This window comes from Methylorubrum aminovorans, from assembly GCF_022179725.1.
Lineage (GTDB): Bacteria > Pseudomonadota > Alphaproteobacteria > Rhizobiales > Beijerinckiaceae > Methylobacterium > Methylobacterium aminovorans.
Genome location: NZ_BPRC01000001.1, coordinates 167271 through 282613 on the forward strand (window position 1 = coordinate 167271; position 115343 = coordinate 282613).

A 115343-nucleotide genomic window follows, 5' to 3' on the forward strand; every position below is an offset into this window, starting at 1 on the left:
CCGGGCCGGTCCTGGAGACGGCGCTTCGCCCGCTCTACGCCGCCTACGAGGCGATGAAGCGGGCGCGCGATGCCCGCGGCCCGCTCGCCCTCGATCTGCCCGAGCGCAAGGTGCTGCTCAATGCGGAGGGCGGCGTCGATCGGGTGATCGTGCCGGAGCGTCTGGAGGCGCACCGGCTGATCGAGGAGTTCATGATCCAGGCCAATGTCGCGGCGGCCGAGACCCTGGAGAAGGCGGGCTCGCCGCTGATCTACCGGGTCCACGACGAGCCGGCCCTGGAGAAGATGCGCGCGCTGGGGGAGGTGCTCGCCTCCGTCGGCATCAAGATGACCAAGGCCGGGGCGCTGCGGCCCGACCTGTTCAATCGCATCCTCGCCCAGGTGGCCGAGAGTGAGCACGCGCCCTTCATCAACGAGGTGGTGCTACGTTCGCAGGCACAGGCGATCTACGCTGCACAGAATCTGGGCCATTTCGGCCTCAACCTGCGCCGCTATGCCCATTTCACCTCGCCCATCCGCCGCTACGCCGATCTCATCGTCCACCGCGCGCTCGTGCGTGCCTGCGGATTGGGCAAGGACGGCTTGGCCGGCGACACCACGCCGGGCCTGCTCGACGCCGTCTCCGAGCAGATCTCGGCGGCCGAGCGCCGGGCAATGGCGGCCGAGCGCGAGACCATCGACCGTCTCATCGCCGGCTACCTCGCCGACCGGGTGGGCGCGACCTTCTCGGGGCGGATCTCCGGGGTGACGCGCTCGGGCCTGTTCGTGAAGCTCGCGGAAACCGGAGCCGACGGCTTCGTGCCCGTCTCCACCATCGGCCACGAATACTACCGCCACGACGAGGCCCTGCACGCGCTCGTCGGCGACCGCAGCGGCGAGACCTACCGCCTCGGCGACACCGTCGAGGTCCGCCTCGTCGAGGCAGCGGCGGTGGCCGGGGCGCTTCGCTTCGAGATTCTGTCAGAGGGCCGCAGCCGCTCCGGCACTAGGGGCAGCGGGATCAAGCGGAGCGGGTTCAAGCCGAAGCCGGGCAAGGCTGGCGTGAAGGCGAAGGCGTCGAAGGGCAAGGCGCGTCCCGGCAAGGCCTCCGCGCCCGAAGGCGACGCGGCGCGGCGCCATCGCGGCTCGCGCCGCTGAGCGGAAGGGGCTAGAGTTTGGCCATGGAAACCTACGTCTCCCCTCCGGCTCCGGCTCCCCAGGAGCGGACGCGGCTGGTCCCGGCCATGGCCCGCGGCTTCCTCAACCGCTGCCCGCATTGCGGGCAGGGTCATGTGTTCGGGCGCTTCCTCAAGGTGCGGCCGGCCTGCGAGGCCTGCGGCCTGGAGATGGAAGGGCACCGGGCCGACGATCTGCCGCCCTATCTCGTGATCTTCCTCGTGGGCCACATCATCGGCTACCTCGTGCTCGAGATCGAGATGGGCTACGACGTGCCGCTCTGGATCTCGCTGACCGTGTGGCCGCTGCTCACCCTCGTCATGGCACTGGGACTGCTCCAGCCGGTCAAGGGATCGGTGATCGGCCTGCAATACACGTTCGGCATGCACGGCTTCGGCAAGGCGCCTCCGGCACTTGGTGGGTCCGTTGGCGGACCCGGCACGGGGGAGAGACGCGGCGGTGAGGCAGGAAGCAGCGCGGGCGACGCCCCAGGACTTGGAACGGTCTGACGCGGAGCGGTCTGACTCGGACAGGCCCGATCCGTCGGACGCCCCGGTTCGCCCCGCGCCCTTGCGCCCGCGCGATGCCGCGACGCTGATCCTCCTCGACCGCTCCCGGAAGCGGCTGAAGGTGCTGATGGGCCGGCGCCATGCCGGCCTCGCTTTCATGGGCGGCAAGTTCGTGTTTCCCGGCGGGCGCATCGAGCCCTCGGACCGGCAGATGCCGGTGGCCGGGGCCCTGTCGCAGCGGGCCGATGACGCGCTGCGCGCTAAGCTGCCCCGAGCCCCCCACCATCTCGGCCGATCCCTCGCGCTGGCCGCGATCCGCGAGACCTACGAGGAGACCGGTCTCCTCATCGGCACCCGCGATTACGGGCCGCCGGAGTCGGCGCCGGAGGGGGCGTGGCAGGCGTTTCGCGAGGCGGGCGTGATGCCCGACCTCGAAGCCCTGCATCTCGTGGCGCGGGCGATCACCCCGCCCAAGCGCGTGCGCCGCTTCGATACCCGCTTCTTCGCCGTGGACCGCAAGGCGGTGGCGATGGAGCGGCCCGGCATTGTCGGCCCGGACGCCGAACTCACCGAACTCGCCTGGGTCGATCTCACGGCCGCGCGCAAGCTCGACCTCCCGCGCATCACCCGCGTGATCCTCGACGATCTGGAGGCGGCGGCGGAAGCGGGCTTCCCGCCCTACCGTCCGATCCCGTTCTACTTCGAGCGCCACGGGAAGGGGGTGCGGGAGGAGATCTGAGCGGCGACGGTCTGCACCTTAGGCGGGCCTCACCGCAGCCCATGCCTCCACTGGATTGTGCGCAAACGAACAGGAGTTTCTTAAGGCCGATCAGGCAGTTTAGGATAATTGTCGGAGCCTGACTGTCGATGCTCAATGCCTTTCGTCGCTCCGATGCCGCATCCGTCTTCGATGCGCTCAAACGCTCGCAGGCGGTGATCACCTTCGCCGTCGACGGGACGGTGCTCGACGCCAACGACAAGTTCCTCGAGCTGATGGGCTACACGCTCGCTGAAGTTCGCGGGCGTCATCACCGGCTGTTCGTCGACCCGGAGGAGGCGGGCAGCGCAGCCTACGAGGCGTTCTGGCAGAGCCTGCGGCGCGGCGAATTCCAGACGGCGGCCTATGGGCGGCTCGCCAAGGACGGCCGCAAAGTCTGGATCCGTGCGAGCTACAATCCGATCCTCGACGGTGCCGGCCGAGTCCGGAAGATCGTCAAGTTCGCGCTCGACGTCACGGCCGAGCGGCTCGCCGCCGCCGAGACGGCCGGCCAGATCGCTGCGATCGGCCGCTCGCAGGCGGTGATCCAGTTCGACCTCGACGGGACAGTGCGCAGCGCCAACGCCAACTTCCTCGACGCCCTCGGCTACGCGGCGCACGAGGTGGAGGGCCGCCATCACAGCCTGTTCGTGACGCGGGAGGAAGCGGGCTCCGCCGAGTACCGCGCCTTCTGGGAGGCGCTCGCCCGCGGCGAGTACCGGGCCGGTGAGTTCCTGCGCGTTGGTAAGGACGGTCGCGAGGTCTGGATCCAGGCGACCTACAACCCGATCTTCGACCCGTCCGGACGACCGTTCAAGGTCGTCAAATACGCCTCCGACATCACCGAGGCCAAGCGCAATGCCGCCGACATGTCAGGGAGGGTCGAGGCCGCCCGCCGCTCGCAGGCGGTGATCGAGTTCGAGATGGACGGCACCGTCCTCGACGCCAACGACAACTTCCTGAGCGCCCTGGGTTACACCCTCCCCGAGGTCCAGGGCCGGAACCACCGGATGTTCGTCACCCCTGATTATGCGGCAAGCCCGGCCTACGCCCAATTCTGGGCGACGCTGCGGGCGGGGCAGTTCACCTCCGCCGTCTACCAGCGCGTCGGCAAGGACGGTCGCGACGTCTGGATCCAGGCCTCCTACAACCCAGTTCTCGACCCGGGCGGGCGCCCGTTCAAGGTGGTGAAATACGCCTTCGACATCAGCGAGAGCATGGCGATGCGCGCCGGCGCCCTCTCCATGGCCGAAGAGACACTGGGCCGGGTGCGGGTGGTGGCCGTCGCATCGGAGGAAATGCATCGGATCTCGGCCTCGATCGCCGAGCAGATGAATAGCTCGCACGCGGCGGTTGGCGACATCCAGGGCCGCATGAGCGCGGCCGGCGCACTCTCGGTGAAGCTCGACGACGCGGCCGCGGCGATGACCGGCGTGGTCGAGGTCATCACGGGCATCGCCGAGCAGATCAACCTGCTCGCCCTCAACGCCACGATCGAGGCAGCCCGCGCGGGCGCGGCCGGCCGCGGCTTCGCCGTCGTCGCCACCGAGGTGAAGAGCCTCGCCGAACAGGCGCGCGCGGCCACCACTCGCATCACCGGCGAGATCGGCGCGATGCAGTCGGTCTCGCGGGAGGTGGGCACAGCTTTGGTCTCGACCGCCGCCGTGGTGGACACGGTGCAGGGCTTCATCGCGCAGACGACGGCGGACAGCGCGCGGCAGCGCGCTACGACAGGCCAAGTCAACACCGACATGCACGCCACCGCGACGAGCGTGGCGGAGTTCGCGACCCGCCTCGATGCCTGGAATGTCGGGCTGGAGGAGCGGCGAGGCGAGGTTCGCCGGCGCACGTCGCTGCCGGCGCGGATCGAGTTCGTGCCGGCTCAGGGCCCCGGCGCGGGCCAGACGCGGACCTTGCCCTGCACCGTCCTCAACATCTCGACGGGCGGTGCCAAGCTGGCGGTCGAGGCGGCGGATGTGCCGGACGCGTTCACCCTCCACATCGAGGGCGAGCCGTCCCATTCCTGCCGCTGCGTGCGGCGGGGCGGAGACGGGATCGGCGTTCAGTTCATCTGATGAGGTCTCCGCTGGATCGAAGCGGGGAGCGTACCAGCAAGCCCGCGCGGTGCTTGAGCGAGGGCCAAATCGCCATCCCGAAGGGATCAACCGGATTGGGTATGAGACGGTGCATGACGCCCGCGCGGTAGGGTGAACGTCACGTTGAGGAATCCGCCTCCGCCGAGGGCATCGGCCCGAAAGCCGGCGGCGATGCTTTCGGACGATGCTTCAGCCGCGGGCGTCGGCGACGAGTGCGGCGAGCCCCTCCCGGTAGGTCGGATAGGCGAGGCACACGCCGAGTTCCTCGCGGATCAGACGGTTCCGCACCCGCTTGTTCTCGCCGTAGAAGCTGCGGGCCATCGGGCTGAGATCAGCGGTCTCGAAATCGATCTCCGGCGGCAGCGGCAGGCCCGTCAGCGCGGCGGCGTGTTCGGTCACCGTCTGCGGGGGGGCCGGCTCGTCATCGGTGACGTTGTAGACCGCGCCGGGCCGCGGGCGCTCGATCGAGGCGGCGAGCGTCGCGACGATGTCGTCGACGTGGATGCGGTTGAACACCTGACCCGGCTTGACGATGCGCTGGGTGCGGCCCTCGCGCAGTTTCACGATCGGGTTGCGGCCGGGGCCGTAGATGCCCGAGAGGCGAAACACCTGCACTGCCTTGCCGGTCTCGGCGCCGAGCGCAAGCCAAGCGTTCTCGACTTCGAGGCGGCCGCGGGAGCGGGCGCTTTTTGGGGTCGCGGGCGTCGTCTCGTCGATCCAGGCGCCGCCGTGATCGCCGTAGACGCCGATGGTCGAGAGATAGCCGATCCAGCGGATGCGGCTCTTCGCGATCGCGTCGCGGTAGCGGGCGAGCACCGTGTCGCCGTCCTGGCCCGGCGGGGCGGAGATCAACAGGATGTCGGTATCGGCGAGGTTGTCGGCAATGCAGGGATCGTCGGTCTCCGGCCCGAAGGCGCGCACGATGAACCCGGTCTCGGCGGCAAGGCTTCCGGCCCGCTCAGGCTCGGTCACCGTCGCCCGCACCGTATCGAAGCGGGCCCGTTCGCGCTCGGCGAAACGCCGGGCAGAGAATCCGAGGCCGAAGACGAACAGGTTCATGCGGTATCAGGTCTCCCGTGGGCCGTTCGCTTCCATAGGAAGCCCGGTGGCTTCACGCCACTCCTCCCTCACATGCGCCTCCGGCTCGTTCCGTCCATGGGCGTCGAACAGATCATGCAGCCGTTCCCGCGCGAGCAGCCGTCCGCAGGCCCAGACGGCTGCGCCCCGCACCACTGGGTCCGGCTCCTGCAATCCCGCCACCGCCTCCTCGGCGAGCGCGGCGTCACCCGAATTGCCGATGGCAATCAGCACGTTGCGCAGGAAGCGGTCGCGCCCCGTGCGCTTGATCGGCGTGCCGGCAAAGCGCGCCCGAAAACCCGCATCGTCCAGGCGGGCGAGGTCTGCGAGCGGTGGCGCGGCGAGGTCGTCGCGGGCCGCCAGGCGCGTCTCCCGCGCCGCGCCCGCGAACTTGTTCCAGGGACAGACCGCGAGGCAGTCATCGCAGCCGAACACCCGGTTGCCGATGCTTTCGCGATATTCAGTGGGGATCGGGCCGTGATGCTCGATCGTCAGGTACGCAATGCAGCGGCGGGCATCGAGCCGGTAGGGCGCGGGGAAGGCATTCGTCGGGCAGATGTCGATGCAGCGGCGGCAGGAGCCGCAATGGTCGGTCTCGGGTGTGTCGGGTTCGAGCTCGGCGCGGGCAAAGATCGCCCCGAGCATCAGCCAGTTGCCGTGCTCGCGCGAGATCAGCACCGTGTGTTTGCCCTGCCAGCCGAGCCCCGCGGCCTGGGCCAGCGGCTTCTCCATGACGGGCGCCGTATCGACGAACACCTTCACCGGCTGGCCGGAACGGGCGGAGAGGAAGCCGCCGAGCTCCTTCAGCTTGCCCTTGATGACGTCGTGATAGTCGCGCCGCTGCGCGTAAGCCGCGATGGCGGCGCGATCCTTCAAGCGCGTGAGTTCGAGGGGATCGGTTTGCGGGCCCGCATTCATGCCGAGCATGACGATGCTGCGGGTCTCGGCCCACAGCGCAGCGGGCACGGCGCGCTGGTCGGCGCGCTCCTCCATCCAGTCCATCGTGCCGTGGTGGCCCGCCGCGAGCCAAGCGGGCAGCCGCTCGCGCAAGGCGGGCACGGCGTCGGGCCGCGTGACGCGGAACGCCTCGAAGCCGAGGCGGCGTGCGCGCGCCTCGACGGTCTCGCGTAAGACCCGGCCCGAGAGGACGGTCTTCTCAGGCTTCAGAAATCCAGATCCGCGTAATGCGCCGCCGCCGGCATCCCCGGCGCCCGGTCGGCCAGCAGCGCGCGGAAGGACGGGCGGGATTTCACCCGCGCGTACCAGTCCTTCGCCATCTCGTCCTCGTCCCATGGCACGTCGCCGAGATAGTCCACGCACGAGAGATGGGCCGCCGCCGCGAGATCGGCATAGGTCAGATCGTTGCCCGCGAGCCAGCGGCGCTGCCCGATCAGGTAGCCGATATATTGGAGGTGATAGCGCACGTTGGTGCGCGCCGCACGAATAGCGTTCATGTCCGGAGGGCCGCCCCCGGCAGCCGACGACATGAAGCGCTTGTCGATCTTCTCGGTGACGAGATACTCGGTCACCTCGTTGTTGAACTTGACGAGAAACCAGTCGAGCAGGCGCCGCACCTCGACCCGCGCCGTCGTCGTGTCCGGCAGGAGCCGCCGCCCGGCGAGCCCCAGCCCCCGCGTCTCGTCGAGATATTCCGCGATCACGCCCGCGCCGGGAATTGCGAGCCCGGTCTGCTCCACCAGCACCGGCGTGGTGCCGGCCGGGTTGACGATGAGGAAGTCGCGGCGGCGCTCCCAGGCCCGTTCCTCGACGAGGGTCGGCTCCATGCCCATCTCGGCCAGGACGAGGCGGATGAAGCGGGAATTCGGGCAGAACGGAGAGTGATAGAGCGTCGCCATCGAGGCCGTGGTTCAGCGGGAAGAAGGCAGAGCCCTGGGCAGACCGTGCCGCACCGGCGAAATTGGGGCGACGCGCCAGGATTATTTCTCCAACGTTGCCACCTCATTAACAAACCCGCCGCAACCCGGTAACCGCCCGTCAACGCTACCGCCGCAAAGCTGCCGTATCGCCGTCGTCTGCCCCGCCTCAGCAGTGCCGGGACACCGGCGTGGGGAACAGCAGGCTCATGGATCTCGTCCAGATCGCGAAGGCGCTCGTGCTCGCCGTGGTGGAGGGTGCCACCGAGTTCATCCCGGTGTCCTCCACCGGGCATCAGCTCCTCATCGGCCACTTCATCGGCTTCCACTCGCCCAACAACACCTTCGAGGTGCTGATCCAGCTCGGCGCGATCCTGGCGATCCTGTTCGTCTATTTCGGCCGCCTGTGGAGCATCGCCACCGCGCTGCCGAACGATCCGCGGGCACGCCGCTTCGTGCTCGCCATCCTCATTGCCTTCTTGCCCGCGGCGATCGTCGGCGGCCTGTTCTCCAAGTACATCAAGTTCTACCTGTTCAACCCGTGGATCGTCTGCGCCACGCTGGTGGCCGGCGGCCTCGTGCTCCTCGTCATCGACGACACGGTCGGCGAGCCGAAGGCGGCGACGAATAGCGGGTCTGGCGACGGGCCGACCGAGCATCCGCGCAAGACCGACGTGTTCGATTTCAGCCTGCCGATGGCGCTCAAGATCGGCCTGTTCCAATGCGTGGCGATGATCCCCGGCGTGTCGCGCTCCGGCGCCACCATCGTCGGCGCGATGCTGATGGGGGCGAGCAAGCGCTCGGCCACCGAGTTCTCGTTCTACCTCGCCATGCCGACCATGGCCGGCGCCTTCGCCAAGGACCTGCTCGACAACTACAAGAACCTTTCCTCCAACGACGCGCTGCTGATCGTCATCGGTTTCGTCGCTGCCTTCATCTCGGCCTTGATCGTGGTGCGCACGGTGCTCGACTACGTCTCCCGCCACGGCTTCTGGCTGTTCGCGTGGTGGCGCATCATCGTCGGCTCGCTCGGCTTCGCCGGACTGATTCTTTTTGGTTGAGCCAGCAGGATTTTGAACGAGGCGGGGGCGGCAACCTGGACTAAAGTCGGTTGTCGCCTGCCCGCGCCCCGTGCGAGGGCTTGCGGCCAAGTCGCCGCTCTCTCAAGAAGCGGTCGGGAAACGCCGAACGTCTAAGGTCTCGCCCACGATGGAAGATCGTCCGCTCGCCGAGTTGTTCGAGCCCGCGACCCGCAAGCGCTGGCGCCAGGCCGTCGAGGCCGCGCTGAAGGGGGGCGACTTCGAGAAGCGCCTCGTTTCGAAGACCGCCGACGGCCTGCGCATCGAGCCGCTCTACGAGCCGGCCGCTTCCGTGGCGCAGCCGGTGCGGGCGCCCGGCCCCTGGCGGCTGGCGCAGCGTATCGACCATCCCGATGCCGAGAAGGCTGGAGCCCAATCGCTGTCCGACCTCGAAGGCGGCGCCGACGCGCTGGTGCTCGTCGGCCGCGACGCGCCGGCCGCCCGCGGCTTCGGCCTCGATCTTTCTGCCGTTGATACGCTCGATGCCGCGCTGAAGGGCGTGATGCTGCCGCTCATCGCCCTGAGGCTCGACGCGGGCCCGGCCGGCTTCGAGGCGGCGGCGCTTCTCAAGCAACTGGTCGAGCGCCGCGGCGACGATCCCGCCACCCTCGACCTCAATCTCGGCCTGGACCCCCTCGGCGCCTACGCCGCCATCGGCCGGCTCGAACAGGGGTGGGAGGCGCGCCTTTCCGAGACCGTCACCGCGTTCGCCGGATACCGCGGGCGCGTGGCGCTCGCCGATGCCCGGCCCTACCACGAGGCCGGCGCGAGCGAGGTTCAGGAACTCGCTGCCGTGCTCGCGACCGCGGTGGCCTATCTGCGGGCGTTGGAGGCCGGCGGCCACGATCTGGAGCGCGCGCGCGACGCGATCTCGGTCCTTCTGGTGGCGGATGCCGACGAGTTCCTGACCATCGCCAAGTTCCGGGCGATTCGCCGGCTCTGGGCCCGGGTCGAGCAGGCCTGCGGCCTTGAATCGACGCCGTTGCGGGTCCTGGCCGAAACCGCGTGGCGGATGATGACCCGCCGCGATCCGTTCGTGAACATCCTGCGCACCACCATGGCCTCGGCCTCCGCCGGCCTCGGCGGAGCCGATTCGATTACCGCTTTGCCCTACACCCAGGCGCTTGGCCTGCCCGATGCCTTCGCCCGGCGGGTGGTGCGCAACAGCCAGATCGTGCTGATCGAGGAATCGAACCTCGCCAGAGTCTCCGATCCGGCGGCCGGCGCGGGTGGCTTCGAGGCGCTCACCGCCGAACTGACTGAAAAAGCCTGGGCTGCGTTCCAGGAGATCGAGCGCGAGGGCGGCATCGCCAAGAGCCTCGAATCCAGGGCCCTCGCGGGCCGGATCGCGGCGGTGGAGCAGGCACGGGCGAAAGCGGTGGCAACCCGCAAGGAGCCGCTGACCGGCGCCAGCGAGTTCCCCTTCCTCGCCGAGAAGCCGGTGGCGGTGCTCGAGGTGGCGCCGAGCCAGGCCGCCCGTTCGGACGCGGGCCTGCCCTCACTGCGTCTCGCCGAACCCTACGAGGCCCTACGCGACGCCTCCGATGCGATCCTGGAGCGGACCGGCAAACGCCCGACGGTGTTCCTGGCCAATCTCGGTCCCGTGGCGGTCCACAACGCCCGCTCGACCTTCGCCGCCAACGCCTTCGCCGCAGGCGGCATCGAGGCCATCGGCAATGACGGCTTCACCGACACGCAGGCCTTGATCGAAGCTTTCAAGGCATCGGGAGCGCGGCTCGCTTGCCTGTGCTCCTCGGATGCCATCTACCAGTCCGAGGCCGTCCCGGCGGCCGAGGCACTGAAGGCGGCCGGCGCCGGTACGATCTACCTCGCCGGCAAGCCCGCCGAGGCGGAGGCCCTGCGCCAAGCGGGCGTTCACGGTTTCCTGTTCGCCGGTTGCGACTTGCTCGGACTTCTTCGGGAGGCCGCCGAGCAGGCGCAGGGCTGAAGCTCAAGGTGGCGTGAGCAACCTTGACACTGGGGGAAGTACGACAATCTTCCGGCTGAAACGGGTCAACACCCACAGCCGGATTGACAACTCATGCGCCTGCCAATTTTCGCCGTCGCTACTTTCGCCATCGCCATGGTGGGTGTCGGGACAGCGGAGGCGGCCAAGCGGAAGGTCGCAGTGCCGCACCGCTACGACGGCCGCTGGAGCATCGAAGTGGTCACCCTCGACGGGCCCTGCGACCGCGCCTACCGCTACGGTGTCCAGATCCAGCGAGGAGAGGCTGTCTACGGTGGCGGCGAGGTCGACATCAGCGGTCGTGTCGCGGCCAACGGCGCCGTGCGCGGCACGATCTCCCGCAGCGGCAATGCGGCACAGGTCTCGGGGCGGCTCTCGCCCAACGGCACCGGAGCCGGCCGCTGGTCGACCCTCGGTGACGGCCCGATCAGCTGCAGCGGAAGCTGGAGCGCGATGCGGCGCGGCTGATCAGGCACCGGGCCGTTGCCGAGAAGCTAGGCCATTCGGTCTGTGGCGGGCGCGCGACAACGCCGTTTTCGTTCCATCCTGCGTCATGGCAGAGCTGTTTTCGCCCTAGATCCGGCGTGATCTTCGGCGAACACTGGCGGCGTTCGATCCCCGTTCGAGGCGCCCCCATGACCGCCGTGATGAGAGCTTTGCCGTTTCTCGGTCTCGCCTTCGTCCTGCTCAGTCCCGCGGCCGAAGCGCGCCCAACCCGGCAGCATGTTCCCGGCTCTCAGCACGCGGTTCTGGCCCCCCTCGAAGAGGCGGCGACGGCCTGCTTCGTCGAGACGGTGATCGCGAATCCCAAGGCCATGCGGCTGGCGCGGGACGGGCGCTGGTACGAGGCTGCCGGCGTGACCGGCTTCCTGTGCCGCCCAGAGGTTGATCGCATGGCGGTGGCGCATGACCGCATCTACGGCCAAGGCACCGGTGCCCGTTACTTCAAGGGCGCCTATGCCCGCCACCTCGACAAGCAGCTCGCCGCCCGCCTGCAGCCGCTGCTGGAGCCTAAAACCGTCGCCAGCGCCGAGCCGCCGGCCGAGAAGGCGGCCCTCGACGACGTCGCGGCGGAATCCGCGTCGGGAAGCGCGGATCACTGAGCTGGTAAAGGCGGATCCGGCTACCGGATCCGTCGCCAGGTCTGCCGCTTGCACAGAACGCTGAGTACGCAGCCAGCGACCTCGACCGTGTCGAGTCCCTTCGGAGTGATGCTGCCCGCATAGGTCTTACCGTCGTTCGGATTGTAGAGGCTGCCCTCGAAACCCGCGCCGCTCGGCGTGCCGGCCTGCATGATCTGCACGCCGACGAGCTTACGCGTGCGAAGCGCGGGATCGGGATTCTGCGCATCGACACCTGTGCCAGCCGTCGCCGCGATCGTCCCGCAATAGCCGCTGCCGCAGCGAGCGATGCGCACGGTCGAACCCGCCGTCTCGGTCTGCCACAGACCAGACAGGTCAGGAGCCTTCTGTGCCAGTGCGTTTCCGCCGGATGTCAGGAGGAGGAGACCGAAGGCGGCCATGCGCATCGTTGGATGGCGTGGCCGGTCGGCACGAGGCATCGTCATTCAGGCTTCCTCCCTGCCGGCCGTGGCCGCCGGCTCGCGACAGCGGTAGTCAGGCGGCCAGGGTTTCGCAAGAAGCCGGATGAGCTGTGTTCGGTGCTGCGGCCTTGACTTCGCCCCCTTCGCGCGGGCTACGCCCTGAGCGAGTCGGCACAGGCGAGTCAGGAGCGGCGGATGCAGGTGATCGAGACCGAGATTGCGGCCGTGAAGCGGGTGATCCCAAAGCGCCACGGCGACGACCGCGGCTGGTTCTCGGAGGTCTACCGCGCCGACGTGCTGGCCGAGCGCGGCATCGCCAACGCCTTCGTGCAGGACAATCAGTCCTTCTCCGCGCCCTCCGGAACGATCCGGGGGCTTCATTTCCAAGTCGCGCCCAACGCGCAGTCCAAGCTGATCCGGGTGCTGGCCGGCGCGATCCTCGACGTCGCCGTCGATCTCCGATCCGATTCACCGACCTACGGCCGGCATGTCGCCGTGCGCCTCAACGCGGAGGGTGGCGAGCAACTCTTCGTGCCCGCCGGCTTCGCCCACGGCTTCTGTACCTTGGAGGCGAACACCATGGTCGCCTACAAGGTCGACGCCTATTACAGCCCGACCGACGACCGGAACCTGCGCTGGAACGATCCGGCGATCGGTATCGCTTGGCCGGTGGCGGAAGCCGACGCGATCCTCTCGGGCAAGGATAAGGCCGCGCCGCTCTTGGCTGATCTCGGGCGCGTGTTCTGATTCAAGGTCTTGAGATCATCGGGTCGGGCAGATTGAGCTCGACCTCAAGTTGGCTGAGCCGCGATCGAGCGCGGCCCTTGTCCGTCTCGCGGACGGGAATTGGGCGGAGTGGGGATCGATGCGCATTCTGGTGACGGGCGGCTGCGGCTTCATCGGCTCCGCCCTCGTGCTGCATCTCGTGCAGGATCTCGGCCACGAGGTGCTGACCCTCGACGCCCTGACCTACGCCGCCAACCCGATCTCGCTGCAGCCGCTGGCGGACGACCCGCGCCACCGCATGGAGCAGGCCGACATCTGCGATCCGGTCCGCGTCCACTCCCTCTACGCCGACTTCAGGCCCGAGGCGGTGATGCATCTGGCCGCCGAGAGCCATGTCGACCGCTCGATCACCGATCCCGGCGCCTTCGTGCGCACCAATGTGATCGGCACTCAGGTGATGCTCGACGGCGCCCGCACCCACTGGGAAAGCCTCGTCGGGGAAGCCAAAGCCAACTTCCGCTTCCTTCACGTCTCGACCGACGAGGTCTACGGCTCGCTGCCGCTGGACGCGTTCTTCACCGAGGAGAGCCGCTACGACCCCCGTTCGCCCTACTCGGCGTCAAAAGCGGCCTCCGACCACCTCGCCCGCGCCTGGCACGAGACCTACGGCCTGCCGGTCCTGGTGACGAACTGCTCGAACAATTACGGCCCGCGCCACTTTCCGGAAAAGCTGATCCCGCTGATGATCCTGGCGGCGCTGGAGGGCAAGCCGCTCCCGGTCTACGGCGACGGCCTGAACGAGCGCGACTGGATCCATGTCGAGGATCATGCCCGCGGCCTCGTCGCGGTGCTGGAGCGCGGCCGGCTCGGTGAGACCTACCTGCTGGGCGGGCGCTCGGTGCGCAACAACCTTGAGGTCGTGAAGGCGCTCTGCGCCGCCTTCGACCGGCTCCGACCCGAGAACGGCCCGCACGAGCGCCTGATCACTTTTGTGGCCGACCGGCCCGGCCACGACCGACGCTACGCCATCGACCCGTCGAAGGCCGAGGCCGAGGTCGGTTGGCGTCCGACCAAGGTGTTCGAGCAGGCGCTGACGGAAACCGTACGCTGGTACCTCGACAACGAGGCGTGGTGGCGCCCGATCCGCGAGGGCCGCTATTCCGGCGAGCGCCTCGGCCTCGCCGGCAAGGGCGCGTGAGGGGCGCGTGCGTATGGACATCCTGATCCTCGGCGGCGCCGGTCAGGTCGGCACGGAGCTTCAGGCCTTTCCTTGGCCCGAGGGCGTGCGGGTCCACGCGCCTGACCGGCAGACCCTCGACATCACCGACGAGACCGCCGTTGCGGCTGCCCTCGACGCGCGTGCCTACGCGGCGGTGATCAACACGGCTGCCTACACCGCGGTGGACAAGGCCGAGAGCGAGGTCGCCGCCGCATGGCGCCTGAACGCGCTGGCGCCGGCCATCCTCGCCGCCGAGACCAAGCGGCGGGGCATCCCGCTCGTCCATGTCTCGACCGACTACGTGTTCGACGGCTCCGGCGAGGGCCTCTACGCGCCCGAGGCGCCGGTGAACCCGCAAAGCGTCTACGGCGCCAGCAAGGCGGCCGGCGAGATGGCGGTGCGCTCGGGCAATCCGCGTCACGCCATCGTCCGCACCGCCTGGGTCGTGAGTTCGCACCGGGGCAACTTCATCAAGACGATGCTGCGGTTGGCAAACGAGCGAGACCGGCTCACCGTCGTGGACGACCAGCACGGCTGCCCGACCTCGGCCGCCGACCTCGCGGGCGCACTCGCCACCATCGCCCTGCGGATGGCCGGTGACGAGGCAGCGCCCATCGGCACCTTCCACTGCGTCAACGACGGCGCGACCACGTGGTGCGACTTCGCCCGCGCCATCGTCGCGGGCGCGGCCCGGCGCGGCGGGCGCAGCGTGCCGGTCGAGGGTATTCCGACAGCCGCCTATCCGACCCCGGCGAAGCGCCCGGCCAATTCCCGCCTCTCCACCCGGAGCCTGACCGACGCCTACGGCATCGCGTCCCGGCCCTGGGAGACGGCGCTCGACGACATCCTCGACCGGCTGGTCGGGCCGGTTCGCTCCAACTGACCAGGACGTGTTCGTATGAAGGGCATCGTGCTCGCCGGCGGTTCCGGCACAAGGCTCCACCCGGCCACGCTGGCGATCAACAAGCAGCTGCTGCCAGTCTACGACAAGCCGATGATCTACTACCCGATCTCGGTGCTGATGCTCGCCGGCATCCGCGAGATCCTGATCATCTCCTCGCCTGAGCATCTCGGCAACTACCAGCGCCTGCTCGGCACCGGTGAACAGTTCGGCCTGACCTTCTCCTACGCGGTGCAGCCGCGGCCCGAAGGGCTGGCCCAAGCCTTCCTCATCGGCCGCGACTTCGTCGGCACCGACGACGTGGCGCTGGTGCTGGGCGACAACCTGTTCTTCGGCAACGGCATGAGCGACCTGCTGGCCAAAGCCCGCGCCCGCAAGAGCGGGGCGACAGTGTTCGCCTACCATGTCGATCATCCAGAGGCCTACGGGGTCGTCACCCTCGACGAGAGCGGCCGCCCAATCCGGCTGGTGGAGAAGCCCAAGACCCCGGAAAGCCCCTGGGCGGTGACGGGTCTGTACTTCTACGACAACCAAGTGCTTGACATCGCCGCCGAGGTGAAGCCGTCGGAGCGGGGCGAACTGGAGATCACCTCCGTCAATCAGGCCTATCTCGAACGCGGCCAGCTTCATGTCGAGCGGATGAGCCGCGGCTACGCGTGGCTCGATACCGGCACGCATGACAGCCTGCTGGAGGCGGGCGAGTTCGTGCGCGTTCTGCAGCACCGGCAGGGGCTTCAGGTCGCCTGCCTTGAAGAGATTGCCTACCTGCAGGGTTTCATCGGCCGCGAGCAGCTGCAGGCGCGGGGCGAGTTGTTCGCCAAGACCAAGTACGGCCAGAACCTACTGCGCCTCGCCCGTGAGGGCCGGCGGCCCGATCAGGATTTCTGACCGACACGCCTCGCTCTCGTCACCGCGAGGCGAAGCCGAAGCAGTCCAGCGCGCCGAACTTTCCGGCAAGGTCGCGCGGCTGGATCGCTTCGCCGACGCTCGCCATGACGGAGAGGACTGTCCCGATCAGCGCTCGCCCTGGATGAGCACCGCGCCGGTATAGGTTTCGGTGACCTCGCAGAACGGCACGCCGCCGGCCGTCAGCACCGCCTCGACGGAGAACAGCGGCTCGCCGGGCCCCGGCAGACCGCCGGTCTCGGGCCGCCAGAGCATCGTCAACGACCGGTTGCGCCGGCTCGGACCGAGCGGACGCACCACGTGGCCGAAGGGCGCCTGCGTTGCGTCCAGCGCCGCGTTCATGTCAGGCGTCAGGCGCGAGGGGACGTACCAGTTGTCGGCCTCCGACAGGACATGGCTGCCGCAGGTGAGCCGCACCCGGCGATAGCGCACGGGCTCGTCCGGCCCGACGGCGAGCCGCTCGCGCCGGGCTGCTCCGGCGGGCTTGTCCGGGCCGGGGACGCGCACGGCGACGATCCGCGGATCGGGGCTCAGCCCACGCTCGGCGCACCAGGCTTCGAGCACGGCGGTGGCGCTCGGCGCGGCGAGCAGGCGGGCGCTCAGTGTCTCGATCAAGGCGCGCGCCCCGGTCCCATCCTGCGCCTCCCGGCCCGACTCGGTTGTGCTGCCGGCGGCACTCCCGGCGGACGCACCGGCATCTTGCGCCCGTGCGCTGCCCGCATTGGCGGGCGGCACGGCGGCGCCGAGTGCCGCGAGCCCCATCGTCAGCATCCGTGTCGCCGTCCGCTCCATCGTGCAGCGCAATACGTTGCCAGCGGGCAAAGGTCCATCGCGTCGGGCGGACGGTCCCCGCCTCGAAGCCGGCTCACGCTGGAGGATCGTCGCGAAAGGTGGCTACCGGCTTGTCAGAGAAGACGACGCCCTATCGGGCCTCGGACGGCTGCGCGTTGGCGAGCGGGCCGGCCGCCGCCAGGGGGAAGGCGACCTTGCAGCGCTGGCCGCCAGGTAGCTCGAAGTCGGGGTTCGGCAATTCGAGGCGTACCCCGAAGGTGCCGCTCGCCGCGTCGAACACCTGGTCGACCACGCTGACCTTGGCCACATAGGTACCGCCGATCGGCTGGTCGAGCTCGACGGTCGCCGGCATCCCGAGCGCGATCTCCTTCCAGCGCGAGACCGGCAGGTAGGCCTCGACGTAGAGCGGATCGAGCTGGACCAGGGTGAAGATCGCGCTGTCCTGGCGCACGAACTCGCCGGCCGACATCAGCCGCTCGGTGACAATGCCGCGGATCGGGCTGCGGATCATCCGCAATTCGAGCTGCGCCTCGGCCCGCTGCAGTTCGATCCCGGCAAGCTTGTGCTTCAAAATTTCGGTCTGAAGGTCGCGCCGGCCGATCTCGTAATCGGCCTCGACCTGATCGAGCTTCTCCTGGGTGACGATGCCCTTTGAGAGCTGGTTCTGGCGGTCGAGGCGGCGCTTGTAGAGTTCGATGCGAGTCTGCTGCGCCTCGATGCTCGCCGTCGATTCCGACTGCGCGCGCGACAGGGCGACGTTGGCCTCCTCCACGCTCGAATCGAGCCGGGCGATGATGTCGCCGGCCTTCACCGTGGCGCCGCGATTGACCGGCACGCTCTTCAGGATGCCGAGCGTGGCCGAGCCGATCTTCAGCCTCTGCGCCGGCTCCACGACGCAATCGACGCGGGTTGTCTCGGCCCGCGCCGCGGGGGCGCAGAGGCAGAGGGCCGCGAGCGCCGCGCCGATCCGCGCTCGCCGCATTCCGGCCTGGAAGGTCATCGCGAAACAATCCTCATTCAGCGTGGCCGGCAAAGGCCAGAATCCGGTCCTGCATCTGGTCCGAATGCAGCAGGTCGGCGCGCATGCGTCCGTGCAGTCGCTCGGTGCGTAACTGCGCGTGGCGCAGCAGGCGGGCGCCTAAGCCGCGGCCACGCGCCGGACCGAGCAAAGCCATGATGCGGCGGGCGAGTCCGCGTCCGACGAGGCTGCTTTCCATCAGCGTATCGTCGAGGGAGAGGATCGCCTGAAAGCAGCCCGGTTCGCCCTGGCGCCCGCTGCGGCCGGCGAGCTGATCGTCGATGCGCCGCGCGTCCTGGCGCTCGACCATGATGACGTGCAGGCCGCCGAGTTCGGCGATGCCGGGGCCGAGCTTGATATCGGTGCCACGCCCGGCCATGTTCGTCGCCACGGTGATGCGGCCCCGCTGCCCGGCTTGCGCCACGATGGCCGCCTCCTGGCCGTCCTGGGCCGCGGAGAGCACCGTGTGCGGCAGTCCGGCCTCTGTGATATAGGCGCTGGCGCGCGCGGAGGCCGCCACCGAGCGGGTACCCACCAGAACCGGGCAGCCACGCGCGTGCAGCTCGGCGATGCGGTCGGTGACGCGTCGCCACTTCGCCCCCTCGTCGGGAAGCACCTCGTCGGGGAGGTGGCGCCTTTGCACCGGCCGGTGTGTCGGGATGCGCGCCACCGGCAGCCGGTAGACCGTCCAGAACTCGGCGGCGACGCCGCGGGTGGTACCGGTCATGCCGGCAAGGCGCGGATAGCGGCGGAAGAAGCGCTGGTAGGTCATGCGCGCCAGCGTCGCGCGGGCGCCGGAGAGCGCGCAGCCCTCCTTGTGCTCGACCATCTGGTGCAGGCCGTCGCTCCAACTCCGGTCCGGCATCACCCGGCCGGTATTGGCGTCGACGATCACCACCTTGCCGTCGCGCAAAATGTAGTGCTCGTCCCGGTGGAACAAGTGCAGGGCCGAGAGCGCCTGCCGCACCAGCCCTTCGCGGGTGACGCGCCCGCGCCAGGCAGGGTCCTGGCCGGGAGTCTCGCTCATGGCGAGCGCGGTGATCCGTTCGCGTCCGGGCTCGGTGAGGACGATCCGGTGCTCCGCCGCCTCGATCCCGTAATCCTGCGGGCTCGACAGTTGTCCGGCGATCTCCATGGCACGGGCGAGAACTTCGGTGCCGAATTGCGAGCCCGCCGGGGCCGAGATGATGAGCGGCGTGCGCGCCTCGTCAATCAGCACGCTGTCGGCCTCATCGACGATGGCGAAGTGCAGGCCGCGCAGGCGCAGTTGTGCGAGCCGGCTCGCGCTCGCATGCATGTTTTCGAGCTTGAGCCGTACGTCGCTGGCGCGCTGGCCGAGCGCGATGCGGTCGCGCAGGTAGTCGAAGGCGAGGTCCTTGTTGGTGCAGTAGGTGATGTTGCAGCCGTAGGCTAACGCCCGCTCCGGCTGCTCCTGCTTCTCCTTGATGACGCCGACGGTGAGGCCAAGCGCGGCGTAGAGGGGCCGCATCTCCTCCGCATCGCGCTCGGCGAGGTAGTCGTTGACCGTGACGACGTGGACGGGCAGGCCGGCCAGGGCCGCCGCGCCCGCGGCGAGCGTCGCCGTCAGGGTCTTGCCCTCACCGGTGGCCATCTGGGCGATGCGCCCGTCGAGAAGGGCGGCGGCGCCCATCATCTGCACGCCGTAATGGCGCTGCCCCTTCACCCGGCCCGACATCTCGCGGATCAGGGCGAAGGCTTCGGTGATGTCGGCGTCGCGAAAGTTCTTCCGGGCGCGCAGGGCCGACGCGATTGCCCGAATCCGGAACTGAAGCGCCTCCTCGGACAACTCCGCCACCGCCTCGGCCAGTGCCAGTGCGTTGCGGGCAATTCGCGCGTAGCGGCGGCTCGCCCAGCCGGCGAGCCCCACCCGAGCCAGCCCGACGACCTTCGCCGCAGCCTGATCGAGGCGTGTCGCCTTGAGCGGCTTGTACTCGGAATAGGCCCGGGCCGACGGCAGGTGGAAGGCCGGACCGGCGGGGAGCCGGCCCGCAGGGAGGGCGAGGGGGTCAGACACGGAACTGGCTCAGGAAGACCTGCCGCAGGCTGCGCAACACGCGCCACGCGATCGGCTCCGCCCCGTGATCGAACCGAACATAGACCCTCTCCCCGAGCACGTTGAAGGGAATGCCTCCGGCGAGCTGGACGTCGAAGACGAAGATGCTCTGGAGCGCCACAGGCTTCTGCGGATTGCTGGCATCGACCGCGATCGTGCCTCCGCCCTGCGTGGCGAGGGCAAGGCTCGGAATCTCCTGCTGCGCCCCCGGCACCTCACGCAGGATCGCGCCGTCGCGCACCTCCTCGGGCCGCTCGGCGAGCCGCGCGGCGACGCCCTGCGTCCGGCTGCGGATCAGGTCCACGTCGGTCTGCGGCACCACCACCCGCACCACCGGGTCGTCGGCGGTGAGCACGTAGCCGATGCGCTCGCCCCGGCGCAGGTAGCGCCCCGGCAGATCGACGGCGCCGGGCACGATCAGACGCCCGGCCTGGGCCGCCCGCACGGTCAGGCCGGCCTGCCGCTCGCGGTAGACCCGCAGGATCTCCTGCGTGCTGGCAATCTGCTCCTGGAGGATCTGCGCCTGCACCCGGTCGCCGAGCCGGGCGGCGTCGTAGCGCAGGCGCAGTTCGACGAGCTGCGCCTCCAGCACCGCGACGCGGCTGTCGAGGCTCGGATCCTCCAGCGTCGCCAGGGGCTCGCCGGCCTGGGCGTCGCGGCCGGGCTCCACCAGCAGTGTGGTGAGGATGCCGTCGGTCTGGGTCCGGATCTGGGTGTCGTCGGGGGCCCAGACGACGCCCTGCGCCATGGTCGTGTAGGGCAGGGGGACGACGAACAGCAGCGCGAAGGCCGTACCGATGGCGGCGCTCGTAAGGGTGATCGCCCGGCCCCGGCGCCGCTTCAGCTTCGGATCCGTCAGGACGAATTTCAGCCCTTTCATCAGGGGCGCGACGATGGTGCCGAACAGCGCGAGCCCGGCCAGCAGCACGCCGAACACGAAGTACTGGGTGGCGATGAAGGCCGCGATGCCGATCGAGACGATGGTCCGGTAGATGAAGGCGGCGACCGCGTAGACGAGGAGCCAGGGCCGCTCGCCTGCGGCGGTGACCGGGCTCTTCGCGTCCTCGATCTTCAGGAGGTAGCGCTCGACCAGGTAGAAGACGTACCGGTTGGCGCGGGAGCCGAGATTGGGAATTTCGATCAGGTCGGCGAAGATGTAGTAGCCGTCGAAGCGCAGCAGCGGGTTGCCGTTGAACAGCAGCGTCGAAACGCTGCCGATCACCATCACGTTGAACGCGGCCGCCCGCACGAGGCCCGGCTCGGCCGTGGCCCAGACGAGGGCGGCGAGCCCCGCCAGGAACAGCTCGACGAAGATGCCGGCGGCCGCCACCATCATCCGCTGCCACTTGCTCGGGAAGGCGGCCGAGGTCGAGGCATCGACGTAGGGCGCCGGGAACAGCACGAGCAGCATGACGCCGACCTCGTGAACCTCGCCGCCCCAGGCCTTGGCGGCGCAGGCGTGCCCGGCCTCGTGCAGGGCCTTGATGATGGGGTAGAGGCACATCATCAGCGCGACGTTCTGCGCCGAGAGCATCTGGCCCGCGACGTCGCCTGTCAGCTCGCCCGCGTGCAGGGCGGCGACGACGAGGCCGGCGATCACGACCGCGAGCCAGACCGCGAGACCCCAGACCGAGAAGAGCGGCCGGAAGAACGGCGCCAGCCGGTCGAGCAGCGGATCGGGGTCGAACAGCGGGAAGCGCAGGGCGAGCGGGTTCTTGACCCTGGCGATCAGGGTGCGGCGCGCGGTCGACTCCGAGCGCTCGGCGAGTTCGGCGAGATCCGGCGGCAGATCGCCCTGGAGCAGGTCCGAGCCGTGGAGCTGCGAGATCAGGCGGATCGTGTCGTCCTGAGTCGGCGGGTCATCCTCGTTGCGGCGAGCGGCGGCCTCCCACACCTCCTGCAGGGTGCGGCGCCCGTCCATCATGCAGAGGATCAGGTTGGCGGCGGGCGAGAGGCGGTGGAAGCGCCCGGTCTGATGATCCTGCAGGACGTACCAGACCTCGCTGCGGAAACTCTGCCGGTGGATCTCGGCGTGGCGGCGCAGCCGCGGGCGCAAGTTCGCGACCCGATACCAGGACTGGCTGAACAGGGACTGGGACACGCCTCGATCCCCTCACGGCCACCAGTGCCAGACGGCGAGGCGCAGCCAATCGACGATCGGCCGGGCCCAGATCCAGGCGAGCAGCCGCCGGTCGACATCGACCTTGGCGATACCCTCCATGCCCGGCCGCAGCCGGGTGGCGCCGTCGGCGATCCGGCCCTCGACGCGGAACAGGTTGCGGCCGTTCCTGGCCTCGGCCACCGGGGTGATGGTCTGGATCGTCAGCATTTGCGGCTGGTCGGGCAGGGATGTCGCGAGCACGTGCCCGGTCTGGCCCTCGCGCAGGTCGGCGATCAGGCGCTCGTCTACGCTGAGGACGACGCGGTAGCTGTCGAGCGGGGCGATCTCGAACAGCACCTGTCCGCGGCTGACGGCGCCGCCGATGGATTGCGAGAGGTCGCCGGAGACAATCAAGCCATCGAAGGGCGCGGTGAACTTCGAGCGCGCGATCTGCTCGTCGAGCAGGCGAATCTGCGCGTCGGCCTGATCGATCTGGCTCTTCACCACGTTGATCGTGGCCGGTTGGCGCGTGGCCAGCGCCTTGTCGTATTCGTAGGTGCGTTGCTGGCGCTCAGTGACCCAGCGCAGGCGCTCCAGGGCGAGGTCCCGATCCTCCAGGGCGGCAAGGAGGTCGCCCTTGCGCACCGTGTCGCCGGCGCGGTGCCCGGCGGTCTTCAGGTAGCCGTCGTAGGAGGCGACCACCGAGCGGCGCACGAGGCCCTCGACGCGGGCATCCGCCGTCACGCGGTAGTCGGTCTGGATCACCGACAGCGCCAGAACCAAGGCGAGCGTGGCGGCAAGGCCGAGTTTGAGTCCGGTCTTGTTCGGGCCGAAGACCAGTCGCGCGCCGTTCATGACCGCGTCGCTGGCCTTCAGCACGAGCCAGCGGTCGTTCTGCCGTTTGTCCTCCAGCACCGGCCCGATGGCGGCGGCGCAGGCGCTCACCTGCTCGACCGTCTCCAGGCTGAACGGCTGGTCGGCGGGGCGCTCGAGGGTGATCGCGCCGACGAAGCGGTCGTCAACCAGCATCGGCACGGTCAGCACCCGACCGCCATATTGCAGGCGGGCGAGGTCGGCATGCGCCGTCGTAACGGTGGCCTCGTTCTCCGGCGGCGGGAACAGGATCAGGCTGCGCTGGTCGATCGCCTCGTTCATGCAGGCGCCGAGGCGGCGCACGAGATTCATCTCGCGGCCGAACTGCGCCGAGTGCGAGATCGCGGTGATCCGGGCGCTTCCGCGCCGCACGAAGCCGATCGCTGCCCGCTGGCAGGAGAAGGCGATGGCCAGATCCGTCACCGCGGCGGTGCAGGCGGCGGAGAAGCGCGACTGCTCCAGCACCCCAGCGAGGAGATCGAGGACGGAGCGCGAGCGCGCGAGTGTCCGGCGCTCGCCCCGCCCGATCAACTCGGCCTGCTTGGCGACGAGCCACGCGCTGCCCCACTGCACCTGTCGAATGGCGGCGCGCAGCTCGTCCTTATCGAGGCTGTCGAGGGCGAAGCCGGCGACGGCGAAGCAGGCATCGTCGAGGGCCAGCGGCAGCGCGATCCAAGCGCCGGAGACCTGCGGTGGTGCACCGGGGAGGGGGCCGGTCTCTGCCATCGCCTGCACGACCGGGCGGTTCTCGCGCAGGGCGGCCTCGGCGGTCTCGCGCAGGCCGGCCTCGCACTCAGATTGCGCCGGGAATACGGCGAGCGGGGCGAGCCCGACGGAGGTGCCCGGAAGCAGGACGCAAGCCCGTGGCGCGCCGAGCATCGGCGCCTGAAGCGTGAGCCACGCCTCCGCCGCCGCCTGAAGCGTCTGGGCGGTTCGGAGCACCTGCCACAGGGCCGGCTCCAGCAGGGACAGGCGCGCGGCTGAGCCCGCTGCGGACAGGCCCGACGCGGAGAAGCCCTCCACCGCCAAACGCTCGCTCATGGCCCCCGGATTCCTTGACTGACGGCGTTCAGGGTGTTGCGTGGGAAGGGCCCCGCCGCCGCGCTGTCGGATGCGGCGGCGGGGCAGGGCGATCAGGCGTCGAGGTCGAGGCGCCCGTGCCGGTTCTCGTACTCGGCCAGGACGCCGCCGAGGACGGAGTGGAGGCGCTTGGCCGCGAGCGGCGTGAGGATCACGCGGTTCGAGAGATCAACCACCACGTTCTCGGTCGCGGCGAGATTCCAAGTCCGGTTTGTGCCGAAGAACAGGTCCACCTGCTCGCGGGTGCCCTGCACGTTCACGACATTGGCGAACTGCGTCGACATGCTGTCCTCACGCCACTCGATCGCACGCACCTGATCGGCCGCACCGGGCTTGCTGCTCTCGCTCACGACTGTCCCCTCTTCTGCGCGCTCCACCGCGCGTCGTCACTCTGGACTGTTCCGCATCGCTACCATGCCGGGGCCTGAGCGGATCGCGGAGTCTAAGTCCTCGTCAAGACATTGCACGAATAAAGCCGCCATTGAACGGCGGCTTGCCTTATGAGCTCAGCGAAACCAAGTCGCCTTGCATTTATGGCACACAGGGCGATAGGAGCTATTGCACGGTTTGTGCGATTCGATCACGAATGGAATGTGGCGGCGGCAATGGCCACGAAGCAAAATGCGTTGATCCAGCGTCTCAATTCAAGGCTTCCTTCGCGGCCGAGCTGTAATCGGGCGTCTCTCGGCTGCGCGTACCCGGCTTCATGCTGATGCCGATCGGAGGGCGGCAGGCGTCGGAGGTGCCGGGTCCGGATTTTCCGTTCGTGGACCGCTTCCTCGAGAGCGAGGTCGCCGCACAGGCTCTCACCTTCGCCCTAGCCTCCGGTCTGATCGACCGTCTCGCCCGCCGCTCGGACATGGCGGCGGCGGAACTCGCCGACGCGTTCCGCCTCGATCCGCCGCGCTCTGCTTGCCTTTTCGGCCTCCTCGTCGGTGCCGGCGTCGCGGCCGAGCCGGCACCGGGCCGGATCGCCCTGAGCCTGGCGTTCCGCGCCGTGCTGCCCTGCCGCGACCTGATCGAGGCGAAGCTCGCCTTCGCCGCCGCCGCGTCCGAGGATCTGCGCCGGCACTTCCCCGCCTTCGTTTCGGATCTGCCGGCCTTCATGGCGGCCTCGCGCACCTTCGAGTTGTTCCGCTACGACCGCTGCTTCGAGGTCACGCCCGAGAACCTCGACGCCACCCGGCGCTGGGTCGCCTACACCACCTGCCTGACCCGCTACGAGGCCGGGCCCTGCCTCGACCGAATCGAGCCTAGCCGCCACCGGCGCCTGCTCGATCTCGGCGGCAATAGCGGCGAATTCGCCGCCCGGGCCTGCCGCCGCGCCCCGGCCCTGACCGCGACGGTGTTCGACCTGCCCGTCGTCTGCGCGCTCGGCCGCGAGAACCTCGCGGGCCGGCGGGAGGGGGCCCGTGTTACCTTCCTGGCCGGCGACATGCGGCGCGATCCCCTGCCCGAGGGGCATGACCTCGTCACCTTCAAGTCTGTGCTGCACGATTGGCCGGCGGAGGAAGCCCACGCCCTGCTCCGGCGCGCCGGTCATGCCCTGACGCCGGGCGGTCGCCTCGTGATCTATGAGCGGGCGCCGATGCGCCTGCACGAGCGCGCGCCTGGATATGTCCAATCGGCTGACCTCGTGTTCCAGCCCTTCTTCCGCGAGGCCGACTTCTATGCCGAGGCGCTGGCGGACCTCGGCTTCGTCGAGTGCCGCGTCCGCAGCCTCGCGCTGGAGACGCCGTTCCACTTGATCGAGGCGCGCAAACCCGGCGGTGCCTCGTGATCGCGCCCTTTGTCGTCGCGGTGACCGGACCGCCGGGCAGCGGAAAGACCACCTTGTCCCGCGCCCTGGCGGAGCGTCTCGGTGGCGCGCCGGTTCTGTCCTACGACGCCTACGAGACCATCACCGGCTGGCCGCCGGAACGGGGGGCGGCGTGGCTCGCGGACGGTGCGCCCTTTGACGCGGTGCCCGTGCCGGGGCTCGCCGAGGATCTGGCGCGACTGCGGCGCGGCGAGCCGGTTCCGGACCGGGAGCGCGGCGGCACGTTGCGTCTGGCACGGCGCGGGGCGCGGCCGGTCATCGTTCTCGACACCCTTCTCGGCCGAGCCCATCCCGGTACGGGGACGCAGATCGACCATCTGGTCTGGCTCGACCTGCCACTGGATCGCGCACTGGCGCGCAAGCTGCGCAGCTTCACCGAAGAGGCACGGCGCGACCCGTCCGCGGCGCCCGGATTTCTCGCAGCGCTCGATGCCTATCTCGGCCGCTACGACACCCTGCTTCACCCGACCTACGCGCTGCAGCGCGACCGGGTGAGGCCGTCGGCCGACCAGATCCTCGGGGCCGGCACGCTCGCCGAGCACCTCGCGGCCATCGAATCCACCCTCGATTCCATCTTCCACGCCACCCTCACAGCCGCGCCGACGGCGTGAGGGGCGACGCCTGCGGAGCCGACAACCCGATGTTCAGGTCCGAACGCTCCGCGCCACCGCGGCTGGTCGTCGCCGGCGGCGGCCCCGCCGGCTGGATGGCCGCTTTCTATCTCAAGCGCGTCCTGCGCCGGGCCGGCTGGAGCGTGACCCTCGTCGGGGCGGCCCCGGCAGCGGGCACGCCTGTCGCCCTGGCGACGCGGCCGTCCTTCACCCGCTTCCTCAATGGATTCAACATCGACGAGGCGATCTTCATGCGCCGCTGCGCGGCGACCTATCGGCTCGCCAGCCGCTACGACGACTGGTTCGCCGAAGGAGAGGGGCACTGGCATCCGTTCGGTGCCTGCGGCCCAAGGATCGCCGGCCGCGACCTGTTTCATTACTGGATGAAACTCCGCGGCGCGGGCGCCGAGGACGAAGCCGGAAGCTATTCGGACTACGCGCCTCAGGCGCTGATGGCAGCCGCTGGACGCGGCCCCCGCCCGGAGGCGGAGCGATCCTCGCTCACCGAGTCCGGCGAGTACGGCTATCACCTCGACCGGGCCGCCCTCGTCCGCTTCCTGCGCGAGCTGGCCCTTGCCGAGGGCGTGCGCGCGGTGAGCGGCCGCGTCCGTGGGATCGAGCGGGACCTCTACGGCGATGTCGCCGCCCTCGTCCTCGACGCAGGGCAGACGGTCGAGGGCGACATCTTCCTCGACTGTACCGGCGCGGCCTCGCAGCTGATCGGAACCGCCCTCGGCGAAGCCTGGAATGCCGGCAGCGGTCCCGGCGACCGCCTAGTCCGCCTGTCCCGGCCGCGCTTGCCCGAGGCGCCGCCCTTCACCGCGTATCGCGGGCGGGCGGAGGGATGGACGGCGTCGCTGCCGCTGGCTGACCGCACGGAGCACCACTTCGTCTACGACAGCCGGACCACGCCGCCGGAGGCCGCGGCGGAGATCCTGCACCGCGCCGTCGACGGCGAGGGGGATCTCGCGCATGCGGAGCTGCGATACGGTCGCCGCGCCGCGCCGTGGCAGCGCAACGTCGTCGCCATCGGCGCCGCGGCCGGAGCCGTCGAGCCGCTCGTCGGCTTCGATCTCGATCTCGTCCTGGCCGGTTTGGAGGCGTTCCTCGCCTACCTGCCGCGGCAGGGGGAGGGGGGCGACGTGCTCCGCCGCGCTTACAACGCGCGGCTGAACCGCTTCCACGACGATGCCGCCGAGGCGGTTGCCGCGCATTACGTCCTCGGTCGGCGGCCGGACCGGTTCTGGGCGAATGCCCGCGCCGTAACGATCCCCGACCGGCTCGCCGACCGGCTCGACCTCTACGAATTGGCTGGTCACGTCGCCCTGAGCGAGGAGGCGCTGTTTGCCGAGGGAGACCACTACCTGCTGTTCTCCGGGGCCGAGTTCCTGCCGCGCCGGCCCTTCGCCCCGGTCGATGTCGCCGATGGCCGCGAGGTCGCGCGGCTGCTGGCGAGCATCCGTGCGCAATCGGGCCGGGTCGCACAGGCCATGGCGCCGCATGCCCGCCTGATCGAGGCGCTGCACGGTCCAGCACCCGCCGCGGCAGCCGCGATCCGCGTTGCGGCGGCGGAGGCGCCCGCTGGCCCGGCGAGCCTGCGCGGGACGCCCGCGGGCGCACGCCTCGCCGATCTGGTCGCCGGCCTCGGCCAGCCCTTCGGCTACGAGCGCTCGGTGAAGGCGACCCCAGCGGGATTGCAGACCGAGCGCTTCCTGGTCAGCCTGCACCGCACCAGCCTCGGCCTGGCGCCGGGCAAGACCCTTGACCACCTCGCCGCGAGGCTCGGATTGCCGGAGCGGGAGCGCGCCGAGGCCGCCGACTTGATCGCTGATGCGGACATCCTTCATCTCGGATACGAGGACGGCCCATCGGGTGCGCTCTACAAGCTCTACGTCGAGTGGTCGTCGCGCACGGATGCGACCTGGAGCGGCGCGGACGAGACCGGGGCGGAGACGATGCTGGTCCACCGCGCCTACAAGTGGAGGCCCGAGGGCGGTCATCCCCCCATCGTCACCCTCTACCACTGGCCACAGGTGCGCAGTCCCGAGGACATCGAGGCGCGGCTGAGCCGGATCGCCGACGCCTGGGGCGCGGCCGGCACCCCCGTGCTCGACACCGCCCGCGCGATCCTGCGGCTGGCGCGGGAGAGGGGGCGCGGCTTTGTCCACTATCTCGAAGCCCGCGAGGAGCCGGGACAACGCCTGTCCTACGACCTCAACCTCTATGCCTGCGGCCTGAGCGTGGCCGATGCGGAGCCGCTGCTCGGCCAAGCCTTCGTGGATCTCGGCATTCCGCCCCAGGCCGCGGCGGCGGTGCTGGCTGAACGGCTTCGGGAAAGTCTGGGGCACGTCGCCGGCGGCGTCGGCCGCGACGGACAGCCCTTCCTGACCGTCTATTCCGGCAAGGCGGGCGCGTGAGCGGCCTCGACCCCGCCCGGCTGGAGCTCTCCGCGCCGGGCGACCGCTACGCCGATTACTGCCTGTGGGACTACGAGCCGGTCGGGCCGACGGCGGGACGCCTTCGCCAGGCCAGCCTGCTCTGGCACTCGCTCGCCTGCGCGGGAGCGGATCCCCGACTCTTCGCGATTTGCGACGCGCTGCGCGACGGCCTCGGTCCCGGTCGCAGTGTCTGGGGCGCGAAGCTTCGGGATGGTGTCACGACCTGGGAGTTCTATTTCTACGACTATGCCCGGTTGGACCGTACCGTCTCGATCGAGCGCGTGCTGGCGATCCTGGCACCCTTCGCACCCTGCGGCCTGCGCTACGCCGGAGCGCGGCCCTACTTCATGTTTTCGCTCGACCTCGACGATGGTCTCGCTCGGGCTGAGCGCGGCCTCGACCGTCTGAACATCTATGTCGGCAATCCTGGAAGCAGCGTCTCGTCCGGCCTCAGCTACGGGCTCACCGCGGAGGGACTCGTCTTCGACAACCTCTACAGCTTCTTCGACGCCGCCCGCGAGCGCGAAGCGATCCGGGCCAAGGCCGCCTGCTCGGCCCATCTCGATCTGCCCGGCCTCGATCTCGACGCGATTCTGTGGCCCGAACTGATGCGCTGCGGCGTCGTAGTCGTGGCCAACAAGCGCCTATGCGACGGCGTCTATTTCTCGCGCGTCGGAATCGACGGGCTGATCGCCTTCCTCGACCGCCTCGCCTATCCGCCCGCGATCCGCGACTTCGTCCGTGGCGAGCGGCGGCGCCTGTCGCACCTGCTATTCGATGTCGGAATCGACTACGCGATCATCGACGGCAGACTGACGGTGACGAAGAGCGCGTATTACGGACTTCTCTGAATCGGTGGGACGCCATGGGACGCTACGACCACGCGGCTTACGTCTCCCTGACGATGGAGTTCCGCTGCAATCTCAAATGCATTCACTGCATGATCGAGGGGACGATGGACCGGCTCGCGCCGGAATCAGACGCGCATTTCGAGGAAATTCTCGCCCGCAACGCCCGCGAGCGGCGCTGGACCGGCCTGATTCTGACCGGTTCCGAGATCACACTGCGGCGCGACCTGCCCGACCTCGCGCGGCGGGCGCGGGCGAGCGGCTTCGACCATGTCCGTATCCAGACCCACGGCATGCATCTCGGCCAGCCGAGCTTCTGCCACCGGCTGGTCGAGGCCGGAATCGACGAGTTCTTCGTCTCGATCGCCGGCAGCGATGCCGCCAGCCACGATGCCCTCACCCTCGTGCCGGGCTCGTTCGAACGCGCCTTGCGCGGCCTGGAAACCCTCGATGCTATGGAGGGCGTTGAGACCCTTACCAACACCGTGGTGACCGAGCGCAGCTACCGCCTGCTGCCTGTTCTGGTCGATCGGCTCGCCCACCTCAAGCGCCTGACTCAGATGGAGTTCTGGGTCTACTTCCCGATGTCCGAACGCGACGAGAAGGGCCTCGTCGCCCGCCATGCCGACGTCCTGCCCTACCTCCGCGAGGCGGTGCTAAGGGCCCGCGCGCTCGGACGCGCCGTCGAGGTGAAGAACTTTCCGGAATGCCTGCTCGGTGATCTCGGCGACGCGCTCGTCAACGGCCAACCCGAGTTGCACATCGATCCGGATTTCTGGCGGGAGTTCGGGCGCAACGGCTTCTATCAGTGCGTCCACCGGGAGGTCTGCTCCTCCCGCGAATGCCTGGGCCTCAACACGGCCTACATCGAAAAGTTCGGCCTCGAAGCCGACAGTTTGCAGCCGTTGCGCGCATCCCGGCGTCGGGCCTGGAGCCGGGCTCCGGCCTGAGGCGGCGATGCCGCCGCTCCGGCGCGCCGCCTTGTGTTTTCAGGCTGGCCGCCTCCTGTCGGTGCGACGCGTCAGCGGTTCCCGAGCCGGGGCCACCAGTCGTGAAGGACTTCGAGGTCGGTCCGCGTGTCCTTCTGGGCGAGGGCGACCTGCTCGGCCCGGAACTCGCTCGCGGTGATGCCGAACTGGGCGCGGAAGCTGCGGCTGAAATGGACCTTGCCGCGGAACCCGAAATCGGCCGCGAGCCGGGAGAGGCGGCGCGTTTCCAGCGGATCGCTGAGGGCGGCTCGGACCGCCAGCAGCCGCCGCTCCTGAACCGAGCGCATGATGCCGCCGTAGGGTGCGAACATCCGGTAGAGGGTTGCGCGCGACACGCCGATCTCGTTGGCGATCATCTCCGGTGACAGCTCCGGCGAGGCGAGATGGGTGCGGATCGTCTGCTCGGCAAGTGCGAGATGACTGGCGGCGAGCGTCGGTGATTCCGTGATCTCTTCGGCGCGCGCGGGATCGAGCAGTACCCGTAGGAAATCCAGCGTTTGCGTCACGACCTCCGCGACATCCGGTTCTTCGAGGAGCGTGCTGCGTTCGCGTAGGGCCATCAGGTGCGCGGCGAGAAGCCGGTTGCGCGCGGGATCGAGCCGCGGCGGCAGCGGGCTGTCGGCAAGGCCCGGCAGCAAGGCACGCGGAACGATCAGCGCGATCGTGTCCGATGAGGCCGCGAGCGTGTCGACCTCCTGGGCAAGGTCGATGATCGCGACCTGCGACGACCAGACCGTGGTCTGCTGCCCGCTGATGAGGCCGTTGAAACCGCCGACATTGTAGAGATGGAAGAGGATGTGATCCGGCGTACGGGCGATGAGATCCGGGTCGCGGCGGTAGCTCTGCGCCCCGAACACGACCCGTGCCACCATGATGTCGCCAATCACGGCACCGCTGGCCGAACCGGTCGGGCTTTGCTGGTCGGGATGGAAGGCCCGCGGCTCGAACAGGGGGCCGACCACGCCTCGCCAGATCTCTGCCGCGGTCTCGTGCGACAGCCCGGTGGTGAGGTAATCCAGTCGCTGGAGAGAGGCCACGAGACAAACGACTTCCAAGAACACGATCGGGAGGCTTTTTCACCTCCGGCCGTGGGTGCCTGCACCGATGAAATAGGAACGAGATCCGTGGTGGCGTTAGTGCATAAGGAGCTTCTTTGAAGGAGTTGTTGATAGTATAGGAATGATCTGCTTCAGGATGATCAGGGTATTTCTCGTTCTACCATGAGGGGCGGCCCGGCCTAGCAAGCTTCGTCCGATGCTTCGGCACAGCTAAATCCGGCGGGTGGCTTTTCAAGTGCGAAGTTCCACCGCAAAAGTTGCTCGGGCGATCACCTGAGCGTTCAGCTCCGACGGCTTGCCAGTCGTGAAAGGTTCACGATTGTCAAACGTTTCCGCCAGATCGCGGTTATAGCAATTTTAGTCGTTCGGCATGGGCCGGTTCTCGATACCTGCTGAAGGTTTTCGTCGATTCCAGGGCTTTTGGAGCGACGATGCGGGGTTGTTTGCTTTAGAACTATCTTATGGATATGGCGGGTTCGACGTGACGGTCGTCGCGATCTTCTACTCGGCCATGGCTGAAGTCGGACATCGCTGTGCCGAAACTTCTGTGTCCCGGCGCGCGGATCTCGGCTTCGACCTCGGGTCGGGCCTGGACGAAGCCACATGACAATTTTTGCGACGACCGTTTCCGCGATTGCTTGCAACGGCCGCGGCCCCGAAACAGGAGCGGCAGGATTGATCAACGCGAACTGGGCCGCCGTTCCTATCCGGCGAGGTCTGGTTCTGAGACGCTGGATCAATCGAAAAAATGGAACCATCCCTCTCAAACGAGGGGCGGTACTGATATGCATCAGAAGGCGAAGATGCGGAAATCGCACAAGCGCCGCAATGTGGGGTCGGAATGAGTAAGCAGCTTCTCATCTACGAGCGTGCCGTGCCGGTGACGCGCCAGCGTCATGGGGCGTGGTCAGTCAAGGCGGGGGCATCGTTCGAGTTCGCGCGCAGCGTCAACTCCGTGCCGCTGATGGTGGCCGAGTTTACGAACGCCGCGGCCGAGTACACCATCGTCTTCGGCGGCGCGGAAGACGAGATTATCCCGGTTGCCCTGCTCGGAATTCGCGACAGCGAGAATCTCTACGTCTCCGACTCCGGCACCTGGACTGGGACCTACGTTCCGGCCTTCCTGCGCCGCTACCCGTTCGTGTTCTCCAGCGACAACGCCAACGAGGCCGACGCGACCTTCACGCTCTGCGTCGATGAAGAGTTCTCTGGCTGCAACGACGAGGGCCGGGGCGAGCGCCTGTTCGATGCCGACGGCGAGCGTACGCAGTACCTTCAGAACGTCCTGGGCTTCCTCCAGGCCTATCAGGTGCAGTTCCAGCGCACCAAGCTGTTCGTGAAGCGGCTGCAGGAGTTCGGTCTTCTGGAGCCGATGCAGGCACAGTTCACGCTGCGCAGCGGCCAGCGCTCGACCCTGTCGGGCTTCAGTGTGGTCAACCGTGAGCGCCTCAAGGCCCTCGCGCCCGAGCAGCTCGCCGAGCTGATGCAGGCGGACGAGATGGAGCTCGTCTATCTGCACCTCGCTTCGCTTCGGAACCTGACGCCGATCGCCGAGCGGATCGGTGGTCCGGTCGATGCCGCTCAGGCCGCGGAAACCGCTCCGTCCTCGCCGACGGACTTCGAGACGTCGGGCAACGCCTGATCCGAGGGCCCGCGCCGGCCTCGCCAAGGGGCTGGCGCGGCGTGCATGACCGGGCGGCGCCTTTTCGGGTGCCGTTCCAGATTTCAATGATGGCTTTCGCACCCCCGGCCGCCTCACCGTGTGCCGGGCAAGGCTGTCTGCTGCGCGTCCGCCGAGGACGCCGGCGTCCGGGTTTTGGAGAGAGCGGCAATGGCTTTTCCGTTCAAGTCGGAAGGCTTCTGGGGCCCCCTGTTCCGCCGTCGCGATCGTGCCCGGCTGGCCGTCGTGGAGACGCCGCGCGCGCCGCGCCCGTCGAAGCGGCAGCTCGTGCTGCACCTCAAGGCGAAGGCCGACCGCCTATTCAACCGCGACCGGCTGATCTTCGACCCGCTTGAGCCGCGCGTCCTCCTCGACGGCACCGCGGCCTACGAGATCACCAAATCGTTTGATCCGCTGGTGGCCGAGCACAAGGTGCTCGTCGAGCTGATCGAGACGAACCTGACCGCGACGAGCGACGCGGATAAGATCCAGCAGGTTCAGGTCTTCGCCTACACCAACGGTACGAAGGGCGCTCGGCTTCACACCTTCGGCGATGTCAGTAAGACGACGAACAGCGCGTTCACGATCACCGGGACGAGCGAGAAGGATCACATCGTCGTCGACGTCGCCTCGTTCGAGCGGCTGACCGGCAGTACGACGCCGACCCTGCTCATCAACGATCCCGCGAACGATGGCGGCCCGATCGACAACGGCGATACGATCGAACTTCTCAACCGCGCCAACGAAGAAGACAGCGCCGGCGCGACCTTCACTTTTGGAGGCAAGAACACCGGCTCGATCAAGGCCGGCAAGTTCGAAGGCAATTTCGCCGGTATCGGTAATCTCGTTGGCGCTGCGGGAGCCGACGACACGCTGGTCGCAGGGTCTTCGACCGGCATCCTCACCGGGGCGTTCAGCGGCGGCAAACGCAGCCTTCAGATTGAATTCTCGGCTGTGACCGCGAATGTCGACGCGACGTTGACGCAGTCGGGCACCACCCCGAACACCTATCTCCTGCAACGGTCGACCGAAGCGGAGAGCACGGCGGCGACTTTCGCGCCGATCGCCTTCACCGCGCCATCGACGAAGCTGGGCGTCCTGCTCGGCAGCGGCAACGACACGTTGCGCCTCGCGACACTGCCGCCGGGGCCGTCCTTCACCGTCTCGGGCGGAGCGGGCGCCGACAGCATCGTCTTCGACACTGCGCTGCGGGCAGATACCGGCAACCTCGGTTTGACCTTCGACGGCGGCGATGGCGACGACAAGATCAACCTGAACAAGAACCTCGAAGCCCTCGCCGGGTCGCTCGCGGTGACGTTCCACGGCGGTGCGGGCGACAACAGCCTGACCGTCGCTAAAGCAGCCCAGATCAAGGCCCGGGACGGCGTCGCCTTCACGCTCGGGGCAGTGGTGACGCCGGATCTGCCGGTCACCGGCAGCGATCCGACGGTCAAAAGCGCCGCCAAGATGGGCGTCGTCGTCAGCCAGGATGCGGTGATCGGCGGCTCATCGGTGGCGATCACGGTCAACAGTTCGACGACCGTCACCCGCGGCGAGACGAGCATCGGCACGGCGAGGCTGTCGGTCGAGGCGGACACGGCCGCGACGATCCGGCTGGCCGGCCGGATCGAGACCGCGGGCGAGGCCGCGCTGGTGACGAACGTCACCAATTCCGCGACCCTCACCTCGACGCTCGCCTCGCAGCTGCACCGCGTCTCGGCCAAGCAGAAGAACACGTCCACGATCGACGTCGGCGCCACGGACGCGATCAACGGCGGGACCGTGAAGCTCGCCGCCGACACGCAGGCGAACGTCACCATCAAGGCGATCGGCCTCGTGCTGTCGGGGCTCGAGAAGGTCAAGAATGATGCCACGCTGACTGCCGAGTCACTGACAGCGATCGTGAAAGGCGAGCAGGATCTCGGAGAGGTTCTCGGCGCGGCTGCATCCAAGGACGGCAAATCGATCGAGGATCTGTTCGCATCGGGCTTCATGAAGAAGTCGAAAACCGCGATCGAGAACGAGACGCGTGTCACGCTCGATGGCGGTGCGCAGGTCAGGCAGATCGGCACCGGCACGGTGGCCGGGAGCGACGCCGCCGTCCTGCTCAAGGCGACCGACGACACGAAGGCCCGGACGATGCTGGTGGCCACCGACGGCGTGTCGGTGCCGGTGATCGGCCGCATGCTCGATAACGTGCCGGGCGTTCTCAACCCCTTCGCGCTCTGGGCCGAGCAGGACGTCAAGCGCGTCACCCGGGTCGATCTCGGGTCTGCTTTCGAGAAACCGGCCGCTGCGGCGGCCAAGATCATCGACGCGGCCGGGGCGGTGACGCTGCAGGCCGGAAATTCCGGAACAGTGATCGCCCGCATCCGCGCCGCGACGCTGTCCGTCGACGACGTCAAAAAACCCACCAAGACGTCCGCCGGCGACGGTGGCGAGGGTTGGGACGGCGAGGAAACCGACAACTCGCTGCCTGCGCCGATCAAGACCGGCTACGCCAACAACACCGTCGATGACACCGTGCGTGTCGAGCTGCGCGGGGTTTCCGTTGCCGCCGCGGCGCTTCGGGCCGCCGCCGCCAACGTCACCACGGTCGAGGCGCGCGCAATCCAGGCGCAGAATACCCTGAAGGGCAGCACCGTCGCGCTCACCACGCTCTCGCGGCTGTCGATCGGCGGGGGCGCCCTGTCGATCACAGCGATCGATGCCGCCAGCGCCATGGCCATTGCCGAGCCGGTGGACACCGATACGCTGCAGGACACCACCGACGCGACGAAGGACGGAAAGGCACAGGAAGACCAGGCGAAGGCAGAGAAGGCGGCCCGCGAGTTCCTCGGCATCGGCCGCGGATCGGCCATCAACCTCGCCGAACGCGATGTGACGGCGAGGCTCGTCGACAGCGAGACGACCGCCGCCGACGTCACGCTCGTCGCGCAGAACAGCCTGGAACTCGTGGCCGAGGCGCAGGCGACCGGAGTCGCCAGCATCCTCGGAGCGGCGGGCTCCATCGCCGTCAACATCGTCCTCGGCAGCACGGACGCCACGATCACCGGCGGCAACGTGAAGGCCACGACCGGCGACGTCGTGGTCAACGCCGCCGATACCTCCACCATCGACGCCCGAGCCCGGACCACCGTCGACACCGCCTCCCGCGACGGTCAGCTCGGCATCACGGTTCCGTCCCTGGGTGCCGCCGCGGCGTTCAACATCGTCGGCTATGCGCTCAACGGGATGGGCTCGTCGGGCATCATCCCGAAGATCCTCAGCGCCTCGATCGATACCGTCCTCGGAACCGGTCTGCTGACGGCTGCGGCCACCCAGACGATCCGGGCCCGGATCGAGGGCGCGACCGTCGAGGCCGGCGGGCGCGTGCAGGTCACCGCGACGAGCGCGGGCCTCATCAATTCGACCGTCAGCAACACCATCGCCAACAAGACGCCCGAGCAGACTCTGCTGCAGGACATTGCCGCCGAGGGCAAGCGCGTCGCCATCAACCAAGTGAAGAGCGTGCTGAGGAAGCCGGCCTCCGCCGCCACGCAGAACAGCGTCGCCAAGGCCGGGACCGCCAGTTTCGGCGGCATCATCTCGACGAATCGGGTCGCGCGGGCGGCCTCGGCCGAGATCGTCGCGCTGAAGGTAGGGACAGACACCACCCTAGCCAAGGTGACCGGCACCGGCGCGCTCGAAGTTCTCGCGACGGACCGTGCGACGATCAACGCCAACGTGAAGCTCGTGGCCTCCAGCCAGGCCGCGAGCGATGGCGGCCTCGATCCGAACCTGATGCGGACCCCCTCCGATAACAGAGCCGGCAATGGCGCGCTCGATGCCATCCGGCAGGGGGCAAGCAACACGTTCTCGTCCATCAAGCAGCGCGTGAAGCAGGTGGACACCAAGCCGGATCCGGCGAACAAAACCGTCACCCTCAAACTCGGCAAGCGCATCCTTCTCGACTTCCCCGAGGCGCTCAACTCCGCGCCGATCGCGGCACGGACGCTGAACGCCGTGCCGCTCGGTCTCGGTGATGCGCTCAACAGCCGGCTGCCGGCCACTGCGCCCAAAATGCAGGTGGTCGCGAAGGACGGCGTCGTGCTCGTCGGTCCCGGTCACCCGTCCGGCAAGGGCGAGGTGAACACGTACTACCGCTACAAGCCGCTCACCGCCTCGGCGCCGCTGGACCTCAACAAGGTCGATTTCACCGACACGACGACGTGGCAGAAGATCGGCCAGCGCGGCGCCGTCTACGAGTGGATGGGGCCGGACCACAAGGTCCCTGACAACATCGAGCGCGAACTCAAGAAAGAGAACTACAGCGACCGCGACTTCTGGCGTCGGGTCGGGGACGGCGAGACCCAGCCCGGCAAGACGACGGGTTCCGGCGCCACGGCCATGGGCGGCATCGTCTCGCGCAACGACATTCGCGGCGGGGCCACGGCGATCATCGCCGGCAGCACGGCAATCAGGGCCGGCAGCGTCGCCATTACGGCCGAGCGCAATGCGGTGATCACGGCCCGGACCGACGCCACCGTCGAGGCGGTCGCCACCATCCGCGAGCAGCAGGGCAGCAAGGCCGACGGCCAGCCGGGCGCCGGCACCGCGAGTCCGATCCCAGGTCAGACCTCGTTGTTCGACCGCGGCAAGGCCGAGGGGACGCAGACTTCCGCTTCGAACGCCCTGGCCGTCAACGCCGTCATCTCCACCAACGTCATCCTCTCGACGGCGACGGCCCGCATCGACGGATCGACGATCACGACGACGACGGACGGCGACGGAGCCGTCTCGGTGAATGCGACCACCGGCGGCGCGATCACGTCCAGCGTCGATGCGCAGGTGACGGCGCTGTCGAGCGGTCCCGCCACCTCCGGCGACGAATCCCCGACGGTCGGCACCGCGGTACCCCCGACGACCACGGCGCGGGCGGCGGGCGTACAGCTCGCGTTCAACGCCATCGGATTCGACCTGAACAACCTCGCCTTTGCGACGCTGGACGCCCTCATCGGCGTGAGCCTCGGTCAGGGAGCGCCGCAGCAGGCGGTTGCCGAGATCACGAAATCCTCGGTGACAGCGACGGGGGCGGTTCGTGTCACCGCCGAATCCAGCGGCGTGATCGACGCCACGCTCGGCAACAAGGTGACGGCCGCGGCCCGCGCGGCCAGCGCCAACGCCCTCGCCGTCTCCGGGATCGTTGCGACGAACCGGGTGAGCGGCGCCGCCCGTGCCACGATCGATCTGACAGGCAGTTCGGTATCCGGAACCGACGTCACGGTCTCGGCGACCGACTCGGTCAAGATCGCGAGCACCACGACCGTGGGCGCGTCCGCTTCGGCCGTGAGCACCGGCTCCATCGGCGGCGTCGACAAGAGCGCGGAAACCCTGCTCGGCGATTACAAATACACGACCGCTTCCGGAAAAAGGCTAGTCAAGTTCGGAGAGAAGATCCGCCTCAGCGACACCTGGGCCGGCAAGGGTGAGAAGGGCGCCGTGTACCAGTACATGGGCGAGGACTTCGAACTCGTCGCCGATCTCAGCGACCCTCTGTCCAAAGACCAACGGCTCGATTTCAGCAACTTTGCCTATTGGAAGAAGCTCGACGCCACCAATGTGACATCCAGCCCGGTTGGGCCTCAATCGCTGAAGGGCAAGATCGCCGCCAAACTCCGCCCCGAGCCGGGCGGCACCTCCTCCCTCGGCCTCGGCGGCCTCATCGCGCGCAACGACGTCTCGGGGAAGGCCGAGGCATCGATCGTGAACGGTCAACTCACGGCCAGGGGCGACGTCTCGGTCACCGCGAAGTCGACCGGTGCCATCAAGGCGCTCGACGTCAGCGTGATCAGCGGCGGGAAGGCGGGCAACGGCGTGCTCGTGACCAACGCCGTGCTCAACGGCGCCACCGCCTTCATCGAGAGCACGACGCTCACGGGCGGCGCCGTCACCGTCACGGCCACCAATGCCTCCGACATCGATGCCAGCGCCCGCGGCAAGACGGCCGGCGACGGCAGCGTCGCGCTCGGCTTCACCCTCGCGTTCAACACCATCGGCTTCAAGCCGCAGAACGTGCTGTTCGATGCCGTCGATGCGATCGTCGGCGATCCGCTGATCGCGACCGCGACGGGCGCCGAGCAGTCCGCCGGTGCGACGGCCTTCATCACCGGCACGAGCAAGGGTTTGACGGCCAGGCGTGATGTGACGGTCGCGGCCGACAGCCGTGCGCAGATCAAGGCCGTGGCCGGCAGCGAGGTGGCGCAGGCCGACAGCGACTCGACCGTCCACAAGGCGCAGACCGGCGCGCAGGGCATCTCGGCCGGCGCCGTGCTCGCTTCCAACAAGGTCAGCGCCCGGGCGGAAGCCTATATCGGCGGGCCGGAGGAAACGGACACGTATCCTGCCAATACGACCGTCCCCGATCGGTCGAAAGTGATCTCGACCGGCGGCAGCGTCTTCGTCACCGCGACGAATCTGGCCGGCATCGACGCGTCGAGCACGATCATCTCGTCCTCGGCCGTGTCGGGCAGCGTCGCCCAACTCGCCAGCAAGGCTGCTTCGATCGCGCGCAACATCTACGACTACACGACAAAGTCGGGCACCAAGACGATCAAAGCCGGAGACCGGGTCCGGACTGAAGCGAAATTCACGGTCAAGACGGATAGCAGCACCGACCCGATCAGGGGTGAGGAGCCTAACCTCGACGGCCGCGTCTTCATCTTCGTCGGTGCCGCCAGCCGGTCGATGAATCTCGCCGATCAGGACTATACCAACGCGGCCAACTGGTTCGCGCTCGATGACGGCGCCGTCGTGTCGAAGAGTTCTTCGCCAGCCGGCACCGCGAGCACCCCGTCCGGCACGACCGGCACACAGCCGAGTGCTTCGAGCGGGGCGGCTGACGACTTGGAGACCAAGACCGTCACGACGCCGGAAGGCACCGTGACGATCACCCGCATGAAAGTTCCTGCGGCGCGGTACTCGTCCAAGGACGGCTATCAGGACATGATGGTCGGCCAGGGCGTGATGCTCTCGCGCAACGACAATCTGTCGAAGGGTGACAAGGGAACGATCTACATCTGGCGCGGGGCGGACAACACGCGCGTCACGCTCCACGGCGAGGACTACACCAGCGACAACTGGATTCCGGCGCCGGCCAAGACCGTAATGCCGGCGCTCGACAAGGTCTCCGACGTCAAGACTCCGGCGAAGACCACACCCGGCACTGCGCCAGGGACCAGCACCGTCACCCCGCCGACGACGACGCGGACGCCCGCCTCATCCTCCAAGTCGATCGGCGGCCTGATCGTTTTCAACGAGGTGAATGGCGGAGCCACGGCCCGCATCACCCGGGCCGACGTCACGGCCAACGCGGACATCACAGTCTCGGCCAAGGACGCGGCCAACATCGCCGCGGAGATCGTGAGCACGGTGACGGCCTCCGGCGGCGCCTCGTTCACCTCGAAGCCGGCAACCGGCTCGACAGGGACGGCGCCGGGGGACGGCAATGTGATCGCCGTCAACGGTCTGGCCGCGACCAACGTCGTGCGCGGCGGCGCGACGGCCTCGGTGCTGAACGCCAAGGTCGAGGCGACGCGCGGCGATCTCGCGGTCCGGGCCGAGAACACGGCAGGCGTCGACGCACGCCTGCGGGCCTCCTCGACGACCTCGGGCGGCGGCCAGGGCGGTGTTTCCGCGGCCGTCACACTCGCCTTCAACTCGGTGGGCTACGAGACCCAGAACCTGCTGTTCAACACCGTCGACGCGCTGATCGGCTCGCCGACGATCTCCGACGCGTTTGGCAAAGAGACCAGCTCGGGCGCCACCGCGACCATCGTCAGATCGACTGCCACGGCGGGCGGCGACATCGCCGTCACGGCCGTCTCGACCACCAAGATCAACTCCACCGTCAGCAACGCCGCCCAATCCTCCACCGACTCGATGAAGGGATCCGGTGGCACCGGCTTCGGCGTGGTTCTCGCGTCGAACAAGGTGAGCGGACGCGCGACCGCGCGCATCGACAACACTCCCGACTTTGTCAACCGCGGCACCCCCGGGGATATCACCGCGGGCGATGCCGTGATCGTCTCGGCGACGGATGCCGCTTCGATCGCCTCCAACGCGCAGCTCGTGACGAGCTCCACCGTCGTGAAGACCGACGGCGGTACGCTGACGAATCAGGCCAAGCTCAACAAGTTCCTGCCATCCGATTTCTCGACCAACCCGAACGAGGTGCAGTCGGCGACGATTCAGTCGAATCTGATCAAGAATCGCGCGGATCTTCTGCCGGCCGAGATCAACCGGCTCGAAGCCGAGATGTGGGCCGAGGTCGCGCGGGTGAAGCAGCTCGTGCTCGATCTGCAGGCTCGGCCGAACCAGATCGCCCAGCAGCTCGAGAGCGCGCAGCTCATGCTCAAGAGCCGCCCGGAGGCGAGCGACTATCTCACGAGCGTCTACACCACGCTCGTGGATGCGATGGATGCGGCCGCCAAGAACGTGCCGGCCGACAACCGGACCGACCTCAAGAAGAACCTCACCGACGCGGCTCTGAAGCTGCGCAACGAGACGAAGGGCATTGTCCTCAACAACTCGGCCGCCGACGCCGCCCGCGACACGGCCTACAAGTACGCGGCGGAGGCCGCGTTCCTCGGGCTGATCGACGACGCCGCCCTGCGCGCGAGCACCGAGGAGGCCAAGCGGACGGTCGGCGAGATGATCGGCCGTCAGGTCAGCATCATGCGCGCCAACCGCGAGGCGGTGGCCCAGATCGAGGAACTGCGCGACAAGCTCAACGCCTATCTCGCGCCGTTCGGCCTCAGCACCGACGTGATCGGCATTCTCGACCTGACCGCGTTCGGTCAGGTGAAGAAGACGGCTAACCCGCAGGACGTCACCTTCGGCGCGCGTGTCCGCATCGCTCAGGACTACGCCGACGGTGCCAACAAGGCGCCCTCCAAGACGACCGATGGCAAGGAAATCTCGGTCAAAACCGGCGACACGGTCTGGGACAACGGCAACAACTCCGTTCCCGGCGGCGCAGTCTATAAGTATGTCGGCGAGACGACGCTCCTGAAGCAGCAGCCGAGCAAGATTAAGTTTGACAGCCAGACGAACGGCAAGCCGGACTGGGTGAAAATTTCCTCCAAGCCGAGTGTTTACGCCGCGAACGAAATCTACATCTACATGGGCGAGGCGGCTAAACTCGATCTCGCCGCGCAGGACTACAGCGACAAGACGCTTTGGAAGCGCGCTCTTGACTCGAACTTCATCCCCGACGGTTTCGTCATCCCCGGTACCACGGCGACACCGACCCAGCCGTCGCCGGCGGCGACGGATCCGGCGACGCCGCTGCCTGTCGGCGATCCGTCCGCGAACAACCCCCAGCCCACGGCCATGCCGCAGAACGCGGCTGCGCTCGCCATCGGCGGACTCGTGGTGGTCAACAGCGTCCACGGGGGCGCCGCCGCGACGATCGCGGCGGCGACGGTCAAGACAGGGACGGGGGCCGTCACGGTGACGGCGCAGGAGACGGCCACGATCACCGCGACCGCCGACAGCGCCGCGACGGTCAAGTCTGCTGATTCCTACAAAAAGACGGCGCCGGCCAGCACCGGAACCGGGACACCGCCTGCAACAGGCACGCCCGCAGCGGGGACGCAGACGCAGACGAAGAGCGTCGCATTGGGCGGCATCATCGCCACCAACAGCGTGCTCGGCTCGGCCGACGCCAAGATCGTCGACAGCACGGTCACGACGAAGGCCGGCGGCGTGTCCGTGACCGCCTCGAACACCGCGACAATCGACGCCACCAACAAGACCAGTTCCACGAGCGACCTCGCCGCGGTGGCGCTCACGCTCGCCTTCAACACCGTCGGCTGGAAGGACCAGAACGTCCTGTTCCGCGCCGCGGACACGATCACCGGTCAGCCGCTGATCGGCGAAGCCTTCCAAAACGAAGCCGCTCCGGCCGGCGCCAGTGCACAGATCCTGAACACCGACGTGACCACGACCGGGACCGGTGCGGTTCTGGTCGAGGCGACGGCGAATGCCGGCATCAACGCCGTCGTCAGCAACAAGTCGAGCGCGTCCGGCAACGCCCTGAAGGATGCCAACGCCGTCGCACTCGGCTTCGTGCTCACCGGCAACATGGTGAACACCCGCGCGCTCGCGACGATCGACTCCGCTTCCGGCAAATCCATCGATGCGGGCGGCGCGCTCACCATCCGGGCGGACAGCGCGGGCTCGATCACCTCGGCGAACAGGCTTTCCGCCATCGCGAGCCTGACGAAGCCGAGCGTCTTGGAAGATTTTGCCGAAAAAATCCTGGCGAATTACGACTACACGAAGAAGTCTGGCGAGAAGAATCTCAAGTTCGGCGATCTCGTCTACAACAAGGAAAATGGCGACGATAAGGTCTACGTTTATATCGGCGAAAGCGCGAAGATTCAGCTCGCGGATGCTGTGTTTACCGACGGAACCAAGTGGCGGCTCAACAATGCCCGCGAGTTCCTCAAGTTTCTGCCCCCGGGTGTCCTGAACCTCGCTGACAGCAAGGATGCCAGCCCGTCCAGCACGAAGCCGGCGGAAGGCGCAACCTCCGCCTCGGACACCGCGGCGGCGAAGCCCTACGCCGTCGCCGTCAGCGGCATCCTCGTCTCGAACGACGTGCGCTCGACGGCCGAGGCCAGCCTCAAGAACATGACCGTGACGCGCGCCGGTGACGTGACCGTCGCCGCAAGGCAGACGGGCACGATCGAGGCTTCGGTCACGAGCAAGGTCGAGTCCAAGCTGAAGCCTGGTACCAAGCCGGGAGAGAAGGGAGCCATCGCCGTCGGCGCGGTGATCGCGGCCAACGTCGTCACCGGTTCCAGCACCGCCACCGTTGTCGGCTCCAGGCTCGGGGATGCCGGGAGCGGCGGGACCGTGGGCAACGTCACGGTCGAGGCCGCGAATACCGGCACGATTACCGCGACGGTCAGCAGCATCGTGGAATCCGCGGAAGTTGCCGTCGGCGTCACCGCGGCCTTCAACAAGATCGGCACGCCGAGCCAGAACGTCCTGTTCGACCTCTCCGACGCGATCGCCGGCACCGATCTCGGTACCGTCATCCAGGGCGCCAACCCCTTCGCGGCCACGGCCTCGATCTCGGGCAAGCCGGTCAACGCCACCGGCCTCGTCAAAGTCTCCGCGCAGTCGGATGCGAAGATCAAGGCCGAGATCAAGAACGCCGTCACCTCGGTCGGTTCGAACGTCACCAGCGTCGGGGCCGTGGTCGGCCTGAACTTCGCGCGCCTGTCCACCTCCGCGACCTTGTCGGGCATGGACAGCGTTAGGGCGGCTGGCGTCACGGTGAGCGCCCTCAGCACGTCGAAGATCGATGCCGTCGTCACGGCACCCGTGACTTCGGTGGCCTACCGGATGCAGTCGACGCAACCGCCTGCGACCGATCAGTCCGGGGGCGGACAAACCGGCGCCCAGACGCCAGCGCAAACGGCCCACAGCGTCTCGGTCGCCCTCAGCATCGCCCGCAACACCATCGTCGACGAGACCTTGCTCGCCGGTATCGACGAGGTAGGCGAGGTGACCGCAAGCGCGGGCGACGTGCGCGTGATCGCCAAGAGCGGCGCGGAGATCAATGCCAAGGCAACGGCCACGGCGATCGCGGTGCTGATCAGCACCGAGGGGGGGAAGAATTTCAGCTTCGCCGGCGGCGGCGCGCTCGGCTTGAACACCATCCTCGGGGGTGCCCAGGCCCGCATCGCCAGCACCAAGTCCGCCACGATCAGTGCGAACGGTGACCGCGCTCCCGATGCGAATGGTGAGGGCGGACAGGGCAATATCACCGTCTCGGCCGGCAGCGCCTCCAAGATCGAGGCGGAAGTCCAGGCCGCCGCGGTGGCGGTGGCCATCGGCAAGGGCAAGTCGGACGCGGTCGCCATCGGCGTGACGCTCGCGTTCAACATGATCGGCTTCTACGGCAGCGGCCTGCCGGTCGGCGCGGACTTCAAGAAGGGGATCGCCCGGTCCTTCGACGTCCGGGCCGGCGTGACGGGCACGCGCCTGACGGCGGCCCGCAAGGTCCTGGTCGAGGCGACCTCCCAGGCTTCTATCACGGCCAGGACCGTGGCGGCTGCCGTGGCGGTGGGAGCCTCGACGGGCGGAGACACGACAACAGGTGCCGGCGGCAACGTCGTCGGCGCCGGCGGCGGGCTCTACGTCGGCAACAAGATCGTCACGGCCACGACCGCCGTGATCGACGGCAGCACCGGCACGAACGATGCCGTGAAGTCGGGCGCGGAGGGCATCACGGTCTCGGCGACCGACCGCTCGAACATCAGGGCGACCTCTGTCGCCCTCGCCGTGTCAGCGAACCTGAGCGGCAAGTCCAGCGGCGGCGAGGAGAAGCCGAGCGTCGCCATCGGTGCGGCGCTGGCGAACAACGAGATCACCAGCGACGTCACGGCCCGGATCATCCAGGTCGCCGATCTCTCGACCTCCGGTGCGGTGAAGCTTTCGGCGAACCGCAGCGCGGAGATCTTCGCGCAGACGTTCGCGGCCTCGGTGGAGGCGGCGATAGCCGGTCAGGGCAAAGGCTTCGGCGTCTCCGGCGGCGGTGCCGTCGCCCTCAACACGGTCGGCGGCTCGACCGTTGCCGAACTCGCCGGTTCGAAGGTCGGGGACGGGGCGGATGCCGTTTTCAAGGCGGGTAGCCTCGAAGTTCTGGCAAGCGACACGGCCAAGATCGCGGCGCTGACCGGCGCTCTGTCGATCGCCGCCAACGGCTCGGCGCAGGGAGCGGCGACCGGTATCGGCGTCGGCGCCTCGGTTTCCAACAATGTGATCGCCGCCGGTGCCGCCGTGCGCGCCACGATCTCCGGCACGCCCGTCCGGGCGGTGGGGGCCGTCCGGGTTGCCGCGACGTCCAACCAGACGATCGACGCCACCACGGTCGCCGTCTCCGTCGGCGTGAGCGCCAGCGGAAGCGATAATTCGGCGTCCGTGAACCTCGCCGGTTCTGCCGCCCACAACGTCATCGACATCGCCACCACGGCACAGATCCTCGGTGCGGTCGCGATCGAGGCCGGCGCCGTCACGGTGCGGGCCGACAACAGCTCGACCATCTCCGCGGCCGTGGGGGCAGCCTCGATCGCCGCCGCATTCGGTTCGAAGGATTCGTTCACCGTCGCCCTCGCAGCGAGCCTCGCCCTCAACAAGATTTCGGGCGGTGTCAGCGCCGGCATCACGGATGCCACGGTGAGAACGCTCGCGGGCGGCGTCACGATTGCTGCCACGCGCACGGGGACGATCAGCACAGGGGCCGCAGCAGCCAGCATGGCCATCGGCGTCGGCGGCGGGAAGGGCCTCGGCGTCACCGGAGCCGGCGTCGCGGCGGTGAACCAGATCGACAGCACCACCACGGCCTCGGCCACGAATGCCACGATCGATGCGCAGGGCGCCGTTGCCGTCGAGGCCGGAAGCACGGCCACGATCACGTCGAACATCCTCAGCGCCGCGCTCGCGGTGGGCGGCGGCTCCGACAGCGGCGGCGCGGGCGCACTGGGCGTTGCCATCGCCTACAACGAGATCGGGCGCTGGAATGCGTACGATGCCGATCATCACACCCTGAACCAGGCGCCGGTCCTCGGCGGCCGCGCCGGGGTCTCGGCCTCCCTCACGAACACCACGGTCAAGGCGACCGGTGCGCTGTCCGTGACCGCCACGACCGACAACACGATCACGGCGAACATCGCCGCGATCGCGGCCGGTGCCACGGGGTCCGCCGGCAAGGCCGTGGCGGTGAGCATCGGCGGCACGTTCGCCATGAACAGCATCGGCCTTGCGACGCTTGCGTCGATCAACGGTGACGGAACCGGTGCCACGCCCGGAATCCAGGCTGCGAGCGCCACGATCACGGCGCAGGACCTCTCGGAGGTGACGGTTCGGGCCCTGTCGGCCAGCCTCGCGCTCGCCGCGACCTCGGACAACGCCGTGTCGATCGCCGTCGGCGGCAGCATCGCGCTCAACACCATCGCCAACGACGTCTCAGCCACCGTGACCGGTGTCGATCGAGGCCTTCAGACTATCGATGCGATCGTCATCTCGGCGAAATCGGCGGGTAAGATCACGGCGAATGCGGCCTCGGCCGCGATCGCCGTGGCCGGGGCCGGCTCGAATGCCGTGCCGATTAGCGCGGCGGTGACCTACGCCCGCAACGTCATCACCACAAGCACGCGGGCGCAGGCCGCCGAGAGCCGTCTCGTCACCTCTGGCACCGGCGGCGCCGTGAGCGTCCGGGCCGAAGCCTCCGCTCGGATCGACGCCGCGATCGCGGCGGCCTCCCTGGCCATGGGCGTGGGCGGCAAAGACGCCGTCGCCGTCGGCATCGGCGCGGCCATCGCCGAGAACCGCATCGGTCTCTGGTCCAGCTCCGGCAGCGATGCCACGACCAGCTACGCCCTGGACAAAAACGGCGGCACCGTGGTCGAGGCGTCTCTGACCCGCGTCGGCGTCAACGCGAAGGGCGCGCTTAGCGTCGAGGCGGCGTCAGCGAACGAGATCAACGCCAGCATCGTCGCTCTATCGGCCGGGCTCGCCGGGGCCGGTTCGAACGCCGTCGGCGTCAGCGGGGGCGCCACCACCGTCGTCAACGCCATCGGTGTGACCACGCAGGCCTTCATCGAGGGCAACGGCGTCGCCAACAGCGCCGTCGGAAGCAATGCGATCCAGGCCGGCGCCGTCTCGGTGAAAGCCGCCGATACCTCCCGGATCAAGGCCGCCGCCGTCTCCGCCGCCGTCAGCGCGGCCTTCGGCGGCACGAACGGGGTCGCGGTCTCGATCGGCTTCGCGCTGGCGCTCAACACCATCGACGCCGCCGTCAAGGCCGGCATCGGCAACGTCGCGGACGGCATCGATGCCGGCACCGGCGCGGTTCTGGTCGATGCCCTCAGCGGAGCCGCGATCGAGACCGAGACGGCGGCTGCGGCCGTCAGCATCGGCGGCGGCGGGACCGCCGGCGTCGCCGTCGCGGGCGGCGGTGCGCTCGCCTTCAATTCGATCCGGCCGGTGACCCGTGCCGCCGTGACCTCGAGCACGATCAGCCAGAGCGGCAGCGTCACCGTCACCGCCGCCGCCAATTCGACCATCTCCGCCCTCGTGGCGGCGGCGTCGGTGGCGGCCGCCGGAGGTGGCTCGGCCGGCGTCGGCGTCGCCATCGGTGTCTCGGTGGCGGCGAACCGGATCGGCGACTGGACCTCGAAGGGCGAGGGGCGCGACCGCGTTGATACGGCGGCGGCCGAACAGACCTCCGTCGTCGAGGCCGTCCTGAGGGGCAGCAGCGTCAAGACCGGCGGCGCGCTCACTGTCGGTGCGACGTCCGCGCAGACCATCAAGGCCCAGGTCGCCGCTGCGGCGGCCTCGATCGGCGGCGGCGGCTCGGCCGGCGTCGGCGTGTCGGCGGCCGGCGTCACGGTCATCAACGCGATCGCGATCGCAACCCGGGCCGTCATCGACGGCGACGGGGCGACGGGCATCGAGGCCGGCAGCGTCACGGTGCGCGCGTCGGACAATTCCGCGATCGATGCCCTTGCCGGCTCCGCGTCTCTCGCAGGATCCGGCGGCGGGTCCGCCGGCGTCTCGGTGGCGGTCGGCTTCACGCTGGCGCTCAACAGCATCGCCGGCAGCGTCGAGGCGAAGATCGTCAACGCCGACACCCTGCTGCGCACGACCGGCGCGGCCGGCGTCGCGGTGAGCGCCACACGGGCGGGCCGCATCTCGGCGGCGGCGGCCGCGGCGGCAATCAGCCTCGCGGGCGGCGGCGCGGCCGGCGTCGGCGTCTCCGGCGGCGGTGCCTTCGCCTCGAACCGCATCCTCGGCTCGGTGAACGCCACGGTGGAAGCCAGCCGGATCACCACTCTGGGCAGCGGTGGCCTGACGGTGAGCGCGACCGGATCCTCCGAGATCACGGCGATCATCTCGTCGCTTTCCGCCTCCGGCGGTGGTGGCGGCGCGGCCGGCGTCGGCGTTGCGCTGGGCGTCAGCGTTGCCGAGAACCGGATCGGCGAGTGGTCGAGCACGGGCGCGAATGCGGACCGGACCGATACGCTCAACGACAAGGGCGCCGTGGCCGTCCAGGCTGCGGTGAAGAACGCGATCCTCGACATCGCCGCTGCCCTCACGGTTCAGGCGAGGGCGAGCCAGAAGATCTCCGCGACGGTCATCGCGGCTGCTGCCGCGATCCAGGGCGGCGGTGCCGCCGGCGTCTCGGGAAGCGCGGCCGGTTCCGTCACGGCCAATGCGATCGGCGTGGTGACCTCGGCCACGATCGATGGCGACGGGACCGGCGCGGACGCCGGCATCAAGGCCGGCAGCGTCACGGTCACTGCCGCGAACACGGCCGAGATCACGGCGGTGACCGGTGCCGCCTCACTCTCCGGCGCGGGCGGCGGTGCGGCGGGCGTCGGCGTGGCCGTCGGCTTCGCGCTCGCCATCAACAACATCGCGGGCGGAATCCAAGCCTCGATCGCCAATGTCGATGCCGGGTTGACGACCCGCAACGGCGGCGTCTCGGTCGGCGCGCGCAACAACGCGAAGATCCGCGCGGCCTCGGCGGCGGCGGCCGTCTCGATCGGCGGCGGCGGCGCGGCGGGCGTTTCGGTGAGCGGCGGCGGCGCGGGCGCGCTGAACGTCATCACGATGGGGACGAGCGCCTTCATCAAAGACAGCCGGTTGACCGTGCAGGGCGGCAAGTCTGCGGTGACGGCGGAATCCACCGCCGACATCCAGGCCCTGATCACCGCGGCGGCAGCAGCGGCCGGTGGCGGCGGTGCGGCCGGTGTCGGCGTCTCGGTCGGCGTCGGCGGTGCCGAGAACCGCATCGGCAACTGGGACATCACGCGCACCGACGGCAAGCGCGACGCCGCGCTCAAGAGCACCGCGCCGATCGAGGCCTATCTCAGCAATACGAGCGTGGATTCGGACAGCGCGCTCGACGTCACCGCCACCTCGAACCAGACGATCCGGTCGGCCGTCGCGGCGGTCTCGGCGTCGATCCAGGGCGGCGGCGCGGCGGGCGTCAGCGTCGCGGGGGCCGGTGTCGGCTCGACCAACCTCATCGGTGTCGCGACTCGTGCCTTCATCGACGGCGACGGCGCCTCCGGTATCCGCGCGTCGCAGATCGCGCTCTCGGCGAAGGACACCTCCAAGATCACGGCCATCGTCGGCTCGTCCGGCATTGCCGGCAGCGGCGCGGGCGTGGCGAGCGTCGGGGTCACCGTCTCGGTCTCGCAGGCCAACAACATCATCGGCAACGTCGTCGAGGCAGCGATCCGCAACGCGGATACCGGCATCACCACGACCTCCGGCAACCTCTCGGTCGAGGCCGAGAGCGGCGGCACGATCGAGGCGATCGCGACCGCGGCCTCCGTCAGCATCGGCGGGGCCGGCATCGCCAACGTCCAGGTCGCCGGCGGCGGCGCCGGCGCGCTCAACATCATCACCACGAGCACCCGCGCGGCGATCGAGAAGGCTGATGGGCAGACAGCGCTCAACAAGGTGACGAGCGGCGCGGGCCTGCGCGTGGCCGCGACGAGCAGCCAGGAGATCAAGGCCACGGTGGTCGCCCTGTCCGCCGGTGGCGGCGGCGCGGGCATCGCCAGCGTCCCGGTGGCGATCGGCCTCTCCGGCGCGCAGAACATCATCGGCAAGTGGAAGACCGTCGATTCCGATAACAAGAGGCTCGACCAGCCGACCCTCGACAAAGACGGCGGCGCTAAGGTCGAGGCACTCATCGCCGACACGGTGGCGGACGCGCAGGGCACCGTCTCGGTGACGGCGACCTCGGCCGGCACCATCGACGCGACCGTCGCGGCCGCCTCGGTCGTCGTCACGGGGGCCGCGGTGGCCGTCGGCGTCGCCGGCTCCGGCAGCTATTCGGGCAACGCGATCAGCTTCGCCACGAAGGCGGCGATCACCGGCGTCGCGACGACCGTGACCGCCGGCGACGTGACGGTGCTCGCTACCAACCGGTCCGCCATCAGCGTCGATGTCGGCGCAGCCGCTGTCGCGGCCGCTGGCGGCGCTGTCGGCGTCGCGCCCTCGATCAGTGTCGCCACGGCCCTGAACGTCATCAACAACGCCGTCATCGCCGGGATCGACGGCGCCGCCGTGACCACACGCTTGGGCGCCATCCGGGTCTCGGCGCAGGTTCCGGCCGACGACCCCGCCACGAGCGCCGTCGAAGGCGCGAGCATCCGCGCCCGCGTCGCTGCGGCCGCCGTGGCGCTCTCCGGCGGTGGCGTGGCCGTCTCGGTGGCAGGCGGCGGTGCCGTCGCGACCAACATGATCGGCGGCACGACCCGCGCGCAGGTCACCAATGCCCGGCTGAAGACGGTCGACAACCCGGCCGGCGCGGTCGCGGTCACGGCCGCCAACAACAGCCGGATCGAGGCCGAGGTCGCGGCGCTCGCAGCCGGCGCCAGCATCGGCGGCACCGCGGTCGGGGTCAGCATCGGCACCGGCGTGGCCGTCAACCTCATCGGCAGCACGATTACGCAGAAGGTCAACGGCGAGGACAAGACGACCACCTCGGCCGACATGGCCATCGAGGCCCTGTCGAAGGACACCACGATCGAGGCGGGCGGCACGCTCTCCGTCACGGCCGATTCCGGCCAGACCATCCGGGCCAACGTCGCCGCGGGCTCGGTCGCCCTCTCCGGGGGAGCCATCGCCCTCAGCGCCGCCGGCGCGGGCGCCGGTGCCCATAACCGGATCGGCGCGACGATCAGCGCCTCGATCGACGGAGACGGTGCGGGCGACAAGATCAAGGCGGGTGCCGTGACGGTCGCGGCGCGCGACCGCTCCACCCTCGCCGTCGAGACCGGCGCGGCCTCGGTCGCGGCCGCCTTCGGCTTCTTCGGCGGCGCGTCCTTCTCCCTCGCCGTCGCGGCGGCGGACAACGCGATCGACAACGAAGTCACGGCCGCCATCCGGAACCTCGGCGGCGCGCACGGACTCGCGGTCAGCGGTGCGGTCAATGTCACCGCCAGTGAGAACGCGAGCCTGACGAGCCGCTCCCGCGCCGGGTCCATGGCCGCGAACGCCTCGATCTTCGGCGTGGCCGTCGCCGGTGGCGGCGCCGGCACCGGTGACACCGTCACCAGCAAGACGAATGCCGGCATCTTCAACAGCAAGGTCACCGCCGCGGGCGACGTCTCCGTTCAGGCCAGCGACACGACCTCGGTCGATTCGCAGGTGCTCGGCATTTCCGTGGCCGGCGGCCTGCTGGCCCTGGCGGCCGGCGGCTCCGTCGCCACGGTCGATGTGAAGCCGACCGTCGAGGCCAAGCTCGAGAAAAGCACGATCGTGGCCGACGACGTCGTCGTCACCGCGACCGTGACGCCGTCCGCCTATGCCAAGGCGACCGGCATCAATGCCGGCACCGCCGCGGTCGGCGCCTCGACCGCGCTCACCAACGTGGCCGCGACCGTCTTGGCCTCGACCGAGACGACAGGGCTGACCGCTAACACGGTGACGGTGCTGGCTAGCCTTGCCCGCGGTACGAACCCGACGGCGCAAGCCGAGGCGACCGGCGCGGTCGGCGGGTTGATCGGCATCGATTCGACGGTGACCAAGGCGACCAATTCCAGCAGCATCAAAGCCACTTTCGGCACCGGAACGGTAATCAACGTGGCGCGGGCGGTGTCGCTCGCCGCAACGAGCGCGACGCAGCAGCGGGCGAACGCCAACAGCGCCAGCGCCGGCCTGGTTGCGACCGGCGCGACGGTCTCGCTCGCGGAATCCGCCACGGAGACCGCCGCCGAGGTCACCGCCGTGGACACGATCCGCGCCGGATCGTTCTCGCTCACGGCAACCGGGACCGACGACAACCTGGCGGCCGCCACCGCCGGCTCCTACGGCCTCGCCTCGGGCGCTGCCGCCGTCACCACCACGCAGACGGGCGGCAGCACCAAAGCGACGCTGGACACCGGGGCCAAGGTCGATCTGATCACCGGCCGCGCGGGCTCTGGCCTGTTCTATCTGAACGCCGACCACACCACGATCACCAACGGGCGGATCACAACCAACAGCTACGGCGCTCTGGCCGGCAGCGGCGCCGCGTCGACCAACACCGTCACCCATGCCGTGACGGCCACCATCGGGGGAGCGGCGGACGTTCTGGCCTATGACATCGCGGCCAGCGCACGAAACGCCGTGCAGAAGCCGCTCCTGTCGAGCCCGAACATCGACGGCAGCACCGGCGGCCTCGCCAGCGGCGCCGGGGCGACGAGCCGCACGGTGCTCGGCCTGTCCACGGCGGTGGACATCGGCAGTGCTGCCAAGCTCGAGACGACCGGCTTCACCGGTGCCTACGGCAATGTCACCTTCGCGGCGCTCAACGACGTCAACGTCGCCGACAAGGTCGTCCTGAAGACGGCCGGTGCGCTCTCGGGCGCGGGTGCCTCGGCCTCGCTCTCCGGCCAAGCCGGTGCTGGGCTCGACGCCACGATCACCGTCGGCGACAAGGCCCAGATCCTCACGCTGGGCAATCTCTTCGCCACCGCCAACACACGGGTGACGGCCGCCATCGTGGCCAACACCGACACCACCGGCGGGGTCACCGTCGCCACCGGCGGCACCGACATCACGCTGCGGCCGAACAATGCGGTCACGATCGGCACGGGCGTCAAAGCCAAAGCCTACGGCAACCTGACCCTGTCCGCCGGCAAGCAGGCCGATCTGTGGGACGACCGCTACGATCTCTCGGCGCGCACCGACACCTTCGCCGGCAGCGCGATCCCGATCCAGTCGATCACGGCCAAGATCGACCTGAACCAGGCCAACACCATCACAGTCCGGTCGGATGCGGTGCTGGAGACCGGCGGCGACGCCGTGTTCGCCGCCAACCGGGACAGTGGCAACACCCGTGCCGACGCTAAGGCGAAGGGAACGAGTTGGGCCACGAAGGGCGCTGCGGTGATCGACAGCTTGCTCGGTGGCCAGCCTGAAGCGGTACAGGCGGGTGATGCGAGCACCAAATCAATCGGTCGCGTCATCATGGATGGGACCGTCGTCACGGGCATCATCAGCGACATCGAGATCGTTCTCGAACAGTTGGTGCTGAAGCAGGGAACTGCCTCCTATCTTCCGGGGGACGAGCGCCAGATCATCGTCGCAAGCACGCCCGGCCAAACCACCTTGACCGGGACGATCTACCTCGGCGGCGTCGCCATCGACGCGAATGGCAATTTCGTGACGGACGGGCGGGCGACGAAGTCCTTCACCCTGAGCCAGGATACCGGCGGTGCAACGACGTTCCTGACGGCACCCAGGCTGCCGATCACCATCGCGATGGGGACCGAGGTGCAGCGCTCCGGCCTGATCGACGCCTTCAACGACGCGATGGCGAAGAGGACGGAGTCCGCGCGCGACATCAACCAGTACAATTTCTACAACAACGAAATGGAGCGCATCGCCGGGATTCTGGTCGCACAGGACGTCATTACGAGGATCTCGAGAAAGGACGGCAAGATCGTCGGTATCGAGACCAAGCTCAACACGGCCCAAGTCATCACGATCGGTTCCTTCACCGCGGGCGCCGGACGCATCTCCGTATCCGCCGACGCGCTCACCGGAAAAGGCGCCTTCAGAGCGAAGGAGTCGGGTAATGTCGAGATCACGAACAAGGGGTCGGCGACCCTGCGGATCGGCGGCATCACCATGCCGGAATCCGCCGGCGGCCTGAGCTTCAACGGCACGATCGTTTCCTTGGCAAATCAAGATTCGGCCAAGAGCGCGATCGAGACGATTAACAAGAAGAGCGCAGGAGAGGATAATTTCGTAACAGGTTTCGTTGAGTTCAAAGAAATTGCCTCGGGCGGCAAGTTCAGCGATGCGCCCGCCAGCACGATCACGATCAAAAATACGCTTGGCAAGACTCTCGATGATTTGAGGAACGAAGTTCCGGCCCCCGCACTGATCATCGCGGGTGCGATCATCGCACCGAACGCCATATTCGAGGCGGCCAGCATCGGCGATCTGTTCTTTACGGAAGGTGCGCCCGTCAAAGTAAAAGACAACAAGTCCGGCTCCCATCAAACGATCTCGATCGGATCCCCCGGCATCATCAACGACAAATCTCTCTACGAAGTCGGGGCCTCGCCCTATGCTGAGGTAAAGGGCGCGTTTGTCGATCGTGGATTTAAGCCTTCGAGTGTCGACAGCATCATTGATAAGCTATCCGTCAAATCCGGAGAGCCGAATCTCCAAGCAAATCAAATCTCGATCAATGCTCAATACGTCAATGTCAACGGTCTGATCCGCAGTGGGATTTCGAACTACGAGATCAAAGTCGATCAAGCGGCGGAGCGAGAAATCGAAGCTGCTCTTGCGGACAAGAAAGAGCGTTACGTTACGATTGAAGGGCTTTCTCAGAAAGGAATCTTCACCGTTCAGCTCGATACCGTGACGGAGCAGATCATTGTTCTCGACCTTGTGACCTATGGCGGTAAGATCGATATTACCGCAAACATCCTCAACACCGGCAAGGATACAGGGCGGATCGAGGCGCTGGCCGGCTACTCGAACATTACGATCGAAAACCATTCAAAGTACGACGTTGTCGTCCGCAAGCTGAACAATGCCAACCGCGGTGCGGGCGAGGTCAATTTGTACGACCTCTCTTATAGCGACGACGACGTAAAATACTTGAAGACGACTTTCAAATCGACAAAGAACGCGGCGGGACTCGATGCGGTCTCGAAGACCGTCAGCACGATCTACAAGGACCCGAATAAGGCAGCGAACCCGGGCGCGGACATTCCCGTGCAGGTCGGGCGCAATGCGATCTATCAGCCGAAGGATGGCTGGCGTTACGCCTACACAGTCACCGAAACATCGAAGGTGACCGAGTCCGTCACGAAGGGAACATCGTCCTGGGCCGGCATCGATGCTCTGGCAAGAGATCCCGCTAGCCTGACGGGGTTCAAAGTCGAATCCAACAACGACACGAGGATGCTTCCGGAAGGGACGTACTATTATCTCGATGCGAGCGACAACACGTCGTATGCTCACTACGGATCCAGTACGAATCCGGACGGCGCGCAGAATGATCCGGCGAAGATCGCAAAAACTTGGGAAACATCGACCTGGTATGGAAAGAAGACCTATTGGACGCTTTGGAAAAAGGAATACGGTCAGACCACGACGGCGAAGGCCAGCATTGAGGCCGATCGTCCGATTCAGGTGTCGTTCTACGGTTCCGATAAGGGCGACATCAGCATCGTCTCGACGGGCACCGGACGGGTTCTGCTGGAAGGCAATATCGTCAACGCATCGGGCAAGGTGACGATCGACGCCAAGGGCTCGATCGAGCAGACCAGGGACACGGTCACGATCTCCGCCGCGACGGTGACCCTCACCTCGCAGTCGGGCAGCATCGGCACGGGGACGGCGGCTTTCGGTAGCGACAAGAACGCGGGTGCCGTGGCCACGGCCGGGTCGCGGGCGCTGCGAGTCGAGGGCACCTATACCACTGACGACAAGGGCAACCGGACCTACACGGCGCCGGTCGTGCTGACGGCTTCGGCCGCGGGATCGGTCTACATCGAGAATGTCGGTGGTACGGACCTGCAGATCGACTCCGTCCGTTCGCGAGACGACGACGTTGCTCTCGTCTCCGCGCCCGGTATCGTCGTGGCAAAGGACAAGGCCGGCACGATCAGCGGCGGCGTGATCACGCTGTCGGCGAAGTCCGGTCATGTCGGCTCCGGCGACGTCACGGGCAACGCGATCCTCAACCTCAACGCCGGTCAGCGACAGCGCGACCGGGTCGACATCGTGGCCGGCGGCAACGTCTCGGTGCGCCAGACCTCGGGCGACCTGCGCCTCAACAGCCTTACCGCCGGCGGAGATGTCGTCGTGGAGGTCCGCGGCGGCAGCCTGCTCAACGTGAACAACGTGGTCGTGCGCGACGAGCGCAAGGCGGCCGACCTGATCGGAGGCGTCTGGAAGGATCTCGCCCTCACGGCCGACGACGCGAACCGTAAGTTCAAGGAGACGCTCAGCGCCTTCGAGAGCAGCCGGCAGCGCGACTACAATGCCTATTGGTCCTACCGGAACCAGCAGGCGAATCCCGCCGTCTACGATGCGAACTTCGAAGTAAAGCTCAACGCCAAGACCGGCGAGCTGCAGTACTATGTCGACCTCTACGGCAAAGAGGCGACGGGCAAGGGGCTCACCGGCAGCGCCCTAACCACCTATGTCAGCAAGGCCGTCGCGACGATCGAGCAGAGCCGCACTGCGCAGTACCATGCGCTCCACCTGCAATACGGCGGCTACGGCAACGTCTATCACGCCGATCTCGCCGGCGATTACGCGACTTACTGGGCCATCCGGGGGGCGTCGAGCGGATTCGACGCGAGCACCACCGTCACGGCGACGGCCGCCTCACTGGCCAAGATCCAGGAGGCGACCCATGCGGCGCCGATCTCCGGCGATGCGATGATTGCCCGCGTCACCGCACAGATTGCGCAGCTCGAGAGCGAGGGCGGCAACACGCGTCTGAGCGAGGCCAAGATTCTGGAGCTCTACGAGATCGCGATCGACGCGGAGGCGCGCGGCGCGCGGTTGGCGGACGAGGCGTTCAGGGCGCTCGCCAGCTACGAGACCGCCTACGCCCGCTATGAGGTGCTGAGGGCGAGCCGGGTCAACGGTGCGATGACGCTGACGAGTGTCGAGCGCGATGCGCTGCGCGCGCAGTTCGGTAGCGACACGACCGGCAGCGGGCTCACCGGCGCCGCCAAGGACGACTACATCGACGCTCAGATCAAGGTGGTGCAGGAGTCCCGTGCGGACGAGTTCGCGAGGCTCTCGGCGCTGTTCTCAAGCGTTGCCAAGGGTGACCAGGGCACCTTCACCGCCCAGTACAACCTCTACCTGAAGCTGCGCGGCTCGTTGGTGAACGGTGTGCCTGCACTGACGAGCGCCGAAATCGCCAACCTGACCAGTACGTTCGGCACCGACGCCACCGGCGCGGTGCTGAGCGGCACGGCGAAGGACAGCTATGTCGCGGCCAAGATCCAGGCGACGCTCAACGCGCGCGGGGCCGAGTACACGAAACTGAACGCGATCTTCGCCAGCACCGCGGCGACCGACTTCGCCCGGCTGAACGCGGTCTTCGGGAGCACCGCGCTCACCGCCTACGTCATCGATCAGATCCAGCAGGTCGAGGCGTCCCGGACGATCGACTACCGCAACCTTGCGCCGACCTTCGGCAGCTTCCCCGGCGTCGTCGAGGGTGCTCAGAACAGCTTCACGACACAGTACGATCTGTATTGGAAGCTGCGCAGCTCGCTGGTGAACGGCGTGCTCAAGCTGACGAATGCCGAGATCGCCGATCTGACGCGCACGTTCGGCACCGATGCCACCGGCGCGACGCTGAGCGGCGCGGCCAAGGACAGCTACGTCGCGGGCAAGATCAAGGCGACGCTCGACGACCGCGCGACCGAATACGCGAAGCTGAATGCGGTCTATGCCGGCTTCGGTGACCGTTACCTGCCGAAGCTCGGCACGGCGTACCAGATCTACAGCGGCTACAAGGCGAGTGCCGACGCGGGCGGCATCGTGCGGATCACCGGCGCCGAGCGGATCGCACTGGCGGTGCAGTTCGCCGACCAGGCCAAGTTCCAGACGCTGGGCGAGATGTTCCTGCAGGCGGAAACCGCCAAGAAAGTCGTGGCGGCCGAAACCGCGCTCAAGGCGGAGTACGCGCGGCTTCACGCCGATTTCGGCAGCCTCGGCGACACCTACGATGCATCGCGGGTGGAAGCACGGTCCGACCAGGACAAGGCCCGCTACGACACCTATTGGAGCTACCGCAACCAGCAGATCGATCCGAGCATCTACAACGCATCCTTCACGCCGCGCCTCACGGGTCAGGCGCTGATCGATGCGGCGGGTGCGGCCCGCGCACAGGCTGCGGCCGAAACCCGGACCAAGATGTCGCCGGCCATCACCTCCGCCCTCCAGGCGGCCCAGGATGCGCGCGGAGCGGCGCTCACGGCGCAGTACCGGGCGCTCCACGCCTTCTTCAACAGCCTGCCGGGATCCGACGGCGAGAACGCTCTGACGGCCAAGAAGCAGGACAACCCTGCCTTCTTCGTCGATCGGGCGACCGCCAAGGGCATCGACGACAGCATCAAGCGCTGGACGAAAGAGGAACTGCTGAGCGCGGTCGGCCAGGGCCTGCTGAAGGAGGTGCCCAGCACCGTCGTCGACATCCAGAGCCCGATCATTAAGGGCCGCTCGATCAAGCTCGTCGCGGCCGGCAGTGTCGGCTCGACCAGCGACACCACACTGATCAAGGTCGGCCCGAACGCGCCGCCTCAGACGACCGAACAGCAGATCGATCTGGCTGCCGCCGAGCGCAGCGACCTCGTGTTCCTCACGGGTGAGCCGACCGCCGCCGACGTCATCTTCGCCAACAATGGCGCGACCGGAACCGTCACCTGGGTGGGTGGCAAGCCCTGGGACCTCACCGCGTTCATCAAGGACGGAAACGTCATCGATGCCACGCTGTTCATCGGCGGTCTGACGCAGAACGCAACCGCCGAAACCCGGGCCTACTTCAAGATTGTGTCCGTCACGGACACGGTGATCACCGTCGCCTTCTCCGGCAGCAAGACCTTCCAGGAAGGAAGCGCCCGCAACGTCACCTTCGGCGCCAGCATCGCGGTGAGCGGCGAGGCGCCGCGTGCTTCGGCGACGATGTCCATCGATCGGCTCAAGGCCGCCCCGGCCAGCGTCGAGCTGAGCTTCAGCAACGACGCTGCGACGAACCAAGGCGTGCTGACGCTCGCGAGCGGCACCTGGGACACCGCGCTCTACGCCGTCGGCGACACGCTCTTCATCGCCGGGGACACCACGAACACTACTGCCATCGCCACCAACGTGTTCCGGATCGCTGCGATCGCGGGCGGGGTGATCCGCCTCGAGGCCGGCCAGCTCTTCGACACGACGGGCGGCCTGAACGGCCGGCTCGCGGCCAACGTCGAGGTCGGTGTGCGGGCGACGGGGGCAACCGGCGGCGTTTCCGTCGTCAACCGCGCCCTGTCCGACCGGGACGCCAGCTTCCTGGCGGATGGGTTCAAGCAGGGAATGCGGATCGGCCTTGCCGGCGCATTCGGCGTGACGACCGCCAACGCGACCGGAGCCGCGACCTATTACGAGATCGCGAAGGCGGGCAAAGCAACCCTCGTCCTCGACACGGGCAATCTCGACGCGAACAAGCTCGCGCCGACCACCGAGACCGGCCGCAGTCTCATCGTGTTCCAATCGGCCAAGGATGCCGGGAATCCGTTCAACCTCGTCACCCGGCTCCTGATCCAGAAGCGCAAGGCGGTGGTGCTGGAGACCGCGGGAACGCTCGACGTCAGCGCGGGCGGTCAGATCTTCATCACCACGCCGTCCTCGGCGACGGTGGGCCTGATCACCTCCACGAATGGCCAGCAAATCCGCCTCAAGGGTGACAACGGCCTCGTCAACGGCCGCGGCGCCGCCGACACGAATGTCCGTGGCGGTGACACCATCCTCGAAGGCGGCCGGGGTGCCGTCGGCAGCGCTGAGAAGGCGATCGGCGTCGAGCTGACGGGAACCCTCGCGGTCCGCAGCGCGGAGAACATCTACATCACCGCCCGCGCGGGCGACCTGAAGCTGGAATCCGCCTTCACGGGCAAGGACATCTTCTTCACCGCCGACCGGGGCAGCATCCTCGACGGCATCGGGAACGACAACACCAAGATCGCGGCCCGCAACCTCACGCTGAAGGCGGCGGGGGCGATCGGCCAAGCCGGTCCCAACGCCAGCACACCCCATGTGGGCGCCGACGCCCTTGAGGTGAAGCTCACCGGGACCGTCCGGGCGAGCGCCACGGGGACCATCGCTCTGACGGAGACGGCGACCGACCTGCGGGTGGTGGCGATCACCACGACGGGCGACGTGATCCTGAGCGCGCAGGCCTCGATCCTCGACGGCGGCGACCTGACGAGCCCGCGCGACATCGACTCGGCGCCCGATCTGGCCGGCAGCGGACGGGCCAATGTCAGCGGCCGGTCCATCGTCCTCACGGCGGGCGACGGCATCGGCTCCGGCACCGACGCCTTCGAGTTCGACAGCAATGTCGGCGGCACCACGACCGGCCGGGTCACGCTTTCGGCCACACGCGGCAACATCGTCGTCGTCGAGACCGATGGCGACGTCCATCTCGCCAGCATCGCGGCCGCCGATAACCGCGTCGCCATCCTGACGGCCGCGACGGGCAGCATCCTCAATGGATCGACCGATTACAACGACAGCAACGGCGGCAGCTCGAACCTCGTCTCCGGCCAAGCCAAGCTGATCGCCTCGGGCAGCATCGGCACGGCGACGAAGCGCATCATCGCCAAGCTGAAGACTGCGACCGGCGACACCTATGGCGGCATCGAAGCCACGGCCGGCAATGATGTCTGGCTGTGGAACGTCGGCGGCCTGCGCGTGGGCGGCGTCACCGCGGGGGCCAAGACCGGCATCCAGGCCGGCGGCGCGATCAACGTGCGCACGTCGAGCCCCGTCACGATCATCACCAACCTGATCTCGAAGAAGTCCATCAACGTGTTCTCGGGCGAGGATACGACCCGGGGCGACGACCTCCTGCTGGTCAGCTCCGGCGTCACGATCTTCTCGACCGAGGGCTCCGTCACCCTCGCCGCCGGCGACGACCTCACTGTCGAGGCGGGCGCGGTGGTGAAGGCCAAGGGCGACATCGTCCTGAAGGCCGACTTCAAGGTGGTGAAGGACGCTGACGGCAACGATACGGTCGTGGCGTCCAACGAGGCCGCTGCCGTCCTCAGACTGCTCGGTCTCTTCGTCGGCCGCACGATCACGATCCAGGGCAGCAGCCTGGGCGGCACCTACCTCCTCGACGGCACGTTCATGACCGGTGAGCGCACCATCACCGTCAGCGGGAGCAACCCGAACGATCCCGACGAGGTGATCGCGCTCGACCGGATCTCGGAGGGCGCGCTCACGCGCCGCGGCTCCATCAGTCTGCTCGCCGGGGACGGCAACAACACGATCACATTCTCGGATGCGATCACCGTATCCACGGGTGCGATGAGCATCACCGGCGGTGCGGGCCAGGACGCCGTGACGCTCGGTGGCCGCCACACGCTCGACTCGCTGACGATCGATCTCGCCGGCGGCGACAACAGCCTGACTGCGACGGGCACCTACATGATGACCGGCGCGCTCGCGATCCGCACCGGCGCGGGCCGCGACGTCATCGACCTCCAGGGGAGCTATACCGCCGGCTCGATGGAGATCGACGCGGGTGACGGCCAGAACGACATCACTCTGACCGGCACCTACCGGAGCACGAACGCCTTCACGATCCGCAGCGGGTCCGGCAACGATGTCCTGCGGGATTTCCGCATGGTCGGCGGCGTCACCAGCCGGGCCGACATCGCGGCCGGCTCGCTCTCGATCAATTTGGGCGGCGGCAGCAACACCCTGCGGCTCTCGGGCGGCTACAACCTGCAGGCGGGCGCGATCACGATCACGACCGGCGCGGGCGACGACATCGTCGACCTCCAGGGAAGCTACGCGGCAAAATCGCTGAGCATCGATGTCGGCGCCGGCACCAACACGCTGACCCTGACCGGCTCTTACCGGATCGCCGACGATGTCACGATCGCGGCGGCGGGCGGCGCCGATACGCTGAGCGACCTGCGCGTCGTGAACGGCACGGTCGAGAAGGCCGATCTCGAAGCGCGCTTCCTCGCGATCCAGCTCGGCGACGGCGCCAACACGGCCACGCTCGTCGGCCGGTACGCGATCGGGGACGGCTTCTCCCTGACGGGCGGGACCGGCCGCGACATCCTGACCGACCACCGCGTGGCGGGGCTGGTCGTCACGAACGCCATCGCGCTCTCGGCGGCCTCGATCACGCTCGCGCTCGGCGGCGGCGACAACCACGTCGAACTCGCCGGCAGCCATGAGGCGAGAACGGGTGACTTCACGCTGACCACGGCCGCCGGCGTCGATACCGTCATCGATGCGGCGCGCGTCACCGGCGCCGTCGTCCAGACCGCGACGATCAAGGGCGCCAAGGTCGTCATCGATCTCGGCGCGGGCAACAACGCGCTGACGTTGCTGGGCACCACCGTCGCCACCTCGATGCTGGCGCTGACCAGCCTCGGTGGCAACGACAAGTTCGCCCTGCGCGGCCGGGTCCGCGCGGCGTCGACAACGATCAAGCTCGGCGCGGGCGACGACACGCTCGATCTCGCCGTCAGCGAACTTTCCGGCAATACCTCGGTGTTGGGCGAGGATGGGGCGGATGCGATCAACGTCGACCGCCTGCCCTCGCTCACCAGCAAGACCGGCAGCGCTACCGACACGCTCGATATCGACGGCGGCCAGGACACGGACACGATCCGCATCCAGCTCGCCGGCGCCTCGTCCTACCGCATCAACGTGAAAGACTCGGGCGATGCCAGCCGGGGTGTCGATACCCTGACGATCCTCGGCACGGATGAAGCGGACCAATTCCTACTGCGGCGCAACTTCGTGGCGCTCGTCCATCCGAACGCCGACGGCACCTACCCGGCGGGCACGGTCGTCGAGCGGATCAACTACGACATGAGCGTCAACGGGCGCGTCGTCGTCGAGGGCGGCAAGGGCAACGACCGCTTCGCGATGGACGACACCTCGGCGCTGATGACCGTCGACGGCGGCGAGGGCAACGATTTCTTCCAAGTCGGACAAGTCTTCGCGAGCCTGCGCGACACGGCCAACGGCCTGCTCGGCGAGGACGTCTTCGTCACCACGCAACTCTCGTTCGGGGGCTATCTCTCCCGCGGCATCTCGATCCCGGCCGTCATTTACGGCGGCACCGGCGACGACATGTTCCAGGTCTACTCGAACAAGGCGGACCTGCGCCTCGAAGGCGAGGATGGCGACGACACCTTCATCGTGCGTGCCTTCGCCCTGGCCGGGTCCAACCCACAGGACAACAAGATCAAGCTCAATGCCGGCGCCGGCAACGACCGGATCGAGTACAACATCAACGCCCCGCTCGAGATCGACGGCGGCACCGGCTTCAACAAGATCGTCGCCCTCGGCACCGAGTTCGCCGACACCTTCGTCGTCACGAGCGACGGCATCTTCGGCGCCGGTCTGTCGATCCGCTTCAGCAACATCCAGGCGGTCGAGGTCGACGGCTTGGAGGGCGACGACACGTTCTACGTGCTCTCCACCCCGCCGGGCGTCGTCACCACCCTGATCGGCGGGACCGGTAGCGACACCTTCAACGTGGCCGGCGATGTCAGCGGCGAGGTCGTGGCGCGCGACGCCAAGGGCAACTCGGCGGTCATCAACCACACCGCCGCAAGCACCGACAAGCGCTACGACGGCCTGTTCGTGCCGGGCATCAACGCCTCCGTCGCCGCGGCCGATCGCGGCAGCGTCAGTGACCAGGGCGGTCTGACGCTTCGCGAAGATTCGGTCATCACGGCGGTGGGTGCCGTGGGCAGCAGCATCGGCTCCTACCAGATCGCGCCGCCCACCCCGACGCGGACCCAGCTCGGCCGGACCGATTGGGCGGTCGTCACCGTCTCCGCCGCGCAGGCCTCCGCGCAGTCGCGGGCGCTGGCCGGAGACGCGGGCACGGTCGAGGTCTCGACCGACGGCGTCACTTGGTCGGACGCCCTCACAATTCGCTTCGTCACGGAACTGAAGAACGGCGTCTACGTCTGGAAGCCCGAGCTGACGGGGACGATCCTCGTCCGCGCCAAAACGGATACGGCCGCCGAGGGCGAGCAGAGCGTGGCCATCGGCCACTCCGTCATCAGCTCGAACGACGAGGTAAGCTCCACTTACCTGCGCACGACGCTGGTCAAGGTCATCGACAACGACAAGCCGGGCCTGATCATCGTCGAGAGCGGCGGCAACACCTCGGTCGTCGAGAGCTCCCTCAATCGGGCCGCCCAGGCGCAGAACAAGGACGGCTACACCGTCGTCCTCAACAATCCCCCGCAGGCCAACGAGACGGTCACCGTCACCCTCAGCCTGCCGCGGGATCGCCTCTCCCAGCTCGTCTTCACCGATGCCGCCGGCAACGCGCTGCCGACCGACGGGGACGGCTTCGCGTATCTCACCTTCAATGCCGGCAATTGGGACAAGCCACAGACCGTGCAGATCTCGTCGCCGGCCGACGTTACGCCCGAGAACCGCTATGTCGGGGAGATCACCCACCTCGTGAAGAGCACGCTCGCCGGCACGGGCGGCGAGGGCTTCTTCAAGGCGGCGCTCGTCGGGGAACCGGTGGTGCGTGTCCAAGTGACGGACGGCAACACGGCGGGCGTCGTGGTGACCCCGGCCGAGGGCGGCGTCGTCGTGACGCCGGACCAGCCGTCCCATTACGACGTGGTCTTGACGACCGCGCCGCAGGGATCGGTGACGATCACGCTGGCGGGTGACGGCCAGACCATCACCGACAGCGACGATCCGCGCTTCACGCGGGCGACCGCGTCGAAGCCGGCGACGATCACGTTCGACGCGTCGAACTTCGATCAGGCCGTGCGGGTCAAGGTGCTCAGCAACCCCGACGCCACCAAGGTGACCTCGGACCTCAAGACCTTCTCGCGCCAGACGCACGAACTCAGCCGCATCGAGGGACCGCTGGTCCTGATCGGTGGCGCCGGTCCCGACAGCCGCTCGCTGACCCCTGCGATCGTCCTGCCCGGCGAGACCAACCGCCCGGTCACGCGCGACATCGCGATCGACCCGACCAAGAAGGATTTCGATAAGGTCTCGCTCTTCAACGACTCCACCACGGCGGGCGTGGACGGCGTGGTGAACGCCGACCACATCTCCGGCTTCGGAATGTCGCTTCTCTACGTCAACACGGCCGCGAGCGGCAGCGCCACCAACGTGACCTTCAAGGGCGGCGTGACCTACCGCGACATGTCCTCGGTCGAGCTGCTGCTCGGCTCGGGCACCGACCGCGTCACGGTGGAGGGGACGGCGATCGGCACCCTGACGACGATCCATGGCGGCGGTGGTGCCGACACGATCACCGTCAAGGCCTCGCAGGGCACGCTCGCACTGTTCGGCGACACCAGCGCAGACCGCAGCCGCTACAGCGCCTCGGACAGCGTCCGCACCGGCGGCGCCATCGCCTTCCGCGACGAAGGGACGATCGATGTCGATGCCTCCATCGTCAGCCACGACGACGTCATCGACGCCTCGGGCGCGACCGGCCTCGTCATCATCGACGGCGGCGCGGGCAGCGACGCGATCAAGGGCGGCCAGGGCCGCAACCTGATCGCCGGCGGCACCGGAAACGACAGGATCGAGGGCGGCAACAGCGCCGACATCATCCTCGGCGATTCGAGCTTCAACCTCGACGACGTGAAGCGCATCGTCACGATCGCCGATCCCTTCATCGAGCAGCCGCGGGCCGCCGGCACCGACACGATCGACGCCAAGGGCGGCGACAACGTCATCCTCGGCGATCACGGCCAGATCTATCAGGACGGCTCGGCGACCGCCGGCATCGCGCTGACCGGCAACCACGTCGTCACCCGCGTGGTCTCGACCTATCCGGACGTCGGTGGCAGCGACACCATCACCGCGACCGACGGCAACAACGTGATCATCGGCGGCTTCGACGCCGACATCATCACGGCGGGCGCGGGCAACCACGTCATCCTCGGCGACAACGGCGAGGCCGTCTTCGCAGGCGGCGTGCTGACGATCCTCCGCAGTCTCGACGGCGCGATCGGCGGTGACGACACGATCAAGGCGACCGACGGTGACACCACGATCATCGGCGGCGCGGGTAAGGACGGCATCACCGTCGGCGCCGGCACCCACGTGATCCTGGGCGATACCGGCGAGGCCCGCTTCGTGCCCGGCACCCGCCTCGTCGGCGGCGTGAGCGTTCCGGTCCCGGTCCTGCTCTCCATCAAGTCCGCGGACAACGAGGCTGCCATCGGCGGCGACGACCGCATCGTGTCCGGTGACGGCAACGTCACCGTCATCGGTGGCGCGGGGGCCGACACGATCACCCTCGGCAAGGGTCGTCAGGTGATCCTCGGCGACAGCGGCTCGGCGACCTTCGCGGACGGCCAGATCGCAACCATCACCTCCGTTGCGACCGCGATCGGCGGCGGCGATACGATCACGGCGATGGAGGGCGACACCACCATCATCGGCGGCTTCGACAGCGACACGATCAAGGTCGGCGCGGGCAACCACGTCATCCTCGGCGACAGCGGCAGGGCCCAGTTCGACGCCGGATCCCTCGTCTCGATCGAGAGCATTGATCCGGGCGTCGGCGGCGGTGACATCATCGAGGCCATGGACGGCGACACCACGGTGATCGGCGGCGCGGGCTCCGACCGGATCACCCTGGGCAAGGGCCGCCAGGTCGTGCTCGGCGATAGCGGCTCGGCGACCTTCGCGAACGGCAAGATCCAAGACATCACCGCGACCGCCACCGCGATCGGCGGTAACGACACGATCACGGCGAGCGAGGGCGATACCACCATCGTCGGCGGGGCCGGCGCGGATGGAATCGAGGTCGGGGCGGGCAACCACGTCATCCTCGGCGATAGCGGCCGGGCGGTCTTCACCGCCGGCACGCTGGTCTCTGTCGAGACGATCGATCCGGGCATCGGCGGCGACGATACCATCCTGGCCAAGGACGGCAGCGCTACGGTGATCGGCGGCGCGGGTGCCGACCAGATCACCCTGGGCAAGGGCAGCCAGGTCGTGCTCGGCGACAGCGGCTCGGCCACCTTCATCGACGGCACCATCGCGACGGTGACCTCGACCGCGACCGAGATCGGCGGAAACGACACGATCGAGGCGGCCGACGGCAACACGACCATCCTCGGCGGTGCGGGCGCGGACACGATCAAGGTCGGCGCGGGCAACCACGTCATCCTGGGCGACAGCGGCAAGGCGGTCTTCCGCAACGGCCGTGCCCAGCGCATCGAGTCGATCACGCCCGAGATCGGCGGAGCCGACATCATCGCGGCCGAGGACGGGGAATCCCGCATCATCGGCGGCGCGGACGCGGACACCATCACCACCGGCGCGGGCAACCACGTCATCCTCGGTGACAGCGGCGAGGCCGACTTCACCGTCACGGTGACGAACGGCGTGACGACGAGCGTGCTGGCGCGGATCGCCACCACGGCGCCCTCGATCGGCGGCGGTGACACGATCACCTTCGGCACGGGCAACAACGTCGTGCTCGGCGGCGCCGGCGGCGATACCATCAAGGGCGGCGACAAGGGTGCGTTCATCCTGGGCGACAACGGCGTCGTCACCTTCGATGCCCTCGGCCTGATCCGCCGCGCGCTCTCGCTCGACACCGCCATCGGCGGCGACGACAGCATCACGGTGGGCAACGGCGACAACGTCGTGCTCGGGGGTAGCGGACGCGACACGATCACCGCCGGCGACGGCAGCAACGTCGTGCTCGGCGATAGCGGCCAGGCCGATTTCGAGGCCGGCGCCCTCATCGAGATCGCGAGCCTCAGCCCCGAGGTCGGCGACAAGGATACGATCGCGCTCGGCAGCGGCCGCAACACCGTCATCGGCGGTGCCGGCGGCGACAGCATCACCGCCGGGTTCCGGAACGGCGTGAAGGTCGGCACCGGCACCAGCGTCATCCTCGGCGATGCCGGCCATGTCCGGCTCACCGCCGCGGGTCTGCCGATCCTCGCCGAGACGACCTACGACAATGTCGGCGGGGACGACACGATCACCGTCGGCGACGGCGTGGCCGTGATCCTCGGCGGCTCGGGCAGCGACACCATCGCGGCCGGCAACGGCCGCAGCACGGTGCTCGGCGACAACGGCCAGGCGACCTTCGACGCGCAGGGCCGCGTGCTCCTGGCGGCGACCACTGCCGCGACGGCGGGTGGGCGCGACGAGATCACCCTGGGTGATGGCGGCAGTGTCGTCATCGGTGGCGTCGGCGCCGACAAGATCCAGACCGGATCGGGCGCGGACGTGATCCTCGGCGACAACGGCAGCGCCGTGTTCCTGAACGGGATTCTGGTCTCGATCGAGACGATGGAATCCACCTTCGGCGGCGGCGACGCCATCGTGGCGGGCGAGGGCGACAACGTGGTGTTCGGCGGCGTCGGCGCCGACGACATCACCACGGGGGCCGGTCTCGACATCATCCTCGGCGACGACGGTGCGGCGACCTTCGCCCAGGGCAAGCTGGTGCGCGTCTCGACCAAGAACGAGAGCGTGGCGGGCGACGACAGGATCCGCGCGGGCGACGGCGACAACGTCGTGCTCGGCGGCTCGGGCAGCGACGCCATCACCACCGGCATCGGCGCCGACCTCGTGTTCGGCGACAACGGCGCCGTCGAGTTCGTGGACGGTGTCCGCCGCGACGCGCTCAGCGAGCGCGCCGGCGGCGGTCGCGACACCATCGTCACCGGTGCGGGGGCGGACCTCGTCATCGGAGGCCTCGGCGGCGATACGATCGATGCCGGCAAGGACGATACGGACGCCGACATCGTTTTCGGCGACAACGGCCACGTCACCTTCGACGACCTCGGCCGCGTCTCCCTGGCCGAGACCCTCGACCCGACGCTGGGCGGCGACGACGAAATCCAGGCGGGCGCAGGCGCCAACTTGATCCTCGGCGGTGCGGGCTCGGACACGATCACGACGGGTGCCGGCGCGGACATCGTGCTGGGCGACAACGGGACTGTCACCTTCACAGGCGGAATCCGCCTCGAGGCCAAGAGCGATCCAGCCGGCGGCGCCCGCGATACGATCCGGACGGGTGCCGGCGCGGACCTCGTCATCGGCGGCCTGGGCGGCGACACGATCGATGCCGGCAAGGACGACACCGACGACGACATCGTCTTCGGCGATAATGGTCACGTCACCTTCGACGATCTCGGCCGCGTCAAGCTCGCTCAGAGCGCCGACCCGACCATCGGCGGCGACGACAGCATCGAGGTCGGCTCCGGCAACAATCTCGTCATCGGCGGTGCCGGCTCGGATACCCTCACAACGGGAACGGGCGCGGATATCGTCCTGGGCGACAACGGGGCTGTGACCTTCACAGGCGGAATCCGCCTCGCGGTGACCAGCAGCCGTGACGGCGGCGCGGCCGACACGATCAACACCGGTTCCGGTGCGGACCTCGTCCTCGGCGGCCTCGGCGCCGACACCATCGATGCCGGCAAGGATGACGCGGATGCCGACATCGTCTTCGGCGACAACGGCCATGTCACCTTCGACGCTCAGGGCCGGGTGAAACTTGCCGAGAGCCTGGATCTCGGCCTCGGCGACGACGATACCATCGTGGTCGGCGGCGGCGACAACATCGTCCTCGGCGGCGCCGGTGCCGACCGGATCACGGCGCTCGGCGGCAACGACGTGATGCTCGGCGATGACGGCCGCGCCACCTTCGAGACCAGCGGGCGCGTCAAGCGGGCCGAGAGCTTCGACCTCGGCTTCGGTGGCAACGACACGATCGATGTCGGAGCCGGCGACAACGTGGTCATCGCCGGAGCCGGCAGCGACGTCGTGACCGCACTCGGCGGCAACGATGCGGTGATCGGCGACGGCGGCTTCGCCGAGTTCGATGCCGGTGTGCGCGTGGTCTTCGTCTCGGCCGATACGACGGGCGCCGGCAACGACCGGATCGCAGTCGGCGACGGCGACAACGTCGTGCTGGGTGGCTCGGGGACCGACACCATCACGACCGGCGCAGGCGTCGACGTGGTGCTGGGCGACAACGGCACGATCCGCTTTGCAGGCGGAATCCGCCTCGAGATCATCAGTGACCGGAGTGGTGGCGGCTCCGACACGATCACCACCGGAGCCGGTGCGGATCTCGTGCTCGGCGGTCTCGGCAGCGATACGATCGATGCCGGCCAGGCCGACGCGGACGCCGACATCGTGTTCGGCGACAACGGCCACGTCACCTTCGATGTGACTGGTAGCGTGATCCGTGCCGCGAGCTTCGATACCGGCTTCGGCGGCAACGACGAGATCAAGGTCGGCGGCGGCGACAACCTCGTCATCGGCGGCACCGGGGCCGACACCGTCACGGCTTTGGGCGGCGGCGACATCGTCATCGGCGACCACGGCTACGCGGTGTTCGAGGCCGGCATGCGGATCGCTTTCGCCTCGACGGACACCGCCGACGGCGGCAACGACCGGATCGAGGCCGGCGACGGCGACAACCTCGTGCTCGGCGGCTCGGGCAGCGATACCATCACCACGGGCGCGGGCGCCGACATCGTGCTGGGTGACAACGGCCTCGTTGCCTTTGAACTCGGCATCCGGGCGCGGGTGGTCAGCGACCGCAACGGCGGGGCGCGCGACGTCATCGCGACCGGCGCGGGCGCCGACGTGGTGCTCGGCGGTCTCGGCGCCGACACGATCGACGCGGGTCAGACCGACACGGATGCCGACGTGGTCTTCGGCGACGGCGGCCAGATCACCTTCGACGGGCAGGGCCGCGTGAAGCGGGCCGAGAGCCTCGATGTCGGCTTCGGCGACGATGACGAGATCAAGGTCGGCGGCGGCGACAACCTCGTCTTCGGAGGTACGGGCGCCGACACCGTCTCGGCTCTGGGCGGCAGCGATGTCGTCATCGGCGACCATGGCTATGCCGTGTTCGCGGGTGGCGTACGGGTCGAGTTCGCCTCGACCGACACGACGGACGCCGGCAATGACCGGATTGAGGCCGGCGACGGCGACAACATCGTGCTCGGCGGTTCGGGCAGCGACACGGTCGTCACCGGCACCGGCGGCGATATCGTGCTGGGCGACAACGGCCTCGTCCGGTTCGAACTCGGTCTGCGCGCCAGCGTCCAGAGCAGCCGCGATGGCGGGACGCGCGACGTCCTCAAGACGGGTGGGGGGGCGGACGTCGTCCTCGGCGGCCTGGGCGCCGATACGATCGATGCCGGCGGGGACGACTCCGATGCCGACATCGTGCTGGGCGACGACGGTCGCCTCACCTTCGATGCTCAGGGCCGCCTGAAGCGCGCCGAGAGCCTCGATCCGACCTTCGGCGATGACGACGTCATCGAGGCCGGCGGCGGCGACAACGTCGTCATCGGCGGCGCCGGCAGCGACACCATCACCACGCTCGGCGGCAACGACGTGATCCTCGGCGACCACGGCACCGCGCTGTTCGAGGGAGGCGTGCGCGTCGCTTTCTCGTCGACCGATCCGGACGACGGTGCCCGCGACGTGATCAAGACCGGCGACGGCGACAACATCGTCATCGGCGCCGTCGGTTCCGACGACATCACCACGGGTTCGGGCGCCGACATCGTTCTCGGCGACATGGGCAGCGTGGCCTTCGAGAACGGCCTTGTCCGCGAGGTCACCACCACCGATGAGCGCCGCGGCACGGGCGACGTCATCCGTGCCGGCGACGGCGACAACATCGTCCTCGGTGGCGCGGGCCAAGACGAGATCGCCACCGGCAAGGGTGCGGATCTCATCCTCGGTGACTTCGGCGAGGCGAGCTTCACCGGCGGGCGTTTCGTGCGCGTGGCCAGCCTCAATCCGAACCGCGGCGACGACGACACGATCGTGGCGGGCGATGGCGACAACGTCATCCTCGGCGGCTTCGGCAGCGACACCATCACCGCCGGCTCCGGCGCAGATGTGGTGCTCGGCGACAACGGCCTCGCCACGTTCCGCACCGACGGCAAGCGGATGCTCGTCCGCACCACCGATGTGGAGATCGGCGCGGCCGACACGATCGCGGCGGGCGACGGCGACAACCTCGTCCTGGCCGGCACGGAGGCCGACACGATCACCGCCGGCAAGGGCGCCGACGTGATCCTCGGCGACTTCGGCTCGGTCAGCTACGACGCAGCCGGCCTGCTCCAGCAGGTCCTGTCCACCGATACGGGTCTGGGCGGCAACGACACGATCACGGCCGGTGACGGCAGCGACACCATCCTCGGCGGCTTCGGCTCCGACACGATCACGGCGGGCGACGGCGCCAAGACCGTGCTCGGCGACAGCGGCCAACTCGACCTCACGGCCGGCGTGCCGACCCTGATCCAGACGCTGACGCCGGCCATCGGCGCGGCGGATACGATCAAGCTCGGCAACGGCCGCAAGTTCGTCATCGGCGGTGCCGGCGGCGACCTCATCGATGGTGGGTCCGGCGACGCGATCGTCATCGGCGATGCCGGCTTCGTCCGGCTCGTCAATGGCAGCCCGGTTCGGGTTGAGAGCACGGATGTCACCGTGTCGGGCGACGACACCGTCACGCTCGGCGCCGGCAACGGCGTGGTGCTCGGCGGCTCGGGTGCGGACAAGCTGACGCTCGGCACCGGCCGCTCGGTGGTTCTCGGCGACAACGGCAGCGTCGATCTCGACGCGTCCGCGCGGCCGGTCGAGATCACCTCGACGGCACCGGAGGTCGGCGGCCGCGATGTGATCGTGGTCGGCGACGGCGGCTCGGTGGTGATCGGCGGCTTTGGCGCCGACACGATCAGCACCGGCTCGGGCTCGGACGTAATTCTCGGCGACAACGGCGCGGTGACGCTCTCAGCGTATCTTCCGGTCTTCGTTCGCACGACGAATGCGGGCGTGGGCGATGCGGACGAGATCCGCGCAGGCGAGGGCGACGACGTCGTGCTCGGCGGCGTCGGTGGCGACACGATCGTGACGGGCTCGGGCCGCGACACGGTGTTCGGCGATGCCGGTCAGGTGCGCTTCGACGCGAAGGGGCTGGTCGAGCGGGCCGAGAGCCTGGACACGGCCATCGGCGGTGACGACAGCATCGAGGCAGGCGCGGGCGACAACCTCGTCATCGCCGGCGCCGGCGCCGACACGGTGACGGTGCTGGGCGGCAACGACATCGTGCTCGGCGACAACGGCGCGGCGGTGTTTGCCGGCGGCGTGCGGGTGAGCGTGGCCACCACGGCGACCGCCGACGGCGGCAGGGACACGCTGAACCTCGGTGACGGCAACAACCTCGCCCTCGGCGGCACGGAGGCCGACGCGATCAGCTCCGGCAAGGGCGCCGACGTGATCCTCGGCGACTTCGGCTCGGTCAGCTACGACGCAGCCGGCCTGCTCCAGCAGGTCCTGTCCACCGATACGGGTCTGGGCGGCAACGACACGATCACGGCCGGTGACGGCAGCGACACCATCCTCGGCGGCTTCGGCTCCGACACGATCACGGCGGGCGACGGCGCCAAGACCGTGCTCGGCGACAGCGCCGGGCTCGACTACGCTGCGGGTGTGCTCACCCTGGCTCAGAGCCTGGCTCCAGCCGTCGGCTTGGCCGACACGATCCGCCTCGGCAACGGCCGCAAGCTCGTCATCGGCGGAGCCGGCGGCGACACGGTCGAGGGGCAATCGGGCGACGCCATCGTCATCGGCGATGCGGGTCTCGTCCGGTTCGTCAGCGGCAGCCCGGTTCGTGCCGAGAGCACGGATGTCGAGGTGTCGGGAGACGACACGATCACGCTCGGCGCCGGCAACAGCGTGGTGCTCGGCGGCTCGGGCGCGGACCGGCTGACGCTCGGCGCTGGCCGCTCGGTCGTGCTCGGCGACAACGGCAGCGTCGATCTTGACGCCGCTGCCCGGCCGGTCGAGATCATCTCGACCGCACCGGACGTCGGCGGCCGCGATGGGATTGCGGTCGGCGACGGCGGCTCGGTGGTGCTCGGCGGCTACGGCGCCGACACGATCAGCACGGGTTCGGGCTCCGACGTGATCCTCGGCGACAACGGCGCGGTGACGCTCTCGGCCTTCATTCCGGTCTTCGTTCGCACGACGCATCCGGGCGTGGGTGACGCCGACGAGATCCGGGCGGGCGAGGGCGACAACGTCGTGCTCGGCGGCGCGGGCGGCGACACGATCGTGACCGGCTCGGGCCGCGACACGGTGCTGGGTGATGCCGGTCAGGTTCGCTTCGACGCCAAGGGTCTGGTCGAGCGGGCCGAGAGCCTGGATACCGGCCTCGGCGGCGACGACGCTATCGAGGCGGGCGCGGGCGACAACCTCGTCCTCGGCGGCTTCGGTGGCGATACCATCACCACCGGTCTCGGCGCGGACGCCATCCTCGGCGACAGCGGCGAGGCCCTCTACGCGGCCGGCCGTCTGGTTCAGGCGCGCAGCCTGGATGCCGGGATCGGCGGTCGCGACACGATCAAGGCCGGCGACGGTGCCAACATCGTCATCGGCGGCATGGACGCCGACCTCATCGAGACCGGCTCGGGCCGCGACGTGATCCTGGGCGATAGCGGCCTCGTGCGCCGCGACGCCGACGGCCTCGCGCAGGCGGCCTCGACCGACACCGCGCTCGGCGGCGACGACACCGTCCGGGCGGGCGAAGGCGACAACTTCGTCCTCGGCGGCTTCGGCAGTGACATGATCGAGACCGGGGCCGGCGCGGACATCGTGCTGGGCGACAGCGGCGAGGCCCGGTTCGAACTCGGCGTCATCGCCTCGGTGACGACGCTCGATGCCGTCCACGGCGCGGGCGACACGATCCGGGCCGGCGCGGGCGACAATCTCGTTTTCGGCGGTCTGGGCGGCGACGCCATCACCACCGACGCGGACGCCGACGCCATCCTCGGCGACCAGGGCCGGGCCACCTTCTCCGGCGGCGTCGTGGTCGTGCTCGAGACGATCGACCCGACCGCCGGCGGCGACGACCGGATCGAGGCTGGCGCGGGCGACAACCTCGTCCTCGGCGGCGCCGGTGCGGACCGCATCGTCACCGATACGGGCGCCGACATGATCCTCGGCGACAACGGCCGGGCGGATCTCGCCCTGTCCGCCGGTCGCGCGGTGATCCGGCGTGTGGCGGCGACCGATCCGCTCGCGGGTGGCGACGACCGCATCGAAGCCGGCGAGGGCAACGATTACGCCGCCGGCGGCACCGGGGCCGACGTGATCCTCGGCGGCGGCGGCCACGACGTGCTGTTCGGCGACCACATGCTGTACGACCGGGCTCTGCCGGTGAACCAGCGCGCGGTCTCGATCTTCACCGCAACCACCGACGGCGGCGGCAACGACACGATCGAGGGCGGCGCGGGCGACGACTTCCTGTACGGCCAGCAGGGCGACGACACGCTCCGCGGCGACGCAGGCGACGACGACCTCACCGGCGGCCACAACGTGCTCGGCGGCGGCGACGGCGACGACGGTATCAACGGCGGCGACGGCGCCGACGTGATCCTCGGCGACAACGGCGTCATCACCCGCAACATGCTCGTGGACGACGTGAAGTCGGTCACGTGGCAGCGCAATCCCGGCACCTTCGCCGACACGGTGAGCCGCGACGTGCTGCGCTTCGACCTCATCGACTTCGTCGGCGGCAACGACGCGATTGCCGGCGGCGCGGGCGATGACCGGATCTTCGGCCAGATGGGCGACGATCTCATCTTCGGCGAGGAAGGCTCCGACGAGATCGTCGGCGGCCTCGGCCGCGACCGGATCGATGGCGGTACCGGTGTCGATTACCTCCTCGGTGACGAGGGCCGGATCGCCCGCGCCTACACCGGGGACGGTGCCGCGGTGCTCAACAGCGACGGCACCTGGCACCGCGACGTGGTGCTGGAGGAGATCGGCACGGTCACGGCCGCCATCGCCACCGACGCGCAATCGTCGGCCGCACGCACCGGCGACCTCGCCGAGAAGCTGGCGCAGGCCGACCTCGTTCTCGCGGTCGGTGCCCGCGACGGCTCCGGCACGCGCCTGACTACGGGCACGGGGGGAGCCTGGGCGACCTCGGCACTCACCGTCTCGCTGGCCCTGGCCGACGACGACATCATCGCGGGCGGCGAGGGCAACGACGTGCTGTTTGGCCAGCGCGGCAACGACATCCTGATGGGTGTCGGCGGCGACGACCTGATCTACGGCGACCGCGCCTCGAACCTGTCGGAGACCGCCTCCGACCGACCGACCATCGTCAATGCCGTCCGGCTGATCGGTGCGGCGCCGGAGACCGGCCTCGTGCTGCCGCTCGGCGGCGAGGTCGTGGTGCCGGCGCTCAACCTCCTGCCCGGCGCGTTTGGCGCCGGCACCCCGCGCATCGAGGTCTATCCGTCGATGGCGGGCGTGGTCTCCGACATCGCCGGGTCCGATCCGATCCGGCGCGGCGACGGCGCCACGCTCACCGTCTACGCCTCGCTGGTTCCGAGCCTCTACGGCACCAACAACGTGCTGGCCGGCAACGACACCATCGAGGGCGGCGCGGGCAACGACACGATCTACGGCGACAGCAGCGAGACCTACACGCTCGACGTGACGGCCTTCGCTGCGCTCAACGGCCAGATCGACAAGGTCTCGGCCTCGGCCTCCGATCTGCTCGGCGTGTTCGCCACGCTCAGCCGCGGCGTCGCCCTGCTTCAGGGCGGCCCGAGCCGGACGATCACCTACGGAAACGACACCATCCGCGGTGACGAGGGCGACGACTTCATCGTCGGCGATGCGGCACGCACCGTCGTGCAGGGCGGGGGTCCGCTGCGCAGCCTGTCGGTCGATGCGGCCCTCGCGCTCAGCGAGGCCCTCTCCGACCTGCGCTCGGTCATCACCGACCTCGCGATGACCGGCCGGGTCGCGCAGGCGGCGGTGACGGTGAAGCTGGAGACGATGGCGCAGAAGCCGCTGAATCGGATCCTCGCCGAAGGCCTGCCGGAGGGGATGGGGACGAACCACGTGGTGTCGATCAGCAACGACACGATCGAGGGCGGTGCGGGCGACGACCTCGTGGTCGGCGATACCCTCGTCCTGTTCCAGCCCGGTGTGGCGCGCGGCCTCGCGGTCCACGATCCCGCGACCGCCTCCGCGGCGGCCGGGATCGAGGCGGCCGTCACGGCCCGCGTGGCCGAGCGATTCGCCGCCATGCAGCAGCACATCGCGGTGGACTATCCGGTCGATCTGAAGCCGGTGGCGCTCCACTGGATCGCCTCCATCGCCTCCCGTGGCGACAGCTTCCTGAGCGGAAACGACCGGATCGGTGGCGGCGACGGCAACGATCTGCTGATCGGCGATGCCGGCTTCATCCAGCTGCCGGCCGCCAACGCCGCGCAGAACCAGCGCGCGACGGCCGCGACCCTTGCGGAGGATCGTGCCCAGATTGAAGCCCGCGTGCTGGGCGCCGGTGCGGCCGGCCAAGACGGGGATCTCGACGCCTGGAATCGTGCGGCCTGGGATGCCCTGGTCGGCAGCATCTCCGGGTGGCGCCATCCGCTCTACGGCGGCCTGGCCTGGAGGAGCCCGTTCGGCTTCGCCAGCCAGCAGAGCCTGACGGAGGGCTACCGCGGCTGGATCGGGGCTCCGGGACGGGGCGGCTTCGATCTGCAGAGCGTGCTGTTCGATCTCCGCTTCATCCTCGGCATGCCGGACGGGGCAACCCCGGCCTCCGGCGTCTATGCCGGCGCGATCAAGGCAGGTGAGGACATCATCGCGGGTGGTGCCGGCAGCAACCGGATCTTCGGGGCGAAGGCGACGCTCGTTCCGACCGTCGACGCCGATGGCCGGATGGTCGGCCCGAGCAGCTTCACGGTGCTGCTGCCGACCCATCTCGGCATGGTCCAGGGCAGCTTCACACCGATGCTGTTCCCCAACAGCATCGGTGTGATCAACACGGCCGGCGTCGGGACGCAGTTCCTCAACTTCCACTACGGTGTCGCGGTGGCGGGACGGTGGGGGGCCTCGTCGCTGGCGGCCTACGCGCAGACCTACGGTGCCTCCGCTCTCAACGCCGCGGCGTCGCAATACGGGGTTCCGCAAGGCGCGCAGACCGGTGCCGATCAGATCAGCGAAGGCGACAGTGGCATCAAGGTGATCGGCTTCCACAAGAAGCGGGCAATCTGGTCGTTCGATGCCGGGCTGACCCTGCCGTCCTTCTCGGCAACGGCGGCCAACACCCTGACGCCGACCGCGGTCGCCGGCCGTTCGGCCACGATCGAGGGGCTCGCCCATAAGCCGCTGCGGGCCACCGAGGTGATCCGCTCCATCGAGGGCGGCGACATCGTCCTGCGTCCCTCCAGCCGGCCGGCCCCCACTCCGTCGAAGTACGACACGTGGTACTTCGACGAGGCCAAGGGCAGCCTAGTGGAGCAGGCGACGAGCGAGGACGACATCCTCTTCCTCGCCAAGCGCTTCGGCGATCCGACGTTGCCGGTGAAGTGATCGCGGCCGAAGGGATGGTTTGAAGACAACTTGGAAGCCGCCGCCCAGTGAGAAAACCGGGTGGCGGCTTCGATCGTTTTCATAGGCGCATCGCCGGTGGCCACGCGCGGGAATCTGGGGCGTTGCGGTTTCTGTCGACGATCGCGTTCGAGCTCGCCGAGGCGCCTTCCCATGCCGACGTTCGAACGCGGCAGCGGGAGGATGCCCCTGACGTCATCGTCATCCGCAACGTCCTGCAACCCGTTTCCGGTCGATCGCTTCGGTTCGGCGACCACCGCCGGCAATCCGGGGCGCCGGTGGTAAACCCGGACCCGAAAGGGCGCGCCGAAGGCATGCAACTCCACGCCGGGTCTCCCGACGCGGCAGGGCTTTTTCCAGGGCGCGCGCGGGGGGAGTTCTTCTGGGTCTTCTCCACCGCGCGGGTGACGGGCGTCAGCTCACCTCGAAGCTGGTCCACAGCCCGGTGTCGAACCGCTCCAGCACGGTCGCGCTCAGAAGCCAGCGGCCGGGGTTGTCGGCGACGAACGCGATCTGGGCGCTTTTGCCTTCCGGGATCTGCACCGTGTCGAGCCAGTAGGGCTCCCAGCCGTCGTCGAGTTGGTGCAGCAGGCGGAAGACGTGGCCGTGCAGGTGCAGGCTCTGGATGAAACCGGTGTCGTTGCGGATCGCCAGAACCACGACGCCGCCGCGCTTGACCGAGAACACGGGCGCCGCCCCCGCTGTCCCGCTCGCGCCGTTGATCTGCCAGACGCGGGCCGGATCCCCGGTATAGGGCGTCTCGGTGCCGGGTTTGGACTTGTCGGGCCGCACGCCGCCGGTCAGCACGAGGTCGCGCCGCAGGGCGTTCTGTAGGCGGATCTCGGCGGGCAAGCGCTTATTCTCGGGGATCGAGCCGATCGCCGCGCGGCCGGCCTGCGACAACGGCTCGCCGGAGGCGGTCAGGGTCGCCAGCGGCAGGCCCTGTCCGATCAGCGCGGTGATCGCGCCGGCCGGCCCGGCTTGCGTGGGAAGGTCGAGGAGAAGGTCGTAGCGCGTGCCCGGCGCCAGCGGCAGGGTCGCCTTCAGCGGCTCGAACGTGTCGGTGGGCTGCCCGTCCACCGCCGCGACATAGGCTCTCACGCCGTCGAAGCGGATGCGCATGCCGCGCGCGTTGCAGGCATTGGCGAGCCGCAGGCGCAGGCGGCTGCCGGGCCGTGCCTCGAGGCTGAGCGGAATCGGCTTTCCGTTGAGGGTGACCACGCTGCCGAGCCGCCCCGCCGCGGCGGCGAAGGCGACCTGCCCGAACGGCTGGAGCGCGCCCGCCTCGTCGAGCCGCCAATCCTGCAGCAGCAGCGCGAAGTCTCCATTGACTGCGGGCGGGGTGGGCTCGTCCACGATCAGCAGGCCAGCGATGCCGCGGCCCGAGGGCTCACTCGAACCGCCGACCACGAGCGGCCGGATCAGGAAGGTGCCGGCATCGGGCGGCGTGAAATCGTAGGTGAAGCTGTCGCCCGGCTTGATCGGCTCCTGCGTGACGCCGCCGACGCCGTCCATAGCGTTGCGGATGCGCACCCCGTGCCAGTGCAGCGAGAGCGGCTTGTCGGTCCCGTTCTCGACGCGCAGGCGCAGCGGCTCGCCGAGCTTGATCCGCAGGATCGGCGCCGCCTCCTCGCCGAGCCGCCATACCGCCGTCTCCGGCGCGGGCTCCGGTTTCAGGCGGAGCTTGGCGGGGGCCGCCTTGATCGGCTTCGGCTCCGGCGGCGGGGCCTTGCCGGCGGGCGTCTTCTCGGACGGGGCCTGCGCCCCGGCGGAGTTCGGCAACAGGGCGAGGGCGGCGCTGCCGGCGAGCAGGCCGCGTCGCGAAAAGGATCCCGGCTCGGGCTGGGCCATCGGGTCGGGCTTTCGCATGGCGTCTCGCGTCGTCGCTGGATCGGAAAGGGGTTGTAGACAGGCGGCGCCCGCCCCGCCACCGGCAAACCCTTCCGCAAGTTTTTTGCTGCGGCTTTGGGCGCGCGTGCTATAGACGCCCGCTTCGACGGCCCGGTATCCGGGCTCGTGTCGATGGCGCTCGCGGGCGTGGCGGAACTGGTAGACGCGCTGGATTTAGGTTCCAGTGTCGCAAGACGTGGGGGTTCGAGCCCCTCCGCCCGCACCAAGTCCGTACGGGGTCGGCGCCGGGACCGAATCGGTTCCCGCCGGGACCTCTCCCATGGCGCAGCGGCACGCGAAGACGAGATTGCGGTTTTAGACAAAAGCGGACGAACGACGATGCAGGTGACCGAGACGACCTCCGAGGGGCTGAAGCGCGAGTTTCAGGTGCTCCTCCCCGCGACCGAGCTTGAGGATCGCCTCAACACCGAGCTCTCGAACATCAAGGGCAAGGTCCAGATCAAGGGCTTCCGCCCCGGCAAGGTGCCGGTCGCGCACCTGCGCAAGGTCTACGGCAAGTCCGTGATGGCCGACGTGCTGCAGAACGCCGTCAACGAGGCCAACCAGCAGATCGTGGCCGACAAGGGCCTGCGCCTCGCGCTCGAGCCGCAGATCGAGTTCCCGAAGGACGAAGAGCAGAACATCATCGAGCGCGCGCTCGACGCCAAGGGCGACCTCGCCTTCAAGGTGAAGCTCGAAGTGCTGCCGAGCTTCGAACTCGTCGACCTCTCGGACGTGTCGATCAAGAAGCTCGTGCTCAAGCCCTCCGACGAGGAGATCAACGAGACGCTGGAGCGTATGGCCAAGGACAGCCGCTCCTTCGAGCCCCGCGAGGAGGGCGCCGAGGCGCAGTCCGGCGACCGCGTCACCATCGACTTCGTCGGCCGCATCGACGGCACCGAGTTCGAGGGCGGCAAGGGCGAGGATGTCGATCTGGAGCTCGGCTCCAACACCTTCATCCCCGGCTTCGAGGACCAGCTCGTCGGCGCCAAGGTCGGCGACGCGCGCCTCGTGAAGGTCGCCTTCCCGGCCGATTACCAGGCCGAACAGCTCGCCGGTAAGGACGCCGAGTTCGACGTCACCGTGAAGGCGGTCGCCGCTCCCGGCGAGACCAAGATCGACGACGAACTCGCCAAGCGCTTCGGCATGGACGACCTCGAGAAGCTGAAGGAGGCCGTCTCCAAGGCCGTCGGCGCCGATTACGAGGCCCAGTCCCGGCGCAAGCTCAAGAAGGAGCTGCTCGACGCCCTCGACGGCAAGTACGCCTTCGACCTGCCCCCGAGCCTCGTCCACCAGGAGTTCGCCGCCGTGTGGGCGCAGGTCGAGCAGGACCTGAAAAACCGCGGCAAGACCTTCGAGGACGAGGGCACCACCGAGGAGGCTTCCCAGGCGGAGTACCGCAAGATCGCCGAGCGGCGCGTCCGCCTCGGTCTGGTGCTTGCGCAAGTCGGCGAGACCGCCGATATCAAGGTCTCGGATGACGAGGTCAATCAGGCTCTGTTCGCCCGGATCCGGCAGTTCCCGGGCCAGGAGAAGCAGGTCTACGACTTCTACCGCAACAATCCGCAGGCGCTCGCCGAGCTTCGCGCGCCGCTGTTCGAGGAAAAGGTCGTCGACCACGTCCTCGGTCAGGTCCAGGTCGTCGAGGAACCCGTCTCCAAGGAGGCGCTCTTCGCCGAAGACGACGAGGCCGATGCGGCCTCGACGGACGAGAAGCCGAGCGAGTCCAGCAACGAGGCGGCGGCCGACAAGGCTGCCGGCTGATCGCCGACCCACCGGCTCCGCGGCGGGCGGCGGTCTCGAGAGAGATCAGGCGGCGTTAACGGCTGCCATGTTCGCTGTAACCAACCGGCCCCGAGCGATTCGCTCCGGGGCCGGACTCCGGAGCCGAGGGCTGATATGAGAGATCCGGTCGACTATTTCCACAATTCGCTCGTGCCCATGGTGGTCGAGCAGTCGAGCCGCGGCGAGCGCGCCTTCGACATCTATTCCCGGCTCCTGCGCGAGCGGATCATCTTCCTCACCGGCCCCGTCGAGGACCAGGGCGCGTCGCTGATCGTCGCCCAGCTCCTGTTCCTGGAGGCCGAGAACCCGAAGAAGGAAATCTCCTTCTACATTAACTCGCCCGGCGGCGTGGTGACCTCGGGCCTGTCGATCTACGACACGATGCAGTTCATCCGCTGCCCCGTCACGACGCTCTGCGTCGGTCAGGCCGCCTCGATGGGCTCGCTCCTGCTGGCCGCCGGCGAGCCCGGCCACCGCTTCGCCCTGCCGAACGCCCGGATCATGGTCCACCAGCCCTCCGGCGGCTTCCAGGGCCAAGCCACCGACATCCTGATCCATGCCCGCGAGATCGAGGCGCTGAAGAAGCGCCTGAACGAGATCTACGTGAAGCACACGGGCCGCGACTACGAGACGATCCATCAGGCGCTCGAGCGCGACAACTTCATGACCGCCGACGCGGCCAAGGAGTTCGGCCTGATCGACGACATCCTGCACAAGCGCCCTGAGCCGGCCGCCGCTTGACGGGGAACCTGCGGCGCCCAGGGCGCGCTATCCCGACCATGTCGGGGCATGCGTCCTTTGGGCGCCCGTCCCGGTCCCCAGGCCGGTTGATCCCGAGCCGGCTGCATGATTGCATCGGGATTCAGAGCGCCTCAATCCCGACGCATCCGCCCTGTGTGACTGTTTCTTTAGGCGGATGCGCTTACATCGTATGATCGACGCGCGTGCCCTCCTGGCTGGGGCCGCGCCTGCGAACCGGAGACCGATATGAGCAAGACAGGCGGCAACGACTCCAAGAGCACGCTGTACTGCTCGTTCTGCGGCAAGAGCCAGCACGAGGTTCGCAAGCTGATTGCGGGCCCGACGGTGTTCATCTGCGACGAGTGCGTCGAGCTGTGCATGGACATCATCCGCGAGGAATCGAAGTCCTCGTTGGTGAAGTCCCGCGACGGGGTGCCGACCCCGAAGGAGATCCGGCGGGTCCTCGACGACTATGTCATCGGGCAGGACTTCGCCAAGAAGGTTCTCTCGGTGGCGGTGCACAACCACTACAAGCGCCTCGCCCACGCGACGAAGCACAACGACGTCGAACTCGCCAAGTCCAACATCATGCTGATCGGGCCGACCGGCTCGGGCAAGACGCTGCTCGCGCAGACGCTCGCCCGCATCCTCGACGTGCCCTTCACCATGGCGGATGCGACGACCCTGACCGAGGCCGGCTATGTCGGCGAGGACGTCGAGAACATCATCCTCAAGCTGCTCCAGGCCTCCGACTACAACGTCGAACGGGCGCAGCGCGGCATCGTGTACATCGACGAGATCGACAAGATCTCCCGCAAGTCGGACAACCCCTCGATCACCCGCGACGTCTCGGGCGAGGGCGTGCAGCAGGCGCTTCTGAAGATCATGGAGGGCACCGTTGCCTCCGTGCCTCCGCAGGGCGGCCGCAAGCACCCGCAGCAGGAGTTCCTGCAGGTCGACACCACCAACATCCTGTTCATCTGCGGCGGCGCCTTCGCGGGCCTTGAGCGCATCATCTCCCAGCGCGGCAAGGGCACCTCGATCGGCTTCGGCGCCGCGGTGCAGGCCCCCGATGACCGGCGTACAGGCGAAATCTTCCGCTCGGTCGAGCCGGAGGACCTGCTGAAGTTCGGCCTCATCCCCGAATTCGTCGGCCGTCTCCCGGTCCTGGCGACGCTGGAGGATCTCGACGAGGAGGCCCTCAAGAAGATCCTGCAGGAGCCCAAGAACGCGCTGGTCAAACAGTACCAGCGGCTGTTCGAGATGGAGAACGTCGAACTGACCTTCCAGGACGAGGCCCTCGGCCTCGTCGCCCGCAAGGCCATCGAGCGCAAGACCGGCGCCCGCGGTCTCCGGTCGATCCTGGAGACCATCCTCCTCGACACGATGTACGATCTGCCGGGTCTCGATTCCGTCGAGCAGGTCGTCATCGGCCCCGAGGTGGTGGACGGCAAATCGAAGCCGCTCTTCATCCACGGCGATCGCAACAAGGAAGCCCCGGCCAGCGTCAGCGCCTGATCGGCGAATTGCGAGGGCCGCCCGGTTTTAAGCCGGCGGCCCTTTTTCGTTCCGGAGGGTGCTCGCGCTTGAAAGCGCCCCCCGCAACGACCACTTCAGGCTCAACGCATCGCCCTACGCTTCACTCCCCCGAAAGGTCGGGCCTGCGCCACCAGCCGCAATCTGATTATTTGCTTCCGACCCTTCGCGGCCCGGTCGGCACCTGGCAGGATGCTTGCTCTCCAACGAGGAGCGAATGCCCGGCGTCAACAGATCAAGGGAAGACCCCATGACCCAGTCGAAATCGCGCCAGCCGGTCGTTCCCGGTTCGACGGGCTCTTACGCCGTCCTGCCGCTGCGCGACATCGTCGTGTTTCCGCACATGATCGTGCCCCTGTTCGTGGGCCGCGAGAAGTCGATCCGCGCGCTTGAGGAGGCGGTGCGCTCGGACCGGCACATCCTGCTCGCGACGCAGATCAATGCCAGCGACGACGATCCGGCCACCGATGCCATCTACACGATCGGCACGCTCGCCTCCGTGCTCCAGCTCCTCAAGCTGCCCGACGGCACCGTGAAGGTGCTGGTCGAGGGTGCCGGCCGCGCGCAGATCGAAGAGTTCGTCCGCTCCGACGAATACTACGAGGCGCGCGCCCTCACGCTCGCCGACGACCTCGGCGACCGCGTCGAGGCCGAGGCGCTCGCCCGCTCGGTGATCTCCGAGTTCGAGAACTACGTGAAGCTCAACAAGAAGATCTCGCCCGAGGTCGTCTCCGCCGTCACGCAGATCGACGAGCCGTCCAAGCTCGCCGACACGGTGGGCTCGCACCTCGCGGTCAAGATCGCCGACAAGCAGGCGATTCTCGAAATCCCCACGGTGGCGCAGCGCCTGGAGCGCGTGCTGTCGTTGATGGAGAGCGAGATCTCCGTGCTGCAGGTGGAGAAGCGCATCCGGACCCGCGTCAAGCGGCAGATGGAGAAGACCCAGCGCGAGTACTACCTCAACGAGCAGATGAAGGCGATCCAGAAGGAGCTCGGCGACTCCGAGGACGGCCGCGACGAGCTGGCCGAGCTCGAGGAGAAGATCGAGAAGACCAAGCTGACGAAGGAGGCCCGCGACAAGGCCACCGCCGAGCTGAAGAAGCTGCGTCAGATGTCGCCGATGTCGGCCGAGGCCACGGTCGTGCGCAACTACCTCGACTGGATGCTCGGCATCCCGTGGGGCAAGCGCTCGAAGATCAAGAAGGATCTGCTGGGCGCGCAGGCGATCCTCGACTCGGATCACTTCGGCCTCGACAAGGTCAAGGACCGGATCGTCGAGTACCTCGCCGTGCAGCAGCGGGCGAACAAGCTGACCGGCCCGATCCTCTGCCTCGTCGGTCCCCCCGGCGTCGGCAAGACCTCGCTCGGCAAGTCGATCGCCAAGGCCACGGGCCGCGAATTCGTCCGGATGTCGCTCGGCGGCGTGCGTGACGAGGCCGAGATCCGCGGTCACCGCCGGACCTATATCGGTTCGATGCCCGGCAAGATCGTTCAGTCGATGCGCAAGGCCAAGACCTCGAATCCGCTCATCCTGCTCGACGAGATCGACAAGATGGGCATGGACTTCCGCGGCGATCCGTCGGCGGCGCTCCTCGAGGTTCTGGACCCGGAGCAGAACGCGACCTTCAACGACCATTACCTCGAGGTCGATTACGACCTGTCGAACGTGATGTTCGTGACGACCGCGAACACGCTCAACATCCCCGGCCCGCTCATGGACCGGATGGAGGTGATCCGTATCGCCGGCTATACCGAAGAGGAGAAGCTGCAGATCGCTCGCCGCCACCTGATCCCCGAGGCGGTCAAGAAGCACGGGCTCGGCCCCGACGAGTGGTCGATCACCGACGACGGCCTGATGATGCTCATCCGCCGCTACACGCGGGAGGCGGGCGTCCGTAACCTGGAGCGTGAGATCTCCAACCTGATCCGCAAGGCGGTGAAGGAGATCCTGATCACCAAGGTGAAGCAGGTCGAGGCCAACCCCGAGACGCTGCCGGAATTCCTCGGTCCGCCGAAGTTCCGCTACGGCGAGATCGACGCGGACGATCAGGTCGGCGTGGTGACGGGTCTGGCCTGGACCGAGGTCGGCGGCGAGTTGCTGACGATCGAAGGCGTCATGATGCCAGGCAAGGGCAAGATGACGGTCACGGGCAACCTGCGCGACGTGATGAAGGAGTCGATCTCGGCGGCGGCGAGCTATGTCCGCTCGAGGGCCATCGACTTCGGCATCGAGCCGCCGCTGTTCGAGCGTCGGGACATCCACGTCCACGTTCCCGAGGGGGCGACCCCGAAGGACGGTCCGTCGGCCGGCATCGCCATGGCCACCGCCATCATCTCGACGCTCACCGGCATCCCGGTGCGCCGTGACGTGGCGATGACCGGTGAGGTGACCCTGCGCGGTCGCGTCCTGCCGATCGGCGGCCTGAAGGAGAAGCTGCTCGCGGCGCTGCGCGGCGGCATCAAGACGGTGCTGATTCCGGAAGAGAACGCCAAGGACATCGCCGAGGTGCCCGACAGCGTGAAGAACGGCCTCGAGATCGTGCCCGTCTCGCGGATGGATCAGGTGCTGCAGCACGCCCTCGTGCGCCAGCCCGAGCCGATCGAGTGGGACGAGCCGCTCCCGGCCAAGACGCCGAAGCGCGACGAGGACGGTGCGGCGGTCATCGCTCACTGATCCAGCGGCCCACGCAATGAATGAAGCCCCCGGAGCCACGCTCCGGGGGCTTTTTTCGTCGGCGGGGGAGGGGAGGCCGCGGGGCGGACTTGCGCAGGCGCGTTGGCTTTCGTAACGCTGCGCGGCCGGAGCGGGCGGTTAGCTCAGTTGGTAGAGCGTCTCCTTTACACGGAGAGGGTCGGGGGTTCGAGTCCCTCACCGCCCACCAATAAGATCAGCGACTTGGCTCCCATACGGTACGCTAGATTACATCGTCGCGGTCGAGCAAAGCCGATCGGCATCACACTTGATGACGCGCGCTGTGCGGCCGCCGCCACCATCTGAATTGCAGGCAGACTCGGACGCCGAGGATGCAAACGTAGCGTATCGGCACATCGGTGGCGAATGGAACGCGATGCTTGTCACACGCGAAACCGGTCGCAGCGCCTCACCGGAACCATTTCAGAAGGTAAGCGGGCCGAATTCCGCTCTCCAGCGCCTCGCAGTGAGGCTGTGGCGGGTGTCGCGGGCAATCGCGGCGAAGCGAGCCCACAGGGGATCAGAACGCTCGTGACAGGCAGAGGTGAAGGCCCGTGCCTCGTCTGTATCACGTCCTTCATAGGTGGAGCGGATTACGTCCGCGCCCGGCCCGCTGCGGCCGTTGGCTTTGAGTGCCGCGATCTGCTTCGTGACCGCGTGTCGGCATCGCCGCCGGCCCCCCGCAGAAACTGAAACGACAGCCCGTCTCCGCGTTCTCCGTTCAGGCATGAGCGGAGGATGACATGGAAGGCGGACTGATCTGGCTCGGCATTATCGCCGGCATCCTGGGTGTGAGCGGCGTCGGCTATCTGTTTGCGGCTTGGGCCAAAGCGCGCAGGACGCCGCGCTGAACCGTCCCCGTGGGATGGCACAAGTTGACGCCGACTTCCCACCTCACTTCTTGGCGAGCGACCGCTCCCAGCCGCGCTGCTCGTGCAGGGTCGGTGCAGAGTGCCTGACCGTATTGTCGTTGTCGCCGGGCCGTGCGCTTCCGACACTCGTCCGTCCCGATTTCGCCTTCGCGCGAAGCAACAGGGGAACGAGCCGCATCGAGCGGCGATAGATCCAGGCTTCGTGCCGAGCCCGTAGAGGGCGACCGTACTGGACGACTTTGTTTCCGAACATGGCCATGTTTCGCGGTGCCGTTGGCGAATGTGCTCGTGAAGCTAACCGCAGGTACGACCGGATGAACTGACTGAGCGTCCCAAAGTTCGAGGCCGCTCCGATTCAGCATCCAGACGCGGCGTTGGTGCCACGCCGCGGGATCGCCGACCGCATTTTCTGCGCTGCCGAAGCGCCTGCAGGGATGAACAATGCCTCCTGATCCGCTCACCCTGGGGTGAGGCTGAGGACGTGCGCCTGCACCGGCCGCGTCGCATTGACGGAAGACGAGGGGATCAGGGCTCCGATATGACGGATTTCCTGTTCGTCCATAATCACTTTCCTGGCTCCTTCGGCTTTCTCGCGGAGGCTCTGCTGGACCGTGGACATCGCTGCGCGGCCATCGCCGGTGAGGGGGCACCGGGGCTGGCCGGCCTGCCGATCCTGCGGTGGCGTCCGGGGCGGAAGGTGACGCCGGGCCTGTTCCCGCTCGCACACCCGATGGAAGCGGCGCTGATCAATGCCACCGCCGCCCTGCGATGCGCACTCGACCTGCGCAAGCATGGCTTCGATCCGGCCGTCATTGTCGGCCATCCAGGACGCGGGGAATCGCTGCTGCTGAATCAGGTCTTTCCTCGGGCGCGACGGCTCGCCTACGCACCGTATTACCGGGCGGAGGGCGACGCGCTGGGCTTCGATCCCGAATGGACACGAACGCCCAACCTCGAAGAACGTCTGCGCGACCGGGCCGGGAACGCGGCGTTGGCCATGGCCTATGCCGAGGCCGAGCGGCTGGTCTGCCCGACCGAGTTCCAGCGCAGCCTCCTGCCCTCGGCCCTGCGGGCCCAGGCCAGCGTGATCCACGAGGGCATCGATACGGATCTCGTGCGCTACGCCCCCGATGCGGTGCTCCGCCTGCCGAACGGTCGCGTCCTGACCAAGGCGCGGCCCGTCATCACCTTCATCGCCCGGCAACTGGAGCCGTTGCGCGGCTTTCCGACCTTCATGCGGGCTCTGCCGCGCCTGCTCGAAGCCGTGCCTCAGGCAGAGATTCTCGTCGTCGGAAGTGACGGGCGTCGGGAGGCAGGGGCAAAGGGCCCGCGCACACAGACGTGGAAGGAGCGCCTGCTGTCCGAGCTGGACGGGCGGCTCGACTGCGAGCGCATTCACTTCGTCAACCGGCTCTCGCACGACGACATCCTGGCTGCTCTCTCGGTGGCGACGGCCCATGTCGCCTACACCTATCCCTTCTCGCTCTCGCGGGTGTTCCTGAAGGCGATGGCGTGTGAATGCCTCGTGATCGCCTCCGATACCGCGCCCGTGCGGGAGGTGGTGCGAGACGGCGTCAACGGTATCGTCCGCGACTTCTTCGATGCGGATGCGCTGGCGGAGACGCTCATCCATGCCTGCCGCATGCCGGAACGGATGCGTCCCCTGCGGGTGGCGGCTCGGCGCACGGTCATCGAGCGCTACGACCGGCGGCGGCACTGCCTGCCGACCTGGCTCGCGCTCCTCACCTTCCTCGCCGACACACCGGCCCGCGCCTGAACGTCAGGCGCCCAGCGTGAAAGGCCGGCCGCTGGGGTAGAAGCTCTACCGCGCCCGGAGCAGGTGCAGACTGAAACCGCTGTCGTCGTCGATCCAGAGACGGATCGGGTCCCAACCCTGCGCCGCTGCCAGTTCGCGGAACTCATCGGGGGCGTATTTGTGGGAGGTGTCGGTGCGGATGCTCTCGCCGGCCTCGAAGTGAATGGTCCGCTCGCCGATCCGGTAAGAGGCGGCCCGGTGCGCCACGAGATGGGCCTCGACGCGGAACGGGTCGTCGGCGAGCCGCGCCTCGTGGCGGAAATTGTCCCGGTCGAAGTCGCTGCCCAGCTCCCGGTTCATCCGGTCGAGAAGATTGAGATGGAGAGCTGCCATCAGCCCACCCGATTCTCCGTAGGCGCGGCGCAGCCGAGCCGGGTCCTGGGTCGGATCGGCGCCTACGAGGAAGTGGCTCGGCCCCAGCGCCTCACGCGCGCGTGCGAGGAAGCCGCTGGCCTGCTCCGGTGTGAAGTTGCCGATGCTGGTGCCGGGAAAGAAGCCGAGGATCGGCGGAGCCGCCGCACCCGGCGGCAGGCGAACCAGCTTCGAGTAGTCGGCGCAGACCGGCGTCATCGCCACGCCGGGATAATCCGGTGCCAGCCGGGCGATGGCCGCTTCGAGATAGGCGCCGGATATGTCGAGACCGACAAAGGCGGCGGGTGCCTCAAGGGCATCGAGCAGGGTGCGGATCTTCCGGCTCGCGCCGCTGCCGAACTCCACCACGCTAACGCCGGGTCCCACGAGTGCCGCAACCTCGGCCGCGACGCGGGGCAGGAGCGCCATCTCGCGCTTCGTCGGGTAATAGTCGGGATGCGCGCAGATCCGGTCGAACAGATCGGAGCCGGTCTCATCCCAAAGATACTTGCCCGGCAGCGTCTTCGGTTCGCTCGCGAGGCCGGCGAGCGCGTCGCGCTGGAACTCGTCGCGCTCGTCCGTTCCGCCCTCCGCCGCGCTCATCGGGCGCCGGCCGGGCGTGTGGCGGTGAGAATGACCAGCGCGATGCGCTCGGCTGCCGCGTAGCCCGGATCGTCCAGTTCCTCGCCGTATTCGTCCGGGTCGAATTCGCGGTAAGACCAATCGAGGCCGGCCTGCTCGCAGATCGCGCCCGCCTCCACCCGGAAGCCATCTTGGCCTTCGACGATGGCCGAACCGGTGAAAAGGACGAGAGAGCCGCCCGGTGCCAGTCGCTCGGCCGCCGCCTCGACCACCCGCAGCGAGAGCCCGGCCCCGAGCGGCCCGCCGCCGTGCCGGTAGGCCCGCCCGCCGGCATCCACCATGAAGGGCGGGTTGGAGAGGATGAGGTCGAACGTGCCTTCGACGTCGTTCAGCATGTCGCTGTGGACGGGATGCACGTTCTCGACGCCCGCAAGCCGGGCGTTGATCCCCGCCGTTCGGAGGGCAGCGGGGTTGATGTCGACGAGGACGACCTCGGCCTGCGGCACCCTCTTGGCGACGAGGATGCCCGCCGCGCCCGATCCGCAGCCGATATCGGCGACCCGCCGCGGTGCCGGCTGCCCGGCGCGGACGCGGTCATCGAGGTGAGCGAGGACGGCTTCCGCGAAGCGCATCGTGTCCGGGCCGAAGAAGACCGAATCCGCCGCGATCGGCGGATAGGCCGTGTGCAGGAACAACTCGTCGGCGAGGCTCGACAGGCGCACCCGCGCTTTCAACAGGCTACCGTCGGGACCCTCAGCGCGGTCGAGTACGTCCGCCCGCCGCATCAGGTCGGTCACGTCCGCCGGGATCAGACCTTCGCGGAACGGCCGGCTCCAGCCCAGCACGTCGCGCAGGGACTGCGCGACGGCGTTGTCTGGCCGGGCATTGACCCTGGCATGCGTGGCCGGGGTCACCGTGGTGAAGCGGTAGCCACTGTCGCGCACAGCACGGGCAAGGGCGAGAAGCGCCTCATCCCGATTCGCGTCGCCGTAGCCCGTCTCGGGCTGGCGTGCAGGGCGGGTCAGACCATCGGCCGTGGTCATTCTTAACCCTCCATCTGCCCGGCGACGAAGGCGCCCGAGCGCAGATCCGCCGCGACCTGCTGCGCATCCCACTGCGCCGCCCCCTCTCGGCGCTGGTAGGGGCAGACCCAATCGTCCGGCACCGCCCGCCCGCTGAACTGCCGGGCGGCCGATCGCTCGCCGTGCTGGGCAAGCATCGGATTGACCGAGCCAGCCCAGGCCACGTCCCGCTCCACGATCGAGTCGCGAAGTCGGTCGTAGCGTCCCTCGGCCCGCAGGCGCTCGAACTGGTCGTGCAGATTGAATACCAGGACCGGGTGGTCGAAGCGGCGTGCCTTGCGGCTCGCACCGGGATGCAGCCCGACGATGAAGAAGCCTTCGCCGCCCAGGCTCATCGAGAAATGCGGGTCATCCGGGTTTGCCGAGACCCGCGGATCCTGGGCGTGGCCCAGTCCGCTGTCATGGTCGGACAGCGACTGCATCCGCCGCCAGAGGGCAGCCTCGAACGCTTCCTCGCTCAGGTTGGAAGACTTCTCGAACACCACGGCGAAGCTCTGGAACTGCTCGCGGCGGGCGCGGTAGCGGCAGATGAAGGCCAGCAGCGCCGGATAGATCCGCGCGTCGTCGGCGTCGGAGGCGATGTCGTGAGCGACCAGAACCTTCAGTTGGCCACGAGACAGGGCGGATTTAGCGCCGACGCAAGGAAAGGGTTGTTGGCGGATGAAGTGCCGGAAGCGCTCGGCGAGCGGATGACCGGTGTCGTCGGTGGGCAGCAGCATGACACCTCGTGCGGAGCGGACAAGCGGACGTCGCGACCGGACCTGCCGGCCTGGTTCGTGAAGAGCGTGGGGAGGGAGCCGGCCGACGCAGTCCGCCGGTCCTCGGAAGGAGTGGACTGCGCGGGGAACCACGGCTCCCGACCAATGTTCCGCGAGGCTTGGGGATAACATCGAACGTGAGCCTTGGAGCTCACCTGCGGATTGTCTTGAACATCCGCGGCATCGTGGCGCAGAGTTCAGTCGGCTCGCGAAAACATCTTGCCGGGCGGCATCAAGACTCGATCTCGTAATGGATCGGCTTGAACGAGAAGTTGTTCGATTGCAGGGCCGAGCAGGCGGTCAAGCCGACGACGAGATCGGTCTCCGCCACGAAACTCACCCGGTCACCGGCCCGGCTCAGCGGCGGGCGCACGGCGATCTCGCCGCTCTGCCCGTCGACGGTGACGTGCATGAACACATTGAAGGCGACCGGGATGCGGTCCGGCACGATGCCGTAGGGCGCAAGCGCCGCGGCGAGGTTGCCGAAGCAACCCCGGTGCGGGTGTTCGTCGCCATAGATGATCCGGAACGTATCGGCCGAGCAGGGCGTGAGCAGGAAGTCGTGGCGGCCCACCGTGTCCTCGACGATGCGCAGGAGCACGTTGGAGCGATTGGAGTAGATCGGGTCGCCCGTCGTCAGAAAGATGCGCGAGGCGTAGTCGATGGTGCGGCCCGAGGAGATCACCTCGTCGAGGTCGTCCCGGCGGAAGGCGACGAGGTCGGCCACCTGCTCGCCCTGAGGGTCGATCACCGTGAGGCGCTGGCCACGGTCGAGGGTGAAGGCCGCCCCCGAGCGCGGCGGAATCTCGTGACGCACCGGTCGGCTCATCTGTCGTTCTCTTCTCGAAGCGGGCCGGGCCCGCGGGATCGCGCCGGTCGATCGCCGAACCAGGCTTGGCAGCAGCTAACGCGCGACGGGGGATCAGACGAGGGGGCCGTCGGGTTCCCGAACGATGCCGACGTCCCGAGAACCGGGACGGCACCGGAGACGCCTGCCCGTGGATGCACGATCCGACGAACGCTCCCTACATCCCGGCGAGACCGGCGGGGACGGCTCGCGCCACATCGCCGAGATCACCTTGCGCGGGCTGCTGCTCGGAGCGGTGATCACGGTCGTGTTCATGACCGCCAACCTCTATATGGGACTGAAGACCGGCGTTACCTTCTCGACCTCGATCCCGGCGGCGATGCTCTCCATGGGCCTGCTGCGCCTGTTCGGCGGATCCGGCATTCTCGAGAACAACATTGTCCAGACGCAAGGGTCAGCGGCGGGCACCCTGTGCAACGTCATCCTGGTGCTGCCGGGCCTCGTGCTGATCGGCCACTGGCATGGGTTTCCGTTCTGGCAGACCACTGCCGTCTGCCTCGTCGGCGGGCTGATCGGCCTCGTCTACTCGATCCCTCTGCGACGCGCGCTCGTGATGGGCGCCGGGCTTCCCTATCCCGAGGGCACCGCTGCGGCCGAAGTGCTGCATGCCGGCGAGGCCGGCGACCGTGGCGGCCTGCGCATCCTGCTCGGTGCAGCCGGCGCGGGGGGCCTGATCGGTCTCGCCACCACCGGTTTCCGTCTTCTCGCCGATGGGCTCCACACCACGCTGGCCGCAGGGCCGGCCCTATTCCGTTTCGCCACCGGCTTCTCTCCGGCTCTCGTCGGCGTCGGCTACCTCGTCGGGCTCGGGGCCTGCCTCGCCCTGCTCGCCGGCGTAGCCCTGGCCTGGGGCCTCGCGGTGCCGCTGCTCACCGCCTTCGGCGATGGGACCGGTACAGCGGGCGCGGAGAAGGCGGCGCGGGCAGTGTGGTCGGAGAAGGTTCGCCTCATCGGTGCCGGCATCATCGCCGTCGGCGCGATCTGGACCGTCGCCTCCCTCGGCCGCTCGATCCTCGGCAGCATCCGCTCGGCCCTCAGAGCCGCGCGGGGCGGCGGCCACGCCCTGCGTCAACTGCCCCGCCAGGAGCGCGACCTGCCGATCACATGGGTCGCGGGCACAGCGCTCCTGCTTGCCCTGCCGCTGGCGTGGCTCTTCTTCCATTTCAGTGCGGGCGCCGAACTCGGTGGCATGCGCTTCGCGCTAATTGCCTTCGCCACCCTGTTCACGGTCGGCTTTGGCTTCCTGATGGCGGCCGCCTGCGGCTACCTCGCCGGACTGCTCGGCTCCTCCTCCAGCCCGATCTCCGGCATCGGCATCCTGACCACCTTGCTCGCGGCCCTGCTGCTGCCGCTGATGCTCGGCCGCGCCGCCGGGCCGGAGGGCGAGCGCTTCGTCGTCGCCGCCGTGCTGCTGCTCTCGGCCATCGTCGTCACCACGGCCTCGATCGCCAACGACAACCTTCAAGATCTCAAAACAGGCCAGCTCGTCGATGCCACCCCCTGGCGCCAGCAGTTGGCACTGGCGGCCGGCGTCGGTGTCGGCGCCCTGGTGATCGCGCCGCTCCTCGATCTTCTCTACAACGCCTACGGCTTCGTCGGCGCGCTGCCTCGCGAGGGCATGGACGAGGCCTCCGCCCTGCCGGCGCCGCAGGCCGCTCTCATGACCCAGATCGCCGGCGGCATCGTGCGCGGCGAGCTGCCCTGGTCGATGGTGGCGACGGGCGCCGGTCTCGGAGCGTTGCTCGTCGCCTTAGAGACGCACCTGCGCCGTGGAGGCCGCTCCTTCCCCGCGCTCACCGTCGGGATCGGGATGTACCTTCCGCTGGAAGTCGTCGTGACGATCGCCTTCGGCGGCCTCGTCGGCTGGCTTGCCGAACGCCGCCTGCGCAAAGCCGGCGAGGCCGAGCGGGCGGGCGGACGCCGTCGCGGTGTTCTGCTGGCGTCGGGCTTCCTCGTCGGCGAGAGCGTCGTCGGCGTGTTGCTCGCGGCTGCCGACACGCTGAGCGGCCGCAGCGCCTCTCTCGCCTTCGCAGTCGATGCGTTGGGCGGGGCGGGACCTTGGCTCGGGCTCGCGGTCTTCCTGCTGGTGCTCGCCGCCTTCTACCGCATCGCGTCCCGCACGGACGAAGCGGGTCGGCGCGGCAACACCTGATCCGTCCTCGATTTCGTCGCGATTAGAGGCGCGCATAACGACGCGACTGCCTCGTTGCGACGGATCCCATGAACGCTTAAGCCCCGTCTCTGCCTCAACGTCAGAGTTATCTCGACGTCTATCTGCGCGTTCTCAGCGCCCTGATGCTGCGCGACATGCGCAGCCGTTTCGGCGGAAATTACTGGGGCTATCTGGTGCAGGTGCTGTGGCCCTGCGCGCATTTGGCCATCATCGTTGGAGTTATGGCCTTCCGCGGCATAAAATCGCCGATGGGCGACGATCCGATGATGTTCGTCGCGTCGGGCGCGCTTCCGGCGCTCGCCTTTCAGTACATCTCCCGCGAGGTGATGAAGGGCTACATGGTTCACAAGCCACTGACTTATTTCCCGCAGGTCAAGCGCTTTGATACCGTCGTTGCGCGCATCTTGGTCGAGATCGTCAGCAGCTTCTTGGGCGTCTGTCTCGTCTTCGTCGTTCTCATCTGCTTCGGCGTCGACCCTGTTCCGGTCGATATGATAACGGCCATTGGCGGGTACCTGACGGCGATCGCGCTCGGGATCGGTGTCGGGACAATCAACGTCGGGATATGCTCCGTTTTTCCAGGATGGGCGCTCGGATATATATTGGTAACAATAACTCTTTATATGACAAGTGGTGTGTACTTTATCGCGTGTTACATGCCTGAAGAGATTTACTACTATATGAAATGGAATCCGATCACGCAGATCATCGAGTGGGTCCGTCTGGGTTACGATCCGACGATGCCTGTCCAGATTGATTATCTTTATCTCTTCGGCTGGGTTTTCGGCAGCCTGACCATCGGCCTGCTGATGGAACGCTACGTGGTTCGAGCTCAGCAGTGACGGTGAGCGCGGCGTGGTGCGCGTTCCACGCTCACGCCGCATGCGGTCTCTACGATCCGTATCAGAAGCGAAGCGCCTCGCTCGGATCGGGGAGGATTAGGCCTGAGAGCAGGAAAGCGGTGGGATCGAGAGGCGGCTCAAAAATCCGGCCAAGCCTTCGAAAAAGGGGTTGAGTCCCGCCGATCCTCCGCTTATAGAACCGCTCGTCGCCGACGCACTCAGCGCCGCCGGCGACGACAGGGACCGGAACCGGTCTCTGCAGAAATGATGGGGCCTTAGCTCAGCTGGGAGAGCGCTTCCATGGCATGGAAGAGGTCATCGGTTCGATCCCGTTAGGCTCCACCATCATACCTGCCCCGTAGACAGTCGCGCAGGCCAATTTTGGCCGAAGATTTCGCGAACTCGTCCGGGATGAACTTCTCAGACCGATCCACAAACGCTGTGATCGCATCGGTCTACGCATCAGACATTCTGTGCCGGTCCGCAGCGGGCAAAGCTTCGCTTTCGAACTTGCTGCGTCTGCGTTCCTGGAGCGGCCGACAGGGATGGCCTGTCCGCCGGACCTAAAGGCATTTCCCTGCTTCAGCGGGCGGCTTGCCAGGGGTTGATGATGCGAGCGGGAACCGGGCCCACCTCGACGCGGGCTTGCCGGTTGACGGGCTCGATCGTCTCCTGAGGCGCAAGGCGGCGGGCTTTGGCGAGCGCCTTCCGGGCCTCGTCGGCCGGCATGGCGCCGTGCGGCAGCATCATCGCCATCAACTGGCGGCGGGTCTTTGCGTTGATGGTTCGGGCGTGTTTCACATCTTCGAAATCGCTCATGCGATGGCGCGCCGCCTTCGTGCCGCGGCCGCGATCGCCGTGTCCCATGAAGACCTTGGGACCGTTCTGCATAACGACGATGTCGCCCGGTCGGAGAGTTTCGTCGCGCAGAAGTGCCGCGGTCGGATTGGCGGCAATTGCTTTCGAATCGACCGGCTGCTTGCCGCTGATTCCGTTGCCCTCATCCTTCGGCAAGGCCCCCTTCGGCAGGGCTGCGTAGCGTACCTTCGGGCGATTTCGTTCCGCCGTGCTGCGGTGGCGCCGCCAGCGGTAGCGCTCGTTGACCTCGCCGCCGCCATAGGCCGGCACGACCGGGGCCGGCGCAGGTGCCGCCTGTTGCGGGGCGAAAAGCTGCTGAAACAGGCCGCCGAGACCGCCCTCTTGGGCATGCACACCGGCAACGGTCGACAGAACGAGGGCTGATGAGGCCAGGACGAGCGCGAAGCGTCGTCCGGAGCGAGAAAGAGTCGAGGGCATCGACGGCTCCTGAAGCGAGGCGGTCGCGTTCGACCGATGCGCTGTTAACTGGAGCCAATCTTAACAGTTCCGGCGAAAACTTGGCGTGAATGTGGATTTTCTGAGACGCTCGTTAGGAAGTTGCTTCCGGCCACCCGTCTCACGTTCGTGTGAACCCGAAGTCAGGCCAAAGGGTTGCCGAGTTGCGCCGTCGATCCTGCGGCGGACGGAGCCGATCTCTCCATGCCTACTTCCGACCGAGCCGTTCCCGACGCAACCGCGGGCTCAGCCGGCAATCCTCGCTATCCGGCTCTCTGGACGATGGCTTTGGGAGCTGCGCTCCTCGGGGTTGTCGCCCTTCCGCGCCGGTCCGTCGCCTCCGCAGATCGGACTCGACCGAGCGGCGATGCCGGACAGGACTCGGCGCGTCAGGAATCGCCCTCGCACGAGGGCGCAGACGCCCACCACGTGGCGCGGACCGAGCACAATCGCGGCCGTTCCGCCGAAAGTCCGACCGAGATGCCGGCCGCGGGTTGGAAGGACATCCTCAAGCGGACCTATCGGGATATCGGCGAGAATCGCCTCACCCTCGTCTCGGCAGGCGTGACCTTTTTCGTACTTCTCGCGATCTTCCCGGCCATCGCCGCTCTGGTTTCCGTCTACGGTCTCGTTGCCGACGTCTCGACCATCAACCAGCAGATCGAGGCTTTGCGCGGCGTTTTCCCATCGGGCGGGGTCGATATCCTTTCGGAGCAGGTGAAACGGCTGACCGAGAAGGGCGACACGGCGCTGGGCCTCACGGCGCTCTTCGGCATCGCGCTTTCGGTCTGGAGCGCCAACGGCGGAGTGAAACACGTCTTCGACGCGCTCAACCTCGTCTACAACGAGCGCGAGCGGCGTGGCTTCTTCAAGCTCAATCTCGTTTCGCTGGCCTTCACCGCCGGCGCGCTGCTGTTCGTCGTCATCGCGCTCGCCGGCATCGTCGCAGTGCCGGTGGCGATCCAGTTTCTCGGAATGTCGAGCGACGCGTGGTGGCTGGCGCTGTTGCGCTGGCCGGCGCTTTTCGTCGTGGTGATCATGATGCTCGCGGTGCTCTATCGCTACGGCCCAAGCCGGGACGCGCCGCGCTGGCGCTGGGTGACGCCGGGCGGCATGGTCGCCGCGTTCCTGTGGCTGGCCGGCTCGCTGCTGTTCTCGTGGTACGTCTCGAACTTCGGCAGCTACGACAAGACCTACGGTTCACTCGGCGCCGCGATCGGCTTCATGACCTGGATCTGGCTCTCGACCACGATCGTTCTGCTCGGTGCGCAGCTCAACGCCGAACTCGAGCACCAGACCGCCAAGGACACGACCGTGGGTGAGCCCAAACCGCTCGGAACCCGCGACGCGCGCATGGCCGACACGGTGGGAGCCGCTGCCTGACGGCGACCCCTCTGCCGCGGTTTCGCGCCTTGTTCCGGTCGTTGGCGGGGTAGAGGTCGTTCACGCTGAACGGGCCGCTGCCGTCGACCAGCAGGACGACCAGCTCGCCCATCGTCCAGAGGGCGTGCGGCAACGTCTCGATGAGGAAGACGAAGCTGCCCGCCTTCAACTCGGTACCCGTCGTCTTGTCGATTTTCGCGCCTTGCTGGTGATGGATCGAAGGGGCTTACCAGAAGAGCGGCGAACGCGGTGATTGGCCTATTCCGGGCGGCATGGTCATCCACCCGGCGAGAGACGGCCGGTTGGATAGCCGAAGACTGATGGTCGAGCCGGTCGTCGGCCGGTGCGCGGCGTCAGACGTCTCGATGGATGGTGTCGAACGAAAGAGAGCGGCAGGACTCTCGCCCTGCCGCTCTCCTTGCTGCTGTCGAAGCGTCGAAGGCGCTCAGTAGGCTGTGCGGCCGTAGGCGCCGGCGCGATTGAGCGGCTCGCCGTAGGTGCCGGAGCCTTGATAGGCGGTGTAGCCGGCCGGACGACGGACCGAGCCCGTCACGATGTCGCCCGCGGCATCCGCGGTGCCACCCACCACGTTGCCCGCGGCGTTCACCGTGCCACCGACAACGGTGCCAGCCGCGTCGAGCGTGCCCCCGACGAGGGCGCCAGCCGTGTTGGTCACGCCGCCGACGACGTTGCCGACGCCGCCGATGAGGCCTCCGCGCTCGCGCACCGGGTCGATATGCGCACCCCAGACATTGAGCGTGCCGTCACGATTATAGCTGGCGCTGTCGGACGGGACGCCCTGGGCGAAGCTCGGAGCCGTTGCCAAGCCGAGAGCGAGGGCAACGGCGGTGGTGATCTTGGTGCGGTTCGTCATGATTGTACCTCTATCTGTGTAGGCGGGCAGCGCATTGCATAGAATAGTCCGAGTAGAGACCCGTCCTGACTGCGGACCGTCCTTCGATGATACCGATTTGGGCTCGAGAAATTGTGGGACAAGTCCCTGTTTGTCGCAGTGCAGCATCGATATATTTCAGATCAGCTGAAATAGCGATGAAATTTGATGCAGCGACATTGCGCGCGTTCGAAAAGCAGTTCTATTTCAACGATTTCCCGTATCCGCGTTGAATTCGAAACGTATCGTGCACGAGCGCACATCGGCCCCCGGGCCCGCGATTTTTCGTGAGCCCTGCGTCCGCCGACGGGCGCTGGAGCCTGACCGCGCTCGCGTCAGGCGCCGACACCCGCAACATCAGCCGTGGGAGAAGCCGGGGATCTGCGGCATTTCCCGACAGGTGGGCGATGTCCTGAGGGAGCGAAAATGCTCTATGGATCGGCGCGGCCCGCCTCCGGGCCCCCGCTCGCCGATGGCTGTTCGACCGATGACCGCTGAGACGCAACCGCAACCGGACAAGCCCGTCGGCGCTGACGACCGGGTGATCCTCGTCGACGGCTCGTCCTTCATCTTCCGGGCCTACTTTCAGTCGATCAATCAGGATCAGAAATACAACACGCGGCCCTCCGATGGCCTGCCCACGGGGGCGGTGCGGCTGTTCTGCACCAAGATCGCCCAGTTTCTCCAAGATGGCGCGGCGGGCGTGAAGCCGACCCATCTCGGCATCGTCTTCGACAAGTCCGAGGGCTCGTTCCGCAAGGAGCTGTTCCCCGACTACAAGGGCCACCGCCCCGACGCGCCGGACGACCTCAAGCGCCAGATGCCGCTGATGCGCGATGCGGTGCGCGCCTTCGGCCTGCATGCGGTGGAGCTGGAACGCTACGAGGCGGACGACCTGATCGCGACCTACGCGCGCCAAGCGGAGGCGCGGGGCGCCGAGGTCATCATCGTGTCCTCCGACAAGGACCTGATGCAGCTCGTCTCCGACAAGATCCGGTTCTACGACTTCGAGTCCGGCGCCAAAGGCAAGCCCGGCTACCGGCCCGAGCGCAACCTCGACCGCGACGCGATCATCGCTAAGTGGGAAGGACTGACGCCGGAGCAGATCGGCGACGCGCTCGCGCTCATCGGCGACACATCGGACAACGTACCGGGCGTGCCCGGCATCGGGCTCAAGACGGCCGCCGCCCTGATCAAGGAATACGGCAGCCTGGCGCAGCTTCTGGAGCGGGCCGCCGAGATCAAGCAGCCCAAGCGCCGCGAGACGCTGCTCGCCAACATCGATCAGGCCAAGCTCTCACGCCGCCTCGTGGCGCTCGAAGAGAGCGTGCCGGTCCCGGTGCCGCTCGACGAACTCGGCGTGCCGCAGCCCAACCCGGAAAAGCTCGTCGGCTTCCTGAAAGCCATGGAGTTCAACACCCTGACGCGGCGCATCGCGCAGATGCTCCACGTCGATCCCGAGGCGGTGAAGCCCGACCCGGCACTGCTGCCCGGCGCCCAGCCCCACGCCTACACCAATGCGGCCGGCGGCAGCGATGCGGTGCCGTTCTTCGGCGACGACGTGCCGGTCGATCCCGAGACCGCCGCCGCTCCGGAGCGGACGGACGGCGCGGCGCCGCCCGAAGCAGGCGAGATCGATCCCTTCGCCGATCTCGACCTGCCGGATCAGGCTCCGAAGAAGCGCGGCCCCGCCGAGCCGACGCCCTCGACCCTGGTGGCCGCCCGTGCGGCGGAGGCGGTGAAGCCGTTCGACACGTCGGCCTACGAGACGATTTCCACGGTCGAGCAGTTGGAAGCCTGGATCGCCGAGAGCTACGAGGCCGGAATCATCGCGGTTGATACCGAGACCGACGCGCTCGATGCGGCCAAGGCCGGCCTCGTCGGTGTCTCGCTCGCCACCGCGCCGGGGCGGGCCGCCTACATCCCGCTCGCCCATGTGAAGCCCGAGGTGAAGGGCGGCGACCTGTTCGGCGAGAGCAGCGCGGAAGCGGACGCCTCCGACAAGCAGCCCGGCCAGATCGCGTTCGACACCGCGCTGAAGCTGCTGAAGCCGCTGCTGGAGGATGCGGGTACGCTCAAAGTCGGGCAGAACCTGAAATACGACCTCTCGGTCTTGCACCGTTACGGCATCGACGTGGCGCCCTTCGACGACACGATGCTGATCTCCTACGTGCTCGATGCCGGCAAGGGCGGGCACGGCATGGACGAACTGGCCCGCCGCCATCTCGGCCATCAGCCGATCACCTTCGCGGATGTGGCCGGCACCGGCCGCAACAAGGTCACCTTCGACCGCGTCGCGATCGACAAGGCGACGGCCTACGCGGCGGAGGACGCCGACGTGACCTTGCGCCTGTGGCGGATGATGAAGCCGCGCCTCGTCGCCGAGCACCGGGTGACCGTCTACGAGACGCTGGAGCGCCCGCTGGTGCCGGTGCTGGCGCGGATGGAGCGGGCCGGCATCGCCATCGACCGCAACATGCTGAGCCGCCTCTCCGGCGACTTTTCGCAAATTCTGGCGCGGCTGGAGGAGGAGATCCAGGAGGACGCGGGCGAGCGTTTTCAGGTTTCCTCGCCGAAGCAGATCGGCGACGTCCTGTTCGGCAAGATGGGCCTGCCCGGCGCCAAGAAGACGCCGTCCGGCCAATGGGCCACGCCCGCGACGCTGCTCGAAGAACTCGCCCAGGCCGGCCACGACCTGCCGAAGAAGATCCTGAACTGGCGCCAGCTCTCCAAGCTGAAATCGACCTACACCGACTCGCTGCAGGAGCATGCCGACCGCGGCACCAACCGGGTTCACACCTCCTTCGCGCTTGCCGCGACGACGACCGGCCGGCTCTCCTCCTCGGATCCGAACCTGCAGAACATCCCGATCCGCACGGAGGAGGGGCGGCGCATCCGCCGCGCCTTCGTCGCGCCCGAGGGCAAGAAGCTGATCTCGGCCGACTATAGCCAGATCGAGCTGCGGCTGCTCGCCCACATCGCCGACATCCCGCAATTGCGCGAGGCCTTCGAACAGGGGCTCGACATTCACGCGGCGACCGCCTCGGCGATGTTCGGCGTGCCGCTCGATCAGATGACCGGCGATCTGCGGCGGCGGGCCAAGACCATCAATTTCGGCATCATCTACGGCATCTCGGCCTTTGGCCTGGCCGACCGCCTCGGCATCGGCCGCGAAGAGGCCTCGGCCTTCATCAAGCAGTATTTCGAACGCTTCCCCGGCATCCGCGATTACATCGACACCACCAAGCGTTCCTGCCGCGAAAAGGGCTACGTGACGACCCTGTTCGGGCGCGTCTGCCACTATCCGCAGATCCGCTCCAACAACCCGTCCGAGCGGGCGAGCGTGGAGCGTCAGGCCATCAACGCTCCGATTCAGGGCACCGCCGCCGACATCATCCGCCGCGCCATGACGCGGATGGAGGACGCGCTGGAGGCGAAGAAGCTCACGGCGCGGATGCTGCTGCAGGTGCACGACGAACTCGTGTTCGAGGTGCCCGACGACGAGGTCGAGGCGACGATTCCGGTGATCGCGCGGGTGATGGAGGAAGCACCGGCGCCGGCGCTCTCACTCAGCGTCCCGCTGGTGGTCGAGGCGCGGGCGGCGGGCAATTGGGAAGAGGCGCACTGACATATGAATAGCGTGAGGCAGTAACATGCCTGTCGATCTCAGAAAATATGGTTGGGTTCGATAATAATTTGTAAGATTCGAGGGGCTTCATGTTCTCTGATTTGAGCGAATTGTACACTGCAATGATTGAGATAGAGCCGCGCAATTTTGTATCTCATTTCATTTTCGAGCCAGTTCCATTCCTGTTTGACGGGATCGTTTCGGACTGGATAGAATGGAAGACTGTTTTGGCGGAAAATATCGATGTAGATCCTAGGGATATTGTTTTGACTGGTAGTGCTGCTCTTGGCTACAGCCTGAACCCAGTGAAGTCATTCAAATCGTTTGACGACAATTCTGACATCGATTGCGGCATCATAAGTCCACATTACTTTGACATATCTTGGAGATATTTGAGACAATTGCGGCCGTCTTGGTTATCTCTTCCGTCAAAAACAAAATTCGCTATCAAATGCCATAGAGAAAGATACATTTTTTCAGGAACGATTGCCGCTGACTCGATACTTGAGCTGCTTCCATTCGGGAAGGAATGGATGTCTGCCCTGGAAAGAATGAGCCAGATAGTTCCGACGAATGGGCGGCAAGTGAAGTTAAGAATATATAAGGATTTCGACTCCCTGAGATATTATCAGGCCTCGAATATAAGTTCACTGCGGCAAGGCCTCGTCGCACCAGTCGAGGAGGACTCCGGCGACAGCGAAATCAGTGTAATTCCCACGGAGGAATGAAGTGTCTCAAGCAGAAAACTTTCTTCATACTACGCATCGAACAATTACGTGGTTTAATAATGCTTTTTCGAGCGAAGATTTAGTTCTGGCCGCTCCATTTCAGCGCAATGCTGTATGGACTAAGGTTCAAAAATCTTATCTGATTGATACTATATTAAATGCTTTGCCGATTCCTGAGCTATATATGCAGGATGTTGTAGGGGACTCGGGAGAAGAAGTTCATATTGTGGTAGACGGGCAGCAACGCATTAGGGCTGTTCTCGATTACCTGCATGGAGAATTTTCTCTTGATGGGGATGATGTCGGAAAGCAATGGCGCGGAAGAAAGTTTGAGGAGCTGACATCTGAGGAAAAGAAATCAATATATAACTACAAATTTGTCGTCAGGATATTGCCCCCAACTCTAAAGGAGGAGGATATCAGGGGAATTTTCGCACGCTTGAACAAGAACGTTGTGACGCTTACTGATCAAGAGCTAAGAAACGCAACGTATTGGGGGCCTTTCATTAAATCTGTGCAATACATTGCTGACGCCGATACATTTTGGTCTAATTCAGGTATATTCTCGGCAAACGATCATCGCCGGATGCTTGATCATGAGTTTATCAGTGAGCTAGCAATTACTTTTCTTCATGGGCCGCAGAATAAGAAGGATAAACTGGATAATTACTACCAATTATATGAAGCAGAGTTTGAGAACAAGGATTACATGATTGAGACGTTCAGAAAAATAACTGTCGAAATAACTCGCCTCCTGCCAGACCTCTCAAAAACTAGGTGGAAGAAAAAATCGGACTTCTACACATTGTTCCTGCAGCTTGCAGAGCGTGAGAAGCAGATACCATTGCCCGGCGATAGAATTAGCGGGATATCGAAGAAATTGATCGAGTTTGGGGAAAGAGTCGACAGTATACTCAGGCTTGATGAAGATCAGTGGAAATCCTATGATGCAAATGTGGTTTCATATGCCAGAAATGTAGCTCGCGCTGCATCTGATCGCGCCAGCCGCGTATCGCGCGCAACAGCTTTCTCGAAGTATATTTTTAATGAATCAGGGGGCGCTGATTCACAAGATCCTAGTTTCAACTTCGAACGCGTGGAGAACCAGGATTCAGGTATATCTGCAGACTAAAAGTTCCCAGCCGTCTTGTGCGCGAGCCGGATCGGCTCCGGCAGGCGGTATTTCGGCGAGCAGGCCAGCACCAGCTCGATCGAGCTCGGGATGTCGGCGAGGTGCCCCGGCGAGATGAACAGCGGGTGCTTGGCCGTACGTGTACGGACCACGGCGCCGATGGTCTCGCCTCGATCGATCAGGGGGACGTGCGCGCCCTTCTCCTCGGAGAGCGGCGCGTTGGTGCCGACGAGCCGCGTCTTGCCGACGCCGATGGTCGGGCGCTGCAGCCACAGACCCATATGGCTGGCGATGCCGATGCGGCGGGGATGGGCCGTGCCCATGCCGTCGAACAGGAACACGTCCGGCTCGGCGCGCAGGCGTCCGAACGCCTCTTCCAGCACCGGCCCTTCGCGAAAGCTCAGGAGGCCGGGAATGTAGGGAAAGGGCGTCGGCCGCTCGGCAACGGCCGTCTCCACCAGCAAGAAACCCGGAAACGTCACCACCACCACCGCGGCGCGGGAGCGCTCGTTCTTCACGCTGACGTCGACTCCGGCCACCAGTCGGACCGCGCCGAGATCGATGGCGCGATCGGCCACGATCTCGCTGCGGAGCCGGCGCTGGATCGCGACGGCCTCGGCCGGCGTCAGATCCCAGGCATGGCGCGGGTGGAGCTCCACGCCGCGGGCCCTGTCAGTTGGCGAAGCGGAAATGCAGCACGTCGCCGTCCTGCACCACGTACTCCTTGCCCTCCAGCCGCAGCTTGCCGGCATCGCGCGCGCCGGCCTCGCCGTTCAGCGCGGTGTAGTCCTTGAAGGCGATGGTCTCGGCGCGGATGAAGCCCTTCTCGAAGTCGGTGTGGATCACGCCCGCCGCCGCCGGGGCGCGGGTGCCCTTCGTGATCGTCCAGGCGCGGGCCTCCTTCGGGCCGACCGTGAAGTAGGTCACGAGGCCGAGCAGATCGTAGCCGGCGCGGATCACCCGGTTGAGGCCGGGTTCGGTCAGGCCCACCGCCTCCAGAAACTCGGCCTGATCCGCCTCGGGCATCACCGCGATCTCGCTCTCGATCTTGGCCGAGACCACGACGGCGACGGCGCCCTCCGCCTTGGCCCGGTCGAACACGGCCTGAGACTTCGCATTGCCCTTGTCGGCGTCGCCCTCATCGACATTGCAGACGTAGAGCACGGGCTTGGCCGTCATCAGGCCCAGCTGCTGGAACAGCCGCTCCTCCTCGGGCTTGCGCTCGACAAGCCGGGCGGGCTTGCCGTCGCGCAGCAGCGGCAGGGCGCGGTTGACGAGGTCCAGAAACTCCTTGGCTTCCTTGTCGGAGCCCTTGGCACGCTTCTCCAGCGCGACGACGCGCTTCTCCAGGCTGTCGAGGTCGGCCAGCATCAGCTCGGTCTCGATCGTCTCGATATCGGCGATCGGATCGACCTTGCCCTCGACGTGTGTGACGTCGCCGTCCTCGAAGCAGCGCACCACGTGGGCGATGGCATCGACTTCGCGGATGTTGGCGAGGAACTGGTTGCCGAGACCTTCGCCTTTCGAGGCGCCGCGCACGAGGCCGGCGATGTCGACGAAGGTCAGCCGCGTCGGGATGATCTCCTTCGAGGAGGCGATCCGGGCGAGGTCATCGAGGCGCGGATCGGGCACTGCTACCTCGCCGACATTCGGCTCGATGGTGCAGAACGGGTAGTTCGCGGCCTGGGCCGCAGCGGTCTGCGTCAGCGCGTTGAAGAGAGTCGACTTGCCGACGTTTGGCAGGCCGACGATGCCGCATTTGAAGCCCATGGGTCAGTTCCGCAGGAAGAGGTCGTCCGGTGAAACCCGGAAGGGATCGATGAGGGTGAGGCTCAGGAACGTCGTTCCGTGAGCCATGTCCTCGGTGAGGAAGTAGCGGCAGCCCTGCAGGTGGGCGGCGGCGAGAAGGAGACAATCGAACCACTGATAGCCGAGCTTGACCCGGACGGCCCACGCGACATCGATATCTTCATCGGAGAGGGGCCGGTCGCCCCAGATGCGGAGAGCGCCGATCTCGTCCTGTATGTCCTTCAGCGGACGATGAGGCTCGTTCTTCAGGATCCAGCGGGTCAGTTCATTCAGCACTTGGAGGTTGGTGCTGGCATTGCCGCGGGTCCCGAGATCGAGGAGCCAATTCGTTGCCGACTGCCTTTTGGCGGTGTTGCGGGCGTCGCGGGCATAGATCAGGACGTTGGTATCAACGAAGACGCGCTCAGTCGTCATAGAGCCGATCGCGAGTTGGCGCTTTGCCATCCTCGTCCGTGAGATTCATTGAAGGACCGGCCAGAAAGCGCTCGATCGCCTCCAACTGGGTCATCGGCCGTCCCACGCGCTGCTCCACGGTTTCGGCGATGAAGCGCGACAGGCTCTTTCCGTCGCGGGCGGCCGCAACGCGCGCGCGCTGTAGCAGCGTGTCGTCCATGGTAACGGTCACGTTCTTCATTTCGGTCTCCGGCCCGACGCCGCAGATATCGTGTCCTCGTGTTTTCGTGTCAATTCGCGTCGCGCGCTTTCGCCTTGCCGGCCTCCGCCGGTGTCTTCACCGCGTCCCAGCCGCGGCCGGCCATGGCGAGATGCACCTTGTTCTGGAAGCTCGCATCCTCGCCAGCCGCCAGGAGCGGCGCGTAGTCCGCGGTGGCGCGGCAGAGATCCTCGACCCAAGGCTCCTCGGATTTGGCGAAGTCGTTGAGCACGTAGGCGTGCACCAGCGCCTTGTCGCCGGGATGGCCGATGCCGAGGCGGACGCGGCGGTAATCGTTGCCGCACAGCGCCGTGATCGAGCGCAGGCCGTTATGGCCGGCATTGCCGCCGCCGAGCTTCACCCGAAGTTTCGCCGGCGCGAGGTCGAGTTCGTCGTGCAGCACGATCACGTCGGCGAGCGGAATCTTGAAGAAGCGCTGCGCCTCACCGACTGAGCGGCCGGATTCGTTCATGAAGGTCTGAGGCTTGAGCAGGATCGCCCGCTCGGAGCCGAGCACGACTTCGGCCGCCTCGCCCTGAAAGCGGCGTCGGAACGGCGCCGCCCGGTGAACGCGGGCGATCTCGTCCACGGCCATGAAGCCGATGTTGTGGCGGTTGCGCGCGTAGCGCTGCCCAGGATTTCCCAATCCGACGATGAGCCGCATGCGTGCTCCCGATTCGATGCTCCGACAAACGGAAATGCCCCGGCCGGGCGGCCGGGGCATCGCGTGTTTCGCAGGACAGGCGCTCGCGCCGCCTGCCGCGGCTTACGCCTCGGTCTCGTTCTTCTCGCTGGTGCCCTCGGCGTCTGCCTTCTCGTCGGCGGACTCCGCAGCCTGCGCCTCGGCGATCGCGGCCTCCTCGGCCTCGACCTCGGCGCCGAGCACCGTCGGCGGCAGCAGGTTGGCGACCGTGTCGGTGGGCTCACCCGTATAGGTGCCGGCCGGCAGGCGCAGGTCGGAGGCGTGGATCACGTCGCCGATCTCGCGGCCGGTCAGATCGACCTCGATCGCGTCCGGGATCTGGTCGGGGGCCACGTCGAGGGACACCGTGTGCAGCGCGACGTTGAGGGTGCCGCCCTTCTGCTTGATGCCCGGCGCCTTGTCCTCGTTCACGAAGTGGACGGGAACGTCGACCGTGACGGTCTGACCGGCGACGACGCGCAGGAAATCGACGTGCAGCGGCGCGCCGGTGACCGGGTCGAGCTGGTAGTCACGCGGGATCGCGCGGGTCTTCTTGCCGCCGACGGTGATGTCGAACAGCGTGGTCTTGAAGCCGCCGGCATAGATCAGCGTGCGGGTGCGGATGAGGTCGACGGCGATGGCCTCAGGGGCTTGGTTGCCGCCGTAGATGACGGCGGGAATCTGGCCCTGGCGACGAACGGCCCGGGCGGCCCCCTTGCCGACCCGGTCGCGTGCCACGGCCTCAAGCGTCTTGGTGGCGCTCATGGCGTGATCCTTTTGTAGAAAACTGGAGCCGGGCCAACGACAAAGGCCGCCCGAAGCGGACGGCCCGACCGTGTCCCAGCGCGCCCGTGCCTCCAAGGGTGTCTCAAGGGCGCGGGCGGGCCATACACGCAACGGCGCTGTGTGGCAACGCCCGGACGGGTGGCGCAGGCTCTACTTGTTCGCCGTCGCCATGCCGCGGCGCGCCTCGGCCTGCTGGCTGGTCTCGGTGAAGTACTTGGTGGCGTCGCCGAGCTGCACCGAAGGCTGGCAGTTCGGCGTGCAGGAATAGGATTCGCGGTCGAGGCCGCGCTGCACGGTGATGATCGAGGCCTGCGGCGCCTGCACGCTGATGGTCGATTCGGCGAGCATCGCGCCCCGTCCGTCGAGGGCGATCAGGTTGGTGATGCCGAAGCTCTTTCCCGTGAGCACCACGACGCCGTTCTTCTGCAGGGTGATGTCGGCAATCATCGGGTTGCCCACGACCACGGTCTGCGTCTTCTCCGGCAGGCGAATCACCTTCGCATTGTCCACTTGGACCGAAACGCTGCCCTGCGGCACCGCCTCGTTGGCGTGAACGGGCGCGGTCAGCATGGCCAAGGAAAGGGCGGCCGGGATGGCGTGGCGCGAAAAACGGTCGAGGCGCAGGCGGGTCATAAGGGTCGGTCCGATCGCGCGGAGTGCGGGCCCTGCCGCCGGAGGCCGCGCCGTGACGGCGGCACACATCCGGAACAGACGCATCTCTCGTCACGGCACGGAACAGGAAACTGATGAAGGAAGCGCTAACCGTGTTCGTTGCGTCGTCCTTCGCCGGTCCGTTCTGCGGCCCACGCGACCCGATGCCGACCATTCAACGGATCTTTGCAATACGTCATTAACTGACCGCGGCAAACGCAGGACAGAAGGCTTGGTTGGGAGATCGATTTAACGCAAATGCAACGCGTCGAGACTACATCTCGCTTTGTCGCCGGTCGGGGCCTCTACCGAATTCCGACGGTCACCCATCAGATCAAGACAAGTGGAGATCATCGTGAAGAACATTGCCAAGAACTTCATCGCTGACGAGTCCGGCGCGACTGCCATCGAGTACGGCATGGTTGCTGCCATGGTCGGCGTGGCCGTCGTCGGCATTTTCGCCACGTTTGGTGGCAAGCTGAAAACTGCCTTCGACACGCTCGGCGATGGTCTCAACACGCAGACTACGAAGCTCGGCGTTGCCAAATAATTTCTCCATTAGGCGACACCGGTCTTGTGAGGCATGGCGGGCTGCTCCCGACATGCCTCGCCGACAGCGATGTGTCCCGTTGGACCATCGTCGCCGATCAGAAGCGCCGGTCTCCGAAAGAGGCAGGCGTTCAAAGTCTCTGTGTGCTCGGCCGGACTCTAGCAGACTGGCCACCAGATCCGAACGAACCAGTAGATAGGCCGATTGGGAACAGTTCTGTGTCGAGCATGGCGGCTTACCTCCTCCTATGTGTCGTCTTTCCGTTTCTCATGGCCTACGCCGCTGCGAGCGATCTGTTGACGATGCGGATTTCCAATCGCGTGACCGGCTTGGTCTTTATCGGATTTGTTGTATACGCACTCGCTTCCGGCATGGGCTGGGCCGAATTGTCCTGGCACCTCGCGGCCGGCGCGCTGACTCTTGTGATTACATTCATAATGTTCGCCCGCGGATGGATCGGGGGTGGCGATGCGAAGCTCGCCGCGAGCACCGCGCTCTGGATCGGCTTTGCCCATCTTCCAGATTATTTCATCATGGCTTCGCTTCTCGGCGGTCCTCTGACCCTCGCGATACTGTCGGTCCGCACGCATCCGCTGCCGAAGCTGGTGCTTAAGCTTCCCTTCGCCGTGCATTTGCACGATGCGAAGACTGGCATACCCTATGGTATCGCGCTGGCTGCCGCTGCTCTGCTCGTACTGCCGGACGCTGTCGGATTCGATCAGCTCGCGCTTCCCTGATCAACTGTTACGCGACGAGATGAGGAGGCCGCCTTCTGGGCGGCTTTTTTGTTTCGGCACGTGACGCTTCGGTGGACCTCCGGGACAGCACTGAAAACAAAGCGGTGACGCTCGGTTAACCCTAACTTGACGAATCTCGTGCAAGTCTCGGAACCGGACGGCGACAGGGCCGTCGCCACGGTTCCACGCCCCCCATGAAACCAGCCCGTCTTGCCGTACTGGGAATCGCACTCGTCGCGGGCTGCGGCGCGGCCCTGCTGATGCGGGGAGAGGAGCGGGCGCCCGAGCCCGCACCCGTCGTCAAGGCCGAACCCGTCGCACCGATTCCGATGAGCGAGGTACTGGTTGCCGCGGCCGAGCTGCCCATGGGCCAGACCCTCAAGCCCGAGGATCTGCGCTGGATGCCCTGGCCGGAGCAGGCGATCTCGCCGGGCCTGATCGACCGCCGTGCCGCTCCCAAGGGGCTTGAAGACTCAGTCGGCGCGATCATCCGTACCGGATTCTCGGCCAACGAGCCGATCCGGCCCGAGCGTCTGGTCAAGGCCGGCAGCGGATTCATGTCGGCGATCCTGCCGCCGGGCATGCGGGCGGTGGCGATCACGACCGATACCCGCGGGTCGAGTTCGGCTGGCGGCTTCATCCTGCCGAACGACCATGTCGACGTCATCAAGACCAGCAGCGAGGGGAGCGAGCAATTCGCCGAGACTCTGCTGACCAACGTGCGCGTGCTCGCCGTCGGCCAGATCGTGCAGGAGAAGAACGGCGCCAACGTCGTGACGGCGGAGACAGCCACCCTTGCGCTCACGCCGGCCCAGGCCGAGACCGTCACACTGGCGCAGAAGGTCGGACAACTCTCGCTCGTCCTCCGCAGCATCCAAGATTCCGCCCGGACAGCCGCGGTATCCGAGGAGGCGGACATGCCGATCGAGGGCCCCTTGACCGTGGTGCGATTCGGCGTCGCCAAACAGCAGCGCCGGTGAGGACAGGACCGATGACCACCCCCCTTCGCTTGCGCGGCTTCATCCTCTCCCTGCTCTCCGGCGCCTGCCTCACCTCGGCCACCCTGTACGGCTCGGTCCCGGCTCTGGCCAATCCTGCTCCGACCTCTCCCGTGCTGACGATCGGGCCGAACGAGGCAGCGGTCTCCCGCCGGGTCGAGCTGAGCAAAGGTCGCTCGCTGATCATCGATCTGCCCCGCGATGCCAAGGAGGTGTTCGTGGCCAATCCGGCGGTCGCGAACGCGGTCGTCCGCTCCAGCCGCAAGCTGTTCCTGATCGGTATCGACAACGGCGCCACCTCGATCTTCGTAATGGATGCCGAAGGGCGCCAGATCGCGGCGCTCGACGTCACCATCGCCCGCGACATCAACGTGCTGCGGCAATCGCTGCAGCAGAGCCTGCCCAGCGGTCGGTTCGACGTGAAGGCGGTCGGCGAATCGCTCGTCCTCTCGGGCAGCGTGAACTCCGCCTCGGAGGCGCAGCAGGCGCTCGACATCGCCAACGCCTTCGTCGGTCTCGGGGCCGGCGTCGGCGTCGCGACCCGCGGTGCCGTCATCAACAACCTGACGATCCGCAACAAGGATCAGGTGATGATCCGCGTCACCGTAGTCGAGGTGGCCCGCACCGTGCTGAAGCAATTCGGCATCAACGTCAGCGGAAATTGGTCAGCGCTGAATCCGCTCAGTCCGACAGGCAACGTGTTGACGAACAACACGCTGTTTCCGATCACCGGCGCCTACACGCCGGACGGCAATGTCCTGTCGGCCTCGGTCCGCTCCGGCGGCGCCTCGCTCCAGGCGACGCTGCGCGCCTTCGAACAGGCCGGCGTCTCACGCATCCTCGCCGAGCCGACGCTGACGGCGATCTCCGGCGAGTCGGCCAAGTTCACGGCCGGCGGCGAGATCCCGGTTCCCTCGAACTGCGCCGCGGGTGTGGCCGGCGCGGCCTGTACCGTCGCCCTCGAGTTCAAGCCCTACGGCGTGAGCCTCGCCTTTACGCCGGTCGTTCTGGCCGAAAACCGCATCTCAATCCGGGTCGCGACCGACGTGACCGAACTCGACCGGGAAAACAGCTACAGCTTCTCCTTCCCCGGCTCCAACCGGGTCACGCCCGTCCCGGCGACGACCCGGCGCACCTCCGAGACGACGGTGGAACTCGCCTCCGGCGCCACGATGATGACGGCCGGCCTGATCCAGCAGAAGAACCGCGCCTCGATCGGAGGTCTGCCCGGACTGATGAACCTGCCGATCCTCGGCGCCCTATTCCGCTCGCGCGACTACCAGCGCGAGGAGACCGAGTTGATGATCATGGTAACGCCCTTCATCGCCCAGCCGATGGAGGCAAGGCAGATCCAGCGGCCGGACGACGGCTTCGTCGATGCGACCGACGGGCAGGCGGTGCTGCTCGGACGTCTGAACAAGATCTACGGCACGGTCGGCGGCGGCACCCTCGGGCCGGCCTATCGCGGCCGCGTCGGCTTCATCGCCGACTGACCCCCGTCCAGCAGGATCGAAGTCGATGTCTCTCCCCACCTGCCCCCCCATCTCCCGCATCCTGCCGGTTGCCGCCGTGCTCCTGATGGCCGCCGGGCTCGGCGCCTGCCGTGCGGAGCGCGTCGCCACTACCGGCTCGACCTACCCGATCGATGTGCGCACCCGGCATCCGATCGTTCTGGCGGATGCCGACCGCAGCCTCGACATCTTCCCCACCGGAATCGGCCATGTCGATCCGCGTCAGCGCGCCGACCTCGAGGCTTTCCTCGTGGAGTATCGCCGCTACGGCCGCGGCATCCTCGTCGTCGAGGTGCCCCGCGGGGTCTCGCCGGCTCTGGCCGGGCCTGTCACGCGCACGGGCGAGGCGATACAGCATCTCGCAGCAGAGTTGGGCGTCCTGCCCGGCGGCGTGCGCATGGTCGACTATCCGGTCGCGAACCCGACTCTGGCCTCGCCGGTGCGTCTGAGCTTCCAGCGGATGCAGGCCAAGGTCGCTGACAAATGTGGGCTCTGGCCGCGTGACCTCGGCGTCAGTGATTTGCGCGC

At 67.7% G+C, this 115343-nt stretch carries 62 protein-coding genes and 3 tRNA genes (2 of these 65 cut by a window edge); 39 read left to right on the plus strand and 26 right to left on the minus strand.

Annotation, left to right across the window (positions count from 1 at the left end; genetic code table 11):
* The 4 genes from rnr to MFF24_RS00810 form a co-directional block, all read left to right on the plus strand.
* On the plus strand, positions 1-1136 hold the 3' portion of the coding sequence (gene rnr, locus MFF24_RS00795; RefSeq protein ID WP_238221667.1) for a ribonuclease R. 1216 nt of this gene lie to the left of the window's left edge; only the last 1136 of its 2352 coding nucleotides appear in the window; its start codon lies off the left edge, out of view; its stop codon occupies positions 1134-1136.
* 23 nt (positions 1137-1159) lie between these two features.
* Positions 1160-1663: a DUF983 domain-containing protein gene (locus MFF24_RS00800; RefSeq protein ID WP_238221669.1), complete on the plus strand. Its 504-nt coding sequence runs from the start codon at positions 1160-1162 to the stop codon at positions 1661-1663.
* Positions 1614-2402 carry an NUDIX hydrolase gene (locus tag MFF24_RS00805; RefSeq protein WP_238221671.1) on the plus strand — a complete coding sequence of 263 codons (789 nt, stop codon included), beginning with the start codon at positions 1614-1616 and terminating at the stop codon, positions 2400-2402. The genes MFF24_RS00800 and MFF24_RS00805 overlap by 50 nt, the downstream gene beginning before the upstream one ends.
* Positions 2403-2530: 128 nt before the next feature.
* Entirely contained in the window at positions 2531-4495 is a 1965-nt protein-coding gene (locus tag MFF24_RS00810) for a methyl-accepting chemotaxis protein (protein WP_238221673.1), read from the plus strand.
* Positions 4496-4705: 210 nt separating this feature from the next.
* Here the strand turns inward: MFF24_RS00810 and MFF24_RS00815 are convergent, their stop codons facing one another.
* Genes MFF24_RS00815 through MFF24_RS00825 form a run of 3 tightly spaced genes read right to left on the minus strand, consistent with a single transcriptional unit; the run spans position 4706 to position 7449 of the window.
* Entirely contained in the window at positions 4706-5575 is an 870-nt protein-coding gene (locus MFF24_RS00815; protein WP_238221676.1) for an SDR family oxidoreductase, read from the minus strand.
* 6 nt (positions 5576-5581) lie between these two features.
* Complete coding sequence (gene queG / locus MFF24_RS00820; RefSeq protein WP_283214475.1) at positions 5582-6760, minus strand: tRNA epoxyqueuosine(34) reductase QueG; 1179 nt, start codon at positions 6758-6760, stop codon at positions 5582-5584.
* Positions 6757-7449 (minus strand): glutathione S-transferase family protein, encoded by a 693-nt coding sequence (locus tag MFF24_RS00825; RefSeq protein ID WP_133090736.1) that lies wholly within the window; start codon positions 7447-7449, stop codon positions 6757-6759. The genes queG and MFF24_RS00825 overlap by 4 nt, the downstream gene beginning before the upstream one ends.
* A 227-nt stretch (positions 7450-7676) precedes the next feature.
* Between MFF24_RS00825 and MFF24_RS00830 the strand changes: the two genes are divergently transcribed.
* The 4 genes from MFF24_RS00830 (at position 7677) to MFF24_RS00845 (ending at position 11615) form a co-directional block, all read left to right on the plus strand.
* A complete protein-coding gene (locus MFF24_RS00830; RefSeq protein WP_238221678.1) occupies positions 7677-8528 on the plus strand; it encodes an undecaprenyl-diphosphate phosphatase in 852 nt (283 codons plus the stop codon).
* Between the two features lie 148 nt (positions 8529-8676).
* On the plus strand, positions 8677-10494 hold the full coding sequence (locus MFF24_RS00835; protein ID WP_238221679.1) for a methylmalonyl-CoA mutase subunit beta: 1818 nt from the start codon (positions 8677-8679) through the stop codon (positions 10492-10494).
* Between the two features lie 93 nt (positions 10495-10587).
* The gene (locus MFF24_RS00840) at positions 10588-10980 is read left to right on the plus strand and encodes a hypothetical protein (protein ID WP_133090733.1); all 393 of its coding nucleotides are present in this window, start codon (positions 10588-10590) and stop codon (positions 10978-10980) included.
* 167 nt (positions 10981-11147) lie between these two features.
* On the plus strand, positions 11148-11615 hold the full coding sequence (locus MFF24_RS00845; RefSeq protein WP_238221680.1) for a hypothetical protein: 468 nt from the start codon (positions 11148-11150) through the stop codon (positions 11613-11615).
* 20 nt (positions 11616-11635) lie between these two features.
* Here the strand turns inward: MFF24_RS00845 and MFF24_RS00850 are convergent, their stop codons facing one another.
* On the minus strand, positions 11636-12079 hold the full coding sequence (locus tag MFF24_RS00850; RefSeq protein ID WP_238221681.1) for a DUF2147 domain-containing protein: 444 nt from the start codon (positions 12077-12079) through the stop codon (positions 11636-11638).
* Positions 12080-12250: 171 nt separating this feature from the next.
* On the opposite strand from MFF24_RS00850, the gene rfbC reads away from it, so the two are divergent.
* The 4 genes from rfbC (at position 12251) to rfbA (ending at position 15789) form a co-directional block, all read left to right on the plus strand.
* Positions 12251-12802 (plus strand): dTDP-4-dehydrorhamnose 3,5-epimerase, encoded by a 552-nt coding sequence (rfbC, locus tag MFF24_RS00855; RefSeq protein ID WP_238221682.1) that lies wholly within the window; start codon positions 12251-12253, stop codon positions 12800-12802.
* Positions 12803-12920: 118 nt separating this feature from the next.
* A complete protein-coding gene (gene rfbB / locus MFF24_RS00860) occupies positions 12921-13979 on the plus strand; it encodes a dTDP-glucose 4,6-dehydratase (RefSeq protein ID WP_238221684.1) in 1059 nt (352 codons plus the stop codon).
* A gap of 13 nt (positions 13980-13992) precedes the next feature.
* The gene (gene rfbD / locus MFF24_RS00865) at positions 13993-14883 is read left to right on the plus strand and encodes a dTDP-4-dehydrorhamnose reductase (RefSeq protein WP_238222860.1); all 891 of its coding nucleotides are present in this window, start codon (positions 13993-13995) and stop codon (positions 14881-14883) included.
* A 15-nt stretch (positions 14884-14898) separates the two neighbouring features.
* Positions 14899-15789 (plus strand): glucose-1-phosphate thymidylyltransferase RfbA, encoded by an 891-nt coding sequence (gene rfbA / locus MFF24_RS00870; protein ID WP_238221685.1) that lies wholly within the window; start codon positions 14899-14901, stop codon positions 15787-15789.
* Between the two features lie 126 nt (positions 15790-15915).
* On the opposite strand, the gene MFF24_RS00875 is transcribed toward rfbA, so the two are convergent.
* From MFF24_RS00875 to MFF24_RS00900, 6 genes are all read right to left on the minus strand, one after another.
* Positions 15916-16578, minus strand: a complete 663-nt coding sequence (locus MFF24_RS00875; protein WP_238222862.1) for a hypothetical protein — start codon at positions 16576-16578, stop codon at positions 15916-15918.
* Positions 16579-16729: 151 nt separating this feature from the next.
* On the minus strand, positions 16730-17599 hold the full coding sequence (locus tag MFF24_RS00880; RefSeq protein WP_238221687.1) for an efflux RND transporter periplasmic adaptor subunit: 870 nt from the start codon (positions 17597-17599) through the stop codon (positions 16730-16732).
* 13 nt (positions 17600-17612) lie between these two features.
* Positions 17613-19652, minus strand: a complete 2040-nt coding sequence (locus tag MFF24_RS00885; RefSeq protein WP_238221689.1) for a preprotein translocase subunit SecA — start codon at positions 19650-19652, stop codon at positions 17613-17615.
* Positions 19645-21792: a PqqD family peptide modification chaperone gene (locus MFF24_RS00890; RefSeq protein WP_238221691.1), complete on the minus strand. Its 2148-nt coding sequence runs from the start codon at positions 21790-21792 to the stop codon at positions 19645-19647. Before MFF24_RS00890 ends, MFF24_RS00885 begins: the two co-directional genes overlap by 8 nt.
* Before the next feature lie 12 nt (positions 21793-21804).
* Positions 21805-23706: an efflux RND transporter periplasmic adaptor subunit gene (locus MFF24_RS00895; protein WP_238221693.1), complete on the minus strand. Its 1902-nt coding sequence runs from the start codon at positions 23704-23706 to the stop codon at positions 21805-21807.
* Positions 23707-23798: 92 nt separating this feature from the next.
* Entirely contained in the window at positions 23799-24095 is a 297-nt protein-coding gene (locus tag MFF24_RS00900) for a DUF3467 domain-containing protein (protein ID WP_108940296.1), read from the minus strand.
* A gap of 416 nt (positions 24096-24511) precedes the next feature.
* On the opposite strand from MFF24_RS00900, the gene MFF24_RS00905 reads away from it, so the two are divergent.
* The 5 genes from MFF24_RS00905 to MFF24_RS00925 are packed head-to-tail and all read left to right on the plus strand — an operon-like array spanning position 24512 to position 30411.
* The gene (locus MFF24_RS00905; protein WP_238221695.1) at positions 24512-25525 is read left to right on the plus strand and encodes a methyltransferase; all 1014 of its coding nucleotides are present in this window, start codon (positions 24512-24514) and stop codon (positions 25523-25525) included.
* Positions 25522-26175 (plus strand): AAA family ATPase, encoded by a 654-nt coding sequence (locus MFF24_RS00910; protein ID WP_238221697.1) that lies wholly within the window; start codon positions 25522-25524, stop codon positions 26173-26175. The genes MFF24_RS00905 and MFF24_RS00910 overlap by 4 nt, the downstream gene beginning before the upstream one ends.
* A 29-nt stretch (positions 26176-26204) precedes the next feature.
* On the plus strand, positions 26205-28592 hold the full coding sequence (locus MFF24_RS00915; RefSeq protein WP_238221699.1) for a tryptophan 7-halogenase: 2388 nt from the start codon (positions 26205-26207) through the stop codon (positions 28590-28592).
* A complete protein-coding gene (locus MFF24_RS00920; protein ID WP_238221701.1) occupies positions 28589-29464 on the plus strand; it encodes a hypothetical protein in 876 nt (291 codons plus the stop codon). Before MFF24_RS00915 ends, MFF24_RS00920 begins: the two co-directional genes overlap by 4 nt.
* A gap of 14 nt (positions 29465-29478) precedes the next feature.
* A complete protein-coding gene (locus tag MFF24_RS00925) occupies positions 29479-30411 on the plus strand; it encodes a radical SAM protein (RefSeq protein WP_238221702.1) in 933 nt (310 codons plus the stop codon).
* A 71-nt stretch (positions 30412-30482) separates the two neighbouring features.
* On the opposite strand, the gene MFF24_RS00930 is transcribed toward MFF24_RS00925, so the two are convergent.
* Positions 30483-31412 carry a helix-turn-helix domain-containing protein gene (locus MFF24_RS00930; protein ID WP_373322649.1) on the minus strand — a complete coding sequence of 310 codons (930 nt, stop codon included), beginning with the start codon at positions 31410-31412 and terminating at the stop codon, positions 30483-30485.
* Positions 31413-31878: 466 nt separating this feature from the next.
* On the opposite strand from MFF24_RS00930, the gene MFF24_RS00935 reads away from it, so the two are divergent.
* The 3 genes from MFF24_RS00935 (at position 31879) to MFF24_RS00945 (ending at position 79356) form a co-directional block, all read left to right on the plus strand.
* Complete coding sequence (locus tag MFF24_RS00935) at positions 31879-32115, plus strand: hypothetical protein (RefSeq protein ID WP_238221706.1); 237 nt, start codon at positions 31879-31881, stop codon at positions 32113-32115.
* 234 nt (positions 32116-32349) lie between these two features.
* Entirely contained in the window at positions 32350-33150 is an 801-nt protein-coding gene (locus MFF24_RS00940; RefSeq protein ID WP_238221708.1) for a SapC family protein, read from the plus strand.
* A 189-nt stretch (positions 33151-33339) separates the two neighbouring features.
* The gene (locus tag MFF24_RS00945) at positions 33340-79356 is read left to right on the plus strand and encodes an LEPR-XLL domain-containing protein (RefSeq protein WP_238221710.1); all 46017 of its coding nucleotides are present in this window, start codon (positions 33340-33342) and stop codon (positions 79354-79356) included.
* Positions 79357-79788: 432 nt separating this feature from the next.
* On the opposite strand, the gene MFF24_RS00950 is transcribed toward MFF24_RS00945, so the two are convergent.
* A complete protein-coding gene (locus MFF24_RS00950; RefSeq protein WP_238221713.1) occupies positions 79789-81243 on the minus strand; it encodes a multicopper oxidase family protein in 1455 nt (484 codons plus the stop codon).
* A 162-nt stretch (positions 81244-81405) separates the two neighbouring features.
* Between MFF24_RS00950 and MFF24_RS00955 the strand changes: the two genes are divergently transcribed.
* From MFF24_RS00955 to MFF24_RS00980, 6 genes are all read left to right on the plus strand, one after another.
* Positions 81406-81490, plus strand: a tRNA-Leu gene (locus MFF24_RS00955).
* 113 nt (positions 81491-81603) lie between these two features.
* Complete coding sequence (gene tig, locus MFF24_RS00960) at positions 81604-83028, plus strand: trigger factor (protein WP_238221715.1); 1425 nt, start codon at positions 81604-81606, stop codon at positions 83026-83028.
* 135 nt (positions 83029-83163) lie between these two features.
* Positions 83164-83790 (plus strand): ATP-dependent Clp protease proteolytic subunit, encoded by a 627-nt coding sequence (locus MFF24_RS00965; RefSeq protein WP_108940305.1) that lies wholly within the window; start codon positions 83164-83166, stop codon positions 83788-83790.
* Between the two features lie 246 nt (positions 83791-84036).
* Complete coding sequence (gene clpX / locus MFF24_RS00970) at positions 84037-85308, plus strand: ATP-dependent Clp protease ATP-binding subunit ClpX (RefSeq protein WP_108940306.1); 1272 nt, start codon at positions 84037-84039, stop codon at positions 85306-85308.
* Positions 85309-85576: 268 nt separating this feature from the next.
* Positions 85577-88000, plus strand: coding sequence for an endopeptidase La (lon, locus tag MFF24_RS00975; RefSeq protein ID WP_133090723.1), 2424 nt, complete (start codon positions 85577-85579; stop codon positions 87998-88000).
* A gap of 132 nt (positions 88001-88132) precedes the next feature.
* Positions 88133-88208, plus strand: a tRNA-Val gene (locus tag MFF24_RS00980).
* 704 nt (positions 88209-88912) lie between these two features.
* Here the strand turns inward: MFF24_RS00980 and MFF24_RS00985 are convergent.
* Positions 88913-89143, minus strand: coding sequence for a hypothetical protein (locus MFF24_RS00985; RefSeq protein WP_238221717.1), 231 nt, complete (start codon positions 89141-89143; stop codon positions 88913-88915).
* A 285-nt stretch (positions 89144-89428) separates the two neighbouring features.
* Here MFF24_RS00985 and MFF24_RS00990 point away from each other — a divergent pair, with 285 nt between their 5' ends.
* A complete protein-coding gene (locus MFF24_RS00990) occupies positions 89429-90667 on the plus strand; it encodes a glycosyltransferase (RefSeq protein ID WP_238221719.1) in 1239 nt (412 codons plus the stop codon).
* A gap of 45 nt (positions 90668-90712) precedes the next feature.
* Here the strand turns inward: MFF24_RS00990 and egtD are convergent, their stop codons facing one another.
* The 4 genes from egtD to MFF24_RS01010 all read right to left on the minus strand — a co-directional run bounded on the left by egtD (position 90713) and on the right by MFF24_RS01010 (position 94308).
* Entirely contained in the window at positions 90713-91660 is a 948-nt protein-coding gene (egtD, locus tag MFF24_RS00995; protein ID WP_238221721.1) for an L-histidine N(alpha)-methyltransferase, read from the minus strand.
* Positions 91657-92682: a methyltransferase gene (locus MFF24_RS01000; protein WP_238221723.1), complete on the minus strand. Its 1026-nt coding sequence runs from the start codon at positions 92680-92682 to the stop codon at positions 91657-91659. The genes egtD and MFF24_RS01000 overlap by 4 nt, the downstream gene beginning before the upstream one ends.
* Positions 92683-92684: 2 nt before the next feature.
* Positions 92685-93440 (minus strand): guanitoxin biosynthesis heme-dependent pre-guanitoxin N-hydroxylase GntA, encoded by a 756-nt coding sequence (gene gntA, locus MFF24_RS01005; protein ID WP_238221726.1) that lies wholly within the window; start codon positions 93438-93440, stop codon positions 92685-92687.
* 271 nt (positions 93441-93711) lie between these two features.
* Entirely contained in the window at positions 93712-94308 is a 597-nt protein-coding gene (locus tag MFF24_RS01010; protein WP_133088692.1) for a DUF1989 domain-containing protein, read from the minus strand.
* Between the two features lie 169 nt (positions 94309-94477).
* On the opposite strand from MFF24_RS01010, the gene MFF24_RS01015 reads away from it, so the two are divergent.
* The 3 genes from MFF24_RS01015 (at position 94478) to MFF24_RS01025 (ending at position 97707) form a co-directional block, all read left to right on the plus strand.
* Positions 94478-96499, plus strand: a complete 2022-nt coding sequence (locus MFF24_RS01015; protein ID WP_238221728.1) for an OPT family oligopeptide transporter — start codon at positions 94478-94480, stop codon at positions 96497-96499.
* Between the two features lie 143 nt (positions 96500-96642).
* Positions 96643-97362 carry an ABC transporter permease gene (locus MFF24_RS01020; RefSeq protein ID WP_238221730.1) on the plus strand — a complete coding sequence of 240 codons (720 nt, stop codon included), beginning with the start codon at positions 96643-96645 and terminating at the stop codon, positions 97360-97362.
* A 269-nt stretch (positions 97363-97631) separates the two neighbouring features.
* A tRNA-Ala gene (locus MFF24_RS01025) sits at positions 97632-97707 on the plus strand.
* Between the two features lie 237 nt (positions 97708-97944).
* On the opposite strand, the gene MFF24_RS01030 is transcribed toward MFF24_RS01025, so the two are convergent.
* Entirely contained in the window at positions 97945-98490 is a 546-nt protein-coding gene (locus MFF24_RS01030) for a hypothetical protein (RefSeq protein WP_238221731.1), read from the minus strand.
* A 390-nt stretch (positions 98491-98880) separates the two neighbouring features.
* On the opposite strand from MFF24_RS01030, the gene MFF24_RS01035 reads away from it, so the two are divergent.
* Positions 98881-100059, plus strand: a complete 1179-nt coding sequence (locus tag MFF24_RS01035; protein ID WP_238221732.1) for a YihY/virulence factor BrkB family protein — start codon at positions 98881-98883, stop codon at positions 100057-100059.
* A gap of 445 nt (positions 100060-100504) precedes the next feature.
* Here the strand turns inward: MFF24_RS01035 and MFF24_RS01040 are convergent, their stop codons facing one another.
* Positions 100505-100933, minus strand: coding sequence for a hypothetical protein (locus tag MFF24_RS01040; protein ID WP_238221733.1), 429 nt, complete (start codon positions 100931-100933; stop codon positions 100505-100507).
* Between the two features lie 505 nt (positions 100934-101438).
* Here MFF24_RS01040 and polA point away from each other — a divergent pair.
* The 3 genes from polA to MFF24_RS01055 all read left to right on the plus strand — a co-directional run bounded on the left by polA (position 101439) and on the right by MFF24_RS01055 (position 106439).
* Complete coding sequence (gene polA, locus MFF24_RS01045; protein ID WP_238221734.1) at positions 101439-104579, plus strand: DNA polymerase I; 3141 nt, start codon at positions 101439-101441, stop codon at positions 104577-104579.
* A gap of 89 nt (positions 104580-104668) precedes the next feature.
* On the plus strand, positions 104669-105307 hold the full coding sequence (locus MFF24_RS01050; RefSeq protein ID WP_238221735.1) for a hypothetical protein: 639 nt from the start codon (positions 104669-104671) through the stop codon (positions 105305-105307).
* Position 105308: 1 nt separating this feature from the next.
* Positions 105309-106439 (plus strand): DUF262 domain-containing protein, encoded by a 1131-nt coding sequence (locus tag MFF24_RS01055; RefSeq protein WP_238221737.1) that lies wholly within the window; start codon positions 105309-105311, stop codon positions 106437-106439.
* Here the strand turns inward: MFF24_RS01055 and nfi are convergent.
* From nfi to MFF24_RS01090, 7 genes are all read right to left on the minus strand, one after another.
* A complete protein-coding gene (gene nfi / locus MFF24_RS01060; RefSeq protein ID WP_238221738.1) occupies positions 106436-107098 on the minus strand; it encodes a deoxyribonuclease V in 663 nt (220 codons plus the stop codon). The two genes, MFF24_RS01055 and nfi, sit on opposite strands and share 4 nt — an antisense overlap.
* A 13-nt stretch (positions 107099-107111) precedes the next feature.
* Positions 107112-108209 carry a redox-regulated ATPase YchF gene (gene ychF / locus MFF24_RS01065; protein ID WP_133090627.1) on the minus strand — a complete coding sequence of 366 codons (1098 nt, stop codon included), beginning with the start codon at positions 108207-108209 and terminating at the stop codon, positions 107112-107114.
* Positions 108210-108212: 3 nt separating this feature from the next.
* Positions 108213-108662 carry a PIN domain-containing protein gene (locus tag MFF24_RS01070; RefSeq protein ID WP_238221739.1) on the minus strand — a complete coding sequence of 150 codons (450 nt, stop codon included), beginning with the start codon at positions 108660-108662 and terminating at the stop codon, positions 108213-108215.
* A complete protein-coding gene (locus tag MFF24_RS01075; protein ID WP_133090629.1) occupies positions 108652-108882 on the minus strand; it encodes a hypothetical protein in 231 nt (76 codons plus the stop codon). The genes MFF24_RS01070 and MFF24_RS01075 overlap by 11 nt, the downstream gene beginning before the upstream one ends.
* A 49-nt stretch (positions 108883-108931) precedes the next feature.
* Positions 108932-109564 carry an aminoacyl-tRNA hydrolase gene (gene pth / locus MFF24_RS01080; protein WP_108940396.1) on the minus strand — a complete coding sequence of 211 codons (633 nt, stop codon included), beginning with the start codon at positions 109562-109564 and terminating at the stop codon, positions 108932-108934.
* A gap of 102 nt (positions 109565-109666) precedes the next feature.
* Positions 109667-110347, minus strand: a complete 681-nt coding sequence (locus tag MFF24_RS01085; RefSeq protein WP_133090631.1) for a 50S ribosomal protein L25/general stress protein Ctc — start codon at positions 110345-110347, stop codon at positions 109667-109669.
* Positions 110348-110518: 171 nt separating this feature from the next.
* A complete protein-coding gene (locus MFF24_RS01090; protein WP_238221740.1) occupies positions 110519-111001 on the minus strand; it encodes a pilus assembly protein N-terminal domain-containing protein in 483 nt (160 codons plus the stop codon).
* Between the two features lie 373 nt (positions 111002-111374).
* On the opposite strand from MFF24_RS01090, the gene MFF24_RS01095 reads away from it, so the two are divergent.
* The 5 genes from MFF24_RS01095 to MFF24_RS01115 form a co-directional block, all read left to right on the plus strand.
* Positions 111375-111569: a Flp family type IVb pilin gene (locus MFF24_RS01095; protein ID WP_238221741.1), complete on the plus strand. Its 195-nt coding sequence runs from the start codon at positions 111375-111377 to the stop codon at positions 111567-111569.
* A 227-nt stretch (positions 111570-111796) separates the two neighbouring features.
* Positions 111797-112306, plus strand: a complete 510-nt coding sequence (locus MFF24_RS01100; protein WP_238221742.1) for an A24 family peptidase — start codon at positions 111797-111799, stop codon at positions 112304-112306.
* Between the two features lie 194 nt (positions 112307-112500).
* Positions 112501-113286 (plus strand): Flp pilus assembly protein CpaB, encoded by a 786-nt coding sequence (gene cpaB, locus MFF24_RS01105; protein WP_238221743.1) that lies wholly within the window; start codon positions 112501-112503, stop codon positions 113284-113286.
* Between the two features lie 11 nt (positions 113287-113297).
* Positions 113298-114797: a type II and III secretion system protein family protein gene (locus MFF24_RS01110; protein WP_238221744.1), complete on the plus strand. Its 1500-nt coding sequence runs from the start codon at positions 113298-113300 to the stop codon at positions 114795-114797.
* A gap of 25 nt (positions 114798-114822) precedes the next feature.
* On the plus strand, positions 114823-115343 hold the 5' portion of the coding sequence (locus tag MFF24_RS01115; RefSeq protein ID WP_238221746.1) for a CpaD family pilus assembly protein. It continues 226 nt past the right edge of the window; the window shows 521 of its 747 coding nt (coding positions 1-521); it begins with the start codon at positions 114823-114825; the stop codon falls past the right edge of the window.

What these genes read in the sequence shown, in the direction of transcription:
- MFF24_RS00990 (WP_238221719.1), top strand. Translation starts at nt 89,429, where the DNA reads ATGACGGATTTCCTGTTCGTCCATAATCACTTTCCTGGCTCCTTCGGC.
- cpaB (WP_238221743.1), top strand. Translation starts at nt 112,501, where the DNA reads ATGAAACCAGCCCGTCTTGCCGTACTGGGAATCGCACTCGTCGCGGGC.
- MFF24_RS01040 (WP_238221733.1), bottom strand. Translation starts at nt 100,933, where the DNA reads ATGACGAACCGCACCAAGATCACCACCGCCGTTGCCCTCGCTCTCGGC.
- MFF24_RS00810 (WP_238221673.1), top strand. Translation starts at nt 2,531, where the DNA reads ATGCTCAATGCCTTTCGTCGCTCCGATGCCGCATCCGTCTTCGATGCG.
- MFF24_RS01075 (WP_133090629.1), bottom strand. Translation starts at nt 108,882, where the DNA reads ATGAAGAACGTGACCGTTACCATGGACGACACGCTGCTACAGCGCGCG.
- MFF24_RS01110 (WP_238221744.1), top strand. Translation starts at nt 113,298, where the DNA reads ATGACCACCCCCCTTCGCTTGCGCGGCTTCATCCTCTCCCTGCTCTCC.
- MFF24_RS00840 (WP_133090733.1), top strand. Translation starts at nt 10,588, where the DNA reads ATGCGCCTGCCAATTTTCGCCGTCGCTACTTTCGCCATCGCCATGGTG.
- MFF24_RS01010 (WP_133088692.1), bottom strand. Translation starts at nt 94,308, where the DNA reads ATGAGCCGACCGGTGCGTCACGAGATTCCGCCGCGCTCGGGGGCGGCC.
- MFF24_RS01035 (WP_238221732.1), top strand. Translation starts at nt 98,881, where the DNA reads ATGCCTACTTCCGACCGAGCCGTTCCCGACGCAACCGCGGGCTCAGCC.
- MFF24_RS01000 (WP_238221723.1), bottom strand. Translation starts at nt 92,682, where the DNA reads ATGACCACGGCCGATGGTCTGACCCGCCCTGCACGCCAGCCCGAGACG.
- MFF24_RS00965 (WP_108940305.1), top strand. Translation starts at nt 83,164, where the DNA reads ATGAGAGATCCGGTCGACTATTTCCACAATTCGCTCGTGCCCATGGTG.
- MFF24_RS00825 (WP_133090736.1), bottom strand. Translation starts at nt 7,449, where the DNA reads ATGGCGACGCTCTATCACTCTCCGTTCTGCCCGAATTCCCGCTTCATC.
- MFF24_RS00835 (WP_238221679.1), top strand. Translation starts at nt 8,677, where the DNA reads ATGGAAGATCGTCCGCTCGCCGAGTTGTTCGAGCCCGCGACCCGCAAG.
- MFF24_RS00985 (WP_238221717.1), bottom strand. Translation starts at nt 89,143, where the DNA reads ATGTTCGGAAACAAAGTCGTCCAGTACGGTCGCCCTCTACGGGCTCGG.
- MFF24_RS00830 (WP_238221678.1), top strand. Translation starts at nt 7,677, where the DNA reads ATGGATCTCGTCCAGATCGCGAAGGCGCTCGTGCTCGCCGTGGTGGAG.
- MFF24_RS00845 (WP_238221680.1), top strand. Translation starts at nt 11,148, where the DNA reads ATGACCGCCGTGATGAGAGCTTTGCCGTTTCTCGGTCTCGCCTTCGTC.
- MFF24_RS00950 (WP_238221713.1), bottom strand. Translation starts at nt 81,243, where the DNA reads ATGCGAAAGCCCGACCCGATGGCCCAGCCCGAGCCGGGATCCTTTTCG.
- MFF24_RS00895 (WP_238221693.1), bottom strand. Translation starts at nt 23,706, where the DNA reads ATGAGCGAGCGTTTGGCGGTGGAGGGCTTCTCCGCGTCGGGCCTGTCC.
- MFF24_RS01100 (WP_238221742.1), top strand. Translation starts at nt 111,797, where the DNA reads ATGGCGGCTTACCTCCTCCTATGTGTCGTCTTTCCGTTTCTCATGGCC.
- MFF24_RS01070 (WP_238221739.1), bottom strand. Translation starts at nt 108,662, where the DNA reads ATGACGACTGAGCGCGTCTTCGTTGATACCAACGTCCTGATCTATGCC.
- rfbA (WP_238221685.1), top strand. Translation starts at nt 14,899, where the DNA reads ATGAAGGGCATCGTGCTCGCCGGCGGTTCCGGCACAAGGCTCCACCCG.
- MFF24_RS00915 (WP_238221699.1), top strand. Translation starts at nt 26,205, where the DNA reads ATGTTCAGGTCCGAACGCTCCGCGCCACCGCGGCTGGTCGTCGCCGGC.
- lon (WP_133090723.1), top strand. Translation starts at nt 85,577, where the DNA reads ATGACCCAGTCGAAATCGCGCCAGCCGGTCGTTCCCGGTTCGACGGGC.
- MFF24_RS00800 (WP_238221669.1), top strand. Translation starts at nt 1,160, where the DNA reads ATGGAAACCTACGTCTCCCCTCCGGCTCCGGCTCCCCAGGAGCGGACG.
- MFF24_RS01050 (WP_238221735.1), top strand. Translation starts at nt 104,669, where the DNA reads ATGTTCTCTGATTTGAGCGAATTGTACACTGCAATGATTGAGATAGAG.
- MFF24_RS00815 (WP_238221676.1), bottom strand. Translation starts at nt 5,575, where the DNA reads ATGAACCTGTTCGTCTTCGGCCTCGGATTCTCTGCCCGGCGTTTCGCC.
- ychF (WP_133090627.1), bottom strand. Translation starts at nt 108,209, where the DNA reads ATGGGCTTCAAATGCGGCATCGTCGGCCTGCCAAACGTCGGCAAGTCG.
- MFF24_RS01090 (WP_238221740.1), bottom strand. Translation starts at nt 111,001, where the DNA reads ATGACCCGCCTGCGCCTCGACCGTTTTTCGCGCCACGCCATCCCGGCC.
- egtD (WP_238221721.1), bottom strand. Translation starts at nt 91,660, where the DNA reads ATGAGCGCGGCGGAGGGCGGAACGGACGAGCGCGACGAGTTCCAGCGC.
- MFF24_RS00925 (WP_238221702.1), top strand. Translation starts at nt 29,479, where the DNA reads ATGGGACGCTACGACCACGCGGCTTACGTCTCCCTGACGATGGAGTTC.
- MFF24_RS00940 (WP_238221708.1), top strand. Translation starts at nt 32,350, where the DNA reads ATGAGTAAGCAGCTTCTCATCTACGAGCGTGCCGTGCCGGTGACGCGC.
- MFF24_RS00875 (WP_238222862.1), bottom strand. Translation starts at nt 16,578, where the DNA reads ATGCTGACGATGGGGCTCGCGGCACTCGGCGCCGCCGTGCCGCCCGCC.
- gntA (WP_238221726.1), bottom strand. Translation starts at nt 93,440, where the DNA reads ATGCTGCTGCCCACCGACGACACCGGTCATCCGCTCGCCGAGCGCTTC.
- rfbB (WP_238221684.1), top strand. Translation starts at nt 12,921, where the DNA reads ATGCGCATTCTGGTGACGGGCGGCTGCGGCTTCATCGGCTCCGCCCTC.
- pth (WP_108940396.1), bottom strand. Translation starts at nt 109,564, where the DNA reads ATGCGGCTCATCGTCGGATTGGGAAATCCTGGGCAGCGCTACGCGCGC.
- MFF24_RS00945 (WP_238221710.1), top strand. Translation starts at nt 33,340, where the DNA reads ATGGCTTTTCCGTTCAAGTCGGAAGGCTTCTGGGGCCCCCTGTTCCGC.
- MFF24_RS01020 (WP_238221730.1), top strand. Translation starts at nt 96,643, where the DNA reads ATGCTGCGCGACATGCGCAGCCGTTTCGGCGGAAATTACTGGGGCTAT.
- clpX (WP_108940306.1), top strand. Translation starts at nt 84,037, where the DNA reads ATGAGCAAGACAGGCGGCAACGACTCCAAGAGCACGCTGTACTGCTCG.
- polA (WP_238221734.1), top strand. Translation starts at nt 101,439, where the DNA reads ATGACCGCTGAGACGCAACCGCAACCGGACAAGCCCGTCGGCGCTGAC.
- MFF24_RS01085 (WP_133090631.1), bottom strand. Translation starts at nt 110,347, where the DNA reads ATGAGCGCCACCAAGACGCTTGAGGCCGTGGCACGCGACCGGGTCGGC.
- MFF24_RS00850 (WP_238221681.1), bottom strand. Translation starts at nt 12,079, where the DNA reads ATGACGATGCCTCGTGCCGACCGGCCACGCCATCCAACGATGCGCATG.
- tig (WP_238221715.1), top strand. Translation starts at nt 81,604, where the DNA reads ATGCAGGTGACCGAGACGACCTCCGAGGGGCTGAAGCGCGAGTTTCAG.
- MFF24_RS00935 (WP_238221706.1), top strand. Translation starts at nt 31,879, where the DNA reads ATGGGCCGGTTCTCGATACCTGCTGAAGGTTTTCGTCGATTCCAGGGC.
- rfbC (WP_238221682.1), top strand. Translation starts at nt 12,251, where the DNA reads ATGCAGGTGATCGAGACCGAGATTGCGGCCGTGAAGCGGGTGATCCCA.
- rfbD (WP_238222860.1), top strand. Translation starts at nt 13,993, where the DNA reads ATGGACATCCTGATCCTCGGCGGCGCCGGTCAGGTCGGCACGGAGCTT.
- MFF24_RS00880 (WP_238221687.1), bottom strand. Translation starts at nt 17,599, where the DNA reads ATGACCTTCCAGGCCGGAATGCGGCGAGCGCGGATCGGCGCGGCGCTC.